The sequence below is a fragment of the Cognatundibacterium crateris genome (assembly GCF_010078235.1).
GTDB classification, from domain to species: domain Bacteria; phylum Pseudomonadota; class Gammaproteobacteria; order Burkholderiales; family Burkholderiaceae_D; genus Undibacterium; species Undibacterium crateris.
Genome location: NZ_JAABOS010000003.1, coordinates 57,672 through 173,014 on the forward strand (window position 1 = coordinate 57,672; position 115,343 = coordinate 173,014).

A 115,343-nucleotide genomic window follows, 5' to 3' on the forward strand; every position below is an offset into this window, starting at 1 on the left:
ATCTCAGCGGAATCGCCAAGGCCTTGAATCCGGCTCTTGATCAGCTCGCTGATTTCAGATGGGTTGAGTTGCATACTAACTCCTAATATTTGTTACGTTCTTACGCGGTCAGGGCGGCGTGCATTTTCTGCAGCTTCGCGCGAACCGACGTATCCAGCACCTGGTCACCAACCACGATACGTACACCACCGATCAGAGCCGGATCGACTTTGACGCTAGGGTGCAGTTTGCGGCCAAATTTCTTTTCCAATGTTGCAGCTAAGTCAGCTAACTGTGCTTCAGACATATCAAAAGCGCTGGTCACTTCAGCATCTGCCGCACCTTCGTGGGCGTTTTTCAATGCTTGAAATTGGAAAGCGATTTCTGGCAGCAGAGTCAGACGATCATAGTCAGCGAGTGTCGCGATAAAGTTTTTCGCTTCAGCTGTCACTGGGGATTTGAGCGCAGACAGAAAAATCTCAGCTTTTTGCGAAGCCGAGACTTTAGGGTTGTGTGCAAGAGCTTGTACATCGGGATGCGCGCCAGCTTGTGCCATTTCGGAAACCAGATCCGACCAGGCGGACAGGTTACCGGTTTGGGCAACACGGAACAGCGCTTCAGCGTAAGGACGAGCGATCGTTGCGAGTTCGGCCATGATTACAGCTCGGTTTTCAGTTGATTCAACAGATCTGCGTGAGCGGATGCATTGACTTCACGTTTCAGGATTTGCTCAGCACCTTTGACTGCCAGAGTGGCAACCTGGTCGCGCAATTCTTCGCGTGCTTTGGTCACTTGATTTTCTGCGTCAGCTTGTGCAGCAGCAAGAATGCGTGCAGCTTCAGCGGCGGCTGTGTTTTTAGCGTCTTCAATGATCTGCGCAGCACGTTTCTCTGCGTTGATGATCTGTTTCTGACCTTCATCACGAGCACTTGCCAATTCAGCTTGTACGCGCTTTTCAGCAGCTTGCATTTCTGCACGGCCACGGTCGGCAGCTGCCAGTCCGTCTGCGATTTTCTTAGCACGCTCATCGAGCGCGTTCATCAGTGGCGGCCACACAAACTTCATGGTGAACAAGGCCAAGATGAAGAAAACCCCACACTGAACAAACAATGTTGCGTTTAAGTTCACGGTAATTCCTTATCTAAATGGATCAAGCCGAAAGCAAATGCTTCCGGCAGTAGAAGGAAAAACTGATTATTTGAATGGGTTTGCGAACGCGAACAACATAGCGATACCAACACCGATCAGGAACGCAGCGTCGATCAGACCAGCCAACAGGAACATCTTAGTTTGCAATGTGTTCATCAATTCTGGTTGACGAGCAGACGCTTCCAGGTATTTACCACCCATGATAGCGATACCGATACAAGCACCGATCGCGCCCAAGCCGATGATCAAACCGCAAGCCAAAGCAACAAAAGACAAATCAGTCATGATATTTCCTTAAAATTAAAAAATGAAACTAAGATTAAAAAACAAAAAACGAAGAACCTAAAACCAAACTTAATACTAAACCTGCTCTTACTACGTATTCCAACCTGTCTTACTTAGTGAGCGTCATGTGCCTGGCCGATATACACCAGAGTCAGCATCATGAAAATAAACGCTTGCAGGAACACGATCAGAATATGGAAGATAGCCCAGATTGAACCCGCGATAGTATGACCAATCACGCCAAATGGTGTTGCCATCGCGCCCAGCAGAGCGATCAACAGGAATAACAATTCGCCGGCAAACATGTTACCAAACAGTCGCATGCCCAGAGATACCGTTTTTGCTGCGAATTCGATCAGTTGCAGGATCAGGTTAAACGGCGCCATCTTGATACCGAAAGGTGCGGACACCAGTTCGTGCAAGAAACCACCCAAACCTTTGATCTTAACGCTGTAATACAGCATCAGCAAGAGCACACCGAAAGAAATACCGATAGTACCGTTCAGATCAGCAGTCGGCACCACGCGGTGATGCGGAAAAATGTGTTCTACGCCGAAGAATGCGAACAAAGCAGAGAACATATCCACAGGCAGGAAATCCAGCGAGTTCATCAGCGCGACCCAGACGAATACTGTCAGTGCCAACGGTGCGATGAAGCTGCGGTCACCGTGTACGATGCCTTTGGATTGTTCTTCGACCATTTCAACCAGGATTTCTACTGCTGCCTGGAAGCGGCCCGGTACGCCGGAAGTCGCTTTGCGTGCTGCCAGCCACAAAACCAGGCTGCCGACCACGCCACAGAATATGGACCAGAATATGGTGTCCATATTGAAAATCGAGAAATCAACAATACTTGCTTGATGCTTGGTCGAAAAATGTCCTAAGTGATGGACAATATATTCTGACGCTGTCGGGGCGTGCTCAGTTGCGCTCATGGTCTTTGTCTAAATAGTAAAATGAAATAACTTTTCAGTACCACAATGAAGGCGATCAAAAATGCCGGCCAGTTAACATCGCGGTACCAATATACAAATGCGCCCATCAGCGCAATTGTCAAAAAAATCTTTATAAATTCACCGACAAAGAAAGTTGCCGGATTAGCGCCGCCGGGTTTTTTCGTGCCGATGAACAGGCGCAAAGCAAAAAAAGCATTCGGCAGTGCACAGCATAATCCGCCAGCCAGCGCGGACAATACCAGAGTAACCTTGCCGGTAACTCCGGCCAGCAAAGCCACGATGAAAGCTGTTGCGAGTTGCAACAGAACGATACGTGCCATGCTTTCCTCACATATTGACCATTGATTGTTGATATTGGCCCAGCCGCTACAAAATTTTCTCTGGCAGGCTAAATTCTCGTCAATCAAAACCACGGAATTATACGTGTATGTGCTTAGCAGCGTCAAACGTTTGATTCTGCGCTCTAAAAACGTGCACAGCCACGTATAAGCTCTCTTCTCCAACACGCGTTTTCCACGCAAAACCCAATAAACATGCGGCTTTCCAGCGATCTGCAAGGCGCGTTTGCGTATGCTGCATAGCTGCGGATGAGCGCCTATTTCCCCTAAAAACTGCACGGTTTTGTCGCATGTGATCAACGGTTTTCATTTCTTATAGCCAACAAAATTGTACGAATTGCTAGCAAAAACTCACAAATAGGAATATGGCTGTAAATTAAGTAAGAGTTTTACTTACATTATGAATGTAAGCATTTTTTCTGACTTTTTCCGTATTTGCAGCTCAGCTGAGATGTGCCATGTTTCACGTTAAACATGCAGCCTCAAACGTAAATCAGAAAAATAAACACCAAAAATTCAAATTTACAAAATAGTAATTAAATTACACTATTGCCATAAATATAATATTTGCACTATCCTGAGTTTGAGTAAGTAAAGAGATGGTGTCATCAGACATGTATGACAATTTGCGTTTCACGTGGAACGCTAAACACAGCAATGTATCTGGCAGCGGCTTCAGGCAGTGAACAAATCCAAAGATATCAACAAGACCTGAAAAAATCACTTTTGAAAAATCGTAGGGCGGGAACAGGGAAAGCCGACAAACCGGGCTGGCTGAAAAAACACATGCCGTTCAGACAGACAAAATCGCTGCAGCAAAAAACGTTACACGTGAAACATGAGATTCACGTATTGGCCGCGGCTAAGTTGCACACAACTTCGCCGGGTAAAAAAAAGCCGCCAACCTCACGGTCCGCGGCTTTTGATGAAAATGCAGTGTTCTGTAGAAATGAACGCCGCAGCAGATATCCTGCTTAAGAACGGATTTTTAAGATCACACCATCGAGTGAATCGAGGTCAGCAAAATCGATGATCATTTGGCCCTTGCCTTTGCTACCCATTTTCAAAGTCACCTGGGTCGCCAGCAAATCGGACAATTCTTCTTCCAGACGCGTGATGTCGCGCGACTTCTCAGCTTTTTCACGTGGACGTGTGCCTGCGTGTTCTGCCGTGGTTTTCGCGACCAGTTTTTCTGCTTCACGCACCGACATGCGTTTAGCGACGATCTGGTTGGCTAACTGTATCTGGGTCGCAGCATCGGTCACCAGCAAAGTCCGTGCATGGCCCATGTCGATATCACCTGCCATCAGCATCGTCTGTACCGGTTTAGCCAGGTTCATCAGGCGTAACAGATTGGTGACTGCGCTGCGTGAGCGGCCAACCGCATGGGCAGCCTGTTCGTGTGTGAAAGAAAAATCGGTAATCAGACGGTGTATACCCTGAGCTTCTTCCAGCGGATTGAGGTCTTCGCGCTGTATGTTTTCGATCAATGCCATGGCTGCAGCAGCCTGATCATCGACGTCTTTCACCAGTACCGGAACCTCGTCCAGACCGGCCATTTGCGAGGCGCGGAAGCGGCGTTCACCGGCAATAATTTCATAGCGTGTCACGCCATTTTGCTGGCCTACCGGGCGCACCAGGATAGGCTGCATCAGGCCCTGCGCCTTGATCGACGCGGCTAATTCTGCCAATGCACCTTCATCCATACGGGTACGTGGCTGATATTTACCAGCCTGCATTTGGCTGACAGGCAGGCTGCTGGGTGCGTCTGCGACATTCGGTACGGCTTCCGCGAAATCGCTGGCACCGCCTAATAATGCTTCCAGGCCACGGCCCAGTCCTTTAGGTTTTTTCATTGCATTCATGGCTTACTTTTCTAATTGCTTGATTCTCTCGACCATCTCCGCGCCAAACGCGATATAGGCTTGCGCCCCTTTGGAGGAAGGGTCAAACACCACACCGGGCATGCCATACGAAGGCGCCTCGGCCAGACGGACATTACGTGGAATAACGGTCTTGAATACCTTGTCACCAAAGTGTTGTTCCAGCTGGTCAGATACTTGCTGCGACAAGGTCATGCGCGGGTCAAACATGACTCGTAACAAGCCCACGATTTTGAGGTCGGGATTGAGATTGGCAGAGACTTTCTTGATGGTATTGGCGAGGTCAGACAGGCCTTCCAGTGCATAGTATTCGCACTGCATAGGGATGATCACACCGTGCGCGGCACACAGGCCATTCAGGGTCAGCATGGACAGCGCAGGCGGGCAATCGATCAGCACGAAGTCGTATTCGGCACTGATCTGGGCAATCGCATCGCGCAGGCGCTTGTCACGGTTTTCCAGCTCGACCATTTCCACTTCAGCACCGGCGAGTTCGCGGTTAGCTGGCAAGACGTCGAATTTTCCGGACTCTGAACGCTGGCGCGCGGTCGCGATGTCGGACATTCCTAACAATACTTCATACACCGAAGCTGTCAGTTTTGCCTTGTTAATACCGGCACCCATGGTCGCATTACCCTGAGGGTCGAGATCGACCAGCAGCACGCGCTGATCCAGTTTTGCCAGACCCGCAGCCAGATTGACGGTGGTAGTAGTTTTACCCACGCCACCTTTTTGATTCGCGACACAAAAGATTTTTGCCATAGAGGATTTCCGTGCGTTATTTGTGTGAGTGATTTACGTGAAATATTGCTGTTATCGCTGCTGCTTTAAGCCGGTTCAATACGCCGTACAAAGACCAGATGGCGCTCTGCATTCAGTCCCGGAACCTGCAGCGGCTGCAGGCCTGTGACGGCCCAGCCAGCTGGCAAACGTTCGATTTCCTGCGCTGGTGCGACACCTTTCATGGCGATAAATTGCCCACCTTCAGCCAGTAAATGACCTGACCAGTTGATGAAATTACAGAGTTCAGAAAACGCGCGCGAGGTGATCACATCAAATTTTTCTGTGACTTCCAGCTGCTCTACCCGGCCGGTAAAGACGGTGACATTGCTGAGTCCAAGTTCGGCTTTGGCCTGGCTCAGGAAGGCGGTTTTTTTGCTGACCGTGTCTATCATGGAGATACGTGTCTGGGGATAAGCAATCGCCAGCATCATGCCCGGCAAGCCACCACCGGCACCGACGTCCAGTACATTGCGCGCCTCCGTGAATGCCGGTGCAGCCGACAGCGAATCGAGCAAATGCTGCTTCACCATTTCCTGCGGATCGCGGATCGCAGTCAGGTTGTACACCGCATTCCACTTAGACAGCAGGGCCAGATAAGCCAGCATCTGATCGATCTGGGCTTCACTCAGTGCCAGCCCCATTTCCTGCACACCAGCACTTAAAGTAGCCTTGAGTGCCTTGGTATCCAATACTGCCATTACGCGTCTCCTGCGGCCGTTTGGACGCTTTCCTGAGCATGTTCCGCTGCGGGTACTGCTGCCATAAACTCTTTAAATCCTTTTTTCTTCAGATGCACCAGTAACAGCGAAATCGCAGCGGGTGTCACGCCGGAAATCCGGCCGCATTGCCCCAGCGTTTCAGGCTGATGCTTATTCAGCTTCTGCCGTACTTCTATCGACAGACCGCTGACCTCCATGTAGTCAAACGCCTTAGGCATTTTCAGGTTTTCATAGTGCGCATGACGCTCGACTTCTTTCGCCTGACGGTCGATATAACCCGCATACTTGACCTGGATTTCCACCTGCTCGCGTACCGCAGGATCGGCAATCGCCGGGCCAGCCAGGTCTTGCTGCTCGACGCCGCGCAAGCTCATCAGGCTCTCATAATTAACTTGCGGACGGCGCAATAAATCGGCCAGCGAGTATTCACGTTCCAGCGCTTTGCCCAACACGCGCTCTGCTTCAGCGGCTGCCAGGATACGCGGATTGACCCAGGTGGTACGCAGTCTTTCCATTTCACGTGCAACCTGTTCACGCTTGTTTTCAAACGCCTGCCACTGTGCGTCACTGACACAGCCAAGCTGACGCCCGATCTCGGTCAGCCGCATATCAGCATTATCTTCACGCAAACTAAGGCGGAATTCAGCACGGCTGGTGAACATGCGATACGGCTCCTGCACACCCTTGGTGATCAGATCATCGACCAGTACGCCCAGATAGGCTTCGTCACGGCGCGGCACCCAGGCTTCCCTGCCCTGAGTTTGCAAAGCGGCATTCAGACCAGCCAGCATACCTTGCGCTGCAGCCTCTTCATATCCGGTAGTGCCATTGATCTGACCCGCAAAGAACAAGCCCTCAATTTGACGGGTTTCCAGCGAAGACTTCAAGCCACGTGGATCAAAGTAATCGTATTCAATCGCATAACCCGGACGCAGGATGTAGGCATTTTCCATACCGCGCATAGAACGCACCAGATCCAGCTGCACATCGAAAGGCAGGCTGGTCGAGATACCGTTAGGATAAAACTCATTGGTGGTCAGGCCTTCCGGCTCCAGGAAAATCTGATGCGATTCCTTGCTGGCGAAGCGGTGTATCTTATCTTCGATAGACGGGCAGTAACGCGGACCGACGCCCTCGATCACGCCGGTGTACATAGGGCTGCGGTCGAGTCCGGCACGGATGATGTCGTGAGTTTGTTCATTGGTGTGGGTGATCCAGCATGGCACCTGCTTAGGATGCATGGCGGTTGTTCCCATGTAAGAAAATACCGGTACCGGATCCAGATCACCAGGCTGTTCCTGCATCACTGAGAAGTCGATACTGCGGCCATCGATGCGTGGCGGCGTGCCAGTTTTCAGACGCCCTTGCGGCAAAGCCAGCTCTTTCAGACGGGCTGACAGCGAAACTGCAGGCGGGTCACCGGCACGGCCAGCGGCGTAATTATTCAGCCCCACGTGGATCTTGCCGTCGAGGAAAGTCCCTGCAGTCAGCACCACGGCGCGGGCACGGAAGCGTATGCCTACCTGAGTTACCGCACCAACGACGCGATTGCCTTCGACCAGCAAGTCATCCACCGCCTGCTGGAACAGCCACAGATTCGGCTGGTTCTCGAGACGGCTGCGTATCGCTTGCTTGTATAAAATCCGGTCTGCCTGGGCGCGGGTTGCACGCACCGCTGGCCCCTTAGAGGAGTTCAGGATGCGGAACTGTATACCAGCCTCATCGGTTGCAATCGCCATTGCACCACCCATGGCATCGACCTCTTTGACCAGATGCCCCTTGCCTATCCCGCCGATGGAAGGATTACAGGACATCTGACCCAGGGTCTCGATGTTGTGGGTCAATAACAGCGTGGACTGCCCCATACGCGCAGCGGCGAGGGCAGCTTCAGTGCCGGCATGACCACCGCCGACAACAATCACATCGAATTCTTTAGGATAAAACATGGCTAGCTTCTGACAAACAAGGACACGGAGAGTCAGGATTATAGTTTGTTTTCGCGCAGCACCCTCACCTTCTGTGCCCCGGATAAAAAATAAGCGCCATGTTTCACGTGAAACATGGCGCTTATCTGAAGTGCAGAACTTTGAAAGTTTAGGTTTTACACAAAAATCTTGTAAAACAAAATAAAAATAACTGACCTATGTTTCACGTGAAACATAGGTGATCAGCGTAAAAATCCATCATAAGTTGTCTTGCATATCAACGCCACGACCACCACCAGAAACACCTTTCTGACAAATCCGGCACCATGCCGTATCGCCATCTGGCTACCCAATACCGACCCGCCGATCTGGCATACCGCCATCAAACCACCGAGTAACCACAACACATGTCCGCTAAATCCAAACCAGGACAAGGCCGCCGCATTACATGCAACATTGAGCACTTTGGCCACCACCGATGCCCGCAGAAAATCGTAGCCAAAAAAACGTACAAACAGGAACATAAAAAAGCTGCCGGTGCCAGGGCCAAAAAAGCCGTCATAAAAACCGATGCCAGCCGCCACCAGCATCGCCAGCCAAACTTCTTTGCTGCCGGAAAACAAGGGCTTATCCTGGGTGCCGAATTCTTTCTTCATAAAGGTATAGACCGCGACTGCTGCCAAAATAAAAGGCAGGGCCTTACGCAACTGAGTAGGCGGGATGTGGGTGACCAGATAGGCACCGAAAAAAGAAAAGGCAAAAGCAGTCAGTGCAGCCGGTACCAGCATGCCCCAACGCACACTGACTTTTTGCATATAGTTACGTGCAGCAACTGCCGTGCCCCAAATACTGGCCAGCTTATTGGTTCCTAGCAAAGTTGCCGGTGCTGTGCCTGGCATCATAGAAAATAAGGCCGGTACCTGAACCAAACCACCACCGCCGACGATCGCATCGACAAACCCGGCAAAAAATGCCGCCGCACTTAAGAACATCCAATCAAGCATGAAATTTATTAACCTTCATCGAAAAGCTGCCAGTCTCTGGCAAGCTGGCAAACATACAGGCAAATTGCAAGACTGCCGAGTCTAACAAGCAATCTGCTTTTGATGTGACACAGAGCTGACTAATTTGACCGTAACAGGAGTCGCTATGCAAAATTTCCGTTTTCAGACAGTTCCGTTCATCATAAACGAAACCGGTGCGCTGGCCCGGCTAGGTGAATACATACAGCAAGAATTTCCGGCTTGCCGACGCCTGTTCATCGTGAGCGATGCCGGCTTAGTCAGCAGCGGTATCTTACAAGCTGGCCTGGACAACCTGGATCAACTGGGACTGCAGTATCAGTTGTACGCAGGTGTGGTGCCTGATCCACCGGAAGCGGTAGTATTGCTTGCAGCACAACAAGCACGCGAATTTGGCAGCGATCTGGTCATAGGCATGGGTGGTGGCAGTGCGATGGATGTGGCCAAGCTGATTGCCGTTTTATGCGGCAATGATCAGGCACTCAGCACCATGTACGGCATCAATCAGATCCGTGGTCAGCGCCTGCCCTTGGTACAAATTCCGACCACCGCAGGTACTGGTTCTGAAGTCACCAATATCTCTATCGTGACCACAGGCGAAACCACCAAGATGGGTGTAGTCGCACCGCAATTATTTGCTGACCTTGCGATACTTGATGCTAGTCTGACAACTGAATTACCGGTCGCTGGCACCGCTGCCACTGGCATTGATGCCATGGTGCATGCGATTGAAGCCTATACCACGCGTCATAAAAAAAACCCGGTATCGGATATGTTGGCGCGCCAGGCACTGAAACTCCTGTTCAATCATATAGACCGTGCTTGCAGCCATGGCGCTGATCTGGCAGCGCGACAAGCGATGTTGCTGGGCGCAATGATGGCCGGACAGGCCTTTGCCAATGCGCCTTGTGCCGCGGTTCATGCGCTGGCCTACCCGATTGGCGGCCGCTTCCACGTACCGCATGGATTATCGAATTCACTGGTCTTGCCTGATGTCTTGCGCTTCAATCTGCCCGCCGCCGCGGAGCAGTATGCCGAGCTAGCCGAGATCCTGGCACCCGACGCGACAGGCAGTGCCGAAGCGCGCAGCAATGCCATGATCAATGCACTGGCCGATCTGGCGCTGCGCACCGGCATCCCGACCCGCTTGCGCCAGGTCGGCATCCGTGAAACAGACCTGGAGCAACTTGCCAGCGACGCGATGCAGCAGACCCGCCTGCTCGGCAATAATCCGCGGGAAGTCAGCTGGCAGGATGCATATGAGATTTATGCTGCGGTTTTGTAGCGCGGCCCACTGTCAGAACGCAGCGTCTGTGGATGAAGGCCAGCTTATCCACAGGCAGAACTAAACAAAAACACTGGCGACAAGGTCTGCTGCGGGCAAAGCGGCAGCACATTCGCCATAGCAATGTTAAACAGCCTAAAACAGCCGCAGAGGCACTTTGGCTTAGATTGCCTCACCAAGTGAGGCTTTGCTGGGAAAGGCGCTCAAAAGCCCGTATAACAGCCCTGGCACGGACTGCTTATGCGGGCCTGACTGTTCAGGTCAGGATTTCTTCTGGGCCAGCACATAGGCCACAATCGCGTTTGCGTGCCCGTGTCCCATCTGATACTCGGTTTTCAGCACTTGTACCAGCTCCATATGCCTGAGCGGCATTCTGGCTTCGACCAGCGCGATCCAGTGAGCAATCGGCTGGCCATACTTTTTTTCTATAGAAGGGAAATAGGAGGCAGGTCCCTGCACCTTCTCTGCCTTATCTGCTGCATTCATCGACCACTCCTGAGTGAGGCTGAAACCGAAGGTCAGGATTTTCTGACCGAAGTGCGTAGCAATGCGGCCAGCTCACCCACGATACCGCGCCGGAATAAGAGCACACAGATAATGAAGATCAGACCGGTCACAATGGTGACTGAATCGCCGAGGCCACGGAACCAGTCGACCTGGGTCAGATCCGCCAGCGCATTGCCAAGATCACCGAGTTTATTTTCCAGCGCAATGATCAATATCGCACCGACCACAGGGCCAACCAGCGTGCCCATGCCGCCGACCAGCGTCATCAAGACGACCAGACCCGACATGGTCCAGTGCACATCGGTCAAAGTTTCAAAGCCCAGTACCAGCGTCTTGGTCGCGCCCGCCAGACCAGCCAGCGCAGCCGACAGCACGAAAGCCAGCAGCTTGTATTTATCCACGTCGTAACCGAGTGACACCGCGCGTGCTTCGTTTTCTTTGACCGCTTTGAGTACAGTGCCAAACGGTGAATGAATAATGCGCACAATCAGCGCAAAGCCTGCGACACAAATCGCCAGCACCAGGTAATACAAATACAGATCAGAACTCAGATCAATCAGACCCAGCAATTTACCACGCGGCACACCTTGCAAACCATCTTCACCACCGGTGAACTTCGCTTGTAAAAACACGAAGTACAACATCTGCGCCAAGGCCAGCGTGATCATCGTGAAATATATCCCCTGACGCCGTATCGCCAGCAAGCCCATCAGCCAGCCTATCAGCGCAGCAAAGGCCACACCCAGCAACAAGCCCAGCTCAGTCGGCAAACCGGCATCGCGCAAGGCCCAGCCAGCCACATAACCGGCACCGCCGAAAAATGCCGCGTGTCCGAATGAATTCAGGCCGGTAAAACCGATCAGCAAGTTAAACGCGCAGGCAAACAAGCCGAAGCACAGTAACTTCATCAGGAACACCGGATACGCGAAAAACGGGATGATCAGCAAAGCCAGAAAAGCCAGGCCGTAAGCAATTTTTTTATTCATAAGGTCACGCTCATTTTTTCAGGCTATTGTCACTGTCGTCTATCAATCAGGTATTCAGTCAGCAGCTTCATTCTTTTCCGAACAAGCCGGCTGGCCGCAGCATGAGTACGATCGCCATCACAATAAACACCACAGTGGCCGACAATTCCGGATAAAACACCCGCGTCAGTCCCTCGATCACGCCCAATCCCAGACCGGTCAGGATAGAGCCCAGTATCGATCCCATGCCACCGATCACAACCACCGCAAACACGGTGATGATCAGGTTGGAACCCATCAGCGGCGAGACCTGGATTACCGGTGCTGCCAGCACACCGGCAAACGCGGCCAGTGCGACGCCGAAGCCATAGGTCAGCGTGACCATCAGCGGCACATTGATACCAAAGGCTTCGACCAATTTGGGATTTTCTGTACCGGCGCGCAGATAGGCACCGAGCCGGGTTTTTTCAATCACAAACCAGGTCAGGAAACACACCAGCAGCGAAGCCACAACCACCCAGGCACGGTAATTAGGCAAAATCATGAAACCCAGATTCGTCGCGCCTGACAAGGCCTCAGGCACCGCATACGGCTGACCGGACACGCCATACACGGAGCGGAATATCCCCTCCAGCATCAGCGTCACGCCGAAGGTCAGCAACAAGCCATACAAGTGATCCAGCCGGTACAGCCAGCGCAACATGCTGCGCTCGATCACGATGCCGATGACACCCACCACCAGTGGCGCCAGGATCAGCATCATCCAGTAATTCAATCCCAGATATTCCAGCCCCATCCAGGCCAGAAAAGCGCCCATCATGTACATGGCGCCATGCGCAAAATTAATCACATTCAGCAAACCGAAAATGACAGCTAATCCCAGCGATAACATCGCGTAAAACGAGCCATTCACCAGCCCTAACAACAGCTGGCTCATCATCGCCTGCAGCGGTATGCCCAAAATTTCCATAGCATGCTCAGAAAAATTCCCGTACGCGGGAAGGTTCAGATCCGACAGATCAGTACGGACCTGCCACCTCAGGATGACAGGCCCACTTACCACAGCACTCAGCTTAAGACTGGCTTATTTCCACAGTGCGCACTTGGATTCAGCCTTGGTGGTGAAAGCCTGTTCACCCGGTATGGTCTGCACCACTTTGTAGTAATCCCAGGGTTCTTTCGATTCGGACTGGGTCTTCACCTGCATCAGGAACATATCCTTGATCACGCTGCCATCGGCACGCAGATAACCATCTTTGATGTAAAAATCATTGAACTTCATGCTGCGCAGCTTAGCCATGACTTTTTCCGGCTCATCCGTGCCAGCAGCTTTGACCGCATTCAGATACTGCATGGTGGCGGAGTAGTCTGCGGCTTGCAGACTGGATGGCATCTTCTTCATTTTTTCGAAATAGCGGCGCGCCCAGGTGCGCGCTTCCGGCGTCTGATTCCAGTACCAGCTGTCAGTCAGATACATGCCATTGGTCGCATTCAGACCCAGCGAATGAATATCGTTAATGAACATCAGCAAACCGGCCAGCTTCATGGTTTTGGTCACACCGAATTCATTAGCCGCTTTAATCGCATTGATGGTGTCGCCACCCGCGTTGGCCAGACCCAGTATCTGCGCTTTAGAGGCCTGCGCCTGCAGCAGGAAGGAAGAGAAATCCGAGGCCGATAAAGGATGGCGTACTGCGCCCGCAACCGTGCCGCCGCTGGCTTTCACAACCTTGGTAGTATCCCCTTCCAGCGCAGCACCAAACGCATAATCAGCGGTCAGGAAATACCAGCTCTTACCGCCTTGTTTCACGACTGCAGCGCCAGTCCCTTTGGCCAGCGAGACGGTATCGTAAGCATAGTGCACGGTGTACGGTGTGCACTCTTCATTGGTCAGTGCAGCAGTACCGGCACCGACAGATATGAAAGGACGTTTTTTTTCAGCCGCGACTTTGGCCATCGCCAGTGCGGTTCCGGAATTGGTGCCGCCTAACAGCATATCGACGCCGTCACGGTCTAACCATTCGCGTGCCTTGCTGCCCGCGATATCGGCTTTATTCTGATGATCGGCTGTGACTAACTCGATTTTTTTCCCCAGCACGCTGCCGCCGAAATCGGCAATCGCCATCCGTATCGCTTCTGAGCCACCTTTGCCGTCGATGTCGGAATACACGCCGGACAAGTCAGTGATAAAACCTATCTTGACCACATCGCCCGATACCTGCGCACTGGCCGCACCGGAAAAGGCGCTGCAGGCAGTTGCTACAGCCAGACTGATGATACTGATTTTTGCTTTCATGTCTCACTCCTATCGTTGTTATCAAACCGGTCTGTGAACAACCGGCAAGGGATACCGCTACGGTTCAGCTACAAGCAATTCATTCAAACTCAGACACCAAGTAACTCATTGAGCACAGCCATTTTTTCCTGCAATTGCGTCGCCGCGAAATGCTCGACCACCTGCCCATGTTCCATCACATAAAAACGGTCTGCCAGTGGAGCGGCAAAGCGGAAATTCTGCTCCACCATGACGATGGTGTAACCGCGTGCCTTGAGCATCAGTATCATGCGTGCCAAGGCTTGCACGATCACCGGTGCCAGCCCTTCGGAAATCTCATCCAGCAGCAATAAGCGTGCACCGGTGCGCAGGATGCGCGCGACCGCCAGCATCTGCTGTTCGCCACCGGACAAACGCGTACCCTGACTGTTTTTACGTTCCGCCAGATTCGGGAACATGGTGTAGATTTCATCCACGGACATGCCCTGACTGTCAGGTGCCACCTGTGGCGGCAACAACAGATTTTCTTCTGTGGATAAAGAGGAAAAAATACCGCGCTCTTCGGGACAATAACCGACGCCGAGATGCGCGATTTTGTAAGTCGGTAAAGCGATCGCTTCCTTGCCATAAATCTGTACCGAACCCTGACGCCGTCCGGTCAGGCCCATGATGGCCCGCATGGTGGTGGTGCGTCCGGCACCATTGCGCCCCAGGATAGTGACGACTTCACCGGCATGCACTTCCAGATTCACTTTGTGCAGGATGTGGGATTCACCATACCAGGCTTGCAAGTCCTGGATTTTCAATGCGCAAACCGGCTGCTGGCTCATGCGTGGGCTCCTTCCAGTTCAGCACTGCTGCTGCCCATATAGGCTTCCATCACGCGCGCATCGCTGGACACGGTGGCGTAATCACCTTCGGCCAGAATCGCACCGCGCTGCAAGACAGAAATCCGGTCGCAAATGCCGGACACCACACTCATATTGTGCTCCACCATCAGGATAGTGCGGCCCTGCGCAACGCGGCGTATCAGCTCGGTCACACGGTGTACATCTTCATGCCCCATGCCTTGCGTAGGTTCATCCAGCAGCATCAGTTCCGGCTCCATCGCCAGCGTTGTAGCGATCTCCAGTGCACGCTTGCGACCATACGGTAAATCCACCGTCATGGTGTCGGCAAACTGCGTCAGATCGACTTGTGCCAGCAACTCCATCGCGCGCTCATTGAGGTGCGCCAGCTGCCGGTCGCTCTGCCAGAAATGAAAGGAATTCCCCAGCGTGCGCTGTAAGCCAATACGCACATTTTCCAGCACACTCATGTGTGGAAACACGGCAGAAATCTGGAACGAACGGATGATGCCCTGACGCGCAATCTGCGCCGGTTGCGCAGCCGTGATATCGCGTCCGTTAAACAGGATCTGGCCCGACGTCGGGATCAGGAATTTGGTGAGTAAATTAAAACAGGTGGTCTTACCGGCACCATTAGGGCCGATCAGTGCATGGATATGTCCACGTTCTACCTGCAGGTCGACCTGGTTCACGGCAGTGAAGCCCTTGAACTCTTTGGTCAGGCGCTTTGTCTCCAGGATGACATCGGTCATCTCGTCTCCTTGTCTGTCTGTCAGAACGGCAGAGACGGTCGTCGCAACACAGACCTGCTGTGCAGCCACCCTGTCTCCTGTCCATCCTGCACTGTTCTGATCTGCGCTGTCTGACGACGTGCAAACCTGCTCTGTGCTGACAAAACCGCTGTACGTGCAGCGGCATTTTTTTATGCATCGAATCCGATGCGGATCACGCTGATGATGCTAAAAATACTGAGTTTGCGGATGCTGGGCATCTCTGTTTTTTTAAGCTGCCAGACGAAAAGGCTAACCGATAGTACGCAGCCTAAGCGGCATACAACAATACAGTAAAACTACTGGTCGTAGTTTTACTATTCTATCTTTTCCATCTTTTTCATCTTTTTCTTAAGCAGGGTTCTGCAAAATACACTGCGCTGCTTTTTCTGCAATCATCAATGTCGGCGAATTGGTATTTCCTGAAGTAATAGTCGGCATCACTGATGCATCTGCGATGCGTAATCCGCTCACACCCAATACGCGCAACTGACTGTCAACCACCGCACTGACATCGCTGGCCTGCCCCATTTTGCAAGTACCAACCGGATGAAAAATAGTGGTACCAATCTGACCGGCAGCGCTGATCAACTCTTCGTCAGATCGAAGGTCCGCACCAGGCTTGACTTCCAGCGGCAAATACTTCTGCAAGGCAGGCGCAGCAACGATCTTTCGGGTCAGCCTGAGCGCTGCTGCAGCCACCTGTCGGTCATATTCTGTACTCAGGTAATTAGGACGGATATCCGGTGCGGTGCTGGAGTCCGGACTCAGTATGCTTACCGTGCCGCGCGATTGTGGGCGCAGGTGACAAACGCTGGCAGTGAAGGCTGGAAAATCATGCAGCGGATCGCCAAATTTATCGAGCGATAAAGGCTGTACATGGTATTGCAGATCCGGTGTGAGCAAACCCGGATGTGAGCGCGCAAAAGCGCCCAGCTGCGACGGCGCCATCGACATAGGCCCACTCTGACGCAACAAATATTCCAGACCTATACGCGCCTTGCCCCACCAGTTGGCCGCCATGGTATTGAGCGACTTCGCACCCTGAATGCGATACACCGAACGTAGCTGTAAATGGTCTTGTAAATTATGTCCAACACCGGGCAAGACATGCTGCACAGCGACTCCGGCTTGCTGCAACATGCTGGCTTCACCTATCCCCGATAACTGCAGAATCGCCGGGCTGCCGATGGCACCAGCGGCTAACACGGTTTCGCGCTGTGCAGTCGCTGTCCACTCCTGACCACCGCCGACAAATTCCACCCCGGTGCAGCGCCATGCCTGATCCTGCTCTGTTTGCGGCTGCAGCTGCAGCTTGCGCACCTGACAGCCAGTCATGATAGTCAGGTTAGGACGACGGGCAGCGGGCTTCAAAAACGCCTTGGCACTGTTCCAGCGTATGCCACGTTTTTGATTCACTTCGAAATAGGCACTGCCTTCGTTATTGCCGCGATTGAAGTCCTCAGTTTTCGGTATTCCGCTTTGCTCAGCCGCATCACGGAAAGCATCCAGGATTTCCCAGGACAAGCGTTGTTGTTCTACCCTCCATTCGCCGCCGCCGCCATGAAATGCGCTGACTCCGGCATGGTGATCTTCACTCTTCTTAAACAGGGGCAGCACCTGATCCCAGCGCCAGCTCGCATCCGCGCTGAGTTGTGCCCATTCGTCGTAATCACGGGCCTGACCACGCATGTAAATCATGCCGTTAATCGATGAACAGCCACCCAGCACTTTACCGCGTGGATAAATCAGACTGCGGCCATGCAGCCCGGCTTCCGCCGCAGTCTGATACATCCAGTCTGTGCGTGGATTGTTGATGCAATACAGGTAGCCAACCGGGATATGTATCCACAGATAATCGTCGCGGCCACCGGCCTCAATCAGCAAGACCTGGTGCTCAGGATTTTCAGATAAGCGATTGGCCAGCGCACAACCGGCCGTACCGGCGCCTATCACGATGTAATCATAGTGTCCTGCTGTCTGCATCGCTCTTATCCTTTCATGATGCTGCCTGCACTTCGTTCATTAACACCTGCATCAGTTCTGCCACACTCAGGGCACGGCTACGCGACACGCCCTGTCCACACCAAAGCGACATCATGTCCGGCAGTTGCTGCTTAGCGGCCACACTGCGGATCGCACCGGTCAAGGCATTCTGGACAGGATAGGCGGGCACCTGATCGGCGACATTGGCCATGATCTGCATGAAACGGTTATCCAGTCCGCGTGCCAGCCGTCCAGAAAATGCGCGGGTCTGACGGGTGCTGTCGCCTTTGGCTTTGAGCAGCATCTCTTTGTACAGCGCGGACACACCGGATTCATGGCAGCACAAAAAAGCCGTACCCATCTGTACCCAGTGCGCACCCGCCGCCAGCGCAGCGGCAATGCCAGCACCGTCCATGATGCCGCCCGCCGCGATCAAGGGCGTTTGTATCAGCGGACGACAGGCTGCCAGCAATTCCATCACGCCCAGCCGCGCGTCTTGCTGCGCACCGATAAAGGTGCCACGATGACCACCTGCTTCCGTGCCTTGTAAACAAATCGCATCCGCGCCCATGGCTTGCCAGACGATGGCTTCAGCCACATTGGTGGCGGTACCGATCACGCGGATACCGGCAGCTTGCAAGCGCTGCAGCTGCGCGCCATGCAAGACATCAAAGGTGAAACTGGCAACCGCCGGACGCGCCGTAATCAGCGCATCGAGCTGAGCGTCGAAATCCTCACACCAACGGGTTGGCGTCGGCAGATTTTCCATCCCCAGTTCAGCACAGACTGGCTGCAACAAGACCTTGGCCGCTTCCAGCGCGGCGAAATCAATTTGTGGACGTGGTTGCACAAACAAATTGATGGCAAACGGCTTATCGGTCAGACGACGAATATGCTCAGCCTGCTCAATAATCGCCAGCGGCGCCAGCAAAGGCGCGGCCAGCGAACCCAGGCCACCGGCCTGAGATACGGCCGCCACCAGCTCAGGGGTGGTGGCACCACCCGCCATCGGCGCCTGAATAATCGGTAAAGGAAAAAGCTGCTGCATGGAAGGCATAAGGTCTCCTGATTATTTTTTTCGGTTTGAACTGGACTCAGAAAAAGATGACACAACGCAATGAATTGTATGCGCAATTTCATCTTTTACCGCATTAAAAATCCTGACCTGTGAGCAAACCGAAATATCTCCCTTATGTGTTTTATTTCGCGACCGGCATCGTGAACTCGGCACCTTTTCCTATGCTTTCCGGCCAGCGCTGCATGATGGATTTATAGCGCGTATAAAAGCGTATTCCTTCTTCACCATACGCATGCATGTCACCAAACAGAGAACGCTTCCAGCCACCAAAAGAATGCCAGGCCATAGGCACCGGAATCGGCACATTAATACCGACCATGCCGACCTGGATGCGGCGTGAAAATTCGCGTGCAGTATTGCCGTCTGCAGTAAACAAAGAAACGCCGTTTCCAAATTCATGACGATTAATTAAAGCCACTGCGCTGGCGAAATCAGGTACGCGTATCACACACAAAACCGGACCAAAAATTTCTTCACGGTGTATGCGCATGCCTTCCTGCACATGATCGAATAAGCTACCGCCCAGGAAGTAGCCGCCTTCATGACCCGGCACGCTGTACTGACGGCCATCCACCAGTAAAGCAGCGCCAGCCGCCACGCCCTCATCGATATAGCCTACGATTTTTTCTTTGTGAGCTGCGCTCACTACCGGCCCCATTTCTGCATCGGCTTCCATGCCATTTTTGATTTTCAATGCCTGTACCCGCGGCACTAAAGCTTCGACCAAGGCATCGGCAATATCACCGACAGCAACTGCGACTGAAATCGCCATGCAGCGCTCGCCCGCTGAGCCATAGGCTGCACCCATCAGCGCATCGACTGCCTGCTCCAGATTCGCATCCGGCATCACCACTAAGTGATTTTTTGCACCACCGAGCGCCTGTACGCGCTTACCCAGGCGTGTACCTTCCGTGAATATATATTCTGCAATCGGGGTCGATCCGACGAAGGAAATCGCCGCGACATCAGGATGCTGCAACAACGCATCAACCGCCAGCTTATCGCCCTGAACTACGTTAAACACCCCATCCGGCAAACCAGCCTGACGGAATAATTCAGCGATGAACAGCGAACAGGAAGGATCACGTTCGGAAGGCTTGAGTATGAAAGGATTTCCAGTCGCAATCGCCAGTGGGGCCATCCACATCGGGACCATGAATGGAAAATTAAACGGCGTAATCCCCGCTGTGACACCCAGCGGCTGGCGCAGGTTGTAGTTATCGATGCCGCCGCCGATATTGTCGGAAAACTGGGTCTTGAGCAAAGCCGGGATACCACAGGCGAATTCCACAATTTCTATGCCGCGTGTAACTTCACCCATCGCATCCGACAATACCTTGCCATGTTCGCGCGTGATCATGGCTGCGATGGTCTGGTGATGCTGTTCCAGCAGTTCCTTAAACTTAAACATCACACGTGCGCGCTTCAGCGGTGCGGTCTCTGCCCAGCCTGGTGCAGCAGCACTGGCGGCAGCTACTGCACGCTGTACTTCGTCCACGCTGGCTAACGCCACCTGCGCCACCACCTGACCGGTAGCGGGATTGGTGACATCCTGACGACGGCCACTGGCGGACTCCACGATCTGTCCATCGATAAAATGTTGAATGATGCTGCTCATCTCTTAGTTATCCTGGTTGGGTGAATTGGGTGCGAACACTGGCACTGGCATCCAACGGCGCTGTAGCTCGCTGTTCTCTGTTTTGCCTTTGCTCTGAAACGATTACCGCGTAGCCTAAACATATCGCGTGTGGAAATCTAATGAGTTATTATCAAGCACAATATAAGACTTCCTTATAATTGCTTTTTCACCACTTACTCCAGCCAGGTAACGATCATGGATTTCACCCAGCTACGCGCTTTTGTGATGGTCGCGCGCGAAGGCAATCTGACCCGCGCAGCTGAACGTCTGCATCTGACCCAACCCGCCGTCAGCTTGCAGCTCAAAGCCCTGCAGGAAAATCTGAGCCTGCAGTTATTCAGCCGCAGTGCAGGCGGGATGGTATTGACCAATGATGGCGCAAAACTGCTGCCCTATGCGGAACGGGTACTGGCGGCGACTGCAGAATTCCGGCAGGCGTTTGCCTCCCTGCATTCCACCATCTCGGGCGAACTGGCGATAGGGACGATACTTGATCCGGAATTTACCCGTCTGGGTCTGTTTCTGAAGCGTTTGATGGAGACTTATCCACAACTGTCCACCAAACTGCGCCAGGGTATGTCGGGCTCGGTATTGCAACAAGTGCGGCAAGGCGATCTGGATGTGGGCTTTTATCTGGGCCAGGTGCCGCAAGATGCGAAAAATCCCTTACACAGTATCAGCCTGACCCCGTTCACCTACCGCGTGGTCGCGCCCAGTGGATGGCAAAGCCGGGTACACGGTAAATCCTGGGAACAGTTAGCGCAGTTACCGTGGATCTGGACGCCCCCGGAATCCGCGCACCACCGCTTACTGACACCGATATTTGCGGCCTGTGGACAACAGCCGCGTCAGGTCGCGCTGGTCGATCAGGAACCCTCTATGCTGGATCTGGTGAAATCCGGCGTCGGTCTGAGCCTGATCCGCGATTCCATTGCGATCCGAGAAGCCCATGCGCATGGCCTGGTGATTGCCGATGCGGTCAGCGTCAACAGCGAATTAAGCTTCGTCTGCTGCGCGAAGCGGCAACACGAAGCGATGATCGCGGCCAGCTTTACGCTGATCGGACAATGCTGGCAGTTAGAGAGCTAAGCATGCTCAGCATTTGGAAAACCGCACATCGCAGCAAAAAGAGCGATGTTCCTCAAACATAAGCTTGTTCTAAGGATTTTTTTTCCACTACAATAGCAGACTGCCAACTGTCAGGCGCCATTCCCAGGCGCAGACAGACAACATGCAACAGTCCGGCGTGGCCGCACAGGCGCGAACGTCGCAGTAAAACAAGAAAGTCTAACGTGTTGAAATTTCCGGTACTTGCTGCACTTCCCTTACTTTTCGCTCTGTCTGTCCAGTCTGCTGATGCACAGACACCCAGCATACGGCTCTACATCCAGGAATTCGCGCCTTTCACCCATACAGATGCTAAAACCGGTGAAATCCGTGGCTATGTGACAGAAAAAGTACAGGAAATCATGAAGCGTGCGGGTGAAAGTCCCAGTCTGACCAGCACCTCATTAGCACGTGGCCTGTATGCCGCACAGAATGAAGAAAACGCCTGTCTGTTTGCTTTCCGCCGCACGCCGGAAAGAGAAAAACATTTTCAGTGGGTAGGCCCACTGGCCACCGATCACTGGGTCTTGTACGGCAGAAAAAATGACAGCCGTGTGCTGAAACGCTTTGAAGATGCAAAGCCATATGCCATAGGTTCCTACAAAAACGCCGCGACTGGGCTGCAACTGGCCGAGCAGGGATATAACATACTATTTGCAGGTCAGGACGAAGACAACCCCCGCTTACTGCTCAACAACCGTATCGATTACTGGATCGTCTCGGAATTGCATGGCTTGTATATCGCCCAGCAACAAGGCTATGCTAGTGATATCGTGAAAGCGACACGCTATAAACATATCGAGCTCAATATGCTGTGCCATTTGTCTATGGATAAGCAACGCATAGAATTGTTTAACAAGCTCAATAAAGAGCTCGATAATGACGGCACCACCGATAAAATCCTGCGTAAATATGGAATCCGCTAATGGCACGTAGTACCAAAGCAAGTCACGCCGTACAAAGGCTGAAAGAACGCAGCCAGGATGCAACGTATTCCATGGTCAGTATGGCCGATGGCCGTTTTTTCCTGACCCGTAAAGATGCCGACGGTAAAACCGTCACTGCCAGCGAAGCACTGGAAATGGATGCCTTCGTCGCCTGCGTCAATGCGATCATGAAAGCCCCTGCCAAAAAAGCCAGTAAGCTGGACCTCGCGTTCGAAGAAAAAATCCGCCAGGCGAAATCCTGAGCCTTTATTATTCCTGTCTCATTGTTATTGTTCACTATAAGGAAAACCCATGCGATCCAGATTGTTAGCCGCTTTACTTAGTCTGTTGGCCATCAGCGCCTTACCGGCGCAGGCACAAACCAGCGCCAGCGCAGAAGAAAGCAGCATTATCAACAACGGTTTACAAAAACTGGATGTGAAAACCGGCAGCGGTAAAGAACTGCAGTCTGGCAATATCGCCGTGGTGCACTATACCGGCTGGATTTATGACTCCTTCGCCCCCAGAGAACGTGGCACCCAGTTCGACAGCTCAGTCGGACGCGGTGTGTTCAGCTTCCCGGTCGGCGCAGGTAAAGTCATCAAAGGCTGGGATCAGGGCGTGGTCGGCATGAAGGTAGGTGGCAAACGTACCCTGATCGTGCCCTCAGAAATGGCCTATGGCGCACGCGGTGCTGGTGCCATGATACCGCCCCACTCGACGCTGATTTTTGATATTGAATTGCTGGATGTGCGCTGATTATTCCCTGGCCAGAAAAAGCAACGCCCCGCTCAGATGAGTGGGGCGTTTTCACATCGAAATCAGGTTCGCACTGATTAACGTATCTTGCGTATCAGGTGATAACCACGGTCTGCGACATACAGACTGCTGCCATCCGTCGCGACACCGAAAGGATAATAGAACCGTGCCGCGGCACCGCTGCCATCCGAACTGCCTAAGCTGCCTGCAGTACCCGCCAGGGTGCTCACTGCGCCAGTCGCAATCACGATTTTGCGCAGGGTATGATTGTCTGAGTCGGATACAAACAAATTCGTGCCATCCGTCGCAATGCCTATTGGCGACTTGAAGCTGGCCGCAGCGCCTGTGCCATTACTATTCCCAACAACGCCAGGCTTGCCAGCCAGCGTCGTCACTTCCGTTGTCGCAAGCACGATTTTACGGATAGTCTGATTCGCAGAATCAGTCACATACAAGCTGGACTTATCTGTCGTGATGCCCCAGGGTTCTTTGAACAATGCAGCCACACCATAGCCATCATTACTACCTGATAAACCCGCTCTACCAACCAGTGTCGTCACTTCACCGGTCGCAATCACGATCTTACGTATCGTATGGCTTCCCAAATCTGTCACGTACAGGTTCACACCATCACCGGTAATACCCCAGGGATTATTAAATAGCGCCGTGCTACCGGTACCGTCGGTATTTCCAAAAGTCATGTACTTTCCAGCCAAGGTCGTCACAGCCCCCGTTGCCATCACTATCTTGCGTACTGTGGCATTACTCGTTACATACAAATTCGCTCCATCGGCATAGAGACCCTTAGGGTAATCAAACCGCGCAGCCACACCGATCCCGTCAGTACTGCCTGATGCGTATGCTTTACCTGCCAGCGTAGTCACAGCACCAGTGGAAATCGCTATTTTACGTATCGTGGAACTGAACATATCGGACACATACACATTGCTGCCGTCAGTCGCAATTCCAACCGGATTATCAAAACCCGCTGCTGTACCAGTGCCATCAACCGCCCCCCAAGCGCCGCCAGCTAAGGTAGCAACAACACCCGCAATATCCGTCACGCAGTTGACGGCCACATTACTGATATTCGCCACGACATTGCTACCGGTTCCATTGGAAACCGTGCAGGTTTGCGCAACAGGTTGGGTTGCGACCGTGACTGCATAACTTGCGTTTTGATTTAACTTACCAGCAAAAGTGAACGCTGCATTTGCGCTCACAGTCAGGCTGTCTCCTGCGTTATTTTGTAAAACCACTTGTTTTCCGGCTGCCAGTCCGGACACTGTGCCACCAATAGAAAAACTGGCAGTCGCCGCGCCACCGCTATTGGCGCTACCGCCATCAGTGCCGCCACCACCACCGCCGCAAGCACTGAGTAAAGCAGCAATCGCCAGCATGGTCGCACCATTCAATTTCTTAAACATCTTTTCCCTTTTATTTTTTTGCCTGAGTACAGGCGGATAAGTTATCTGAGTCTGGCGGAAATTGGAAACAGCAGTAATCAACCGACGACCCGGTTCTGAAAGCTTTACTTTCAAAACTCAGATAATTATATAAACTTTAAGAATTGACGAATACCCGGAATCAACACAAAAACAAGGCTTCCGAATAAGCACACGACACCCGCAGCGGCGTTAAACATCCGTGGACAGAGCAGTCGATTATTCAGTGACTTTATCCAACACGGTATCGTAGGTATAGACCGCGTAGAAAAAGAATGAAATTGCAGCCACTGTCAGCAGTGTGCCGATAAAAAATAAGGGTTGCAGACCCTCGGGGAAAATAAAGGTGTACCAACCTACCAGGCTGGTGGCTACCATAGCAGCAAACGCATAATTCATTAAGCGACGCGAATGCCGTACATGGGCCCAGGCAAATAACAACAGTACCAGCAGCGATAGTCCAAAAAGTATCAGTCCAGACACGAATGCCTCCTGTTTCATTAATTTGTGTCCTGATGCCAAATTGTTACCAGCTTGAGCGACAAACCGCCTTAAAGCCTGTACATCAGTTCAGAATATTTAATATGTTAATAAAATAACATAAATTCAAACAGTTGATGTTTTTGTTACAAATTTTGTTTCATAAAATGAAAAAAAATGGTTGCGTAAAAGCATCGTATAAAACTGATCTATACAAAACAATGATGAGTAAGCTGACGGCATATATCATGAATGAGTAAGAAAAAGTCTTGGCAAGAGTAAGATAGCCGTATGCTGGCTTACTCTCCTGAGCGATCGTGGGTTTGACCCCTGTGAGTCTGGCGCTGACAAGCAAGGCGTATTCTCAGCAACAAAGTAATGCACAAACTTATCCACATGGTGTAGTGAGATGATTTACCCACCAAAACAAGGAGACGGCGATGCGTATTATCCGTGGTTTGTATCTCAGTATTGTGATTCTCATTTTGCTGGCGCTGGTGTTTGCCTGGATGCAGCCAGACCGCTACACCGTCACACGCAGCATACAAATTCAGGCGACACCGGAACAGATTTATCCCTATCTGGCAGCGCCTAAGGCCTGGAAAGACTGGTCAGTCTGGAATCAACGCGATCCGGCCATGCAGATCCAGTATTCTGGTCCGGCCAGCGGAACCGGGGCGGTATGGCAATGGCAAAGCCGGACTCAGGGCAACGGCAGTATGCGCTTTACCGAGGCGCAGCCCGCACGGCTGCTGCGTTATGAGCTGCAATTCGAAGGCATGGGTCCGCCCTCTGCCGGATCGCTGTTGCTGGAAGCACAAACAGGAGGAAGCAAGCTGACCTGGGAAATGCAAGGCAATAATGAAGGGCAATTACTGATGAAGCTATTTACTCCGTTTATGGATAAAATGCTGGGTCCGGATTTCGCGGCTGGTTTGGCAAACCTGAAAAAACACGTGGAACATAAGTGATTTAGCGCGCCGCGCGCTTCGCTGTCCTGTTGTGAGCGGCACCACTTTTCTACTCCGATTTCCCATTTGATTAACCCTGTTTGCGATCCCCACATGAAATTGAAGTTCGCCCTGCTATTGGCTTTTCCTTTGCTGTTATCCACAGCCAGCGCAGCACAGCCGGCCTCTGCTCCGGTAACACCCGCCACCTCCACCAGCGTGTTTGTGGTAGCACCTGAAGATTTGCCTAAGCCGGGTTCTGCAGTCGCCATCGATACCCCGCAAATGCCTGAACCAGAACCTGCCAAAGCTTCCCGTCCCGTGACCGCGAAAGATGTCTGGGGTGGTCCGGTTCCTTTGTCTGGCATCCTGTGGATACTGGTGGCGTCTATGCCGGTACTGGCCTCCTCTTATTTTGCTTATCAGTTATATCTGTTCATACAACGACGTCGCCGCCGTCTGAGTACCCGCCACGCAGATACCTGAGCTTGCTATGCAGCGCCAGGGAAGAGATGTATCAAAGCCTGGTTTCAAAACTTCACCAAATTGTCATTTAGCTGTCACCAAGCTGTCACCTCTGCCTCCTAAAGTGTTTTTCACCAACAAGACAGAGGGAGACCAGTATGTCCAGCAAAGCCTTGATCGACAGCGCCGTTTTCAATTCCACCACTGCCGGCAGTAAAGGTCTGGCAGACCGGCTGTTTGCACATTGGTTCAGTCGCCTGGTCTACGCCCAAATCTGGGAAGACCCTCAGGCGGACCTGGCGGCACTGCAACTGGCGCCTGGCGCCAATATCCTCACCATTTCTTCCGGTGGCTGTAATGCACTGGCCTATTTGTCAGCGGAACCGGCAGCAGTGCACGCGGTCGATCTGAATGCGGCGCATCTGGCGATGCTGGACATCAAACAAAAAGCCATCAAACATTTGCCTGACTATGATGCAATCCTGCAGTTCCTGGGCAATGCCAACCATAGCGATAACCTCAAACGCTATCAACGTCATATCCGCCATCATTTACACGAAGATGCGAGCGAATTCTGGGAAAGCCGTTCCCTAAGCGGCAAACCACGCTATCACTACTTTACGCAACAAGCCTATCAACATGGCTTGCTTGGCGAGTTCATCGGCTTTGCACATTTCTTTGTGCGTATGATGGGTGGCGATTTGGGCAAAATGCTGGAGGCAAAAACTCTGCAGGAACAGGCTGTATTATTTGAACGTCATATCGCACCGGTATTTGAAACCCGTCTGTTCAAATGGATAGCGCGGCAACCGGTCGCTCTGTACAGCCTGGGTATTCCGCCTTCGCAGTTTGAAGAATTGAAGCGCGATGCCAGTCAGGGTCTGCATGCACTGTTCAAGGAAAGAATGCGCCATCTGGCTTGCGACTTTCCGCTGCAGGAAAACTGTTTCGCCCAGCAAGCCTTCGGCCGCCGCTACGATACGACGCAACAAGCCGGATTACCGATGTATCTGCAGCGCAGTCATTTTGATTCACTGCGTCGCAATATTGACCGTTTGCATCCGCATCACACCACACTGACCGACTTCCTGCGCCAGCAACCACGTGCTTCCATGCATGCCTATGTGTTTCTGGACGCGCAGGACTGGATGGACCAACAGCAACTGAGTGCTTTGTGGCAGGAAGTCAACCGCACTGCGGCGCCTGGTGCCAAGGTCCTTTTCCGTACCGGTGGTTCGAGCTCACCGCTGGAACGCCAATTACCCGCCGACATACTGGCGCAATGGCATACCGATCCTGCGCACAACCGCGCACTGTATGCGACTGACCGCTCCGCAATTTATGGCGGCATGCACCTTTATACAAAAATCTGAATCAGTACAGATCACCTTGACTACCCATTTACCACCACGCATGGTGGCTGACACCCTATGGCTGATGACCGCACGTTCACGCGGCGCCAGTCATTGGGTGGAAAACAGTCATTGCACCATAGAACAGCTGGATATAGACGGACATCCGGTTCCTGTGAGCCATCTGAGCAAAAGTCAGTGGCAGGAAAGCTATGTCAGCAGCCTGCGCTCCGCCTGGTTACGCTATCCCCATCAGGAAGCCAGGCGCCATTTGAGCTCGCGCCAATTGGCTTTGTATCAGGCCGCGTCCTGCTTAATACTCGGCCCGATATCCTTACTGATGCGCGCCGCCAGACTGGATCAGGCAGCTATCCTGGCAAATCATCTGATTTCCACCAACCTGTATCCGTCATGGTTGCAAGCCTCCATGCCTGAAGTCTTATGGCAGGCGCAACAACATTACCCGGATCGCCCTATCGTATTGCGAAATTTATGCCAGGCGGTGCATCCCGAACTCTTTGATCAGCTCAGGCAGCAAGGCTGGCAAATGATCCCTGCGCGCCAGGTCTATTTATGTGATCCGGCAGATCCGGCGGTATGGCAACACAATCATGTGCGTAAAGATGCCCGCTTGCTTGCAGACCAGGAAGTGGAACTGGTCGCCGCCAGCGCCTTACAACGTGAAGATATTCCAGCTTTAAGACAGTTATTCCGCCAGTTATTTATCGAAAAACATTCCTGTCTGAATCCGGATTTCAGCGATGATTTCTTTGAATTTTGCCTGGAAACCCAATTTCTGGACTGCTATGCACTACGCTGGCAAGGCAAATGGGTAGGAATTCTGGGTGTGTATACGCAACCGGAGAGCGGATGGATGACAACACCACTCATAGGTTATGACACCCAGTTACCTAAAGAATTAGGAATTTACCGTCGTTTAATGGCTTTATTACTCAAATTAGCCAAAGATAAGCAAATGAAGCTGCATTACAGCTCAGGCGCAGCCCAGTTCAAACTAGCCCGCGGCGGCCAGCCAGCGCTTGAATATACTGCAGTCTACAGCCAGCATTTGCCGGTACTGAATAAGCTCAGTCTGAACCTGTTCAGCCGTTTATTGCAACGCTGCGCCCCCGCCATTCTGTCTTACGCCGATAAGCAAAAATCTGGCTAATCACCCTTTTCAAACCGCAGGATCTTACAAATTTTCAATCCTGCGGTTTGTGACCCTGATACAAAAAAAACAAATAAGACCTTACAAAAAGCTGGGCCTCAGACCAGAGCCGGGTAGTGCTGCCAACTTTCACCAGAGTAATAATTAAAATAAAAACCAGCAAAAATACAATCTTTTAAGCGGAATTTGCTGTGCATAACTGCACTCATATCCCCAAGACAGTTTGGGGAAAACCAAAACTCTGCCGAAAAAAATTTTTTTTATCCCAAATCTGTCCTTTTTCTATACAAGCTTTATCAGCCCACATATACAGTCGCTAAGTGCTTGACTATGTGGGTAAAAAGCGAGTTATCCACATTTATTAGCCACGTTAACAACTATTACTATATATATATAAATTAAAGACTCTATTTATACGCCTCAAACCAAAAACGCGGCCTGAATGAAAAACCCTGAGGGATAAACCGTGTCGCTAATCCAGGCAAATTTGAAAATATCCAAATAAGGTAAAAGCGCGTTTCTGACTAAAGTTGTTCAAGCAACTCAAGCATGGAACTGATTGATGAAGAAAAATTAAAATCCATGTCAGCGTTTTTAATAAATCCTTGAATGATTTTTTTAAATAAAAATTGCACAGCTTTAATTGCAAACCCGTTTTTCTCAAAGATTGATGATTGCAGGCTAAAAAAGAAGCACTGCGATAACGGCTAGCAAGTGGAAAAGTCACTTTTTTTTCGCTACAGACTGCATAAATGTCCATTTGCTAGCTAGAAATGTGGCTAAAAAAGGTTTTTTGGAAATATTTTTTGTGGATAAGTCTGCTTATATCCACTGCATAGAATGTGCGAATTGCGGTTTTCGTTTGAAGAGTGACTTTTTTTACAGAATTTGTCCGCTTTCTATACAGACTTTTTGCACTTGTTTATCAATGCGCTAAAGTTTTGATTCTGTGGATGTTTACTTAGTTATCCACAGACCAGACAGCCTGTTAACAACTATCACTATTTTTATACAAAGTTATTCATATTAAAGCTATCCACACGCCAAAATCCGGCTTTCCCCTTTTTCAAAAAAATCCTTTAGAATCCGACACTTATTCGAATTCAAAGGCGAGTTATGAAAATTTGGACACGTTGTGCGCTGAGCTTATTGCTGGTGAGCGGTACTGCTTATGCAGAGAAGCCGACTGAGCAATCGGTGAAAGAATTTTTGGACGTGTCCAAAGGTAAAGAAACTTTTCAACAGATAGAAAAGCAACTCGATAACATGCTGGAGAACTTCAACCGTGAAGCTGATTCAGGAAAAACAGCCGACCTGCAAAAACAAAAAGCGGTTGAAAAATTTAAAGCCAGGGTCTTGAGTATTCGAAATGAAACCATGGACTGGGACAAATTGGTCTCCATGTTTATCGGGATTTACCAGGATAGTCTGAGCCAGGAAGAAATTGACGGTTTGATAGCGTTTTATCGTTCTCCGGTTGGGCAAACCTATTTAACAAAAATGCCACAAATCATGCTGAAAACCAATCAACAGATACAGGTAACGCTCATTCCCATGATGGATAAAATCAAATCAGCCAGACAAGAATTGAAAGAAGAATTCGAAAAAATCGATAAAAAGAAAAAGTAAGTTGCATCAAGTCTTCAGCTCTGACAAGACTGGAAATCTTATGTTAAGCAGCAAAAAGTAAGAAATAAGATGGCTCTTCCAGGTAAGAGCCTGGGGGTAAATCCAGACTTATCCCCAACTTAAGCCTCGCAACACGAGGTATTTCAGGTTAGCAAGAGCGGGGGTAGCTTGGAAAAAATAGTCTGCTGGCGGTTTCTTGTGTGAGTAAGTTACTGATTATCCACAGTTGCCGATGCGCAAACCTGCTACCTTGCGGTGTAAAACCTGCTCAATTTGTAAAAAAAATGCAAACTTGCGTGTCGTCAGCGCAAAATAGATCCACTTCATTTTTTGAAAAATGAAATGAAAATAGCTGCAGATAAGGCTTTTCTGTAGTGATATCTCTGAAATTTCTGCATTGGAGGGTCTATGTATCAGCAATTGCGTGCACCGGAACGTTTATTCCGGTTTGGTCAATGGGCAGTCGCATTCTTATTTGCGTTTTTCCTCATCAAAGTCGGCGCCAGCCTGATCGCGGATCTGCCTTTGTTATCCACAAGTCCGCAACAAAGTGACTTTCTTGATCAGCGTCGCGCACAGGAATTACAACAGCAAATACAGCCGCTGGAGCTAAGTATTTCTGAACTGCAGAAATCAGCGGAATTGAGCCAGGAGCGGCTACTCCGTAGTCAGGATGAGTACAGTAAGGATAAGCAAAGTTTTGATAACTGGCGTGCTGCACGCGGTAGCACTGAGCAGGCGGAAAATAATCCCGAGGTGATCAGCCGTGTCAGAAAACTGGATGAGCAACTCAAAAAGCAAACTGCTATTTCGTCCGAACTGCAACAATGGCAAAAGAAAATCGACGCCCAACGTGATCGTTTGCAACCCTTAGAGGAACAGGTCACAACACTCAACAATCAGGCTTATCAGGCCTATCAGCAGGCGTTGTATCACTCCTCCTTGAAAGCATTCGCAATACGCTTGTTATTTGTCGCACCTTTACTGGGCGCTGCCATCTGGTTGTTCCGCGGCCACCGTAATAGTCAGCACTGGCCCTTCGCCTGGGGCTTTATCTTTTTTGCCTTATTCGCCTTCTTTTTTGAGCTGGTGCCCTATCTGCCCAGCTTTGGTGGGTATATCCGTTATGGGGTTGGCGCCATACTGACCTTTCTCGGTGGAAAAGCCTTAATGCGCGCCCTGCAGCAGTATCTGGAAAGAAAACATCAGGAACAGACTGCGCCACAGGAAGAACGCAAGCAGGAGATACGCTACGAAAAGGCGCTTGAGTCTATGGCTAAAGGACAATGCCCGAGTTGTGAGCGAGGCATGCCAGGTATAGAGGGGGCAGTCTTAAACTATTGCATGCATTGTGGCCTGAAAACGCATGAAGTCTGTAGCCAATGCGGTTTGCGACATAATGCGTTTTTCCCCTATTGTCCTGCATGTGGATCGGCTGCTGCTGCCCACCCCAGAGCTGCAACTGTTACGCAGGAAAGTAAAAATCAGGTGTGAATTTGTTCCCTGCACAGGACTTAGTCTGTGATTTATTGCGGTAGCTGGCGATGCACTGTGTAGTACAGAAAACGGAAGACCATCTGTTGAATGGCGCAAGCTCTGGACCGCAGACTGACATCCTGAGCTTCAAGGTAAAAACAAAACGCCAGCTAAATGCTGGCGTTTTGTTTTGCGATGAGATTTTCAGTGAAAGTTTTCAAGGGTTAGCAGAGAAAGTCCGCTCCGGAACGACAAATTCACCGATGAGAACTTTATCCTTTTGTTTGTCCAGCCTGACGGTGATGTATTGATCTTGCTGACCGGGCAGACCAAACTTCGTCGATAAACGCAGCATCAGGGTAATTGCACCAGCGATCAGTTGCTGATTATGTCCAAAGAACTGAGTCTCCACGCGGTAAGTACCGGGTTTGGCGATCTTCAGTGAGAATTCTTCAGGACCATAGCCGCCGGTGAAGTCACGCGACAAACTGCCACCCTGATAACTGAGTGGATGGCCGTAATAGGTTTTTTCCCCATTCGGGTCGGTCACCCACAAATCGATATCGGTATTGTCCGCGTCCCAGCTCAGGACCGCACGTATATCCAGCGGAAGATTACGCAACAAACGTTTATCCAGGCGCGAGGTATCCAGCGTTTGCTTGCCTGACTGAGCCAGGATGGCATTGAGTTCGGCCAGTGCAATCAGTTCTATATCTGCAAAGCGTTCATGCCATGGGCGGCTGACGACTTGCCACAGCTGATCAATCGCAGCCTGTGGCTGGTCTGCTGCTGCCAGAGCCAGTCCTAAATCGCGGTAGGACTGCGGCTCGTTTGGGCTTAAGCGTAATACGGTTTGCAAGACAGGAAGCGCCAGTTCTGGCCGTTTGGCTTGTATTAGCCTATAAGCCAGCAAACGCAGGATCTGCCGGTTCTCCATTTGCATTTCAGCCAGGTTGGATAAGATACGCAAACCCAGATCGGTTTGACCGCGCTCCAGGAACAGATCCGCCACATCCAGAAAAAATGCACTGCTATTTTGATAGCTGGGTTTTTCATCCAGATAGATGCGATACATATCGGCCACGGGTGCCGCCTGCAAACGACGGTAATAGGCCGCGTCAGGTTCCCATTTTTTCAGTTGTATCGCTGCTTCCGTGCCGGACCCGGCCGTAGTCGGGGCGAGTGATTTCGCCGCGACTACGCTGACTTCCGGTGGCGGGGTAAAACTCATGGCTACCGGTGCCGGTGCTGCCAGTACGCGTGGCATCGCAATGCCGCGTTCTGCCGCCGCGGGTGCCAGGCCGGTGGCAGTAACGGGAACCGGCTTAGGTAATGCAGGTTTATCCTTAGGAAAATCTTTTTCCCACCAAGCTATTTTTTTTTCAAATCTGGTTCTGACCAGATCCAGCTGATTGGTTTGTTCTCTCAATTGAGCAGAGGTTTTTTGAGCCAGCAATTTGTCGTAACTGGCGCGTAATTCATCCGGTGGAGTGATTTCGTAACGCACATAGTCGGCCACGGTATCGAGCACGATCAGTGAGGTTTCTGCGGTAGGGATGTTGAATTGCTGCCCCAGCCGGCGTATTGCTGCACGCTGTGTTTCGCTATCCTGCATCAATTGTGCCAATTGTAGTTCAGCCCAGCGCCGCGCTGCGATATCAGCGTTGACTGCCTTGGCGGAGGAATCCAGCTTCACGACGCTGGTGCGTCGTTTTCCATCAGGCTGCTGCCACTCCAGCCGTAGGTCAGCTTGTGGCGAGGACAGGATACCGGCGATACGCCAGCGTCCCTGTTCCGGATAAACCGACGCGGTGACGATTTGTGTGGCCGAATTGCCGACTATGCTATGCAAGCGTAAAGCCTGCGTGCTTAAGGCGAGTACGGCTTGCTGCGTTGTGATTTGCTGTAAGTCCAGCACTTGTGCTCCGCTGGTTTCTGCAATGCCGCGTAATGCAGGCAAATCACTGAGCGAACTGGCCACGATGCTATACACAGGAATGCGGGCTGAGCCCAGCACCTGGCGCAGACTGTCTTTACCCCAGTTCATGATGCCGTCGCTGAATAACAAAGCCAGCTGACTACCAGCCGGCATTGCATACGCCGCGGCATTACTGGCGCCGTCATACACCACTTGTTGTAAGGCGGAACGCAGGCCATCCCACTGACCACCGCGCACCTGGAATTGCTGCGCGTCTGCTGCCTGGTCACGCAGTAATTTCAATTCCACATCGACATCACCCAGCTTACGCAAATACTGATCCAGTAGTGCGAATTCTTTTTCATGCTGGCGCTGGGCCCCGGAGCCGGAGGCATCCCACAGGATAAGGATTTTTTTAGGAGCAGGACGTGGGCTATTCACAGGTGCCACTGGGACTTCAGCGTAGAAATACTGTTGGTTCTGAAAGCTTGTATAGCTGCTTACAGCTTCGCTTTTTGCCGGGATGAGTAATTCCAGCAATCCGTTTTGCGGATGCACATCCTTCGCCTGCCAGCTGATTACGCTGAGGCTGTTTTCATCCAGTTTATGTACATCGCTTTGCATGCTGAGTAACTGAATTTGGCGTGCACCGACTCCTTCAATCTGTATGCGCGCATCCAGCTTCCCAGCCAGCATACCGAACTGTAAGGGTGCGTGGAATGGATACTGACCGGCTTGATTGGGTATCAAAGTCTGGTCTATTTGCAACTGTACGGTACGCTTGCCTTTTGCTGGTAAAGGATAGATGCGTAAGCGGTATTGATTACCACGTGTCACCTCCAGTAAGGCCGGATCAACCCGGGTGCGGCTGATATCTTCAAATACTTGTTGACCCCGGTCTTTTTCCACCACGACAGCCTGCCGTAATTTGCCATCGATATCCAGCGCAAAGCCACTCACAGTTTGTCCGTTGGCGAGCGGGAATTCCAGCTGACCTTCCAGCACTCTTTCATTCGGGTTGTAGAAACTGAGTTCTATGACGCTGCGCGCTTGGCTGCCGCTGATTTGCGTTTTCAGGCTGACTTGGTCCAGTCTGACCGGAATTTTCGCTTCGGGTATCCGCAATACCGGAGGAACCGGCAGGATGCGGTTTGTATCAGGTGGCAGTGTCTGGATCTGGGCACTCAGCTGTGAGGAAAACAAGCCTGCCAGTAACAGCATGCTCAGGCGGATGGGCGGCTGGGTCATGATCATTATCCTTGATGAAAGTACCTTACTGTAACGGTAAATTCAGCTGCCGCGCTGACAATGCGCATGAGATATTTTTCCAGCAGTTCAGCCGCGTCTTTATTCAGACAAAGCCTGCACTGCCAGATAAGGACTAAGAATGGTTTTCAGTTTGATGATTCAAGTCTGATCCTGAGCTGGGATAGCAGAGAGCAGATTTTCAAATGCTGCCCGGAAATATAATTCATAACTATCCTGTTCCACGTAGCCAAGATGCGGCGTGGCAAGCACATTATCTCTGTGCAGCAAAGGATGATGCGGGGTGATGGGTTCGCTTTCAAATACGTCTATCGCTGCAAAGCCAGGGCGGCCACTGTCTAAGGCCAGACTCAGTGCATCTGTCTGTACCAATTCCGCCCGGCTGGTGTTAACGAACAGCGCGTCGGCCTTCATTTGCTGTAAATCATCCAGAGTGACAATGCCACGCGTTGCTTCATTCAGACGTAAATGCAAACTGATCACATCACAATCCCGAAAAAACTGTTCCCGGCTGTCCGCAGCCTGAAAGCCATCAGCGCGTGCCTTGTCACGACTTGCTTCTCTGCCCCAGACCACAACTTGCATACCGAAAGCTTGTGCGTAAGCCGCGATACGTTGCCCGATTTTTCCATAGCCCCAGATACCCAGCGTCCGTTTTTTGAGCACGCGTCCCAGGCCATTGTGTTCAGCACGTAAAGAAGAGGTTTGCCAGCAGCCTTGTTGTAACAGCGACGCATAAGAATACAGCCGGCGTGATGCCATCATGATCATGGCCCAGGTCAGCTCGGCCGGTGCGGTCGGATCGCCGATGCCCTCCACCACGCGTATCCCCAGTTCTTCTGCGGCCTCCAGGTCGATATTGCCCGATACTTTGCCCGTCTGAGAAATGATGCGCAGCTTCGGTAACTTTTGCAGCAAGGCACGGCTCAGATGGGTACGCTCCCGTATCAGGACCAGTGCTTCAAATGGCGCCAGCCGGATCGCTAATTGTCCAATTCCCACGGCGCTGTTGTGAAAAACTTTCACTTCATGCCCATTGAGTAAAGAAAAACAAGTCAGTTGACGTACCGCATCCTGATAGTCATCAAGTATCGCGATTTTCATTTGGGACTCCTGTTTTGAAAGAGAGTAAGTATGGAATCAACATAGGATCAGAGAGCGATGAAAGAGTTTCACTTTCATATTTGGTATTACTATGATAATAATTTTGACGCAAAATTCGCCCCAAAGCTTAGGCGGGTGTACAATAGCCGGCTAAGTAGCTTTTTGATTCTGACGCCTTCTTAACAGTTGGCGCTAGCTGGGGCCCGGACTATCCGCCGGGCCGCCTATTATCCGACAGAACCGCCGCTATGGTGTTTGCTTCGCTTGAGCTGGGACCTGTCCACTGTGCTCGCGGGCTACAAATGTCAACGACGATCCTGCCGTGCCGCTACACCGGTTTTTTTATTGAAATGGCATTGGAGGTAGTATGAATCAACCTATCATGAAGGGCGTTGCTGAAATCAACGCGCCTGCACATGTAAAACATCAGAAACTGATTAGCTGGATTGCTGAAATTGCAGCACTGACTAAGCCAGATAATATCTACTGGTGCGATGGTTCCCAGGAAGAATACGATCGTCTGTGCGCACAGATGGTTGCTGCCGGTACCATGAAAAAACTCAGTCAGGAAAAACGTCCGAACAGCTATCTGGCTTGTTCCGATCCGACTGACGTTGCTCGCGTAGAAGACCGTACTTACATTTGCTCCGCCAAAAAAGAAGACGCAGGTCCCACCAATAACTGGATGGACCCGGCTGACATGCGTGCAACCCTGAATCCACTGTTTGATGGCTGCATGAAGGGCCGTACCATGTACGTTGTGCCTTTCTCTATGGGCCCGCTGGGTTCCCCGATTGCACATATCGGCGTTGAATTGTCTGACTCCCCTTACGTTGCAGTCAATATGCGCATCATGACGCGTATGGGCAAAGCGGTGTACGACGTACTGGGTAGCGAGGGTGATTTCGTTCCTTGCGTACACACTGTCGGCAAACCACTGGCAGCGGGCGAACAAGATGTGGCCTGGCCTTGCAACGATACTAAATACATCGTGCACTACCCTGAAACCCGCGAAATCTGGTCCTTTGGTTCCGGTTATGGTGGCAATGCGCTGCTGGGTAAAAAATGCTTTGCCTTGCGTATCGCTTCCACCATGGGCCGCGATCAGGGCTGGCTGGCAGAACACATGCTGATTTTGGGCGTGGAATCTCCTGAAGGTAAAAAACACTATGTCGCAGCAGCCTTCCCGTCTGCTTGCGGTAAAACCAACTTTGCGATGCTGATTCCTGCCATTAAAGGCTGGAAAGTCACCACTATCGGTGACGATATCGCCTGGATTAAGCCTGGCAAAGATGGCCGTTTGTACGCCATTAATCCAGAAGCGGGTTATTTCGGTGTGGCGCCGGGTACGAACACAGCCACCAACTCGAATTGCATGGCTTCCCTGACCGCCAACACGATTTTCACTAACGTCGGCTACACCGATGATGGTGATGTATGGTGGGAAGGCATGAGTAAAGAAGCGCCAGCCCATCTGATTGACTGGCAAGGTAAAGACTGGACACCTGAAATCGCTAAAGAGACCGGCCGTAAAGCCGCGCATCCAAATGCGCGCTTCACCGTTGCTGCAACTCAGAATCCTGTGATTGACGCAGCCTGGGATGATCCGGCTGGTGTACCGATTTCTGCCTTTATCTTCGGCGGCCGTCGTTCCACCACCGTTCCTCTGGTGACCGAAGCGCGTAACTGGGTAGAAGGTGTCTACATGGCAGCGACCATGGGTTCGGAAACCACTGCTGCGGCTGCCGGTCAGCAAGGCGTAGTGCGTCGCGATCCGTTTGCGATGTTGCCATTCATGGGTTACAACATGAGTGACTACTTCCAGCACTGGCTGAATATGGGTCAGAAAATTGAACAACTGGGCGCTAAGCAACCCGCTATCTTCTGCGTCAACTGGTTCCGTACCGATGCCAATGGCAAGTTTGTCTGGCCTGGCTTTGGTGACAATATGCGCGTACTGAAATGGATGCTGGAGCGTATCGAAGGTCAGGCCGGCGGTCAGGACAATGTCTTTGGTACCAGCCCAAGCTATAGCGATCTGACCTGGGACGGTCTGGACTTCTCGCAAGAGCAGTTCGATACCATTACATCGATCGATACAGCAGCCTGGGAAGCGGAACTGAATCTGCACACAGAATTGTTTGAAAAACTGGCGTATCACTTGCCAGCTGAACTGGAAGCCACCCGCGCCTCCCTCAAACAACGTCTGTCTGCCTGATCAGACTGCCATGTAGTCCGGCTTCAGCCGGACTGATAAAAAAACGCGATCTGAGTATCGCGTTTTTTATTGCCTCGCAAAACAAAAAGCCGCCTGCAATCAGGCGGCTTATGACACAGCGGGGGGATACGTGGTGCGATCAGCGATTTAGGTCAGGGTCGCTAAGGAATGATGGTGCTCAGTAGTCCTGGTGACGTGACATGCTGAGCTTGTGCATCAGCGTGCGTATCAATGGCAGGCTCAGATAAGTCAATGGAAACGCAATCGGCCAGCTGGTCAGCCAGGCTTCCATCCAATGCCGCATCAGTTCAGGCTGCTGGGTATTCCAACACAGCTGCAGAATGCCAGTCACAAAAAAGGTGACAAAACCGGTACTGAGCAAGCTAGGTAACATGGAAGCCAGACTGCGTGACCCGGCAACAGTACGGATTTGCTTGCTGTGCTGAGATCTTAGCGTCTCGGCATATAAGGGCGTAGTGACCTTATTAAGAGTGGAAATTTGCTGCATTGCAAAACTACTACAAAATAGGATTTATGCGCGGCCAGCCATCGCTCGCAATTCCGCTGCCATGGCTGGTGAACACGCGTCCGCGTCACGCGCAATTCGGTTCAAGGTCATCGCTGTACGCAAAGTACGGCGTGCGGCACGTTCTTCGCGTGACAATTTAGGAAAAATGCTGAGCCAGGTTGCACGCAGCAAGCCAGACAAAATAGGACGGAATACGAGCAGCATCGTGGCCAAAATGCCCAAACCTAATAAAGGACGGGCAGCAGCAGCCAAACCGCTGATGGCAAATTGGGCGACAGGCAAGGCGCTGCTGGCTGGAAATGCAATATTTAGAAACATCATGATAGAAAACCGGATTAGACGATTACAATGCAGGCATAATATTGCAATGCAACATAAACTTCCAATTCCGATTTCCAATAATTACTATATTGTTTGTGAATAGTTGCTCTCAACACCATAAAAAAACAGGAGACATTCCAGCATGAACTTTCTGACTCTGGATCTGAATTTATTGCGTGTGTTCGATGCGGTTATGATCGAGCAAAACCTCACAAGAGCGGCAGATAAACTTGCCATGACGCAACCTGCAGTCTCGAATGCGCTGAAGCGTTTGCGCTATTCGCTCAATGACGAACTCTTGATACGAACAGCTTATGGCGTTAAGCCAACACCGCGTGCAGAAGCCTTGTGGCCAACTATACGCCAGGCATTATCCACGCTGGAAGCAGCGATAGCACCGGGTAGTTTTGATGTGTCTCAGGCGGCCGTGACCTTCCGTATGGCGATGGCGGATGCGACAGCAGCACTCTGGATGCCTACCTTGGTCGGTGCCATACAGACTGAAGCACCGGGAATTAATGTGCGCATGGTGCCGCTGACTACCCGTGAGCCCCGGCCCATGCTGTTACGTGGCGATATAGACATTGCCGTAGGTTTTTTCCCCGGCGTAGTCGCCCAGCTGACCGGCGGCCAGGCTGCCGGTAACAGCGCGATCAGGCATGAGCGCCTGTACAGCGGTCATTATGTGTGTGTGATGCGCAAAGACCATCCGCTTGCAGGCTCCAAGCTGACCATCGATGATTATTGTTCAGCCAATCATTTGTTGGTCAGTTTCTCTGGTCGCGCACATGGTCTGGTGGATGAAGTGCTGACCCGTTATGGCAGAGAACGTCGCATCTTGTTGACGATTAATCAGTTTTTTACTGCTGGTCGCGTGGTCGCCCATTCAGACTTATTAACGGTACTACCGCGCCATTTGATTTCAGCAACGGGGATGACCGATGCGCTGATCTGGAAAGAGTTGCCGTTTGAGACGCCAGAAGTCCATGTGGATATGCTGTGGCATGAGCGCGATGGCCGCAATCCGGCGCATAAATGGTTAAGGGATAATCTGATTAATATGACGCATTCAAATTTGGTTCCGGAGTTAGAGCAGGATGTAAGCCATGAGTAACGATGGTGAGTGCTAACAAATAAAAAATTTAAACCCTGTTTTCCACAGCTTTTACACAGACTATAAACAGCATATACATCACTTATACATGGTTTATACATAAGTTATACCGTGTTTATACAAGGTTTATGCACGGATTTACCCACAGTGTGGCAAGTGGGAAATAGCGTAAAACATGCAGCTTATCCACATCCACGCCCCTAAGCCTTATCCGTGCTGAGTTCTGTTTGCTGTTTCGCTTTACAATCTCACTCTTGCAGATACAGACGGACAACACATATGTTTACAGGGATAGTTCAGGGTGTGGCCCAGATTGCCACGATCGAAGATAAACCGGGCTTGCGGACTTTACGCATCGCGTTTCCCACAGGTTTTGACAGCAATCTGGAAATCGGTGCCAGTGTGGCGGTCGATGGTGTATGCCTGACTGTGACGGAGCTGCATGCAGATGCTGCCGATTTTGACGTGATGCAGCAAAGCCTGAATATCACCACGCTGGGATCTTATCCACAGGGCGCGCATGTGAATGTAGAACGCGCAGCCAAAGACGGTGCTGAAATCGGTGGTCATCCTTTATCCGGTCATGTCGATTTCACCGCTCACATCGCCGCCATCCGTGCGTTAGAAAATAACTACGTGATACGGATCGCCGTTCCGCCTCAGTGGCTGCGCTATATCTTCGCCAAAGGCTATATCGCGATCAATGGTGCCAGTCTGACTATTGCGGAAGTGAATCGCGATGAAAGCTGGTTCGAAGTCTGGCTGATCCCTGAAACCCTGCGCATGACGGTATTTGCTGAAAAAGCGCCTGGTGCCGCATTAAATATAGAAATTGAGCGCACTACTCAGGTCATCGTTGATACGGTGCGTAACATGCTGGGCGAGACGTTGGGCCCATTGTTGCCTGCGTTGGAGGCAGTGCTGGCGCAGCAGGGATTATCTGCTGAAGCACTGCGCTCGGCATTACATTGATCTTGTTCGTTGTTGAGGAGTGCCGGTCAGATCAGACCGGCTCCGTCAGCCCGGCGTCTTTTAATACTTCATGTGCGGAGCGGAATGCATCAATCGCGAGTGGCATGCCGCAATACACACTCGCGTGCAGCAACACTTCCTGAATTTCCTTCAAACTCGCACCATTGTTCAGCGCACCCCGTACATGTCCCTTGATTTCATGCGAACGTCCCATCGCTGTTAGCATGCCCAGCGTGATCAGACTACGTGTTTTTAACTCCAATCCATCACGACACCAGACGGTGCCCCAGGCGTTTCTGTTAACAAATTCTTGTAGTGGCGCTGTGAAGTTGTCCAGATCACGGGTCGCCTTATCCACAAATTCTGCTCCCATGACTTGCTGGCGTATGGCTAAGCCATCTTGTGTTTGCTGATCCATGTTGGCTCCTCACTCCCGGGAAAAATAATCGATTTCAGAGTGTAATTTATTTTCAGCCAATAAATCATGCCAGATGTCGAATACAGGCTCGTTTGAATAGGGCAGGAAGAATTAAAAAAGCCAGACTGGCTGGAAACCTGACAAATCGTTGCATCTGTCTTTACGTGCTTCCTTTTCCACAAAACAGTACGCAGAGCTTAGTGCCAGCGTGGTGTGCAGTGTTGCCATCTGCTTATGTATACCTATTGTTAAAAATATTCTCCTGGTAACAAAAACCTTTACCATGAGTAATCATTGCGTACTAGAATGAAATGAAACTCCGTATCTCCGCGTAAAATTTTCTTTACGTGCCGCAAGATTGTCCGCTGTTCGACACCTAGCCTCAGGATTGCTCATGATGTCATTTCTCAAATCCGACACACCGGACTTACCTCCCTGGAGGGTATTGCTTGTCGATGATGAGCCGGATGTCCATGATGTGACTAAGCTGACATTGAACCGTTTCCGCCTGGATGGAAGAGCTATTCAGTTTTTGCATGCTTACAGTGGACAACAAGCTAAAGCTATTCTGCAATCTGAACCGGATATTGCTTTGGTGTTTCTTGATGTGGTGATGGAAACAGAAAATGCAGGACTGGAAGTCGCGCGCTGGATGCGTAAGGACTTGGGAAATCAGATTACCCGCATTGTATTGCGTACAGGTCAACCGGGGCAGGCGCCCGAAGAGAGTGTGATCGTTGATTATGATATTAATGATTACAAGGAAAAAACTGAGCTGGATCGTAAAAAGTTATTCACCACTACTTTTGCTGCTTTACGCGCCTATCGCGACATCATGACGGTCGAGGAAGCGCGTCGCTACCAGGCGAGTTATCGTGCCGGTTTAGAAAGAGTGATCGAAGCCTCCGCCCATATTTTTCGTCAGCGTAATCTGATTGATTTTGCTAACGGTTTGTTGCAGCAAGTGGTGGCATTACTGCGACTCGAAAAAAGTATGTTGCTCAGGGTAAGGGGGGCCAGTGCTATCCATGGTGAAGACAGGTATGAAATTTTGGCACGTATCGGCGAGCTGGATCAGGAGCACGAAGTGTTTAGTCCAGCCTTACTGGCGAAGTTGGATGAGACCTGTGTGAACAAGTTTTCCCGCTTATACGGCGACACTTTTGTCGGGTATTTTCCGAACAACAGTGGAAAAACTTCCTTGCTGGTTTTGCAGGGAGTGCATGATGTGACGGAAATGGATACACAATTACTGGAAGTGTTTTCGTCTGGTGTGGCGATTGCTTTCGATAACATTCTGCTCAATCAGGAAATTACTGATACTCAGGGCGAGCTGATTATGCGCCTTGGTGATGTGGTTGAGTCACGCTCTCATGAGGCTGGAAATCATGTGCGACGTATGGCGGAAATTTGTTACATGATTGCGATCGAATCCGGCATGGATGCAGACGAGGCTGCGATACTCAAGCAGGCTGCCCCTATGCATGACATTGGAAAAATTGCGACACCTGATGCAATTTTGCTCAAGCCTGGCAAGCTCGATATGGATGAATGGGAAACCATGAAGAAACATCCGGAGGTTGGCATGTCTATCCTGCAGGGCTCGCAGCGCCCTATCCTGAGGGCCTCAGCGATCATTGCACACCAGCATCACGAACGTTACGACGGTAGCGGTTATCCACAAGGTTTACGGGGCGAAGCGATACATCCATATGCCCGCATTGTCGCGGTGGCGGATGTGTTTGATGCCCTAATCCAGAAGCGCGTGTACAAACCGGCCTGGCCAGTACCGGAAGTGTTGGCGCATCTGGAGTCCGTGGCAGGTGCGCATCTGGATCCACGCTATGTGGCCATTCTGGTTGCGAATGTGGATAAGGCCTTAGATATCAACAATCAATATCCGGAATAGAATTTCTGGGTTTCCAGGCTAAGCAGGAGACGTGCTCTTGATCGCATTGTCAGTGGATGACTGATGGTACAAAGGAATGCGGATTTCGTAGTGTAAACCCTTACCTGGGCTGCTGCTGGCCCGGATCTGTCCACCCAGCCTGACCGTGACCAGGTTATACACAATGTGGGTGCCTAGTCCACTGCCTCCCTGACCACGCTTAGTGGTATAAAACGGCTCAAACAGGTGGCGAATTTCCTCACTACCAACACCTCTACCATTATCCTGAAACTGTAATAACAGCATGTCGTGGTCTTGTATGGCATTGATCGTTATCAGACCGTCGTCACGTTGGTCCAGGCCATGTACCAGTGAGTTGACCAGCAAATTGGTGATAATTTGCGAAATAGCCCCTGGAAAGCTGTGCATGCGGATATCAGTCACACAGTTCAGTTGCACGGTGACCGCCTTGCCCCTTAGCTTGGGCTGCAGCGCTTGCAGGGTTTCTTCAAGATAGCCACGCAGTTCAAATTCGCGCAGCATTTCATGGGACTGATCCACCGCCACTTGTTTAAAGCTACGAACCAGGGTGGCTCCACGCTGACTGTTGGTGGTAAGTATGCGTAGAGACTGATCACAGATATCAAGAAACTCTGCCAATCCCTGTTCACTCAGTTGCCCTGATGTGAACTGTTTGCGCAGTAAAGCCACTTCCTCCACCAGATGGCTGGTCGCAGTAACACATATACCCAGTGGTGTATTGATTTCATGGGCAACTCCGGCGACAAGACGTCCTAAAGAAGCCAGCTTTTCCTGATTGATCAGTTCTGACTGCGCGGATGTCAGTGCTTTCAGGGTCTGGCCGAGTTCGAGATTTTTACTCTCTAATTCCCGCTTAGCCTGTTGTATGTCTTCGGCCGCCTGCATGCGTGACAGTGCCGCCGCGACATGGCTGGCGATGAAGCTCAGTAATTCAAGGTCCGCATTGGTATACACTAGTTCGGGGCGATAACTCTGGACGATCATGACACCAAATAATCGTTCATCAGCCAGCAAAGGCGCGCCCATCCAGCTGTATGAATCGAGATTACCCAGCACTTCTATCGTGCCATCAGAAATCAATTGCTCGAGTTCAGCGCGATTTATCAGTAGTGCCTGGCGTTTTTGCACCACATACGAGGTTATCCCTTTCCCTAGCGGGAAGCGGGTACCGGTCGCATTGCTATCAATTTCATCAGCAAAATAAACGATACTGAATTCCTTAGTCTCTGCATGAAAAAATGCGACCATAAAATTCGGTGCCTGCATCAGCTCACTCATGATTTCATGCAGACGCGAAAATCTCCGCTCATGGTGCGATGCCAAAACCGACAATTCCGCGATTTGATACAAAGCCCTTTGCAGGGTCTCTGCTTTACGCCGGATCTCGATTTCCTGTTTAAGTAACTGAGTACGATCACGTACTGCCTGTTCAAGTTTGTCGAAGCTGAACAGGCGCTCCAAAGCGATCGACACATGCGCGGCAATCATACCGAACAAGGCTTGATCTTCTTCAGAAAACAGAAGGTTTGCGTTATAGCTTTGAATAACCATGGCGCCGAGCACATGGCCCTGGTGACTCAATAAGGGATGGCCCAGCCAATGCTCAGAACGGGTACCTGTTCCCCAGGCCCGAACGGCATCCTGCTCAGCGGTCATTGATAAAGAGGTGCGGTGCAGTATCACCCAGGCAGTGGGTGATTCGGACGGAGTCAACAACGGAAAAAACTGTTCCGGATCGAGTGGTGCATCGACTTCGTCGACTTCATACACATAGCGTACACAGTGTGTCTTTTCGTCATACAGTGCGACATAAAAATTGGCCGCATACATGATGCGGCCTATCGCTTGATGCACATTGCGCAGAAAGCTGACTGGCTCGTTGCAGGATGCTGACAGGTGACTGATTTCCAGCACCACTTGCTGTACAGCCTCCAGTCTATCCAGCCGGGCCCGCATGACGGTTTGCTTTCTATTTAATCGGCAGACAACTGGTGTTTTTGACTTCTTCCATGACTGCATAGGTATGCGTTTCACGGACACCACTCAGTTGTAACAGCGACTTTCCGAGGAAGTCGCGGTAGGCATTCATGTCTTTGACACGGGCTTTCACCAGATAGTCAAATCCACCGGCGACCATATGACATTCAAGTACTTCAGGAATCGCCTGTACACCGCGCCGGAACGCATCAAACACATCCGGTGTGGTGCGGTCTAATACCACCTCGATAAACACCAGTAAGGCAACATCGAGCAAGTGTGGATTCAATTGCGCCGTGTAACCCAGGATATAACCGGACTCTTGCAACTTACGCACACGCTCCAGGCAAGCCGCCGGAGACAGATTGACGCGGGTCGCCAATTCAACATTACTGATACGGCCATCATTTTGTAATTCGGCCAGAATTCTTTTACTGATTTTGTCTAGCATAAGAAGTCAAAAAAAACGGATTAATAAAATTCGGGATAATTTTCTCATGAAATAGAAAATTTTGATATATCCAAGTATTTCCAGAATTAATAATCAGGGAGCATCTATACAATGAAATCATATTCGTTCTCATTCATCCTATATGATCGCCACTCATTCGCCTGATTCATCTGCCCCGTTTTCTGCCTTGCAAGCGGAACTGTTACCCAGCCAGAGTACACTCAGAACTGCCATCACCGCAGCTTACCGCCGTGGTGAAACGGAGGCGGTTCAATGGTTGCTGTCACAGATCAATCCACAGTCCAGTCTGCAACAAAACGTTGCGAAATTGGCACACAAGCTGGTCAGTTCCGTGCGTACCCAACGTACCAGAGCCTCTGGCGTGGATGCCTTGATGCATGAATTCTCCTTGTCGTCCGAAGAAGGTGTTGCACTGATGTGTCTGGCTGAGGCCTTGTTGCGGATTCCCGATCACCAGACTGCCGATCGTCTGATTGCAGATAAGATCAGCAAGGGTGACTGGGCTAAGCATCTGGGTGAGTCACCTTCTTTGTTCGTGAACGCTGCAACCTGGGGTCTGCTGATTACCGGTAAGCTGGTCAGTACCAATAGCGAAACCGGGTTGGGTTCCGCACTGACCCGTTTGATCGCTAAAGGTGGTGAGCCGCTGATACGCAAAGGGGTAGACCTTGCCATGCGTATGCTGGGCAATCAGTTTGTGACCGGACAAACGATAGAAGAAGCACTGAAGAACAGTCAGGACAATGAGAAACGTGGTTACCGCTATTCCTACGATATGCTGGGTGAAGCGGCACTGACTGCCAAAGATGCCGCGTATTATTATCAGGCTTATGAAACGGCAATCCATGCCATCGGTAAGGCGTCCGCCGGACGTGGTATCAAAAATGGTCCCGGTATTTCGGTCAAATTATCTGCGCTGCATCCGCGCTATTCACGGGCTCAGCGTGCCCGCACGCTGGATGAATTACTGCCATTGCTGAAGAAGTTGCTGCTGCTGGCAAAGCAATACAACATCGGCCTGAACATCGATGCTGAAGAAACAGATCGCCTTGAATTGTCGCTTGATCTGATGGAAGCGCTGGCATTTGATCCGGATCTGAAAGGTTTTGAAGGTATCGGTTTCGTGGTACAGGGCTATCAGAAACGCTGTCCGTTTGTGATCGACTATCTGGTTGATTTGGCGCGCCGCAGTGGCAGTAAATTCATGATACGCCTGGTGAAAGGCGCTTATTGGGATGCTGAAATCAAACGTGCTCAGGTCGATGGCTTATCTGACTATCCTGTGTACACCCGCAAGGTTTACACCGATTTGTCTTACCTGACTTGTGCGCAAAAACTGCTGGCAGCGACCGACGTGATTTATCCACAATTCGCTACCCATAATGCGCTGACCTTGTCGACTATTTACACCTGGGCGCAACAGGCTGGTGTGACTGATTACGAATTCCAGTGTCTGCACGGGATGGGTGAAACCCTGTACGATCAGGTGGTGGGTAAAGATAATCTGGATAAACCTTGTCGTATCTATGCGCCGGTCGGTTCGCACCAGACCTTGCTGGCCTATCTGGTCCGCCGCTTATTGGAAAACGGTGCGAACTCTTCTTTCGTGAACCAGATCGTTGATGAAAATGTCTCGATTGATACGCTGATTGCCGACCCGATTGCGATTTCGCGCGAACTGGGTGGCCAGCCGCATAAGGGTATCGCTTTACCGCGTGATCTGTTTGGAAAAGAACGTAAAAATTCTGCCGGACTGGATTTCTCCAATGAGATCACATTGCAGGAAGTCAGTGCACATTTTGAACAAAGCGTGCATCTGACCCAGATCGCAGGTCCTTTGCTGGCGGTGGATAGCAGTGCCAGCAGCAGTCGCCCTATCTTTAATCCAGCCAATCTGAAGGACAAAGTCGGGGCTGTGATTGAAGCCAACAGTACGGATGTACAACATGCCTTACATGCCGCCCATGCCTACGCGCTGGACTGGCAGACGACAGCGCCTTCGGTGCGCGCAGCTGCGTTGCATCGCGCGGCGGATTTGTTGGAACAACAGACGCTGGATTTTATGGCGCTCGCGATCCGCGAGGCAGGTAAATCCTTGCCGAATGCTGTTGCAGAAGTCCGTGAGGCAGTAGATTTCCTGCGTTACTACGCAGCGCAGGTTGAGTCGCAGCCTCAAACGCAGGCACTGGGACCGGTGGTATGTATCAGCCCTTGGAATTTCCCTTTAGCTATCTTTATCGGCGAGGTCAGTGCTGCTCTGGCAGCAGGTAATGTGGTGCTCGCGAAACCGGCTGAACAGACGCCATTGATCGCTTACCGCGCAGTGCAGTTAATGCACGAAGCCGGTATCCCGCGCGCTGCTTTGCAATTCCTGCCTGGTACCGGCGAAATCGTTGGTGCCGAACTGGTGGCGGATCACCGTGTACGCGGTGTGATCTTTACAGGCTCGACCGAAGTCGCGCAGATCATCAACCGCACCCTGGCCAAGCGCGCCGTTGCAGAAGGAATCGATATTCCGCTGATTGCTGAAACCGGCGGTCAGAATGCCATGATCGTTGACAGCAGTGCTTTGCCTGAACAAGTCGTGAACGATGTACTGTCGTCTGCTTTTGACAGTGCTGGCCAGCGTTGTTCCGCTTTGCGGGTACTGTGTCTGCAGGAAGATATCGCTGATAAAACCATAGAAATGTTGCATGGCGCGATGCAGGAATTACGGATCGGTCAGACCGACAGGCTGGCAACGGATATCGGTCCGGTAATTGATGCTGAAGCGCAGAAAAATCTGCAGACGCATATCGATCAGATGCGTCATAAAGCGAAATCGTTCTACACACTGAATTTACAAAATTCCTGTGCTGATGGTACTTTCGTGGCACCTGCCGTACTCGAAATCGCTGATTTGTCTGATCTGAAAAAAGAAGTATTCGGACCGGTTCTGCATGTATTGCGTTTCAAGCGTGATCAGCTCGGCAATCTGATCGATCAGATTAATGGCACTGGCTTTGGTTTGACGCTGGGCGTACATTCCCGCATTGATGAAACCATACAGTTTATCGTTGAGCGCGCCCACGTCGGTAACATCTACATCAACCGTAATATCGTTGGTGCAGTGGTCGGCGTGCAGCCTTTTGGTGGTGAAGGCAAATCCGGTACCGGTCCAAAGGCAGGTGGTCCGCTCTACCTCAAGCGTTTGCAACGCCAGGCAGCGCTTGGCTTAGGTGGCCATACTGTGTACGAGCGTCAAGTGCCTGCCAGCCTCAGTGCCTTCCTGGTCTGGGCCAAAGCGCAGGGCCTGAAGATCGCGGATCTGGGTGAACAATATGCGCATTACAGTCCTTACAAAGTCACGATGTTATTGCCGGGGCCAACTGGTGAGCGCAATACCCTGTCCTTCGCACCGCGCGGTCAAATTTTCTGTGCGGCGACCAGCACCGAGGGCTTGCTGAATCAGATCGCTGCGACGCTGGCAACGGGCAATACACCTGCCATGCCAGCCGCCGTAGCCAAGCTGTTGCCGGCCCATTTCCCGGCTGAACTGCAGGCATTGATCAAGACTCAGGAGGCGGAACAAACGGCTGCGCAGATCGCTCTGGTAGAAGGTGGCTTGCTGCATGATTATAAAACCCGCTTTGCTACATTGGATGGTGCAATCGTGTCAGTGATAGAAACCAGTGAACACAGCGATATTCCTTTGTGGCGCCTGGTGGCTGAACGCGCGCTGTGTGTCAACACGACAGCAGCTGGCGGTAATGCGAGTCTGATGGCGATGGCGAGTTAATGACGCATTGCCTTACTCACGATATGCGCCTGATGGTGCATGTCGTGAGGCAGCATCAAGTAATCCCCGGCTTTCTATCAGCCGGGTTTTTTTTTCGGCGGTCGCAATATGAATACGATACAGAGATGATGTTGTCATTGAATGAAAACGATTGTCACACATTGCTATTGAGGAATGATTGTCATGGAATAATCAGCGTGTATTTTTCATGAGGATTACAGCATGCATATCGCGCTCAGAGTACTGACCACAGCAGCACTATTCGTGGCTGTCACAGCCTGTAGTACCCCTCCACCGCCAGCAGCACCGGCTACACCGGTATTGCCGGTGGCTCAGTTAGAACGTGGAGTACAGATCGTTTTGCCTGACACAGTCTTGTTTGAATCCGGCAAAGCAGAAATTCACAACGGGCAGGCACAGGCTTATCTGGAGCGTATCGCTTATCTGCTCACCACCAAAACAAGTAAGATTGTGTCAGTTGAAGGGCACACCGATAACATCGGCAGCGCAACGTTCAATCAGAAATTATCCGAACAGCGTGCACTCGCAGTCAAAAAAGTTTTGCTCGAACTGAAGGTACCGGAGCAACGCATGTCTACGGTCGGCTATTCTTATCTGCATCCGGTTGCATCCAATACGACGGAAGAGGGGCGCAAATTTAACCGCCGTACAGAAATCATCATTCTCGATGAGAAGCTGGAAAATATGACACAGGGAGAAGCAGCAAATACTTTTGAAGCTGCGTTCAGCCGTCTGAAAGGCCTGATTGACCAGGGCTTGTTGCAGGCACCGGAAAAATAGAAAGCTGGCATGAACTCACAAATGAAACGACGCTTAATGCTGGCAATGGGAGCGGGATTGCCTTTGATGAGTCGGGCTGCTCAGAAAAATGTGAGCACTACAGGTCCTGCGGCAAGTCGTCCTGCCAGACTGGGCCTGGCGCTGGGCGGCGGATCCGCACGTGGCTTTGCTCATATTGGCGTGATTCAGGCATTGGAAAAACATAAAATCCGTCCTGATCTGGTGGTCGGAACCAGCGCCGGCAGCATTATCGGCGCATTTTTTGCCGCCGGATTCAGTGGTACGCAAATGGAAGAAGTCGCATTGAAAATCCGTGACTTTGAAATTGCCGATATCTCAGCCGGTTCTAAACGTGGCATGGTAGTGGGTAATGCCCTGCAAACCCTGGTCAATCAATATTTACAGAATAAGCCCATAGAGAGCTTCGCAACTCCATTCTGTGCGGTGGCGACCAATCTGGTCAGCGGCAAAATCCAGCTATTCCGGAGTGGGAATGCGGGCTTTGCTGTACGTGCTTCCTGCAGCATGCCTGGTGTCTTTATCCCTGCCCGTCTCGGAGCGGACGAATATGTCGATGGCGGGCTGATCAGCCCGCTACCCGTGGTTGCTGCGAAAAAACTGGGGGCGGACTATGTGATCGCGGTAGATGTCAGCGCACCGTCAGAAAATGTGAATCTGCACGGTATGTTTGAATTGCTGATGCAGTCATTTGACATCATGGGGCAGTCCTTGATACGGATGGAATCAGAAAAAGCAGATATCGTTATTCATCCTGACCTCAGAAAATTTTCCAGCACCGATTTTCAGTTAAGGCGGGAATTGATTGCGGCTGGCTATCAGGCTGGATTACAGGCTATTCCGCAAATTAAGGCGGCGTTGGCAAAAGACTGATTGTTGTCTGTCAGGTTTCCGTGGCAGGATACGACTAAGTGCAGACAATCACCGAGGTTTGCTATGTCTATCACCACCATTCGCCACATCATCAGTAACAGCCTGCGCTGTATAGCGCTTGTAGTCATGTTGCTCCAGTCCGCGCCGGCCAGCGCCAAAGAACCGCTGATTGCTCAGTTCCAGCTGCAGGATAATGCGGGTCAGCGTATCGACAGTAGTCAGTTTGCCGGAAAAACGCTGTTAGTCAGCTTCTTCACTTCTGGCTGTAATCTGTGTGCACGCGACTTTCGCTTAATGCGTGAATTTTATGTTGGCAACGCAAAGCGTAATTTTGTACAGATAGGCATCAGCCTTGACCAGAACCGTCAGGATTTCGATACCTACCAACAGCTGGTCAAACTGGCTGTCCCGGCCGATCAGCGTTTCCCTGTGTACTGGCGTAATGCGCCGGGTCACAAGGATAATTTTGGTGTGATACAGAACCAGCCTACGCACTTTGTGATCAGCGCCAAAGGACAAATCGTCTGGAAACGGGAAGGCTCGTTTCAGGCCGAAGACTGGGATAACTTATGGGAAGCGCTGGGTAACTGAGCGTTTCGCAGCAATCGCCTACAGTTCTATCGGCAGGCTCCAGCTGCCGGGAATCACATCGTGCCGCACGATAGCGCGCAACTGATGGCGTCTGGCGATACTGTCCGGACTCCAGGTACTGTCCCAGCCCGGTGGATAACTGAGTTCAAACACCTGCTCTGCCTGGCGCGCCCGCATCGGCATCACTGGCAAGAAATAAGGCAATGGGGCGGTCGGTGTATCTGCACCCAGACTATAGGCATAGCCTGGTAATAAGGCATCACAAACGCCGGAGAACCAGGCTGTATGATCCTCATCCCTGCCCAGCGCCTGCGCCAGTCCAGCCGGATCAAAGCGGGCCAGAGCAGCGATCAGTTCGGCAGTGCTGGCACCGGGCAAATCGCCCCAACCCATGACAGGGTTAAAAATATAATCGGCGCCGGAACCATACCAGCCTTCGCGTAAAGGGCGCTGCATCCAGTTGCGGTTGCCTGTGAATAAGTGCCAGCGCCAGTGCAAGCCGGAAGCTTTCGGCCAGCTGTACAGATAAAGACGTTGATAGCCAGCCCGATGTAATTCCCTGACCATGGCCATGAGACGCGCATGTGGCATCCGTTCCGGTGGATCGCGCCGGAACAGGATAGGCTCGCCATCAGCGAACTGTACTTCGTCGCTGGATAAATTCAGGTCTAGTACTCTTTTCTCATCACCAAAGCGAGCGCTGACCCAGCCAGTCAGCAAGTTGACGGCTGTCAGTACGCCAAAACCTCGATGGCGTTGAAAAATAACAGTGCCTGGTGCAATAACTTTCATCAGTCAGACTTTCCTAACAAACGTTTCAGTTTAGCAGCTTTCGGTGCATGCGTTGGCAGGCTACAATGGCTGCATTACCTCCTCACTCATGACTAAAAATATGACCTTACGCATCTTAGCCACCGGTGGCACCTTTGATAAACACTATGATGAAATCGCTGGCAAACTCAGCTTTTCGGCCAGCCATTTGCCTGAAGTGCTGCAACGCGCGCGCCTGACCGTGCCGGTTGCGCTGGAAGTCTGCATGCTCATGGATTCACTCGACATGGATGACAGCCATCGTCAGACTATTTTGTCCGCCTGCCAGAACGCGACAGAGAATGCGATCGTGATTATTCATGGTACCGATACCATGCGTGAGACCGCTGAAGTCCTGGGCGCAGCAAATCTCGGTAAAACCATCGTGTTCACCGGCGCCATGATTCCTTACGAAATCGCTAATTCAGATGCCTTCTTCAACCTGGGCTTTGCCTGTGCTGCCGCGCAGTTGCTGCCGCCCGGCGTGCATGTTGCGATGAATGGCAAGGTCTTCCCCTGGAATGACGTGCAAAAAAACCGTACAGCTGGCGTGTTTGTAAATAAATAATCTGGCACCGCGGTGCTGGCTAAAGCACCGCAAATTGAAGTCCGAATTTGGGAAATGTATGCAACTGTTGAAAACCTTACTCGCATCCGCCCTGCTCAGCATATCGGCATTGGCGAGCGCCGCTGACACCCGTTTTGACAGCTTTTATTTTTTTCAGCCGGAATCGGTATTACAGGAAAAAGGGGTGAATGTTGACAGTCTGGGCCGCTATACGCGTGCGGTGCAGACACAAATTTACAAATCACTCAAAAACGTCAAATTACCAGCCAGCTCAGGTTATCTGGTGATTGCCATCCGTTCGGATGAGGAAGTCGCGACCTGGCTGGATATGAAGCCTGTCGTGCATGAATACTATGATAATCAGATTTATGAAGTCGTCAAAAATTTGCAACCGCCGCAGATAAAAAAAGGCATTTTTGTATTCGCGATCAAGATGGCGATCGACACGCCGGTACACACAAAAAAATCTATCCCGAATCCGCCAGGCTGGGATGATGCACGAAAAAAATTGGCTGACCCCGGCAGCATAGAGCATTTGGTATTGTCACTCTGGCCGGAGTGATCAAGGCTCAACCTGGATACGATGCCGAAACCATTGCCATGCTAGTAATTGTATTGGTGTTGTCATTAAGCATGATTTGATTTTTTGTTTCCCTTGATCTATGTTCAAATAAGGATGCTGAAGTAATTCAGCATCGCTAATCTCTGTTTCCCCCCGTCTCTCTTGCTGTATTCCTTTACAAGGAGCAGAACATGGCAAAGTCGCTTCAGTTCCTGACATCGCAATTCGTGCATATCTTGCAGGGTACATCGCGATGGAGCAGGCGGCAGGGGGTTCTGGCGTTCGTGCTGGCGTTGTGGGCGGCACAGGTGATGGCGCTCCCTGTAACACCGGTTGAACTGACTATCTACACCGAAGACTGGCCACCGGTCAGTTTCAAGAATGGTGACAAACTGGATGGCATGGCGGTTGAACTGGTGCAGGCCTTACAGAAAAAAATTGGCAGCAGTGCAACGATACAACTGGTTCCCTGGAACCGCGGTTATAAGGCTTTGCTGGAAGAACCGAATGTGTTGCTATTCACCGTGGGACGCTCAGAAGAACGTGAAAAGATCATGACCTTGCTTGGCCCGGTTGCGGTTTCCCGTACAGTTTTGTACACCCGTAAGGGCAATGCCGCGCGTTTACAAAGCCTGGGCGATGACATTTATCAGGTCGCAGTTGGTGCCTACCGCGGTAGTATTTTTGCCGATGCAGCGGTGAAAAAAGGATTCCAGACATTGGATCTGGCTGCTACTTCGCAGGTGGTGGCAAAGATGCTGATGATGGGCAGATTTGAATTGTGGTCAGATGGTAGCGTGGTTGTTCCCAGTGTCTTGAAAGATATCGGCTACTCAATACAAGATGTCGAGCGCGTGATGGTGCTGGATAGCCTGGAATTGTATCTGGCGTTTTCGCCAAAAACACCTTTGAGCACAATCAGAGTTTGGGAAGATGCTTTAAGACAGATGAAAAAAGAAGGCAGCTTTCAGAAAATTCACCAGAAATGGCTGCCGGGTGAAACCGCGCCGGCCGAAACGCTAAGACTGGGTCTGACAGGTAATTGATCCAAACACAGTTGTACGCAGAATTCCATCCTTTGTACGCGATGTCCACGGGCACCGAATTTCTGCGGTGTACGCTGGCTATTTTTCTCATTCTTGTTTACCATAAAATGGAAACCTAATTTCCAAATGTGTTTGGATTTTTCAAGCATGTTTGGATAAAAATAGTTTTTCCTACCCCAAGTTTTATTCTTAAAATAAAATCCTGGACAAGTGAATTTTTCGAAAAGGATGCCATTGTTAAAATGGATAATAAGGATTTTGTCTATCGTAAGTGTATGGGGAACAGAGGATGATAAACGGCTGGAAATCAATTTTCTGCGGAACATTATCGCGGATTTTTCTCCTCCTTAAATTTGGACTTTTACTGGCTACCATACTCCCTTTACTGAGCATCGGCATCACTAGCTACCAACAATACCAGCTGTCTATGCAGCGACAGGAATTGTTGATGATTTACCTGAAAGCGCTGGCAACCATGCAAGCGCTTTCTACAGAGCGTGGTCCATCAAATATCCTGATTTCACAAGCGCCATTCCATACTTCGCCAGATCAGCTTGGTCTGGATCTAAGCAGAAAAAAAACCGATCAGCTGATGCTGGAATTATATGAGAAGATTAATCTGTCACCACATCAGATCAAACCTCAGTTGCTGAATTTTCTGGGAAAAACTCGCAGGCAATTGCAGATAGCCCGCAAAGATATCGATTTTTTCCGCGAACCGAAAAATGGAAAACCTGAGAATATCGGTGCAGTTATCGAAGAAATGCTCAGCGCGATGCCTCCGATTCAATCCGTAGTGTATCTATTGGCAGAGAATTTGATTCTAAGTGCGCCTGAAGCTGCACCACTGACTATACAGATGGCATTGATCGCAGAATTAAGGGATAACGCGGGTAAGCTGGGATCTTTACTGGTACCTGCGCTGATTACCGGTCAAGAACTTAATCCCGTAAATCTGGCCCGTATCAATGAGACGCGCGGGCGTATCCTTCAGATCCATGAACAGACCAGACGATTGACACAACTACTTAGTCAATTTGGTCAGATTACACGCTCTTCAGAGCAGATGGAACAAGCTTATTTTCAGGCGGGACTGCAGCAGTATGACAAGCTGATTCACCAGATACAGTCGCATCAGGAACATGTGAACGCGAAGTCTTTCACTACAGATTATGTACTGGCGATGGACTCTATCGTCCTGTTCGGTGATGAGATTCAGAAATTAGCAGATGGAATGGCTTCAGATAAAGAAGCAGAAACATTGCTATCTTTATGCTGGACTGTAGAGCTGATTATTGTCTTATTCGGTATCTCACTTTTCATGCTGACTTTTTTGAGACGCAGGATAGTAAAGCCCATCGAACAGGCCAGAATTTTTCTGAGTGAAGCGGTATCCGGACAAGCTCAGTCCGGACAAATGTCCTATCCCTATCAGGATGAAATGGGAGAATTATTTTCAGCAATACAAATAGCCAATCGTCAGCATCAGGAGCGCAATCAATTACTGTCCGAACGCAGTCAGTTAATCGATCAGTTACAAAAAGAAAAAGAAGTATATCAATCGATACTGGATAACACGCGCGATGTAATCTGGCTGTTTGACCTGGGAACGAAGAAGCTCTTGTTCGTGAGTCCATCTATTCAGACGGTCAGAGGTTGGAGTGTGGAAGAGGCAATGCAGGCTGATTTTTATCAGCGAGCTGAATTCTCTGAAACATCGGCATTGCTGTACAAGGTGCTGGCAGACCATATTTCTTCGGGTATCAAGGAGGATACAACAATACGGGTACCTGTGATTGAAGTGGAAATGCCACATAAAAATGGTGAAATGGTACCGATAGAAATTTCAGGCTCTATCCTGATCGGTAAGGATGGCTCTGCCCGCTTTCTGGGTATCAGTCGCGATATCTCTTCGCGTAAAAAAAATGAAAATATAATTAAAAAGATGGCTTTCTTTGACAAGCTGACGGATTTACCAAACCGTCGCTATTTCGATGAGAAAGTAGAGAGTATGCTGCTTAAGGCGGAGCAGGAAAAGTCGCTGTTAGCGCTGGTGTTTATTGATCTGGATGATTTCAAGCCAGTCAACGACAAATATGGTCATGAGGTAGGCGATGAATTGTTAAAAGCGGTAGCCGGGCGCTTACAAGCCTGTGTGCGCCAGAATGACTTCCCTGCCCGTCTGGGTGGCGATGAGTTTGTCGTCATCATGCCGGATTTGCAGGATGAGCAAGCAGCCAAAATCCTGGGTGAACGTCTGCGCGAAAGCATCTATCAGCCCTTCTCTCTTAGTGCCGCTGAACATCTGAAGATTTCCTGTTCCGTTGGTATCGCACTTTATCCCAAGCATGGAAAAACAGTGGCGGAGATTATCCGTCACAGCGATATCGCCATGTATGCGGCCAAGCGGGCCGGGCGCAACCGGATACATTTTTTTTCACCAGACATTAACGCTGGTACGAACCGGCCATAACATCGTCAGGCCGAGGTATCGATCATGATACATAGGCCACAATTTCTGATGTCGCTAAGTCAGCGAGAGCGGTCATTTGCGTTGTCCAAGCGTGGACAGATGTAAGTCATGCAGCAGTTTCCGGCTTTCGACATTTGTTCTGCAGAAATGAGCAGAATCGCTTATGCTTTTATGCAATCGTATTCCCGCACTGCTGGTTATTGCGCGAATCAATTGTTTAATTTTTTTAAGGGAGTCTGTATGTCTGTTCACCAAGCCGCGATTTTAGATGCATTGCCGGCGCATGCCACTTACCTGAGTTTTGATTTGCAGGAAAATACCGACGCAAGTGCAGTCAAAGCCGCATTAAAGCAATTGCAGCCGCTGGTTGATGGTGTGCGTATTGTACTGGGTATTGGCACAGCATTGACTCAGGCATTGAGGACAGAAGTCGACGGACTGTATGAATTTGCCGGTATTGCCAATAGCAAGGTGCATTTACCTGCAACACCTGCTGCACTATGGGTATGGCTGCGTGAAAATGAGCGCGGCGAACTGCTGCACCAGCAACAGCGTGTGGTGCAGGCCTTAGGGCCTATCTTTCAGTTGCAACAGGAAGTCAGTGCGTTCAAATATGGTAGCGGACGTGATCTGACTGGCTATGAAGATGGTACAGAAAATCCACAGGATGAAGATGCATCGCGGACCGCCATTGCAGCGGATGGCGGCAGCTTTGTGGCTGTCCAGCAGTGGGAACATCAGTTTGCCCGGTTTCATGCGCACTCAGAGCAGGAGCAGGACCTGATGATAGGCCGGCGCCGTTCCGACAACGAGGAACTGGACGATGCGCCGGATTCCGCTCACGTTAAGCGCACTGCGCAGGAAGATTTTTCACCCGAAGCTTTCGTGATGCGCCGTTCCATGCCATGGTCAGAAGGGGCGCGGGGTGGCTTATATTTTGTCGCGTTTGCCACCTCGTTCGCGCCATTTGAAGCGCAATTGACGCGCATGTGCGGCGCTGAGGATGGACTGACGGATGATTTGTTCCGCTTCAGTCAACCGCTGACTACAGCCTATTTTTGGTGTCCGCCGCTGAAGGACGGGCGTCTGTCGCTTGCATGGTGTGAATGAAAGGCTGCTCAGGCGCCGCTCTGATCAGCTGACGCGCGCTTTATCCTGTTGGCTGGCCAGCAGCATGAAGTCGCGCAATGGCAAGGGTTTAGAAAACAGGTAACCCTGGAAAGCATGGCAGTGATGCGCCAGCAGGAAGTTGTGCTGTGCTTCAGTCTCCACCCCTTCTGCAATCACGTGCAGACCGAGATTGACGCCCAGTGAAATGATGGTACGCACGATCGTGGCATCATTTTCATCTTCACTCAGATCGCGTACAAAGGAGCGGTCGATTTTGAGTTGATCTAAGGGCAGCCGCTGCAGGTAGGCAAGCGAGGAGTATCCAGTTCCAAAATCATCCATAGAAAAGCCGATGCCGGTTTTTCCGAGTTGCGACATCTTTTCGGTAGTGGCATCGACATTGTCCAGGACGGTGCTTTCGGTGAGTTCGATTTTAAGACGCGCAGGATTGATGGCATGACGTCTCACCATCGCCGTCACCTGTTCAACGAAGTCGCTTTGCTGAAATTGTTTTGCACTGACATTCACCGCCAGATTCAAATCAGCTGTACTGGCATGTTGCTCCCATTGTTTAAGTTGGGCACAGGCGGTTTCTAAGACCCAGTTACCGATCCCGATAATGAGGCCGGTTTCTTCTGCTAAAGGGATAAAGTCAGCTGGAGAAATATCACCACGATCCGGGTGGTGCCAGCGTAGCAAGGCTTCGGCACCGATCAGTTTTCTTTCCGCATTGACCTGGCCCTGATAATACAGCTCAAACTGTTGCTGACTCAGCGCGATCCGCAGGTTCGACTCCATCATCATGCGGACGACCAGGATGGCTTGCATGGCCGGATCAAAAAAACGCACCGCATTGCGTCCTGCCGTTTTGGCTTCATACATCGCTGTATCAGCCCGTTTGAACAGGTCCTTCACGGTCGTGTCACTGCCGCTGAACATACAGACACCGATGCTGCTGGAGCCATGATGTTCAAAGTCCGCAATTTGATAGGGTTCGCTCAGAATTTGGCGGATTTTTTCCGCGATTCTGTCGGCCTGTCGCATCGCTTCATCGCGCTGTTCACAGAGTCCTTCCAGCACCACCACAAATTCATCTCCTCCTAAACGTGCCACCGTATCGCTCTCACGCACACAACTGCTGAGCCGTTGCGACGTTTCGACCAGCAGTAAGTCACCCGCATCATGGCCACGGGTGTCGTTGAGTGTTTTGAAATTATCCAGGTCGATGAACAGGATCGCGCTTTGACTTTGATTGCGCTGGCTGATGGAAATCAGATGCGTCAGTCTGTCCATCAGCAAGCGGCGGTTTGGTAACTGCGTCAGAGAATCATAGAAAGCGAGATTGCGGATTTCAGCCTCGTATCCTTTGTTGCGACTGATATCGGTGAACGAACCTATATAGTTGGTCAGCTTAGCTTGTTCATCCGAAATCGCCGTCAGTGTGATCATCATCGGGTAGGTCGAACCATCCTTCCGGACATTCCACAGTTCTCCATGCCAGTAATGCAGCTCATCCAGTGTGGCCTGAATTTTTTTGAAAAAGTCGAGATTCTGAGTTGGCGTTACATGTCGCGGCGGGCGTTGACCATGCAAGTCGGCTGGTTCAAAGCCAGATATTCGGGTAAAAGCCTGATTGATTTTCAAAATTCGCCATTGTGCATCGGTAACGAAAATTCCCTCCTGGGATTCAAAGGTACAGGCTGCAATCCGCAGCTCGTTTTCAGCCTGTTTACGTTCGGTGATATCAGTGACAAAGCAATGCCAGAGTATGGTGCCGTCGTCCTCTTTTTCTGGCAGGCCGTCAATATACAGCCAGCGCTGACTACCGTCCTGTCGTATAAACCGGAACTCATTCTGCCACGCAGATAACTGTTGTATCGCCAGCTTGAATTTTTGTTTTCCCTGTTCTTTGTCGAGAGGGTGTACGCGCTGAAAAACCAGTGTCGCATCGTGTTTCACATCCTCGTGCCGCAATTCAAATAAACTCCAGATAGCCGCACTGGCAAAAGGGACGCTGGTACGTTTGTCTGGGTGTATGCGGTATTGCAGGATCAAGCCAGGCAGGCGTGAAGCTATTTTATGCATGCGCTGATAGGCTTCGGCCACATCTTTGCCGGCACGTGCATGTTCCGTTTGTAACGCGGTTGTGGTTAGCGTAATCAGCGACAGGATGCAGATATAGCCCCAAAGTATGAACAGACTGGTCGTTCCTTCAATGCCGAAGGGAGCAAGGTTTTTCGCCGATGACCAGGCCGCAAATAGGGCTGCAATAAAGTTGGCCGTTGCGGCAACGCTGATATTGAGTCTCAGGGCTGGCCATATCATCAGAAATGCAGTCACAAATTTCAAAGGATGGTGGCTGTATTCAGATAAAAATATAATCCAGTTGATCGAGCAGAACAGCACGAAAAACAAGCTTACTTCTTTCCATTGCCCGCGTAGTTGCTGCAGATTTCGCCTTGACAGATTCCATAATAACGGAGCTGCCAGTAAAGCACCCGCCAAATCACCCGCCCACCAGGTCAGCCAGGAAATCAGTGGCGGTGCCTGAACCAGGCTGACATTCAGCCACAGCATGCCCAGTGTCGCCGACAGACCATTGCCAGCCATGATGGCGATGGTGAATCCTACGACGTCCCGGCGGCGTGAAAAGTAGGGATCAAAACCTTGCTTGCTGAGCAACCAGCAGCATAGCCCGGGGCCAGCGGTACTGCAGGTGCTGAGTATGACTGAGCTTGAGAATGCGTTTTCAAACTGCAGGTTGAGTAGCATTGCCCCGATGAATACAGCAGAAATCATAGGCCTGCCGTAACGCTGGATAGCAAAAATGGCGACACCGGCCGGTAGCCAGATCAGGCTCAGTGCATATTGTTGGGTGGGGATAGCGAGGCCGAGTTGGCCAGAAATAAAATACAAGCTGATCATCATCGCTGACAGTAGCCACTGGACAGACGATGTACCTGAAAAAATGCCACGCCAGTTGAATGCTGAAGACATAGACGAGTAGGTAGATTGAGCCTGCTCATTATGCGTCAAACATTGCACTACCCCCCAAAAATTTAGTGTTTATTACAAAAACTTTATGGGGGTGTGCATATTTAGTCACGCCTGACAGCGCACGGTTCAGCTTTGGACATAGGCTAGTAAACCCAGAGCTTGTCTGCCGGTAGTTGCAGCCAGTACTTACCCGGCTCCAGTTTAGTCGATGAGAAAGCGCGGATTCCGTGTTCTGCATGACCGAACAGGCATTCCCACTTATCCCCCAGATACATACAGGTGCTGAGTTCATGCTCTATGCTGTTGTCGCAGGCTGTGGCGCTGACTGTGACTTTTTCCAGACGGATAATAGCCGTCGCATCTGCTGCGACCTGTTTGCCGCGCAGAGTCGCTTTGAGTGTGTGGCCATTGGCTTGTACCGTCGCGTAGTCGCCATGCCGCTCGATCACTTTGACCGCCAACTTATTATTGCTGCCCATGAATTCCGCAGTGAACAGCGTGTCCGGTGTTTCATACATGCTTTGCGGCGTACCCTGTTGTTCAATCACGCCGTTATTCAACAGCAGGATGCGGTCAGAGATTGCCATCGCTTCGCCCTGATCATGGGTCACCATCAATGCCGACAAACGCAAGCGCACGATCAGTTCGCGCAGGAAGGCACGCGCTTCTTCACGCAGCTTGGCATCCAGGTTCGACAGGGGCTCGTCCAGCAGGATGACCGGTGGGTTGTACACCAGCGCCCGTGCAATCGCCACGCGCTGTTGCTGACCGCCGGATAACTGATGAGGAAAGCGTTCACCCAGATGACCCAGGCCGAGCTGACCCAATACCTCTTTGACTTTGACCGCGATCTCGCTGCTGTTCATTTTGCGCAGCTTGAGACCATAGGCGACATTTTCTGATACCGTTTTATGCGGCCACAAGGCATAAGACTGGAACACCAGACCCAGATTCCTTTGCTCAGCCGGGACTTCCAGTCCCTGCGCACCGTCGAATATCGCGCGCTCACCCAGATGGATAGTGCCGGTTTTCGGCGATTCCAGACCCGCCACTGCACGCAGTAATGTGGTTTTGCCTGAGCCTGAAGGCCCTAGCAAGGCAACCACTTCACCGCGTTGCAAGTCCATGGAAACCCCCTTCAGGATGGGGTTGGCTGTGGCACCGGAACCGTATTCCAGCGTGAGATTTTTTACACTTAAGTCAGACATGATAGTTTTCCAATTGATGTTCAATACGGGCTGTAGCAGCAAGCTCAGGGCGATTGTTGGCGTGCATCAGTGATTCAGCTTCACACCGAAACGCAGTGCCAGACCCAGGCCGATGGCAACCAGCGTGATATTGATAAAAGACAGCGCAGCGACCAGATCGACCGAGCCACCCGCCCACAGGGAAACAATTAAGGCACCAATGACTTCCGTACCCGGCGACAGCAGATACACGCCAGTGGAATATTCACGTTCAAAAATCAGGAAGATCATCAGCCAGGCACCCAGCAGACCGTATTTCACTAAGGGTAAAGTGACATCGCGCGTGACTTGCCCACGCTGGGCACCGACGGCGCGCGCTGCTTCTTCCAGCTCAGGTCCAACCTGCAGCAAGGCACTGGAAATCAGACGCAAGCCATAGGCCATCCAGACGATGGTATACGCCAGCCAGACTGAGAATATGGTCGAGCGCAGCGCACGCAATTGCGGAATCAGATTCTCGATCAGCCAGCTCGCCAGCGCATTATCCATGCCCTTCAGCCCGCCTTCCAGCCAGCTTGGAACGAACAGGAACACCCACAGAAAGGCCAGACCAGCCAGTAAGCCAGGTACCGCACGTGGTACCAGCACGCTGTAATCCAGCAGACGCGTGATGCTGTCCGGTTTGCGGTGCATGGCCAGTGCCACACCGGCATAACAAATCACCGCCAGCGCACCACCGATAATCCCGATCAGTACGGTATTGAGAATGCCGCGCATCAGTGAAGGTTGTTCCAGAATGTCACGGAAATGCTGCAGTGTCAGTACATCGGCCAGTGCCACACCCTCGCCCCAGTACGACACAAACGCGCGCAGTACGATGCCAGACAAAGGAATGATGACAGTGAAAATCAGCCAGGCGGCCAGCAAGCCAAACGCCAGCCATTTCCATGGCCCCAGTGGCAGCGGTTTCTGACGCGAGCCCTTACCTTTGATCGATACATATTTATTGGCTGACTTCAGTAACCAGCGCTGCAGCATCACCAGCGGCATCGTCACCGCCACCAGACAGACCGCTACCGCAGCCATCAGATGGTAGGAAGGTGTACCGAGTTTATTGGTCAGCTTATACAGGTAAGTGGCCAGCACCAGATGGCCTTCCGGATCACCTAAAACCAGCACCAGGCCGAACACTTCAAAGCCTAAGAAAAACACCAGTACTGCAGCAAACGACAAGGCTGGCATGATCATAGGCAGTGACACATCCAGCGCGACCCGGAATGGCGAGGCACCGCTGACACGCGCAGCCTCTTCGACATCCGAACCCAGGCTTTTCAGCGCCGACGAAGAGTACAGGTAGACATGCGGCACATGGGTCAGACCAGCGATCAGCACGATGCTGAAAAAGGAATAGATATTCCAGGGTTCGACGCCAGTCAGCTGACGCAGCCAGACGGTGTAAAAGCCGACCGGACCCATCGCCACCACATAGCCAAAGGCCATCACCATTGGTGATACAAAAATAGGAATCAGCAGCAGCGGTTCTATCCACTGGCGGCCAGGCAGATCGGTGCGTGTCATCAGGAAGGCCAGCATGCCACCCAGTGGTACCGCGATGACCGCCAGTCCGGTCGCCAGGATCAGGCCATTGATAAAGGCTTGTTTAAAATCCGGATCATCCAGAATAAAGCGATAGGAATCCAGGCCCAGTTCTTTGACCGGTGCAAAAAACGGTGCATTCAAAAAGCTCTGGAAAAAGATCAGAGACAAGGGTGTGAAAATCGCCAGTATGGTCAGTGTCACCACCAGACCACGTGGCCAGTTAAAACGCGACCACCAGCGCGGCGCAGGAAGGCTCAGGGTGCTCATAATTCGCCCAAAAAAGTCAGACAGGAAGACAGCAGAAATATGCTGACAGAAGTTGGGCGCGCCAGCGCAGACCGGCTAACGCACCCGGTGCGGCATTATTTTTTACCGGCAGTTTCTTTCCACTGCTTGAGGAAAGCCAGGCGCTTGGCCTGATCCAGATATTGCAGCAGCATAGGATTGACCGGCAGCGGTTTTAAACCCGGACCGATCAGCTTGGCCAGTTCAGAAGACGTGGTTTCGCCTTTAACGTCGGCACGGATCGCATACAGTTTGGCTTCGTTGGCGATCATGGTCTGACCGCGTTTGGAGAGCGTGTAATCCAGCCACAGCTTGGCCGAATTCGGATGTTTGGCCGCTTTACTGATGAACATCACGCGTGACAAGACCAGTGTGTAATCCTTAGGAATCTGTACGCCGATAGAAGGATCTTTGGCAGCGCGTACCAGCGCATAGGAGCCCAGAATGTTATAACCGAGCAGATTCTCACCTGAGGATATGCGTTCCAGCATGGTGCCGGTCGAAGATTGCACGCGTACGCTCACATTGCCGAAGGCTTTGGCCAGATCCCAGAAGGCCTGATTTTCGCGGCTGTCCTGAGTGATGAACATGAAGCCGACACCGGATTTTTCGATGTCATAGGTAGTGACTTTGTTTTTGAATTTGTCGGCTTTAGTGGTCAGCAGTTTGGCGAATTCGGCATGGGTTTTCGGTACTTCGTCTGCGCTGACCAGGCGCTTGTTGTAGACAAAAACAGCAGGTTCAAAGGTGGTGCCATAAGCCGAATTATTCCATATCGCCCATTGCGGGATATTGCTCAGCTCAGGTGACGCGTATTGCATGCCGTAGCCATCGGATACCAGCTTAGTCTGCAGATCCATCGCAGATGACCACATCAGATCCGCGCTGTTCCCACCGGCCGCCATTTCAGAAATATAGCGGTTATAGACTTCGGTGGAATTCATATCGTTGTATTCGACCTGTACATCCGGATACATGCTGCGGAAGTCCTTGATCATAGGCTCAACCGCCTTAGTGTCGGTCGCGCTGTAGATGACCAGCTTGCCTTCTTTTTTTGCCGCGTCCACGATTTTGTTGTAGTCCGCCGGATAGCCTGCAGGCGCTTGTGCCATGGCTGCGCTGAATGACAGGGCCGCGACCGTGCCCAGTACCAGTGATGTGGATTTCATGTGCTTATCTCCTGTATGTTTTATTGGTATGACGTTTGCTGCCTGTGTTACCTGTACTACCTATACTGCCCGTTTTGTTGTGCTGGTTTGCTGCGTTCTGTTTGCTATTGGTCTTAACGTATCATGCCGAATTCACGCGCTTGCGAGCGGTAGCGCACCACGGCTTGTTCTATGTAATCGCTGAGCTGTTTTCCTGTCATAGAAAAAGGATAAAGCCCGGCGGCTTTACGTTGCTCAGCAAAGCCGGCACTGCTCATGACACGTTCAAAGGTCTGTACCCATTGCTGGTACTCGCGATCGCTGGTCTGCGGACCCATGTAGACGCCACGGATAATCGGCCAGGTCACATCAAATCCCTGCTCTCTGGCGGTTGGGATGTTTTCCAGCACACCGGGCAGACGTGCGTCGGACAACACGGCCAGTACGCGGATATCGCCATCCTTCGCATGCAGCGCCGCTTCCGATACGTCGCCAGACACGACTTGCACATGATTCGCCATCAATGCGGTGAAGGATTCACCGCCACCTTCAAAGGCCACCAGTTTCAGGGCTTTCGGATCGATGCCAGCCAGCTGTCCTATTTGCGCCATTTTCAGCCAGTCCTGGCTGCCTACCGTACCGCCGGCTGCAATCGCAAAATTGGCTGGTCGTTTGCGCATGGCTTCCATCAGCTCACGCAGGGTTTTGTAGGGGGAGTCGCGGCGTACCGCGATCATGCCGTAATCGGTACCAATCGCAGCTACCCAGCGCACTTGTGAGGTATCGGCCTTACCGAATTTACCTTCAGCGATATTCAGCAGTGAGCCGCCGGAAAACGCGACCAGCGTATTGCTGGTGGTCAGACGCTGACTGAGTACCGAGGTCCATGCCACCGCACCGACACCACCCGGCAGATAGCTGAGTTGTACCTTGCCTGGTGTGAGTGACTTCTGTATCAGTTTGCAGGTCAGGTCCATACCACCGCCGGGTTTGGCCGGTACCACGCAGCGGCTGTCGGCCTCAGGTGTATTGGTCGCGGCCATGCCTGTTCCCGCCATCCATAGCGGGCTGCATAACAACAGGGCGAGGCGCAGCGGCAATTTCATCGTTTATCCTTAGTTTCAGCCAGACACGGCGACTGATGGCACAAATCATAGCGGCGGATTACTTTCAGTCCGCTTTCAGCATAGTGGATGTCATACGCTTTTGATACATGCGCTGCAGTATGCATCAGAGTATGCGCAGGTTTACTCTGCGCTGGCTTTCAATTCGCTTACAGCCCGCAAGATCCCGGTCTTAGGCATAGCTGCTGTTTCATTCCTGCAAAAAATCCGTCTGTGTACCAAGCGATAGTCGATTTTGTGCGCGTTTTATGCGATTCTTCGCGCAAGGTGGTGCCTGACTCTGGCCTGCCTGACGGTTGGAGCCGGGAGACAGGCTCTGCAGATCATTACAGGATCGCTCACAAGCCATCTGCCTGGCGCTAGCGGCAGAGTGGGTTTTCTGCGGTCCTGCAGATAAAAAAATTATGCGTATTCTGTTAGTTGAAGATCATCAGGAATTGTCGCACTGGCTGGCCAAGGCCTTGCGTGATGCGCGCTTAACGGTAGAGGTCGCCCATGACGGCGCCGATGCCGATGCCTTGCTGCATACCCAGGAATATGCGCTGGTGATCCTGGATCTGAGTTTGCCCAGAATGGATGGGCTGGATGTGCTTAAGCGCATGCGCGCGCGCGGCAGCAAGACGCCGGTGCTGATCCTGACCGCACGCGGTGGCTTACAGGACCGGGTGCAGGGCTTGAATCTGGGCGCGGATGATTATCTGCCCAAACCTTTCGAGTTAGCCGAACTGGAAGCGCGCGTAAAAGCCTTATTGCGTCGCGCACAGGGCAACGAGGCGGTGGTGCTGCAGTGTGGCGAACTCAGTTTCGACACTGTGATCCGTCAGTTCTTTTATGCCCAGGCACCGATGTCGCTGACGCCGCGTGAATACGCGGTGCTGGAAGTGCTGATGACGCGGCCCGGACAAGCTGTGCCCAAGGATAAACTGTTTGATCAGGTGTTTGCGCTGGACGATGATGCGAATCTGGATGCAATCGAAATTTACATACACCGTCTGCGCAAGAAGCTCGATAACGTCAGTCAGGGCAAAGTCGGCATCGTCACGCTGCGCGGCATCGGCTATTTGCTGGAAACGCGCTGATGCAGAACCTGGACCAACTCGGCAGTCTGCGTGGCCAGTTTCTGCGCTGGTTGCTGATACCGCTGGTGGTCCTGGTAGCGCTGAATGCATTCTCGGTCTATAACAATGCGCTTGATGCGGCTGATCTGGCCTATGACCGCTCGCTGCTGTCGTCGGCGCGTGCACTGGGTGAGCGTATCGCGATTGTGGACGGTAAGGTGACGGTCGACGTGCCCTATGTGGCTTTAGACAGTTTCGAGACCGACACGCTGGGACGGCTGTATTACCGGGTATCCGGCATCCATGGAGAATACATCTCCGGTTATGAAGATTTACCGGGCTTACCCAAGAACGTTGCGCGCTCAGATATTTATCCGGCCCTGGTCCATTTTTTCCATGCCCAGTATCAGGGCCAGCCTATACGCATCGCGGCCTTGCATCAGCCCGTGTATGACGACAGGATGCGTGGCATCGCACTGGTGGAAGTGGCGGAAACGCTCGATGCCAGACGCGGTATGTCGCGCAAAATTCTGCTTGATACTTTGTTGCGCCAGGCTTTGCTGGTGATTGCGGTGGCGCTCTTGGTCTGGCTTGCGCTGCGTTTTGTATTGCATCCCTTGCTGCAGCTCAGCTACCACCTGGCGGAACGGGAGCCGACCGATTTGTCGGATTTCAGTCCGCTGATCGTGCACAAGGAAATCCGGCCGCTGGTGCTGGCCATGAATGGCTATATGGCGCGGCTGGATCAGCTGATTTCGGGACAGAAGCGCTTCATCGCCGATGCATCCCATCAGTTACGCACACCGCTGACTGTATTGAAAACCCAGGCCGAACTGGCTTTGCGTGAAGATGATCCGGTTGCCATGCGCCAGATCGTGCAAAGCATCGCCCAGACTACCGATACCACGGTGTATCTGGCCAACCGTCTGTTGACGCTGGCGCGTACCGGGCATGGGGTCGCGGAAATGGAAATGACAGAACTGAGCCTGACGCAACTGGCGCGCGAGGTATGTCTGGAACTGGCCTTGAGTGCGGTGCGCAAGCAAATCGATCTGGCGCTGGAAGCCGATACCGAAGTCAGGCTGCGCGGCCATGCCTTGCTGCTGCATGAGATGCTGACCAATCTGATCGACAATGCGATTACCTATACCCCGGCTGGTGGCCAGATCGTGGTCCGTGTGCTGCCCAGGGAGACCAGTGTGCTGTTGGAAGTGCAGGATAACGGTCCCGGCTTATCCGATACGGATAAAGAAAAAGTATTCCAGCCGTTTTACCGCGCTATCAGCAGCAGTGCTGCGCACCCGGGCGGCACCGGTCTGGGCATGAGTATCGTCAGTGATGTGGTGCAGCTGCATCAGGGCAGGATTACGCTGGAAGATGCGCAGCAGCGCGCAGACAGCACAAACCCAACACAGGGTGGAACCGGTTTGCTGGTGCGGGTGCAATTGTCTTGCCTGGTATAAGCTAGCGGCGCATACTCGGTGAAGTATCCACCGGATGATTGCAGCAAGTATGGCGGGTAGTGAATCGGCACTTAACCAGTCTATTGGAAATATTTTTCTTAGTACATTGATGAGCGATTATTCCCTGCTTCCAGAAGACCAGTTACGGCGCCAGCTGTTACGCTGCGGTCTGGCCGTGGCTGGAAGTCTGGCCGCCGCGCCGCTGATGGCACAAACCCGTCTCACCCTGTATATCCGTGAGAACCGCAACGAAGCAGGCCAGATGCTGCCTTTACGCGAAGAGATACGGCGTCTGCTCGACCTGTTTGAACAGCGGCTGGCGCTGCAGTTTGACATTGAGCGTTATCCCTATCCCCGGCTGTACGAAAAGACCCGCAACCATGAAGGCATCGCCTTTGGTATCAGTGCGGGGCGCAGCCATCCGAATCTGATCCTGTCTGAGCCTTTCCTGAGCAATCAGGTCTGGCTGGTAGTGCGCAGCGATGCGGTGTTTTCTTTTCGTGGCATAGAAGATTTACGCGGCAAAACCGTCGGTGTGGTGCGCGGTTCCGGCTATGGCGATGAGTTCGAAGCACACCGCAACAAGCTGTTCAAAGTGGAACAAGATGTGAGTTCACATACCGCGCGTTTACGTAAGCTGATCAGCCATCGCATGGATGTGATGCTGTTCGGCGACTTTCATACGCGCGCCGAGGAAGTCAGTCAGTTTCTGCATCAGGTCATCGCCGCCGAAAAATCCTCGGGCCTGTTGCCTGGCGAGGATTTTGTGGTACTGGATAAGCCCTTACTGATCGACGAATTATGCTTTGCGGCCAGCCCCAAATACGAAGACTGGATACACCGCATCAATACAGTGATCCAGACTACACGCCGCAACGGCGAACTGAACCGCGCTATATTCCCGCCCCGTAAAGCGAATTAAAGCGACGTGTTCAAGCGCTATCACGCCACCATGTGCTGGCGCTGTCTTTGTGGCGTGGCTTTGCCTTTTTCCTGGTTGGCTTGCTGGCCCTTATGGCTGCTGCCTTGCTGATGCTGGGCGCTGCCGGCGTAGTCGCTGGCCAGCAAGGTTTTGCAGTCGGCCGCTGACATGCCTTGTAACTGCAGCCATTGACCGACTAAGGCGGCCAGGCGATCCAGCGCGATTCTGTGGGTGGCATCGGTATTGGCAAAGATCCAGTCTGAAAACGCCATAAAGCGCGCAAACGGATCGTCTGCCAGCATCACTGGCAGCGTGTTGGCAAAGCGTCCGGAATTGGCCACCATGTCCCAGTAACGCGCAAAGCGCACCAGTCGCTGCATATCGGTAAAAGGCACGTCCTGGTTCGCCAGGATGGTGTAAGGCGGTTGTGGATCAAAGCGCAGCTGATAGGCCTCGGTGTGGCGGATGATAGGAGTGCCGCGCAGGCGTTTCAGAATGCCGAATTGTATTTCATGTGGTTTGAGCGAGACCAGATGATTAAAGCCCTGCGCAAAACTGTCCATAGTTTCACCGGGCAGACCGGCAATCAGATCGACGTGCAAATGCGCATGCGACTGGGTGGTCAGCCAGCGTATATTTTCGGCTGCTTTGTCATTGTTTTGCTTACGGCTGATCAGGGCTTGTACCGCCGGGTTAAAACTCTGGATACCGATTTCAAATTGCAGTGTGCCGTCAGGGAATTTCTGTATGCCTTCTTTAAGCGCATCCGGCAAATGGTCGGGTACCACTTCGAAGTGCGCAAACACAGGATCATGCGGCGCTGCTTCCAGTTTATCGAGGAAGAATTGCATGATTTTCAGGCTGGCTTTGATATTCAGATTGAAGGTACGGTCGACAAATTTGAATAAGCGCGCACCGCGCTGATACAGGCTTTCCATTTCCGCCAGAAATGCATCGATATCAAATGGCCAGGCGGTTTTGTCGAGCGCCGACAGGCAGAATTCACATTTGAACGGGCAGCCGCGCGATGCCTCGACATACAGAGTGCGGTGACGGATATCCTGATCGGTGTACAACTGATAGGGCAGCTTGATGTCATTCATCGGTGGCTGTTTGCCAGCGTGGACTTTCATCAGCGGTTGCGGGCCCTTGAGGATTTGTGCACACAATTCCGGAAAACTGATATCGCCCCAACCAGTGATCACATAATCGGCCAGCCGTATGATTTCCTGGTCGCCGGTTTCATGCGATACCTCAGGCCCACCCAGTACGATCACGACTTCCGGTGCGACCCGTTTCAATACCGCGACGATCTGGGTGATTTCCACCACGTTCCAGATATACACGCCAAAACCGACGATCAGCTTTTCGCCTTCCTGACGATAGCCCAGGATTTTTTCCACCACATCGGTACTGCGCGCACCGATTACAAATTCATGCAGCTGGGTTTGCGCCTGCAACTCTCCCATATTGGCAAGCAGGTAACGCAATCCTAATGAAGCATGGGCGTAACGGGCATTGAGCGTTGTGAGCAGAATAGTCATGGAAAGAAAGGAGAAGCAGAAAATAAGCCGCTATTGTACGCGTTGCGTGCCCGGCTCAGGAAAATGCAGGCAGAAAAGCGCAGCTGTATCAGTTCAGCATAGCAGTGCAAACTCAGAAAAAAAGGGAATGCCGGATCGGTATGTCACTGCCGCATCGGAAACGTGAGCGTATGCGGCAGGATCAGTCTGGGTACAGCGGCAGCTATCCGGCGTGGACTGCCTGGCGGGCGAATGGCCCGGATATTGAGGCGATTAAAACGTACAGCGAAAACTTATCAGCCAGCATGAACATCAGGCGGCAAGCTGAATAATAAAGCGGGTAAGACGGTTTACTTCAATATATTGCGTTGCAACAAATTCTTACAACTAAGCTGCAATCAGTCAGCTAAGGCAGCTGTCAGGATAGCGATAGTAGCGATAATCTGCGTCATAATAATCAGGCTGATCATGATATTTCCTTGTGTGGTTGAATGATGTGCACATGATAGTCAGCCACGAAGCAAGAATCCAATGACATATTCAGATATCAAGTTATGTTATTTGTGAATGTCATTAAGATTTCACATTTCTGATGAATATTTATTGCGTTGCACAAATAATCCGGGATTTGTACAAAATTATTGCAGCAAGACATGGTGCTGTAAGCAATACAAGACTGATAGTGGGAGGTGATGTTGTTGGGGTATGGGTACGTGAGGCATGACTTCATCAGGACTTACGCAAAACCGCCCCAGCGAGCTTATGGCTCCAGGTAGTGAACCCTGTCCTATGCGTACTGCTTTCGTCGCCAAGGTGTAGCCAGGCTTGCAGGCAACATGTAGCCTGCTGGAGTAACGGACATCGCTTGCCAGCGATATTTCCTATAGCACCAAAGGGCTGTTCGGCCTTGCCGGGACAATTTTGCGTAAGTCCTGCTAAGAAGAAAAAAGGATGCCAGCCGTGAAACCGGTGACACCCTGACCTGGTTATATATCAGAATTCTTCCCAATGCCCATCATCAGCCTTACTGGCCGGGGCTGATGCATTCTGGGAAGCTTTGCTGCTATGGCTGATTGCGCTGCGTTTGACGGCGGGCGCTGAGCCAGGTGTGCTTGCTCTGGCTGGTTTGACGACCTGAGTCCTTGGTTTAGCACTGACGTTGGTCATGCCATTAATCTTGAACACACCGACCACCTCAGCCAGGCTGGCAGCCTGATCCTGCAGCGAGGCTGCTGCGGCTGCGGCCTGTTCCACCAGTGCTGCATTCTGTTGCGTAGATTCATCCATCTTCGTGATGGCGATATTGATCTGATCGATGCCTGAGGTTTGCTCCTGGCTGGCGGCAGTAATTTCAGTCACCACATCCGTGACGCGGCGCACGCTGCTGACCACTTCTTTGATGGTGGCACCGGCTTCACCGACTAATTGTGTGCCGCGCTCAACCTTGCCAACCGAATCATCAATCAAGACTTTGATTTCTTTGGCCGCACTCGCACTGCGTTGCGCCAGATTGCGCACCTCGGCAGCCACCACCGCAAAACCACGCCCTTGTTCACCGGCCCGCGCCGCTTCCACCGCGGCATTCAGCGCCAGGATATTGGTCTGAAACGCGATGCCATCAATCACACCGATGATGTCGACAATTTTACGGGCGGACTCATTGATACCATTCATGGTATCGACCACCTGGTCCACGACATCGCCGCCTTTTACTGCAATCTCTGAAGCTGAGACCGCGAGCTGATTGGCTTGCCGTGCATTATCCGCATTCTGACGCACAGTGCTGGTCAGCTCTTCCATCGAGGATGCTGTTTCTTCCAGCGAGCCAGCTTGCTGTTCTGTGCGCGAGGACAGATCCATATTCCCGGTTGCAATTTCGGTTGAGGCAGAGGCGATATTGTCGGTACTGGAACGCACTTGCGACACGATGCTGAGCAGGTTGCTATTCATCTCTTTGAGTGCCTGTAAAACCTTACCGGCTTCGTCCTGGCTGTTTACTTCAATCTGACTGGTCAGGTCGCCGCTGGAAACGGTTTCTGCTACCTGAACAGCATAGGTCAGGGACGCCACGGTTTTACGTATCAGTGACAGGCCAAAAATAAGAATAACGATTAATCCGCATAAAATGAATAAGGTAGAGACCCAGGTGGCAGATGTTAATGTTGCCATGGCTTCTGCTGCTGATTTTATCCCCAGTTCAGCGTTGTAATCTTTGAGTTCATCCAGCGTATCGGCCATCCGGTTTGATATAGGCCGGTTCGCCATTGCAAAATCCCTGGCTTCATCCAGCTTTCCTTCTGATGAAAGAGCCAGTGCTTTGTTGCGCATAGTGGCAAATTCTTCATAGGCCTTTCTGGATTTACCCGTCAAAACGCGATCCTTGTCGTCAGTAATCAGACTTTTTTCGTATCGCTCAAATGAGGCCAAAACGTCTTGATGTCGCTCATTAAGAGACTTTTCAATGGCAGCTTTTTGCTCAGGCGTACTTGCAGACAAGTGCTGCCACATTTGTACGCGAGTTGATGCGCTTGCACGGAACATATGACTAATTTCTATCATGCTGGGCACGGTATTGACATTGGCATAATTGGTTGCATTGAAAATTTTATTCATCTGCATAATGCCAAATCCGGAAACCGTGATCAGTACCAGAAAAAAAATCCCGATTAATAAGTAAAGACGCTTGGCAATGCTCATAGTTGTCTCCTGAGGAATAGATGCGGCTGGGCGGCTAATGGGTATTGAGGCTAGACAGGCTGAGTCCCATGTCGGTCGAGGTCATGAAGCGTTCTATATCCATCAATATCAGCATACGGTCCTCCAGCGGCGCCAGGCCGATCAGAAAGTCTGCATCAATCGACGACCCCATTTCCGGTGCTGGTCGTATCTGATCCTGGCTCAGGTTAGTGACATCCGACACGCTATCGACCACCATGCCCAGGGTTTGGCCCTGAATATTGATAACGATGACGACGGTGAACTGGTCGTAGACGGGTGAGCCCAGTGCAAATTTCATACGCATGTCAATGATGGGAACAATGACACCACGCAGATTCATTACGCCCTTCATGAATTCGGGGGCATTTGCAATCCGGGTTACCGCTTCGTAACCACGTAATTCCTGTACGCGCTGGATATCGATACCATATTCCTCGTTTCCCAGTGTGAAGGACAGGAACTCAAGACATGGAATGGAAGGGCTGTCATCTTGAACCGATGACGCAGGGCTGGATGTAGCATTATCTTGCATCACGGCAATACCTCCTGAATTGAAGTCATTTCCCGAAAAGACAGCTAAGCCGATTGATAGTAGTACAGTATTCAACGTATTGGCATGCGACTAAATTGAATTTGCGAAGTTTCACAATATCTGGGCTTGCTATTCGTCGCAAAAAAGCTGAGAACAGCGTCAAGTTGCTTCTGCCTCAACAGTATCCAGCCGAGCATTCAGCAAGCATTCAGCGCGTATTTTTGCAGCTTCATTCCCGTCTTTTTACACTTCGTCGCAATGCGCTCGCAGCTTGACAGTGGATCTTCTACAGTACACACATCAACCAACCACTGAAGGAGAAACAAAATGAAATCCACTACAAAAAACAATCTGATTCTGAGTATCGCACTGTTCGCTGGTGTTGCCGCTGTGAGTCAGGCATTTACAGTTGAAACCCGTCCAGCGCAATCTGAAATCCAGACCGTCAGCATCGTTGCTAAACGCATGAGCGAACAGGAAAAAATCGCTTTTGATACAGAGAGCGCAGAAGTCCAGCAAGTGATCGTTGCAGCACGTCGCATGAATGCCGAAGAAAAAATCGCGTTCGATCAACAGTTCTCTGTGAACCAGACGCTGGCGCAAAAAAGTGTGAATGGTAAAGCGATCTGAACAGGGACAGGCATGCAGAAATCTGACTATGTGATTGCGCTGATGCGCCACCCAACTCAGTGTCAATGTAGCTTCAGCACCGTACTTAGCTGAGTTGTTAAAACAAAGTGATTCGTATTTTTCGATCAGCGACTAACGGATAACTTTGCTTTACCAACTCAGTGCTGAAAGCAATATAGAAACACAGTTATCTTATTAATGGGTGTTAAGCGATATCCATCCGTGCTGACAATCCTGTACAGCATTCAAGCAATTGCGGCATCTCCGCAAACATCTTTTCTATTTCGGCAGGCGTCACGATTTCTGCGCGTTGCAGCAGATAGAGTTGTGTCAATTGCTGAGCCTGGCTGATGCAGTGACTCAGTGTATTCACATCCGGCGCATGATCTTCATTTGCATCGGCATGTAATACAGCCTCCAGCACCGTATCAGGAAATTGCCATTGACGACCCACATGCACCGATAACAGCAAGGCTTGCTCCGTCAGACTTTGTTGAAAGCGCGCTGATGCAGGCAACTGCCGCGTTACGCCGGTCTGGTCTATGGTGCGCAAGGCAATAATCAGCCCGACATGACGCAGCAGTCCCGCCAGGAAAGCGGTGAATTCATCCAGCCCGCGTTGTAAAGCCAGTATGCGGCACGCTTGCGCAGTTTTTTCTGTGTATTCCCAGATCAAAGGGGCCAGCGCATTGGTCAGATGTCCGGTCTGTGCCTGAATCAGTGGCCGGAATGCGTTACGTGCGATCAGCATGCGCAAGCCATTCAGTCCCAGCAACTGTACCGCTTTATCCAGGCTGTTGATTTTCTGCGTGCCCTGAAAGCAGGAATTATTCACCTCTGCCATGAGTTCTGCCACCAGCACCACATCTTTAGCAATTTGCTGTGCCAGATCGCCAGCCGTGACCTTTTCGTTGCGCAGGCTTTTCAAGAGTTGCGGTAACACGCTGGGAACGCGCGGGATTAGCTGGGAGCCAGATAATTCGCTATGCAGCACACGGTCCAGTGCTGCCAATACTGCGCGTTCCGTGTAAGGGCTGGGTGCGCCCAGATGCGGGCCCAACATCCATTGGGTGAATTGTGCCAGCTGACGCGCCGGTAATTGCCATTGCATGCTCAGATCAGGGCTGGAGGTTGCGGGCTCAGGCGCCGCAGCTGTGGTCTGGGCTGGCGCGGCAAGCACAGCGGTAGCGGTGCCATCCTGAGTTTGTAAGCCAAATAATCGCAATAACAAAGCTTTCACTGAGTTGTCCGGTTGGCAGTGGGGATAAAGCATCTTAGCTGATAAGTCTGTGAATTTACAAACGCTCATTCAGCGCACAAGCGTATCCCTGACTGTAATATTTAGCAGGCTCAGCGAATTTCGCAACGCGGATTGCTGGCAAGCGGCCGGTACACAAGCGCAGCAGGATGCACGCGCAACTGGCAACTCTGCTGATATAGCGCGCTGTGTAGCTGGTTCAGCAGTGTCGCTTGCTGCGCATCCTGACCCAGATGCCAGAACATGGCACCCGCCAGACCCTGATGACGCAGATAGGCGACCTTGGCCTGCACCGCGCGCGCATCGTCAGCACTCACAAAAATATGCTGTTGCGGATGCCAGAGCCAGCTGGCATGGCTGATCTCTGAATACTGTGGCTGATATCCATAGCCGCCCGCCAGCATCGCTTGCAGATCGGCATACGCAGGCAGACGTGGGTCACCACGCTGTGCGCAGCTTGGGCAACCGGTCAGCAAGCTGACGTCACCCTGATAATGATCGCCAGCCGGTGTCACAAAACGCTGATGCAAGCCCTGCTTGTCAGCGCCTACCTGAAACAAGGCGCGCCCGTAAAACGGAAAGCCCAGTACCAGCTTATGTGCTGGCACACCGGCCACCAGGTATTGCTGAACTGCGGCATCTACCGTCAGTGCGAAACGCGCCGGAAAATCCTGCTGCAGCTGCGCTGCACTCAGGCTGGGTGCGGCCAGTGCGCGTAAAGGATTGTCATACAGCGCCTCAGCGGGATCGCCAAACAAATGGGCCTGATGATTGCTGAGCTTTTCCCAGCTGCCATTCAAATCGTAAGTCATGAGGTTGATGTAATCGACGCTGGCCGCAATCGCAGGCCAGGCCGCATAGCTACGCGCCATATTGAAGGCGCCACCGGCGGCAGCGATGGTCAGCTGATAGGGGCGCGCGCGATGGCGGCCAGCCTGGTTTAACGCCTGCCGGAATTCACGTAATAAGTCGGTAAACGCAGCGGCATCCTGTGCCCGTGGATATTCCCAATCAATATCCACCCCGTCAAAACGGTAGCGCTGCATCAGGCTGACGCAGGAGCGTATCAGCTTGCTGCGTGCTTCCGGCGTGGCTGCTGCCTGGCGGTAGCGTTCTACATCCGGGCTGTCATCATTGGTATGGGTCCAGCCACCGAGGGAATACAGGATGCGCAAGCCGGGCTGATGCCGTTTCAGTGCCTGCAACTCGGCCAGCGCGCGCGCTGCCTGGCGTGCATCGGTACCGGTTTCAAAATCGCATTCGCCTTTGGCATTGATATCCATAAACGCAAAATTGATATGGCTTAGCTGGCGAGCCACATCGGGCCGGATATCGCTGGCGCGCAGGCTGCCGTTTTGCTGACCGGCGAGCTGTTCTTTTTCGAGTAAAAAATAGCCGATCACCACCGGCGAGCTGCTGCCAGCTTGCGTGCTTGCTGTGGGGCTGGGCGGCTGTGCTACCGCATCATCAACGCTGTACAAAGCACAGCTCAACAGGGTGGCCAGTAAGGACTGGCGGCGAAGTAAGGACAGGATATTCATGCGCTCAGGATGCAAGCTGGGGCGCATCCGGTCAACAGGTTTTTCCTGCTCAGGCAGCAGCATGCATCGCGCTGCCGCTGCGCACTATGACGATCCGGCAAACGCAGAGCGTGTCAGCATGAACTGGTATGGCATACTGTGCGCCTTGTATCATCAAGCAGATCGTCACACAGATCGTTACACAGATCACTACACAGAAAGCATAGAGAATCGTATGAGCACCGAAGAACGTTTGATCGACCTGGAAATTCGTCTGTCACGGCAGGATGATCTGGTCGATACCCTCAACACCCAGGTCTATCGTCAGCAAAAAAAAATCGATGAACTGGAAGCCTTATGCACAGCGATGGCCAAGCGCCTGCGCGAACTGGCGGTGAGTGCAGCGCAGCGGCAGCCGGTCATCGATGAACGGCCACCGCATTACTGATTAGGGCCTGTTAAGACTTAATTTCCCGGTGCATAGTTGATCGGGGTGAATGCATACGCCTTGTTCTCCGTGCGTACATAGCCCAGACCAGGGAAAGACAAATGCGCAGCGCCGATCAGGTCACCCGATTTGGCTGCCTGCGCGTAGGCCAGTTTGCGTTGGGCCGCAGCGGCCTTGCTGTCGCTGTCAAACTGTATGGTCACGCCCGGGTTGGCAAACTGTACCGCTGCCACATGCATCAGATCGCCCCACAACACCAGATTCTGGCCTTTGCTGCTGATGGTGTAGATGGTGTGACCCGCAGTGTGACCATGAGTAGCTGTGGCTTTGATGCCGGGCTGCAGCTCGGTATTGCCTTCAAAGGCCTTGAATTTGCCAGCCTTGATATAGGGATTGATGGAAGCCATCGCACCCTGGAAAAAGCCTTTGCTGTCTTGCGGCGCTTTATCCAGATTGGCCTGGCTCAGCCAGAAGTCCACATCATGCTGATCCGCGCGCACTACCGCGTTAGGAAACACCATGCTGTCACCCTGCATCAGGCCGCCGACGTGATCCGGATGCATATGGGTGATGTAGATTTCATCGACCTGTTCCGGGCCGTAGCCAGCGGCTTTCAGATTCGCCTGCAATTTACCCAGGGTAGGACCAAACAGACTGCCGGCACCGGCATCGATCAGGATCAGCTTACTGCCGGTATTGATCAGATAGCCATTGACCGAGGTTTCCAGCGGGCTGTGTTGATGGGACTTATGTAAGGCCTTGCTGACTTGTTCCGGGCTGGTATTGGTCAGCAGTTTATCGACCGGTAAGGCCACTGTGCCATCGGATAAGGCAGTGACTTCGAATTCACCAAGCATGGTGCGGTAATAGCCGGGGGCCGCAGTTTTGACCTGAGGAGCGGCGGCATAACTCTGACTTACTGGCAGCGCCAAGGCGGTCAGGATAGCAAATAAGCTGGTACTGAGTTGACGGGATACTGACATTCTTCATCCTTCCGAAAACGTGGTTTTCAAAACGCAGCCCTGCCGGACGGGTGGGCTTGCGGTGCTAACAGGCCCTGCGATTATGCCTAAGATGCAGAAAGTTTGCCGACGGTCCCCGGTTCGGCGCCTCAGTGCAGCAGCGATTGCAGCAGTGACTGGGTTTCAGTATTAGTTTGCTGCAGTATGTCACGCAGACTATGCTGATTCAGTGAGCAGTCTGCGCTGTTACGCGCGGCTTCTATCTGTTCAGCAGAGCGCAGATCTATCGGTGATGATACCGGGCTCAGGTCATTGGCCGCGATTAAAATTTCGCCCGGGCTGGCCGGTGGCAGTGCACGTGCGCCATACCACAGTACCTCGATGGCGGACAGCACACGTTTTGGTACCATCAGTTTATGCAACACAGCGCGACCGATGAAAATTTCAGGAGATTCATCGAGTTCATGCTCAGGTGCGCAGTGCATATCCTCCAGCAAAGCAGGAAATTCCCCGGCGCGCGACAGCAAATAAAAGCCACCGACTTCATGCACGATACCGGTAAACATCGCTGTTTCCGGATCGGAGAGTGTCACATGTTTTGCCAGGCAATACGACAGCGCGCCGACATGTGCGCTGTGCAGCCACAGGCTTTCCATTTTGTGGCGGATCACGGGCTCGGTGATCTGATGGCTGATCTGACGCATAATGACAGAGGCCACCACTGAGCGTAAGGTACTGAATCCTAGGATCGAGACGGCGGTACGGATATTGGTCACGCCGCCGCCAAAGCGGCTGTAGGCAACGGAATTGGCGATCGCCACCACGCGCGCCGCCATCAGCGGTTCTTTCATGATCAGGCGCGCGGCTGCTTCTATGCCGCACTCAGGATCGTCGAGTGCTTGCTGGATATGCAGACTCGCTTGTACATGGGTGGGGAACACCAGCTCCCCGCGTTGGGACTCGGCAACGATATGATTTAATGCTTGGGACTTATTCATGTTCTTTCAACAGGCTCAGGCAGATGTTTCCAGCGTTGCTAAGCCAGAGCTGCGGCATGTTTGTATGCCGCAGCTCTGCTGAGTGACTGTCTACTGGTGGCTACGCGCGTGGCGTTGGCTTAATCCTTATGAAATCCTAATACTTTCACTAATTTTCCGGCCGCACCGGCGACCATGCCTTGCTGCGCTGCTGGTCCCGCTGGGCTGACGCGGTGCACTCCTGGCCGTGCTCCATGAGATTGATCCAGTTTAAACGCTGAAACCACGCGCGCCAGGTTGCCGGCTTGTTCTTCCATACTTTCGGCAGCAGCAGCGGCTTGTTCAACCAGGGCTGCATTTTGCTGTGTCATTTCATCCATTTGTGTGATTGCGCGATTGACTTCCTCTATGCCCGCGCTTTGTTCCTGACCTGCGGCCGTGATTTCTGCCATGATGTCTGCTACGTGGCGTACCGACGTGACGATTTCATTCATGGTTTGTCCAGCCGCATCCACCAGCTTACCGCCAGCATCGACTTTCTCGACCGAGTCTCCGATCAGGGTTTTAATTTCTTTCGCTGCACTTGCGCTGCGTTGTGCAAGATTGCGGACTTCGGAAGCAACAACGGCAAAACCTCTGCCTTGCTCTCCCGCCCGCGCAGCTTCTACGGCTGCATTTAAAGCGAGGATATTGGTTTGGAAGGCAATTCCATCAATCACACTGATGATGTCGACTATTTTACGCGAACTTTCTTTAATCGAGTTCATGGTATGGACGACTTTTCCTACCTCTTCGCCACCCTTGATAGCAAATTGAGAAGCCGAAGTCACCAGAGTGTTTGCCTGTTTTGCATTATCTGCATTGTGCCGCACGGTGGCCGTGATCTGTTCCATAGAACTGGCGGTTTCTTCCAGCGCGCCAGCCTGCGTTTCGGTACGTGATGACAGATCGGCATTGCCGGTAGAAATTTCACCCGAAGCCGTCGCAATCGCATCCGTACCTTGCCGCACTTCACTGACGATACGGAACAAATTGTCATTCATATCTTTTAAAGCGTTCAGCAATTCGCTGATTTCATCACTGCCTTCCGCCATTTGATGATGCGACAATTCTCCGGCTGCGACTTGTTGTGCAATCTGTACCGCTTCCTGTAAAGGCGTGGTGATACTGCGCGTCATGAACAAAGAAAAAGCCGCTCCCAGCAATACGATCACGCCGCCGAAAATGAACAGAATCAGTGTCAGCCGTTTATCGCTGGCTTCAGCTGCCTGACCTAGCGCGTCCGCCGCCTGATCCTGAATTTCGACCAGGCGATTGATTTCCAGCAGGGACTTTTGCTGCAGCGGATCGATCTGGGTAGCGATCACTTTGACCGCTTCTTCGCCATTGAAAGACAGCAGCATTTTGAAGGCTTCTTTGGTCGGCGCATCGACCTGGGTATCGAGATCAGTGACGGCCTGCAGAATTTTTTTTTCGTCTGCGGTGACACCCAGGGCAAGAAATTTATCGCGTGCTTCCAGGAAGCGGGTATGCTGATTTTTGACCAGCACTTTTTGTTTTTCGAGCTCGCCCAGGTCGCTTTGCAGACCGATATTACGGATCGCAATACCGCCTTCCAGTAAGGCCGTTTTCATGCTTGCTGCCAGATTGGTCTTGGCTTTGGAGGACGCCAGCCCGACCGACATTTGTTGCCGGTTGCGGGAACTCAGGACGTTATCGACGACCAGTATCAGGATCAGACTGGCAAGAATGACACCGAAGCCAATAGTCAGCCGGGTCCCGATGCGCAAATGACGTAAATTCATACTGACTCCTGGTAAAGGTGATCCCGATTCCCGTCTCCAGCCAGCAATGCACACAGCGCATCTTGGTCCGGTGTAATGTTTCCATACTATGCCATAAGAAGCTTGATGCGATATCGCAATTGTTGCGCAAGGTTAACGTTTCCGACCGCAATCATGCGCAAGCGTTCAGGCTTTGGTTTCGCAGCGATGACGCCAGGCCGATGGGCTGCAGTCATAGCTGCGGCGGAACAGACGGCGGAATGCACTGCTATCCTGATAACCGATGCGCAGCGCGATTTCATCGAGGCTCAGATCAGTTTGCTGCAACAGGCGGCGCGCTACTTCCAGCTTCAGCATCTGCGCGTATTTACCAGGCGTGGTATTGAGCAGTTGCGAGAAACGACGGATCACGGTCCTTTCACTGACGGCCAGATGCTGCGCCAGTGCCGCCAGGCTGAACGGCTGCTTTTGATGCCGGGTGAGCCACAGGCGGGCGCGCTGTATCAATGCGTCTTCCGGCACATTGTCGACCGGATAATGCTGCTGCGTCTGCACATAGGGCAGTTGCGACTGACTTTGCGTATCGATCAGCAAGGTGCTGGCCAGCTGTGCTGCCAGTTCTGCACCGCCAAACTGCAGTATCAGATGATGCGCCAGCTGCAGATAGGCAGTGGCGGCACCGGTGGTCATCAGGCCTGTATCACTGACCAGCATGTCAGCCACCTGCAGCGTGGTGTCCGGAAATTCCTGATGAAACTGATGTTCCAGCCACCAAGGCACGGTCGCTTTACGCTGATCTAGCAAACCGGCATCCGCCAGTACAAAGGCGGCACTGCAGTGCGCCGCAATCAGACAGGATTCGGCATGGCGTTCACGCAGCAGGCTATGCAGCGGCTGCAGCCGTTGGCGCGCGCTGCGGAAAGCCCGCATGCCATTACCGACAAACAGTCCCGGCAACAACAGCAAATCCGGCTGTGTCCCACTGCCGATGCGGCCATCACAGGCCAGCCGTAGCCCGGAAGAGCAAGTGACCGCCTGTCCATCGATGGAGCGCAGCGACCAGCTGAACAGCGGCGCCCGCTGCGCTGCATGCTCAGCTTGTGCCATGGCATTGGCGATATGCAGCAGGTCGGTCATGCCGGTCACGGCAGAAGCCATACATTCCGGATAGACCCAGAACTCGATGTGAGTCGTCATAGGTGGCCTTTTTGTGTGAATTTGTGGCGGTTTGAGCACGATAAAAGTCAATACTGACACTTCAAATGGATACACACAATGTTTACAATGCGTTTCAGGCATTTTCGCCTGCTACCACCCAAGGAATCTGCATGTCCGCTCAAGTCACTCTGTCCTCTGAACAATTGAATCAAATCGGCGCGCCCTATCTGCCCGGTCATCTGGGCATACGGATCTTGTCGGTCAATCCCGGCGCAGTCAGCGCTGAGCTGGATGTGGTACCGCATCTGATGGCGCCGAATGGCTTCCTGCATGCAGGCAGCGTAGTGACGCTGGCCGATACTGCCTGTGGTTACGGCTGTATGGCGAGCTTGCCGGAAGGCGCGACCAGCTTCACCACGATAGAACTCAAGTCGAATCATCTGGGCACCGCCCGTAGCGGCCGTATCCAGGTCAGTGCCAAAGCCGCGCATCTGGGACGCACCACCCAGTTGTGGGATGCCGAAGTGAGTTATGAAGGAAAAGTGATCGCCTTGTTCCGCTGCACCCAGATGATTTTGTATCCTAAAAAATAAGCGGCGACCGGGGGAGCTCTGAAACCTGCAGCAGCGGATTTGCGGCAGACTAGCGACGAATTAATCGTTTGCAAACGCCAGCCGGGGGCTTGCTCAATTACAATGCGGATTTACGCAGCTAAACTGGCAAGGCAGGGCGAGGAAGGCAGTATCCGATTCCAGCCAGCACGCCGCCGTGGTTTGCGTAAGCCCTGACATGTCATCTTGCAACCTCCCCGGAGCCAGCGTGAACCCTTCCTTCCGTCTTGCCAGTATCGCCTTCTCTACGCTCAGCGCAGTAACACTGTGTGCCTGCGGTGGCAGTAGCAGTTCCAGTAGTTCCAACACAGCGCCCAACAGTGCCGTCAGTGTGAATGTGCCGGTACCGGCCACCGTGTCTGTCGGTGACCCGTTGACCTTTACTGGCAAGGCCTCCAGCAGCGCCGGTGCCATCACTAACTTGTTCTGGCAAATCGAAACCCTGACGCTGGGCGCTGATTCAGTGACCGCAGTCAGCAATGCGGATTGCAAAACCGTGACCACCGACAGCAGCGGCACCAATTGCGTCCTGAGTCTCACGCCACCGGCTAAGCTGAGTTCGGATGTGACTTATAAACTCAGCTTTTTCGCGGGTGACGCCAAGGGAAATCAAAGTAATAGCTTCACCACGCTCAAAGTCTTACAGGCAGCCTCCATCACCAATAATCCAGTTGCTAAAGTCGGTGCGGATGCCACTGTGACTTCGGGTGACAAAGTCAGCCTGAGCTGTAGCGGCAGCGGCGGTACCCCTGCCAGCAGCGGCAATGCCTATGCCTATCAATGGGTGGTCAGTGATGCCGCCGGTCTGACCTTGAGCCTGACCAATCCTGCTACGGCAGCAGCCAGCTTAGTCGCGCCGGTGGTGACGCAGAGCACCACGGTGAAACTGCAATGCCGCGTCACCGATGACAAGCAGCGTACCGGCACAGCCATTCAGAGCATTACCATCAACCCTGTCGTCAAACCCACCGTAGTTCCCATCTCAACCAGCGGCGGCAATGTGCAGCCGGGTGCCAGCGCCAGTCTGGATGGCAGCAAATCCACCATGTACGATGTCAATGGCAAGGAAGTGACTGGCCAGGCGATGTATTTCCTGTGGCAGTACAAATCCGGCCCGGCCGGTGCTACGCCGCTGACCATTTACAATGGCGGCACCAGTGTCGCCAGCGTGGTGTTTCCGGCCGTAGTGACGACCCCGACTTCCTACACCTTCACGCTGAACGTATCGACCGCGCCTATCTCCACCGATGGCAGTTCGGCTGACCCGGTCAAACAACGTGATGTAGCTTTCTTTGTCAGCGCCCTGCCCGCTATCAGCGTAACTTCCTACAATCTGGTGCAGTCCGTCAATAGCGGTGCCAGTGTGCAGCTGAAAGCAGAAACACCATCCAATACCAATTCGACGGTGCCGATTTATTTTGGCTGGACCCAGATCAGCGGCCCAGCGGTGGCGCTGGCCGGTTCCGGATCGCAGATCGCGGGCTTTTTTGCACCAACGGTGACGGTGCCGACTACGCTGCAATTCCGTGTCTCAGCCGGTTATTATCCGGTGACGGTAGCCAACCCGGGTACCGCCAGTGCGGATCTGATTGTGCAGGTGTTACCGAAGTAAGTCCTTGTAGTAAAAAGCACTCGATAAAAAAACAGCAGGCAGCCTAGGGCCTGTTAACATTTAAATTCCGTGTGCGAAAGGGGTAAAACAGTTGCAGGGCTAGGCGCATCCCGCGCAGCAGTGTGATCACTGTAAGCGGGATGCAACAACGCCATGCGGCTGTTTTACCCCTTTCCCTTTGGGTTCAAACCAAAACGCGTGCTGGACTGCGTTGCGCGTCTTGTCAGGGGCACCAGCCCTGACGGCGACACACGCCTTGCCAGCCCACGTTTTGGTTTGAACGCATCTCGGAATTTAAATGTTAACAGGCCCTAAAAGCTGCCCGCTGTTTTTTATGCTGCGGCGATCAGGATTGACGTGACAGACGGCGGATTTTATCGCGCTGATGCTGGCGCGACAGGGTTTTGGTGGCGACAAAAATCTCGCGCATGAAATAAATAAAACTGCCGATCAGCGAAAAAATCCCGCCTACGAATAAAGCTGCAATCCACTTATCCAGCGCCAGTCCGGTCGCATCACCGGTGAACAACAAGGCGATCACCAGACAGACCAGCAGGCCGGTGGTGGTGCTCAGGGTAATCGCACGGTTGATCAGGTGGGAGCGCTGGTATAACTCTTCCAGTTCGGTTTCCAGATCTTCGGTGTGGTCAGGATTTTTTTGCAGTAATTCTTCCACCACCCTGGCGCGGTCAATGATGCGCGCCAGGCGGCTGGTCAATACGCCCAATTTGGTGCCCACACCGGTCAGCAGGAAAACCGGCGCAATCGCCAGCTGAATAATATGGCTGACATCACCAAGTTGCAGATTGATCATAAACACCTATCCTTTCTTTCTTGTATAGTGCCTGCCTAGGGTCTGTTAACACTTAAATTTCTCGCAATTTAAATGTTAACAAGCCCTGGACCGCAGTTTGTAATTTGATCTGCATCTTAACGCAATTCAGGAGAAATGGATGTCCGTTCCATCCCGTATGCCCGTCATGTTTATCGGTCATGGCAGCCCGATGAATGCACTCGAGCACAATCGTTTTACCGCCAGCTGGCAGGCCTTGGGCCAGCGCTTTCCGGCACCGCGTGCCATTCTGATGATTTCTGCGCACTGGATGACGCAGGGGCTGGCGCTGACGGCGATGGCAGAACCGCGCACTATCCATGATTTTGGTGGCTTCCCGGCCGAGTTATTCGCGGCCCGCTATCCGGCACCGGGTGATCCGCTGCTGGCGCAGCAGATCGCTGAACAGTTAGCACCGTTTGTCGCACCAGCGGCAGTAACGTTGGATCAGGATTGGGGACTGGATCACGGTGCCTGGTCGGTGCTGCTGCCCATGTATCCGGCGGCGCAAATCCCAGTGCTGCAACTGAGTCTGGATATGACACAGCCAGCGGCCTGGCATTTCGCACTCGGCAAACAACTGGCTGCTTTACGCGATCAGGGCGTACTGCTGATGGGTAGCGGCAATGTGGTGCACAATCTGGGCCGGCTGGTGAGGCAGGACGCCGGATATGACTGGGCGCAGCAGTTTGAAAACACGGCAGAGCAGGCGATATTGCGGCGCGACTGGGATGCGCTGATCCATTACGAACAGCATGGCAATCCGGCCTTGTGGTCGATACCGACCAGCGAGCATTACCTGCCTTTGCTTAGCATACTCGGTGCAGTCGCTGACGACGATGCGCTGGAGATCATCAATCAGGGCGTCACGATGGGCGCGATCAGCATGTTGTCGCTGATCGCAGTCACTGCAGCGGCAGACTGAGCCTGACTTCCAGCCCCTGCGGCGACAGATTGCGTAACTGTACTGTGCCCTGATGTTGTTGCGCGATATTCTGGGCGATGGTCATGCCCAGACCGGTGCCACCGGAATCGCGCGAGCGCGAAGTCTCCATGCGGAAGAAAGGCTCAAACACCTGCTGCTGGTAATCTTCCGGTATGCCGGGGCCGCCATCCCGGATCAGCACGTGCACCCTACGTGCCATATGCTGGCTCTGAAGCTGACTGTCTTCCAGGCTGACCTCTGCGTATTGACCATATTTCACAGCATTGTCGATCAGATTGGTCAGACAACGGCGTAAAGCCTGTGGCCTGGCCAGCACGATATAACCGGGCTTGCCATTGAAGCGCACATCCTGCCCGGCATCCGTCGCATCGGTGCACACACTGTCTAGCAGCGAATGCAGATCCAGCACGCTGCGCTGTTCCTGGCTATCCATACTGCGCGCCAGATCCAGACCTTCCCGTATCATCATCTGCATCGCCGAAAGATCGCCGATCAGACGGTCTTTTAAATCTGCATCCTGCACTTTTTCCAAACGCAAGCGTAAGCGAGTGAGCGGCGTTTGCAAATCATGGGTGATCGCGGCCAGCATATGGGTGCGCTGTGCAATGTGTTGGCGTATCTGCGCCTGCATCGCATTAAACGCACGTGTGGCCTGGCGGATTTCGCTACTGCCCTGCTCATTCAGAGCGGGACGATTAATATCCTGACCCAAAGCACTGGCGGCGGCGGCCATTTGCTGTAAAGGGCGCATGGTCATACGTGCGATCAGATAGGCCAAAATGCCGATGCTGATAATCAGGATAATCACATACTGGATAAAGTCTTGCCGCACCGGTGGCGCCGGGGTACGCGGCGGCATCACCACCAGCTTCAGGGTAGTGCCGTCATTGAGCGTGATGCCCAGTGCTTCACATTGCAGGCGGCGCTTTTGTTTGTCGCGCAAATCGTAGGGGCAGGATTCTTCGGACGCTTCAGCCAGGGAAAATACCGTAAAGTTCTTACCCAGGCGTTCGCTGACGGTGCGCGCGTATTCTGTGCGCGGCAAACCGCTGCTGCTGCCGGTTGTCAGCTTGGTGACCTGCAAACCCAGTCGTGGTGCGGTCGCCAGAAACTGGGCGCGGCTCTGGGTCGGCAGCACATCAAGCGCACGCACCAGTTGTTCGACCCGGTCGATAGAATGCGTTTCGCGGAACTGGCTCAGGGTTTTTTCACGTTCGCCCAGCGCCAGCCAGCTGGTCACGCCAGCCGTTACCATCACGCCTAGCAGGAGCAGGGCAAACACCCGCCCCCACATCGACGCCAGGATGTTCATGCATATTCCGTGCTGACCGTCATCGCCAGCACATAGCCGCCATTCCTGACAGTTTTGATGATTTGCGGCGAGCGTGCATCTTCACGCAGCTTTTGACGCAGACGGCTGATCTGAATATCGATAGAGCGGTCAAACGGATCAGCATCACGACCATGTGTCATGTTCAGTAACTGGTCGCGGTTCATGACGCGATTAGGATGTTCAAGGAAGATACTCAGCATTTTGAACTCGGCGCCGGACAGTGAAATCACCGTGCCTTCCGGACTCAGCAAATGGCGTGCGGTGGTATCCAGCGCCCATTCTCCGAACACATATTTGCGCGGGCCCTGCTCATCAGGCTGATGCTGAGTATGGGTACGGCGCAAAACACTGCGTATGCGCGCCAGCAATTCACGGGGTTCAAAGGGCTTAGGCAGATAGTCATCCGCACCCATTTCCAGTCCGATAATCCGGTCCAGCGGTTCACTGCGCGCAGTCAGCATAATCACCGGTATATTGGATTTGCCACGCAGTGTACGGCACAGCGTGAGTCCATCATCACCCGGCAAATTCAGATCCAGCACGATCAGCTCAAAGTTCTGTTCTGCCAGCGCGATCCACATGCCTTTGCCATCGGCGACCATGGTCGCCTGATAGCCATTGTCATTCAGATAGTCCGCTAACAGGCTGCGGATGTCGTGGTCGTCATCGACGATTAAAATTTTCTGTTTGGTATCCATAAGCATGATTATGCAGGGCTGGTGTGTTGCTATTGTAGGTGGTTTTGTATCGTCTTGTTATCATACGCGCTGAAATACATACTGTGAAACAGTGCGTCATTGCGTGTATGCTTGTACCCTTTGTTATCTGTTACACGGGGATACAAAGCCAGCCTAAATTGAAACTCCGGGCTTTAAAAAAACAGGCAATATGCGTCCCATGCAATCCAGCGTGAACCCGGAATTGCGGAACAAATGGAACTCACACCAGAAAGCCAGCCAACGCCAGTGTTTTTCGGTGTCTGCTAAGAGAGAGATCATGAAAAGCATACATACAGTTATTACCAGCGTTTTGCTCACCTCCGGCATCGCATTGTCAGCAACAGCCAGCGCGCAGTCTGCACCACTCCAGCCTCCACCGCCACCACCAGGCGCACATAGTCAGGAAGGCGCTCCTGGCCATCATGCGATGGATATGGCGAAATGGCAGGAAAAAATGAAGGAAAGAATGGCGAAGCGTCAGGCTGAATTGCGTGATTTGCTGAAGCTCACACCGGCGCAGGAACCAGCCTGGAAAACTTTTGTACAGGCCATGGAACCGAAATCCATGCCGCTGCCACAAGACCCGAAAGAAATGGAGAAACTCAGCACGCCGGAACGCATGGAGCGTTCACTGGAACGCATGAAAGAGCATCAGGCCAGTTTGCAAATCCGTCTGGCGGCGTTGAAAAATTTTTATGCTGGCCTGACACCGGAACAGCAAAAACTGTTTGATGAAAATCACCACCGCATCAAAAAAGATATGCATGACCGCATGGCAAAAGAGATGCAGCGTAAAGATGGACCGCCACCTATGCCACGTCCATAAAAAAATAAAAAAAAACGGGCTGTTCAGCCCGTTTTTTTTTTATTTTGCGCTGTATAAGCCGTGCAGTAGCGGTGTCAGGCTGGTCTGGCCTAGGCCGACCTTACCTGCTGTTGTGCCACCCAGGCGATCAGATCGTCTTCCAGCATGGGGCGGCCTATGAAAAAGCCTTGTCCCTCGTGACAACCCATCGCCTTGAGTTTATCCCAGTGTTGCTGGGTCTCTATACCTTCGGCAATCACAGCCAGACCGAGTTTACGACCAAGCTGGGTAATCAGCTCCGCTATCCTGGGGCCGCCCGGTGTATCAATCTGGTTCACAAAAGCGCGGTCAATTTTGAGTCTGTCTACCGGTAGTTTATCCAGATAACTGAGCGAGGAAAATCCGGTACCGAAATCATCAATCGCAATCTGTATGCCCATTTCTTTGAGCGCATGTAAATGCTCTTCAAAGATAGCCGTACCGTCGACGGTCACAGATTCCGTGATTTCCAGTTCCAGATGATGTGGATTCAGGCCGCTGTCGTCTAATGCCTTTCTGACATTTTGTATGAAATCTGCCTGACGGAACTGTACCACCGAGACATTGACCGCTATGCGTGCCGGTGCGATGCCGGCTTTTTGCAGTCTGACCATGTAAAAGCAGGCAGTGCGTAATACCCAGGCGCCGAGACTGACGATCAGACCGGAATATTCGGCCAGCGGAATAAAGTCGACCGGCGGTATCATCTCGCCCTCATCGGTGCGCCAGCGTATCAGCGCTTCCATACCGATGAAGCGGCCGCTTTCCAGCTCGATTTGTGGCTGATACATCAGGAACAGCCGTTCTGAGTCAAATGCACGGTGCAGGTTCTGCATGAGCGTGGCACGTTCCCGTATCTCTATACCCATTTTGCGGGTGAACACAGTAAAGCTGCCACGTTGCATAGTCTTGCTGCGTTTTAAGGCGATGCTTGCATCCTTCAGTGCCTCGGCACCATCACCCTCATACCCATCCAGCGCGACCATGCCGATAGAACAGGACACAGAATGCGCCGTGTCATTGATCAGGTAGGGAGTGCTAAACAATTGCTTCAGTTGTTCAGGCGGCAGCTGATCTTCATTGCCGAGCAGACCAAACACATCGCCTGAAATCCGCGCAATAAAGACTTCATCACCGAGTGCTTTACCCAGCCGGTCCGCTACAGCCTGTAATAAGAGGTCGCCATAATGATGGCCGAGTACGTCATTAATTTCAGCGAAATCATCAATGTCGACCAAGGCCACCATCTGATGTGTCGTCTGGTTGCTGCGGCTGCTGTCGATTTGACCGATAAAGCGCAGCCGGTTAGGCAAGCTCAGTAACTGATCCCGGTAGGCGTGATTTTTAAGCTGATTCACCAGCGTCAGATTATCCAGACAGACGCCCAGATTCGAGCAAAATACTTCCAGCAGATTACGGTTGATTTCGCTGAGTGCAAACGGCAAATCGATATAGGCTGCCAACGGACGGTTGCCGCGTCCGGCGAAATACAGCGTCATATTTCTTTCGCTGAATAAGGGCTCTCTGTGGGTCAGCACATATTTGAGTGCATCGCGTATTTCAGGGTTGCGGATATCTTCAATCGCACAATTCATCAGCTTGCTGTACTGACCGGCGGAGGCGATCACATTGAATTGCTGACTGGGATTATCGTCGCAGGCATCGCCCTGCGCGCATAGCACACCTTCCGGCGGTACACCACAGAGCGCCGCAATCTGGGTAATGACACCGGCGGCAAAGGCTTGTATGCCATGATCAAAGGTGAAGGAGGCGCTCGATTCTATGATCTGATGCAAACCCTTGCGGCTGGTGTCTATGGTCCGTATCTGTTCATAGGAGCGTATTGCAGCCGTCAGCGAGGTCAGCAATTTTTTGCGGGTCAGCTCGCTTTTGGTTTTGTAGTCATTGATATCAAAGTCGCGGATCGCATCTTCTTCCGGCGCATAACCTGGCTGTCCGGTACGCAGGATGATGCGGGTATCGTGCCATTTGAGTTCATCGCGGATATAACTGACCAGCTCCAGACCCGCATGTTCGGTTTCCATCACCACATCGAGCAGGATGACAGCGATATCGGACTGGGTAGAAAAAACCTGGCGGGTCTCGTCTTTGGAGTAAGTGTGGATGAATTCCAGAGGCCGGTTCAGTATCAGCGCATGTTGTAAGGCAAAGCAGGTCGTTTTGTGGACATCATCATCGTCGTCCACAATGGCGATTTTCCAGCTGCGCCCGGTTTGAGATGGCGGCACCAGGTCGCCACTATCTTCTTCTATGAACAGCGCATCATCATCCAGATCAGACATGTCGACTCCATTCAGGAAGCCCACAGTAGGCGCCGCGGGCATGGCAAAACAATATTTTTTGCTTTACTGCACCTGCTGTCACCACCTGTCTGCCAGGATAAGTCCGCTGATACGTGGTGTTATTGGAGTAAGTATAACCTAGCTGCTCTCAGGAAATGTGGCGTTTAAGCAAATCTTCGGGCTGCATCCAGAGCTAATCCGGCACCGATGCTGCCGAACAAATCGCCTTCTACGCTGCGTGCATGCGGCACGACGGCGCTGATTTGCTGGCGTAATCCGCGCACACCGCTGGAACCACCGGTGAAAAACACGGTATCGACCTGATCCGGACGTATGCCCGCCATCGTGATGACCTGCCCGACAGTCGCGGCAATCTGGCTGCCCAGACTGTGTACCGATTGCTGGAAGCTGGCCTGGTCCAGCTCCAATACACAAGACTGATCCGACTGCTTGCTGCGCAAACGGTCCAGTTCCAGCCGGATCTGGTCCTGGTCAGACAACATGATCTTGGCGCTTTCCGCCTGTATCGCCAGCCAGTGACCATCGCGGTAGTCGACCAGATTGAGCAGACGTTCGAACGCTGCTTTGGTGGCCGGTTCGCGGATATCGCGGTAGACGTCCTGCAATTCGCGCCAGATTTTCTGGGTATAAACCAGATTGATGGTGTGCCAGGTCGCCAGATTGAAGTAATAACCGGAAGGGATATCACTGGCATTACCCAGTCGTCCGCCCAGACCCAGCAGTGGCATCAGATGCGCCAGGCTCAGGTATTTATCGAAATCGGTACCGCCCAGATGGACACCGGCATTGGCCAGAATGTCATCGCGCCGGTCGCTCAGATGCGCGCGTTGCGGCGACAGCCGGACCAGGGAAAAGTCTGAGGTACCGCCGCCTATATCGGCAATCAAGACCAGCTGTTCGCGGTCTATGCGCGATTCATAATCAAACGCAGCCGCAATCGGCTCAAACTGGAAGTGGATGTCTTTAAAGCCCGCTGCGCGCGCGATCTGCTCCAGCGTATCCTGTGCCAGCTGGTCAGCCGCCGGATTATCGTCGATAAAGTGGACCGGACGACCCAGTACCACCTGGCTGAAGCTTTGGCCAGCGCTGCGCTCAGCACGCTGTTTTAATTCAGCGATGAACTGGCCCAGCAGATTGCGGAAGGCCACCGACTTCCCCTGTACTTCAGTCTGACCATCCATCAGGGAGGTGCCGAGCAGGCTTTTCATTGAGCGCATCAGCCGGCCTTCGGTACCTGCCAGATAGCTGGCCAGCGCAGCGCGACCATATTGAATCTGATCTTCTTCGGCATCGAAAAACACCACCGAAGGCAAGGTGACTTTATCTTCTTCCAGCGTCAGCATTGCGGCCTGACCGGCTTGCAGCCAGCCTACCGTTGAATTCGAGGTACCAAAATCTACACCACAAGCTTGCGACATGAAAAACATCCTGAAAAAACGAAAACGCCGTCAGGGAAAAGCCTGGCGGCGTGGAAAATTAAGATTCGGGGGTGACTGGCGGCGCATTGGTACGCACCACCAGCAATTGATCAATCCGGTAATGGTCGATATCAACCACTTCAAATTTGTACGCGCCTACCATCACGAAATCAGTCCGTTTCGGAATTTTTTTCAGCATCGTCATCATGAAGCCCGCAATAGTCTCATAGCTGCCCTGTTCCGGCAAGCTGTCGATATCCAGCGCACGGCACACATCCTCTATGGTGGTGGCGCCATCGATGAGCCAGGAGTGACTGTCGCGCTGGACGATCTGATCTTCCAGGAAAGGATGAACCAGATTGCCCATCAGGGTACTCAGCACATCATTGAGCGTGATCACCCCCACCACCAGCGCATATTCATTGAGGATCACTGCGAAATCTTCGCGCGTGCCTTTGAATTGCTCCAGCATCTCAGACAAGGTCAGCGAATCGGGTACCGCCAGCGCGGTGCGCAGCGATAACTCCTGTACCTTAGTGAAGGGCTGATTGGTCAGCACGCGTTTCAGTATGTCTTTGGATTCTACATAACCGACCACATTATCGATATGACCGTCACACACCAAAAATTTAGTATGCGGATGTTCCGCGATTTTCTGGCGTATCACGACATCGCTGTCCTGTAGCGTAAAAAACACAATACTGTCGCGTTGCGACATGGCCGAAGGTACTGTGCGGCTTTCCAGTTCGAATACATTGCCTATCATGTGGTGCTCACGCGCCTGCAGCACCCCGGCTTCCGCACCCGCATCCACCATGGCATAGATTTCATCCGGCGTGATTTGTTCATCACGCTCGGTCGGCAAATTCAGGATATTAAAAATCAGATTGGACAAGCCATTGAAGACCCAGACCAGTGGCTTGAATAAGCGGACTGACAGCATCATCGGTGTCACGATCATGACTGCGACACGCTCAGGCGCGATCATTGCGAGTTTTTTTGGGATCAGGTCGGCAAACAGAATAAATACTGAGGTCACGAACAAGAAGGAAGTCAGGAAGCTGGCTGTATTGACCCAGCTGTCATGACCAAATACCGATTGAAATATCGTTTCCAGATAAGGGGTCAGCGCCTGTTCACCCAGAATACCACCGAGTATCGCGACACCATTCAAACCGATCTGAACCACGGTAAAGAAATGGCCGGGCTCCTGTTGTAACTGTAAGACCTTGCTGGCGCGTTGCTCACCTTCCGCTTCCAGCACCTGCAATTTCCCTTTGCGGGCGGCGGCCAGCGAAATCTCGGACATGGAAAAAAACGCGCTGATCACCACCAACAGGGCAATCACCAGAAAATGATCGAATAATGCCATTCTGACTCCTTGTAAACTATGCTGCTATAGCATCAGCTGTTGCATCAGCTATTGCATCATATACTATCGTGTTGTCATTATGACCGACGCAACAGCGTCGTCGCCAGCATGCTGGCTACTGGCCTGAGCTGCCTGAGCACCCCCAATTTGCGCTAAATTTGCTTTTTCTTACCTTATATTGCCTTATTGTTCCTTTTTCCCGCCCGCCTGGCACGGGTATTTTCTGAAAGTGTTCTGCATGACTTCACCTACTGCACAGGATAGCGCTGCCCTGGCACCGAATGTCCGTTTTGTATTGCTGACTGTATTTCTGGATATTCTGGGGATAGGTTTGATCATCCCGGTGTTGCCAGCTCTGGTGGCCACATTTCATTTACCAGCGGATCAGCAGGCTTACTGGTATGGACTGATCGTGGCGGCGTATGGTTTGATGCAGTTTTTCTTTGCGCCGCTGATCGGCGCCCTGAGTGACCGCTACGGCCGGCGTCCGGTATTGCTGACCTGCGTATTCGGACTGGGCCTGAATTTTTTACTGATGCCACTGGCCGCCAATGTGAGCTGGTTGCTGCTGATCCGCGCGCTGGGCGGTGTCACTGCGGGCAATCTGTCGGTGGCCAGTGCCTATATCGCCGATGTCTCCACGCCGGAAAATCGCAGTAAGGCGCTAGGGAAAATCGGCGCCATGTTCGGACTCGGCTTTATCTGTGGACCGGTCATCGGCGGGGTGCTGGGCGAAATTGACGTGCACTATCCTTTCTTCCTGGCCGCAGCAGTATCGATGGGCAATGTGTTGTACGGTTACCTGGCTTTGCCGGAATCGCTGCCGCAGACCCAGCGCAAGCCGTTCACATTCAAGTCCGCCAATCCTTTTTCCGGTTTGCTGGGTCTCGCACATCTGCGTGATGTCGGTGGCCTGATCTGGGTCTATGCGTTGTTCAATTTTGCCCAGTTCACGCTGCAAACCACCTGGGTATTATCGACTCAGCTGCGCTTTGGCTGGACGCCGCTGCAAAATGGACTATCGCTGTTTATGGTCGGCGTTTCCGCTGTACTCATGCAAGGCGTGTTACTGGGTGCGTATACCAAGCGGGTCGGCGATGAAAAAGCGGTGCAGTACGGCTTGATGTCTTCTTGTGTCGCGTTGACCCTATACGGGCTGGCGACCGAAGGCTGGATGATGTATGTGCTGATACTGTGTAATTTGCTCGCGTTTGCTGCCGGTCCGGCTTTGCAGGCGATTTTTTCCAGGGCGGTGGATGCCAGTTCTCAAGGCATGGCGATGGGCTCTTTAAGTTCCCTGGCCAGCGTGATGAGTGTCACTGCTACGCTGGCAGGCAATAACCTGCTGGGCTATGTCAGCCATGCGCCTAAGCACAGCTGGACACTGGGCGCACCGTTTTTCATGGCAGCAGCGGTACAGCTGCTGGCCTTGTTGCTGGCAACCCGCTATCTGCGTCGCAAGCGTGTCGTAGCGAATGCGTAAAGGCGGTTTCGCTGCTGAGTGTTTGTGCTGAGTGAGCGAAGAGAAGGATGAAATTCAGATAAATTTTTGACAAAAATAAGCAGGCTAGCCAGAATGGGCAGCCTGTTTTTGTCTTTGTGAATAAGATGCCCATCAAGTCTGATTTCATCCATCTGTGCCAGCGGGGTTTGCTGCTCTGTTTCTTATTGCCCGGTTTGCTGACTGCGTGTTCCAGTCCGTATTCCCGCTTGCATTACCAGTCGGATTGTTCCGCTACGTTTTCCCAGCAAGCGATCAACTGGAGTTTTATCAATCAGGTGCATGGCGCTAAACGAAAATGGCTGATCGACCCCAGCGGCATACAGACCCAGGATGAGGCGATCCGGGTAGCAAGCACACTCGCACCCCTGTTTTTGTTGGATAGTTACGCGATCAGGCCGGAACCGGTTTCCGGTTATTACGCGGCTTCGGCATACAGAACTTTGTTCACTGCCAAAGGCGCGGCAACCCCATTTCGCGCCGGACCGTTTCCGGGTGGTGACACGAAGATGCAGCGCAGCGGGTTCAGTCGTGCTTATGACTGGCAGTTTGTGAGCCCGAATGCACTTCATGTCTCGCTCGATTTTTTCGACAAAGATGCGCAACAGATACACACGGATCGCATCGTTCTGCTTGGCAGGGATAGTTTGTGGCAGTTTGACGGTTATGCCGATACCGGGCGGACCACCCGGCCGTATCAGGCACGCAGCAGTTATTGCAGCTTATAAGGTGTGAGCGTGGCAGCGTTTAGCCACCAAAACGAAAAAAAAAGCGGATCAACCGATCCGCTTTTTTGTTGGTACAGCGAGGGCCTGTTAACCTTTAAATTACGTGTGCGAAAGGGGTAAAACAGTTGCAGGGCTAGGCGCAGCCCGCGCAGCAGTGTGATCACTGTCAGCGGGATGCAACAACGCCATGCGGCTGTTTTACCCCTTTCCCTCCGGGTTCAAGCCAAAACCCGTGCTGGACTGCGTTGCGTGTCTTGTCAGGGGCACCAGCCCTGACTGCGACACGCGCCTTGCCAGCCCACGTTTTGGCTTGAACGCATCTCGCAATTTAAAGGTTAACAGGCCCTAGATTTCAACGCACGTTCATCTGCTGAGGATGACGGTCGTGCATCGCTTCGTAGTCGGTATCGGCGACCGGAGATGGTGCGTCCAGTTCCGCATTTAAGGTTTGCATATTCACGTCATTGCCCCACTTGCCGACCACGATAGTCGCCACACCGTTGCCGATCAGGTTAGTCAGTGCGCGTGCTTCAGACATGAAGCGATCGATACCCAGTATCAGCGCCAGGCCAGCCACCGGTATGCCGCCAACTGCCGACAAAGTCGCTGCCAGTACGATAAAGCCACTGCCGGTAATACCTGCTGCGCCTTTAGAAGTCAGCAACAATACCGCCAGCAAGGTCAGCTGCTGCATCAGTGACATCGGTGTGTCCGTCGCCTGTGCAATAAATACCGCTGCCATGGTCAGATAAATCGAGGTGCCATCCAGGTTAAACGAGTAACCGGTAGGGATCACCAGACCAACGACAGATTTTTTCACGCCCAGTTTTTCCAGTTTGGCGATGATGCCTGGCAGGGCTGATTCAGAAGAGGAAGTGCCGAGTACGATCAGCAATTCTTCTTTGATGTACTTGATGAATTTCCAGATGCTGAAGCCATGCACGGCGGCGATGGTGCCGAGTACTACAAAAATAAACAGCAGGCAGGTCACATAGAAGCTCGCCATCAGACTCGCCAGCGACAGCAACGAGGCGATGCCGAACTTACCAATCGTGAATGCCATCGCGCCGAAAGCACCGATAGGAGCGACTTTCATGATGTAGCCGATGATCACGAACAGCACATGCGAGAACTTTTCTATGCAATCAAAAATCAGGGTGCCACGGCCACCAAAACGGTGCAGCGCGAAACCAAAGAACACGGAAATTAACAGTACCTGCAGGATTTCACCCTTAGCAAATGCATCGACAAAAGTCGTCGGGATCAGCGCCATCAGGAATTCCACTGTGGTCTGCATCTTGCCAGGTGCCGTGTAAGCCGCGATTTCTTTGGTGTTGAGGCTGTGCGGATCGATATGCATGCCTGCGCCGGGTTGCCAGAAATTGACGACCACCAGACCCACAATCAGGGCTAAGGTACTGACGACTTCAAAGTACAGCAAAGCCATACCGCCAGTCTTACCGACTTTTTTCATGTCTTCCATACCGGCGATACCCACCACCACGGTACAGAAAATAATCGGCGCGATCATCATCTTGATCAGCTTGATGAAGGCATCACCTAGCGGCTTTAAAGAAGCGCCGGTTTCAGGATAATAGTGACCAACCAGCACACCGATGATGATGGCTGAGATCACCTGAAAATACAGGGATTTATAAATGGGTTGCGATTGCATGACTAGTCTCCCTATCACGGAAATGGTGTCTTGGTTTGAATAGACCCAAACTATGATTTTGTTGTTGTTGATGCGAGTCTAGTATTCAGAAATTTCACTATTGCGGCAATTGTGGCTTTCCACACACCTGAAATAAGGACTGGCCATTTCGAATCTAGTGGGAATGCAGGAAGAGCGCATTAAAAAAATATTTTCTATATAATTATTTCAACACGGATCAGTGTCGGAAAAATAGGTTCTTTTCGTATCGTTAATACGGAGCGTAAATGTATTTTTTCTAATCGTGTTACTTCGTGTAAATGTAGTTAGTTAATGGTTGTAAATTAAATAATTAAATAATTAAATAATTAAATAATTAAATAAATAATTAAATAAATAATACAAGGAATGTAAGGATGAAAAATTTTCAAGAAAAGTCATGTGCACGTTCAGTGCGCTTAGCGATGGTCTTGTTCACCGGAGCGACTTTTACAGTAGCTAATGCGCAAGAGGCGGCACAAAATGCAGATAGCAAGGCGCAACGTGTTGTGATTACAGGATCTAATATTTCCCGTATCGCTGTGGAAGGGCCGACGCCAGTGGAAGTGATCAAGCGCGACGCCATTGAAAAGACCGGTGCCAGCACAGTGATTGAGCTGTTAAGCAAATTGCCTTCGATGTCAGTTTCACTGGATGGAACTTCCAGCTCTTCTTTTGCCGGTGGTGCAGCATCAGCACAATTGCGTGGTCTTGACGCCAAATATACATTGGTCTTGTTAAACGGCCGTCGTCTGGCAAGTTATGGTTTTGCTGATAGTGCAGAAAATTCGTTTGTTGATTTGAACAGTTTACCGTTGGCAGCAATCGATTCAGTAGAAATTTTGCGTGATGGTGCTTCAGCGATTTACGGCTCTGATGCTGTCGCTGGAGTGATTAATTTTAAAACGCGTAAAAATTATCAAGGTGCTGAGGCAACTGTCAATCTTGGCAGCAATCAAAAAGGTGATGGCGGGACCTACAATGCAAGTGTCACTGCCGGTTTCGGTGATTTAGACAAAGACGGTCAAAATTTCTTATTTACGGTTGATGCATATCTGCGCAATCCATTGTGGAGTAACAAGCACGATTATTATGCAAACCCCGACCGTCGCCGCTTCGGTGGTACGGATGGTCGTACGACAAACTTGTATCTTGGCAGTGTGCGGGATTTTGATAATGGGGAACCTGGATACGCCATTCCTGGCTGCCGTGGAACTATAGGTGTTAGCAGTGGTACCGGTGACACGGTTTGTCTGACTAATCCAGCAAATCAAATTTCTCCACGCGTAGAGCGCTTAGGGGCATCGGCGATTTTTACTAAGAAGCTCAATAACACGGATGAATTGTTTGTTGAAGCAGGTTTGACGACCAGCAAAACAATGATACAACAGGGTTTCCCTAGTTTTTCCTCCAGCTTTATCGGTAATACCGATGGTTCAACAAATCCGGGTTTAAATAATTTGCCTGGACCTAGTGCTGACGGATCTTTAGTTGGCTTTACGCCTGGGGATCGCTTACAGATTTTCCGTAACATCTATGAGGCCGGTCGCTCAATGGAAACGCTGACCAGTGATACTGTTCGCGTGGTAGGTGGCTGGCGCGGCACAGTTGGCCAATGGGAGTCAGAAGCTGCGATTAGCCTGAATCAAAACCATATTGATGATTTCACGACAAATCAGGTATTAAAAGACGTTTCTAACGCATCGTTACAAGCAGGCTTGCTCGGCAAGGTTGGCTATGATCCTTTTGTTTACTGGAATCCAAGTAATGTTGTTAGTCCTATGCTGACGACAACCACACGCAGAGCGACATCGCGCCTTGCGACTGCAGAATGGAAAATGTCGAATTCCGATCTGTATTCCTTATCTGCCGGCCCTGTAGGATTTGCCTGGGGTACGCAACTTAGCCGTGAATCGATAGACGATGTACCTGATTCCGTTATGGCAGCCGGAAATATTGCCAATTACGGCGCAACGGCAAGTAAAGCAAGCCGGACTGTATTCTCTGCTTTTGGTGAGTTTAATATTCCATTGCGCAAAGATATAGAAATGCAATTAGCGTTGCGTGGAGATCATTACAGCGATTTCGGTAATTCTGTGAATCCGAAGCTTGCTTTCGCGTGGCGTCCTACAGAGCAGATATTATTGCGTGGCTCGGCAACGACATCTTTTAAGGCGCCAACCTTACCTGAAGTGAATTCGACCACAACAGCGTACACGACAGTGGCTGATTGGGCACGTTGTGGCCCGCTTGGTTATGTTGGTGCAAATTGTTCATATTCGCCGAAAGCATATTTATCTGGTAATTCCAAGCTGAAAGCAGAAAAAGCAAATAACTACTCCTTTGGCCTGGTTTTGCAACCTATTAAAAATCTGACAGCTTCGGTAGACTGGTTCGGCATTAAGCAGCGCGATACGATACAGTCTCTCGATGCGCAGTATTTGCTCGATAATGAAGATAAGATTCCTGGCTTTGCAGCTTTAGTTGGGCGTGATCCACGCAACCCAGCATTGGAAGCGAAAAATCCTGGTCTGAATAAGGGCCGAATTAACAGTGTGAAGCTGCCGTATATGAATGTTGGTCAAACCGAGATTCAAGGTGTCGACGTAGATGTCAGTTATTCATTTGACTTTGGCAATGCCGGTAAATTGAGATTGCGTGAAACAAATAGCTATTTGTTGACCTACAAACAAAGTATCGCACCGGGACAAGAGCCTACTTCCCGCTTGGATGGTACTTTGCATCCTAAGTGGCGAAATTCGTTCCGTGTTGCTTACGAGTTTAATCAATACGAAGCGGGAATTACTGCGCGAACTTATGCTGGCACATTAAACATTGATGATCCTACACATAGCCAGGACCCAACATTGACGAATGCCCGTATTCCTTCATATAGCGTATTTGATATCAACCTGAGCGCTAAACTCAGTAAAGTACTGAGCTTGAATTTTGGTATCAATAACGCTTTGGATAAGGCACCTGTTTATTCAAATGCCGCAAGCAATGACTCTGCTGTTCAAGGTAAAAATGATCTGGTCGGACGTTATTTCTATGCGAATATGCGCTACGCTTTTAAGTAAACTGACATATTGATTTGTGATGTCTTTGTGAAAAAAACTCCCGCTGACAGCGGGAGTTTTTTTTTGAGGGAATACGAAGTCCTGACACAGACGTAATGGCAATATGTTGTAGAACTTAAACTATTTAAGTCATCATGCTTTACCGGGAAAATTGTGCGCCAGTCCTCGGTTTACTTCGAGAGAAATGGTGCTTGTTATGCTACAGCTTTACGGGTTCTTAAAAGATGTTGAACGATGTTGCTCAGTACCTTGATCGCTTGTTCTATTTCAGCCGTATAGGGTGCTCCACAGTTAATCCTCAGGAAATGATCAAAGCGGTTCGAATTGGAGTACAGCAGTCCGGGTGAAATCAGAATGCCTTGTTCCAGCGCGGCGTCAAATACTGCCTGCGACGAGCAATAAGCCGGCATTTCTACCCAGATCGAGACGCCGCCATCGGGCATGCTGAAGCGCGTGCCTTCCGGAAAATAGCGCGCGATGGCCTCCGCCATTTTTTCACGCTGCTGTCTGAGTGTCACACGCAATTTGCGCAAGTGGCGGTCGTAATGGCTTGATTGCAAAAACGCTGCCGCGACTTTCTGTGATAACTCTTCGTTATAGCGGGTTTGTGCGTATTTGAACATGTCGACCCTGGCTTGCCAGCGTCCAGCCAGCATCCAGCCTATGCGCAGGCCAGGGGCCATGATTTTATGCAGCGAAGCGCAGTAGATCACATTGCCGCTTTTATCCCAGTGTTTGCAGGCAGTCGGGATATTGTCGGCATTACATAAGGCGCTGTAGGAGTCGTCTTCGATCAGCGGGATTTGCTGCGCTTCGCATAAGCTGACCAGCCTTTGCTTATGTGTGTCCGGCATGATGCTGCCCAAGGGGTTTTGCAAATGCGGCACCACCACCACCGCTTTGATATTGTCATAGGTCTGCATCGCCAGTTCCAGCGCCTCGATGGAAATCCCGGTATGCGGACTGGTCGGGATTTCCAACGCTTTCATGCCCAGACTTTCCAGCACCTGCAGCAAGCCGTAAAAGGTCGGCGATTCAACCGCAATCACATCACCGGCATGCGCGACGGCACGCAGCGCCAGGTTCAGTGCTTCTATGCAGCCATGGGTGATTACCACTTCATCTGCGCGGGTGCTGATGCCCACGTCCAGCGCACGTTTGGCCAGCGCGGCGCGCAGTTCGCGGTTGCCGCCCGGTGAAATTGCCTTGGTCAGCAAATACGGATGCTGGCGCAGGATGCTGCTGGTCAGTTGACGTAATTGCTGATGCGGATACAGTTCCGGTGCACCGGTGGCGCGTGCCAGATTCACCTTCACCTGACGCTGACCTTGCGCAATGATGGCCGAGACCCGTTCATGGATGCCGACAAACTGAGCCGGATCGATGCGCTTGACCGGCCTGGGCTCAGCCGCCGGCGCCAGATTCATGCGGCGCGGCTGACGTACGAAATAGCCTGAGCGTGGCCGCGCTTCCAGCCAGCCTTGCGCTTCCAGATAACGGCACATTTGCAATGCTGTTGACAGGCTGATGTGATGCAACTGCATCAGCTTACGCACTGAGGGCATGCGTTCACCACAAGCCAGGGTGCCGGCCTGGATCGCGCTCAGATAATGGTCGGCCAGCTGGCGGTAAAGGATGGGTGTGGACATGCTGAATTCTTTAAAAGCGCAAATAAATGGTGAACGTCGCAAATTGCCGTGTCTGCGCGACAGCGGCACTGACCCTGGCATCATCAGGCTAAGCAAGCTGCAGGCAAAGATACAGTTTGCGCTGATTCTGACAATAACAGAAGGAAAAATCACGAATTGCTGCGATACAGTTTCTGCTTTTCTGTGCCTGTTATGGTGTGTCGCTCAGGCTTAAGCTGTGCTGACAGGAATGGGGATTAGCGCCGAAATCCCTGACTGATCCGGACAGGGAGAGCAAAATATGCAGATCGAATTGCAGAACACACAGTGCTGGTATGGCTATCTGGAAAAAGGCAGTTGCGTCAGGCTGTACAGCGGCCGTGCACTAATGCGCAATCTGAGCGCGGAAATCAGTGGCTTGCCGCAGACCCTGATGCTGGAGCAGGGGCAGCCTCAGGTGTTGGCTCAGTCTGGCTGGATGCTGATTGCGGCGCAAGCGGCATTGACGGGAACTTGTGAGCCGCCACCAGAGCACTCTTTGCTGCAATTTGTCAGGGAAAGGCTGGCCGATAGCGGATTGCTGCGCCTTATCCGAAAAACTCTTTCATCAGGAAGTTTTCCAGCTCGGCGCTATCCTGAGGACGGGCCGACAGGGTGATAACTCTGCCCAGGCGGCGTGATTCCCAGCTGAAGTCGCCCTGATAATGGCTGCGTATCAGCTCTATCATGCGCCTGACCATGGCCAGCTCGACGTTGCCACCTAGCCCCGCATCGACTTCGATGACCTGCTTCCAGCTGCTGCTGGAATTCGGACGCCAGCCACGGAAAGAGAAAGTGCCGACCCGCGTGCTCTTACTCAGTATCTGGAATACGCCATTGGTCCCATCGCGCCCGGCCGCCTGCTGCATACTGCGTCGCACATTGGCTTCGGCCACTTCCTGTGGCGACATACCGCGCCCATTGCTGGATGAAGAACTTTCTTGCGGTGTATTGTCTTGCTGCGCCTGACGTTTGGCACGTACTGCATTGAGCATGGCCATCATGTCTTCAGCAGGTGCCGCCTGCGCCACAGGTGGCGGGGTTTGCACAATCGGGGCTGGTGCATCTGCCGGTGGCACAGGGCTGGGCAGATTCGGTGTCTGTCTGGTCTTAGGGATGGTGACCGGCGGCTTGGCTTTGGGCTCAGATTTCTTAGGCGCAGCCTGTTTGGCCTGCACCACTTTATCCATGATCAGTACCATCGGCGTATTGGACGCAGCGTTATCACCCTGCTTTTTCTTCTTTTCCAACTGCATGTGCAGCAGAAAATACAGTAACACCGCGTGCATCAGCACCACTAACAGCAGACCCGTCATGCTGGCCGGACGAAAGCGGATATGCAGATGCACTTCGCCGGGTTCTGCAATGTTATTTTCAGGTGCTTCTATACTGAACTTCATGGATAGCTGGATTTCATGCACGAATCATAGAGCTCGCAAGCATACAACAAACTTTCCTTGTTTCTGTAACAAATATGCTGGGCTTGGCAGACGAGTCCGCTGGGATCGCCTGAGGAAAGTGTAACAAAACATGACGCTAATTGCCGTCGCGCTGCTATGAGAGCTGCCTGAATGTGAAACAGAGTATGTCAGATCAGCACAGACTTGCACCTTTGGGCAATAGTAAAACACCCCCCTATCTACTAAGCTATATCCAACTTACTGCAAAAGGGTATTGCCATGTCAGATGAATTGCTTGAATTGACCAGAGTGACCGAAACGCGTGTTGAACAGCCTGCTGTTGAGGCGGCTGAAACAGACTCTGCTTCGGGTTTGCCAGTAATTGCTGTAAGCGCAGCGGCCAGCCTGGCGCTGAGTGCATGCGGCGGCGGTGGCAGCAGCCCCAACTCAAGCGGGCCCGGTGATGGCAGCGGCAATGGTGGCACCCCGCCAGTAGCACCACCGAAACCCTTGACTGAAACTGAAGCAGCCCGCTTCCTGGTCCAGGCAGCAGTGGGTATCACACGCACCCAGATCGCCAGGGTGCAGGCAATAGGGTATGCGGCCTGGATCGATGAGCAGATGGCGCTGGCGCCAAGCACCAGCCGCTGGGACTGGCTGAAAACTAAGGGCTTCGATGCGTTGACATACCGTTCCAGTGAAGCTGGTATGGATCAAGCCGTTTGGCGCAAGTTAATTTCTTCACCTGACACCTTGCGTCAGCGTGTCGCTCAGGCCTTGTCAGAAATTTTGGTGGTTGGTATTGGTGGGCTGAACACTGATTGGCGACAGTTTGCTGCTTGCACCTATCTGGATATGCTGGAAGCGAACTGTTTCGGCAATTTCCGCACGCTGTTGGAAGCGGTATCTACCAGTCTTCCTATGGGTGTCTATCTGACTTTCCGTGGTAATACCAAATTCAATGCCAAGACCGGCGCACTGCCAGATGAAAATTACGCTCGTGAAATCATGCAGCTGTTCTCCATAGGACTGGTGCAGCTGAATCTGGATGGCACGCCTAAACTCAATAGCAGCGGTGCACAGCAAGAAACTTATACGCTCGATGACATCGCCGGATTAGCCAGAGTATTTACCGGCTGGGAGTATGATAGGACAACCAGCGGTGCCGAAACGCCAGACTTTGTCAAACGTCCCATGATACAAATCGCAGCGCGGCATGAGACCGGCGAGAAGAAATTTCTGGGCAGTACCATCGCGGCTGGTACCGATGGGGTTCAAAGCATGAAAGCCGCACTGGATACTATTTTTGCACATCCGAATGTCGCTCCTTTTATCAGCAAACAGTTAATTCAGCGCCTGGTGACCAGCAATCCTTCACCGGCTTATGTCGCGCGGGTGGCGACTGTATTCAATAACGATAGCAAAAATGTGAAGGGCAATCTTGCAGCCGTGGTGAAAGCGATCTTGCTGGATGATGAAGCACGTAATGCGAACAGCCTGAGTAATGCGCAATTCGGCAAAGTCCGCGAGCCTATCTTCCGCTTCCTGGCCTGGGCCAGAGCATTTAATTTAAACAGTGTCAGTGACGCGTGGAATATCGGTAATACCAGCGATCCTGGCATTAGTCTGGGACAAAGTCCTATGCGTTCCGGTTCTGTATTCAATTTTTTCCGACCTGGTTATGTGCCACCCAATAGTCCGGTTGGCAATGCCTCGCTGGTAGCACCGGAATTACAGATCGTCAATGAATCCTCGGTGATTGGGTATGTGAATTTTATGCAGCGCACGGTATCCCAAATCAATACTGATCTGGTACCGGATTACAGCAGCTTGCTCAAGCTGGTGGGTGATCCGGCGGGCCTGATTAAGGAGCTCAATCTGCTGCTGGCTGCCGGTCAGCTTAGTGATGCTACTGTCAGTACTATCGTATCGGCTATCGGTGGTATGTCCAGTGAAACCGATGTCCAGAAAAATAACCGGATTTATGCTGCATTAACCCTGGTGCTGGCAGCGCCGGAATTTATTGTTATCAAATAAACGGACTGACGCAAAAACGCTCCGGCGGCCTGATGGTTCCTTGCCTTGCATGTGTACTGACTATGTCGCCACGCCTTGCCGGAACCAATTTTGTGTCTATCCTGATTAGGAAAAATCATGACGAAACCGACAACGATGAATGCTTCGCGCCGCGCTTTTATGCAGCGTGCCTCCGCCCTTTCTGTGGCTGGTGTGGCCACGCCTTGGGCATTGAATCTGGCTGCGATGTCCGAAGCCTCTGCCGCTACCGCAAGCGATTACAAAGCCATAGTCTGTGTATTTCTTTACGGCGGCAATGACTATGCAAACACTGTAGTCCCTTACGACACCAGCGGTTACAACGCCTATCAGGCTTTGCGTCCTGCGCTCGCATTTGCGCGTGATGCGCTGACCCCGACGGCCTTAAAACCGGTAGCTGATCCTAAAGACAGTGCAGGCTTCAGCCATCAGTATGCACTGGCACCGGGACTGGCTCCTTTGCTGCCGGTCTTCAATGCCGGAAAACTGGGCGTGGTGTTGAACGTAGGTACCTTGATACAGCCAACTACCAAGCTGCAATACACAAGTAAAAGCGTCTTATTACCGCCGAAACTGTTTTCGCATAATGACCAACAATCGGTGTGGCAATCTTCGTCCGCCGAAGGCGCACGTTCCGGCTGGGGTGGACGCATGGGAGACCTGTTTCAATCAGGAAACTCAAATTCCACATTTACCTGTGTGAATGTGTCTGGTAACGCAGTGTATTTATCAGGTAATACGGCTGTGCAGTATCAGGTGTCGAGCAAAGGCTCAGTCCCACTGTCTGCCTTGCAGTCACCACTATTTGGTTCAGCTGCATGCTCGACAGCTTTACGCAATCTGATTACACAAAACCGCACCCATTTACTGGAAAATGAATACAACCGCGTGACGAATCGTGCGATTGAGGCCAACGTGACCCTGAGTGGCGCGCTGGCGTCGGCACCGGTACTGAAAACGGTATTCCCGACACAGAATAGTCTGGGTGATCAGCTGAAGCTGGTCAGTAAAATGATTTCGACCGCATCCACGCTGGGTGCTAAGCGCCAGGTGTTTTTCGTCTCTATCGGTGGTTTTGATACGCATGATGGTCTGGTCGATAAACATCCGGCACTCATGGCGCAGGTGGCCGATGCGATGGCCGCGTTTTACAACGCCACCGTCGAGTTGGGTGTAGAGAACCAGGTCACGACTTTTACCGCCTCGGATTTTGGCCGTACTTTAAGCGGCAATAATGATGGTTCCGATCACGGCTGGGGCAGTATGCATTTCGTGATGGGCGGCGCGGTAAATGGTCAGCGTTTTTACGGCACAGCGCCGGTGATTGCGTCTAATGGTCCGGACGATGTGGGACAAGGCCGCTTACTGCCCACGACTTCGGTCGATCAGTATGCCGCCACGCTGGGTAAATGGCTAGGTGTGTCTGACAGTGATTTGCTGATGTTGTTGCCGAATCTGGTGAACTACAACGCCAGCAGTCGCAATCTGGGCTTCGTGTAAACCCAATGGACGCCAGTCCATTGCAGTACTGAAGCAGCAGGCTGGTTTCACACCCAGCCTGCCCAGCCACACAGCGCACCGGCTGCCAGCAGCCAGAGTAAAGGCAGCCGGGTGCGCCAGACGATGATCGCGGAGAACGCTGTGATCAGCCACAGCGGCCAGTCATGCTGCAGATCATGGTGGGCACTGCCCATAATCCAGCCTGTCGCTATCAGTAAACCGATTACCACCGGTGCCATGCCGAGTTTGAAACTGCGCACGGCTGGCATTTCCCTGTTGGCGTGGCCCCAGCGAGCCGCCACATAAGTCAGTGTAGCGCTTGGCAGCAGGATGCCGCTCATGGTAACCAGCACGCCAAGCAGTCCTGCCCACATGCTGCCGGTATTCAGACCCACATGCCAGCCCATCAGTGCTACAAACAGTACATTCGGCCCCGGTGCGGCCTGGGCAATTGCGACTGAGGCATTAAACTGGGCATCACTGAGCCAGCCTTGCTGATCCACCAGATAGCGGTGCATATCGGGTAAAGTCGACACGGCGCCGCCTATCGACAGCAGGGATAACATCAGATAGTGGCCTAGCAGACTGAACCAGTCATGCCAGTCCAGTTGCAGCGTGAGCAGGGGCGCGGCGGTGCTCATGGCTTCCTCATGATGTGGTAGACCCAGAACCAGCAGGTGCCACCCAGTACCAGTAGCACATAAAACAGAGGAATGCGTATCCAGGCTACGCTCACAAAGCACAGTGCCGCCATGCTGATGGCTTTGTGTTTTCCAAGCGGATGTTGGTGTAGCGCGGAACTCAGTTTCAGACCGGTTGCGATAATCAGACCGGCCGTCACCGCACTCATGCCGTGCAATGCACCGACTACCTGCGGGTTTTGCGAAAAATGGGAATAGACGATGGCAAGGCATAAGACGATGATCAGCGGCACAGTCAGCATACCGGCCAGTGCAGCCAGTGCGCCACGTAAGCCGAAATAACGGCTGCCTATCATCATCGACAGGTTCATCACATTTGGCCCCGGCATAATCTGCGCGACCGCCCAGTCCTCAATAAATTCTTCCGGCGTCAGCCAGCGCTTACGTTCGACGATCTCCCTTTGCACCATGGCCAGCACGCCGCCAAAACCTTGCAGCGCGAGCCAGGTAAAAGAAAAGAACAGGTCTGCCAGCGAGGCAGGACGCGGGGTTGCAGAGGTTTGGGCTTCGTCAGACATGGGAGAACCTGTAAGTGAAGCGCTATGTTAGCAGCGCTTAGGTTTCAGTCTGCTTGCGAATGCCGCGATGGGCACGGATACGTGCCCGCCATTCGCCCAGCACCGTCAGCGCTTCCTGAAATTCGCGTTCGATCAGGTCTGCTTCGGAATCGGTGATCACGCCATCGAGTAAGGCGGTGGAGACGGCTTCCGCCACATCGCCAACCCGGCTCATCACACGGCATACGGTCTGCGACAAGTCATCATCGCTGACTTCGCTGGGCTCAGGCACAACGAAGGCAGCCAGACCATGGCGGCCCAATAAAGCATGTAAGGGAAGATGTGACTCTTTGACACCAGCGATATGGCAGTGTTCTATGATGACCGACAGCTCTTCGAATGAGGGGTAATGTGATTCTATCCCCGGGGCGAGCTTATTGCGCAGCACATTAACCGACATTCCCATGCGCGCAGCGAGGGCCTCTAAGCCACCAGGATAAGCGCGTGCCACTTTATACAGCGCGTCATGCTGGTTCATGTCCGAATATTTGCGGGTCATGGTGAATCCTTTATTTTATTACCGATGAACTTGTTGATCGTGCTCACTATCATGCGTTGCAGACAGTGATACGGGATTGTACAGATTCGTTAGTAACTTCTCCATATACGAAAGACCATGAATTCATTCCAACAAAAGATTTTGGTCGTCATGCTGGCAGCGCTGCTGCCGCTGACCAGCATAGCGGCATCCTCCAGTGGACGATCAGGCGGCTCTTCTTCTGGCATGCGTGGTGGTTTTTCGTCACAAAAACAAAACGTGAATAAAGCGCCAGCGCGTCAGACCAATTCTTCTTTTGGCAGTTTCAGCCAAAAGAAAGAGACAGCCAACGCCCCTGCCAGCAATTCCCGCTCAGCCATGCAGCGCGATATGGATACCAGCCAGGCGCGCAGCAATGCATTGAAAAACATGGATGCACGTGAAGCACCGTCCCGTCAGGCCAGCAACGCACCCGACTATCGCTACAACAATAATCAGAACAACTCAGCTGCCCCAGCATATGGTAATGCAGGTGCGAATAACAATGCCTTTGGTAACAGCGCGCGTCAGCCTGGCTATGCGTATGGTTCACCACAGAATCAACCGGCGCAGCCTCAGCAAGCACAGCAACCGGTCTACTCCCAACAGTCCCCCGTTATGCAGAGAAACAATTCCGGCGTGTTGACTGGTGCGGTCGCAGGCATGGTACTGGGCAGCGTAATGAGTCATGGTCACGCCAATGGGAATCCTCAGCCTGCAGCTAACCGTAGCAATCAACAGGTTTTTGAACCGCTGCCGGATGCAGACACGGCATCGCCTGCAACGCAGACTGATAACAGCATCAGCGTGCCCGCAGCGGCCACTGTGCCAGCAGAGCAGCCATCTACCCGTCCTGCGGCTGTCACGCCGCAACCAAGGGATGATGCGGGCATGGGTGCTGGCGGCGTATTGGTGATCCTGCTGTTGTTAGGCATCTGCGCGTGGGCCGGACGTCGTATCTGGCTCAAAATGAATGAAAACAAGCAGGAAAAATCTGCACACTACAGCTTAGGAAAGGGTTAAGTCATGGCATGGAGAGACGCCTATCAGTATCTGGGCAAGATGTTCCAGTCTTCCGGTAAAGGCGATTCAGCCGGTCAGCAACATGAAGAGCAGAATCGTCAGGATGCCGGTCTGCCGCTGGCAGCGCGCATAGGCAGCATCGTCCATCTGCAACAGACGCCGCTGATCCGGGCCCAGTCCATGGGTTCCCTGATCAGTCTGCCGGATGCCGATGAAGACCGTATCGTCGCGATCAGCCGCGTACAGTTTGCGATGCAGGGCAATGTTTATCGCTACTACCTGTCTGCCAGCGAAGAAGGGGTAGAAAAATTTATTGAACTGTATTGCGCCAATGAACAGGAAATCACCGAGCTGCGTTATTGCAGCCGTCTGACCCGCCTGATACCGGAAAGCACGGAAGACCAGCAAGCCTATACCGGCGAACTTGGCTATGGCCTGGGTGACCGCAGCTATACCCTGTGGCGTACGCAATTGCAGGATATGGGCTGGAGTGCAGCCGATCTCGATACCGTATTCGCCGATCAGGAAAGCATCAGCTATGAACGCGAAGCGGGTGACGCCGGTTTGGATTTCGTCGCGCCTTACCGCGGTAAAGAAACCCGTATCGACGATGCGCAGGGTCAGCATGGTTTGCAGCAGGATATTGTCTTCATGCCCTATGGCCGTGTATTGCCAGCCGATCAGCAAGTGCATGAGCAATTGCTGATCTCCACAGAGATGATACGTTCTGTGAATGGCGACCGTCAGCAAAGAGGAATTTACGTTGATTTCACGATAGCGCTTACGATAGAACCCGAGCGTTTGTCGATTCAGTAGCACCCTGCATACACAGGTTAATTTTTACCCTCAGGACTGACGCAATAATGGCAGTGTGCGTACAGTCCTCACTCTCTGAAAGGAAGTAACATGAGCAATTTAAATGGCTGGGGTTTAACCGCACGTCTGATTTCCAAACATTTTGGTGCACTGGGCGACCGGGTTTCCGAAGCCATCGCGAATTTTGATCCTGAAACCGCGACCGAAGCGGATCGCGACCGTCTGGCCGTCACCCTGCGTGAAACTGCGCAGAAGCTCGCTTCGGCACGTTCCGCTTTTGATAAAGAGCATAGCGATGTGGTGCGTCTGCGTGAGTTGATTGCGAATGATGAAAAAGCCGCACTGACGCTGGCGGAACGTCTGGCCGCCGGCAAAATTTCGGAAGCTACCGTGAGCCTGTTCTGTGACGAGCTGGAAGCGAATAAGGCGCGTCTGCCTGTCGAGATCCAGGAAGAAGCCGATGCCCGTGAATACATGGACGAGTTACAAAAAATCGTTGATGCATTGTCTAAGCAACTGGCTGACTTCGATGCGGCTGCCAAAAAAGCGCTGCAGGAACTGGCTGCAGCCAAGGCGCAGAAAGATTTACAGCAATTGCGTATGGAAAGACAGGAGCAATTGTCCAGCCTGAGCAGTATGCAAACGCACTCCACCGCACTCAATGCCCTGACCCGCCGTGCACAGTCAGTCAGCAATGAGGCAGCTGGTCTGCGCATTGTGGCTGACATCGCACAAAAACCGCTGGATCAGGCCGCTGAAATCAATGCAATCCGCAAGTCGGTGGCGCAGGCAGATACGGCGGGTGAAACCGCCTTACAGCGCCTGCAGCGCTTATCCGGTGCCAAGCCAGCGGATGCAGCCTGAGTCCTGTTATGCGGATGCTGAACGCAAGCTGAGTGCATGCAAATAACGATCTGCCTCACTGGCTTCGCTGATCACCAGGGCGAAGTCAGTGACGGTGCGCGCTGCACGTTCCAGCAATTGAATATCCGCTTCGTGTTGACGCGCGACATGCGGATCTTCTAAAAAAAGGATGCGGCGTATTTTGCGTTCCAACACCAGTTCTGCCAGTTGCGCATCGCCACCTAAGGGGCCTGAACGATACGGATGTACCCAGGCTGGCGCCTCAGTTGCTTTGAGCCGGCTGGCGGTCTGATTCAGTAAGCCGCCCGTGGTGCCGGTCGCATAGCGGCAGGCAAAGCGGTCCAGTACGGCAAAATGTTTTTCCGCCAGTGTCAGCATCGCTGGTTTGAGCGCATCATGCGCAATCAGGGCGATGCCTTCCTGTTCGAGTTGAAAGCGTGCATCTAAGGCCGGATCAGCCGCTTTACCAAGCAGGCAGGCTTGCAGTTCCAGCCATTCCTGGGCACTGGCCAGTGTCGATAAAAAGGGCTTTTGATGGATCACGCACTGGCGTTTCAGCGCGACGGCTTCCGGAAATACTGAGGAAGGATCGACCGGATCGATCAGGTAGATAACCGCGTCCACGGCACGCAGCGGATCTTCATCCACCACACGCGACACCAGCTTCATCAGCCCACCTTCACGACCATAAGGAAAACGTTCGATAGCTGGACACAGCGCGTCCAGACCATGTTTGCAGATCGCATCCAGCGTACGGCCAACGACCACGAATTCTATGTTCAGAAAGGCGATAGCAGCCTGAGAACCAGACAGCAATTGCACCAGTGCCGATAGTGGATCATCCTGATGGGAACGGTTAGCGATCAGGCCAACCCGGCGTTTAGGTATTGTGGCTGCAGAGATAGGAACTTGCACA

101 protein-coding genes (1 of these 101 only partly in view) are annotated in these 115,343 nt (G+C 52.1%); 44 read left to right on the forward strand and 57 right to left on the reverse strand.

Annotation, left to right across the window (positions count from 1 at the left end; translation table 11 throughout):
• The 6 genes from atpA to EYB48_RS19520 all read right to left on the reverse strand — a co-directional run.
• A protein-coding gene (gene atpA / locus EYB48_RS06370) for a F0F1 ATP synthase subunit alpha (protein WP_162019488.1) crosses the window boundary here: on the reverse strand, window positions 1–74 show its 5' portion. It extends 1,468 nt beyond the left edge of the window; the window shows 74 of its 1,542 coding nt (coding positions 1–74); it begins with the start codon at window positions 72–74; its stop codon lies beyond the left edge, outside the window.
• Between the two features lie 26 nt (window positions 75–100).
• A complete protein-coding gene (locus EYB48_RS06375; protein WP_162019489.1) occupies window positions 101–634 on the reverse strand; it encodes a F0F1 ATP synthase subunit delta in 534 nt (177 codons plus the stop codon).
• Between the two features lie 2 nt (window positions 635–636).
• Window positions 637–1,107 carry a F0F1 ATP synthase subunit B gene (locus EYB48_RS06380; protein ID WP_162019490.1) on the reverse strand — a complete coding sequence of 157 codons (471 nt, stop codon included), beginning with the start codon at window positions 1,105–1,107 and terminating at the stop codon, window positions 637–639.
• Window positions 1,108–1,173: 66 nt separating this feature from the next.
• Window positions 1,174–1,413 (reverse strand): F0F1 ATP synthase subunit C, encoded by a 240-nt coding sequence (gene atpE, locus EYB48_RS06385; protein WP_162019491.1) that lies wholly within the window; start codon window positions 1,411–1,413, stop codon window positions 1,174–1,176.
• A gap of 113 nt (window positions 1,414–1,526) precedes the next feature.
• Window positions 1,527–2,348: a F0F1 ATP synthase subunit A gene (gene atpB / locus EYB48_RS06390; protein ID WP_162019492.1), complete on the reverse strand. Its 822-nt coding sequence runs from the start codon at window positions 2,346–2,348 to the stop codon at window positions 1,527–1,529.
• Window positions 2,345–3,007: an ATP synthase subunit I gene (locus EYB48_RS19520; protein ID WP_408058261.1), complete on the reverse strand. Its 663-nt coding sequence runs from the start codon at window positions 3,005–3,007 to the stop codon at window positions 2,345–2,347. Before EYB48_RS19520 ends, atpB begins: the two co-directional genes overlap by 4 nt.
• A 318-nt stretch (window positions 3,008–3,325) precedes the next feature.
• Between EYB48_RS19520 and EYB48_RS06400 the strand changes: the two genes are divergently transcribed.
• Window positions 3,326–3,685: a hypothetical protein gene (locus EYB48_RS06400; protein WP_162019493.1), complete on the forward strand. Its 360-nt coding sequence runs from the start codon at window positions 3,326–3,328 to the stop codon at window positions 3,683–3,685.
• Here the strand turns inward: EYB48_RS06400 and EYB48_RS06405 are convergent.
• The 5 genes from EYB48_RS06405 to EYB48_RS06425 form a co-directional block, all read right to left on the reverse strand.
• Window positions 3,682–4,572 carry a ParB/RepB/Spo0J family partition protein gene (locus tag EYB48_RS06405; protein WP_162019494.1) on the reverse strand — a complete coding sequence of 297 codons (891 nt, stop codon included), beginning with the start codon at window positions 4,570–4,572 and terminating at the stop codon, window positions 3,682–3,684. The two genes, EYB48_RS06400 and EYB48_RS06405, sit on opposite strands and share 4 nt — an antisense overlap.
• Window positions 4,573–4,575: 3 nt before the next feature.
• Window positions 4,576–5,352, reverse strand: coding sequence for a ParA family protein (locus tag EYB48_RS06410; protein WP_162019495.1), 777 nt, complete (start codon window positions 5,350–5,352; stop codon window positions 4,576–4,578).
• A gap of 65 nt (window positions 5,353–5,417) precedes the next feature.
• The gene (rsmG, locus tag EYB48_RS06415) at window positions 5,418–6,071 is read right to left on the reverse strand and encodes a 16S rRNA (guanine(527)-N(7))-methyltransferase RsmG (protein WP_162019496.1); all 654 of its coding nucleotides are present in this window, start codon (window positions 6,069–6,071) and stop codon (window positions 5,418–5,420) included.
• Window positions 6,071–8,038, reverse strand: a complete 1,968-nt coding sequence (mnmG, locus tag EYB48_RS06420; protein WP_162019497.1) for a tRNA uridine-5-carboxymethylaminomethyl(34) synthesis enzyme MnmG — start codon at window positions 8,036–8,038, stop codon at window positions 6,071–6,073. The genes rsmG and mnmG overlap by 1 nt, the downstream gene beginning before the upstream one ends.
• A 221-nt stretch (window positions 8,039–8,259) precedes the next feature.
• The gene (locus EYB48_RS06425) at window positions 8,260–9,021 is read right to left on the reverse strand and encodes a sulfite exporter TauE/SafE family protein (RefSeq protein WP_162019498.1); all 762 of its coding nucleotides are present in this window, start codon (window positions 9,019–9,021) and stop codon (window positions 8,260–8,262) included.
• A 145-nt stretch (window positions 9,022–9,166) separates the two neighbouring features.
• Here EYB48_RS06425 and EYB48_RS06430 point away from each other — a divergent pair, with 145 nt between their 5' ends.
• Window positions 9,167–10,324: an iron-containing alcohol dehydrogenase gene (locus EYB48_RS06430; protein WP_162019499.1), complete on the forward strand. Its 1,158-nt coding sequence runs from the start codon at window positions 9,167–9,169 to the stop codon at window positions 10,322–10,324.
• Window positions 10,325–10,585: 261 nt separating this feature from the next.
• Here EYB48_RS06430 and EYB48_RS06435 read toward each other — a convergent pair whose 3' ends face one another.
• From EYB48_RS06435 to EYB48_RS06475, 9 genes are all read right to left on the reverse strand, one after another.
• Window positions 10,586–10,810 carry a DUF4287 domain-containing protein gene (locus EYB48_RS06435; protein WP_162019500.1) on the reverse strand — a complete coding sequence of 75 codons (225 nt, stop codon included), beginning with the start codon at window positions 10,808–10,810 and terminating at the stop codon, window positions 10,586–10,588.
• 32 nt (window positions 10,811–10,842) lie between these two features.
• On the reverse strand, window positions 10,843–11,817 hold the full coding sequence (locus EYB48_RS06440; RefSeq protein WP_162019501.1) for a branched-chain amino acid ABC transporter permease: 975 nt from the start codon (window positions 11,815–11,817) through the stop codon (window positions 10,843–10,845).
• 67 nt (window positions 11,818–11,884) lie between these two features.
• Window positions 11,885–12,766 (reverse strand): branched-chain amino acid ABC transporter permease, encoded by an 882-nt coding sequence (locus EYB48_RS06445; RefSeq protein WP_162019502.1) that lies wholly within the window; start codon window positions 12,764–12,766, stop codon window positions 11,885–11,887.
• A 114-nt stretch (window positions 12,767–12,880) separates the two neighbouring features.
• Window positions 12,881–14,092 (reverse strand): ABC transporter substrate-binding protein, encoded by a 1,212-nt coding sequence (locus tag EYB48_RS06450; protein WP_162019503.1) that lies wholly within the window; start codon window positions 14,090–14,092, stop codon window positions 12,881–12,883.
• A gap of 89 nt (window positions 14,093–14,181) precedes the next feature.
• Window positions 14,182–14,901 carry an ABC transporter ATP-binding protein gene (locus EYB48_RS06455; protein WP_162019504.1) on the reverse strand — a complete coding sequence of 240 codons (720 nt, stop codon included), beginning with the start codon at window positions 14,899–14,901 and terminating at the stop codon, window positions 14,182–14,184.
• Window positions 14,898–15,671 carry an ABC transporter ATP-binding protein gene (locus tag EYB48_RS06460; protein ID WP_162019505.1) on the reverse strand — a complete coding sequence of 258 codons (774 nt, stop codon included), beginning with the start codon at window positions 15,669–15,671 and terminating at the stop codon, window positions 14,898–14,900. Before EYB48_RS06460 ends, EYB48_RS06455 begins: the two co-directional genes overlap by 4 nt.
• Window positions 15,672–16,040: 369 nt before the next feature.
• Window positions 16,041–17,675: a GMC family oxidoreductase gene (locus EYB48_RS06465; RefSeq protein ID WP_162019506.1), complete on the reverse strand. Its 1,635-nt coding sequence runs from the start codon at window positions 17,673–17,675 to the stop codon at window positions 16,041–16,043.
• Window positions 17,676–17,688: 13 nt separating this feature from the next.
• Entirely contained in the window at window positions 17,689–18,732 is a 1,044-nt protein-coding gene (locus tag EYB48_RS06470) for an NAD(P)H-dependent flavin oxidoreductase (RefSeq protein ID WP_202927702.1), read from the reverse strand.
• 142 nt (window positions 18,733–18,874) lie between these two features.
• Window positions 18,875–20,371, reverse strand: a complete 1,497-nt coding sequence (locus EYB48_RS06475; RefSeq protein WP_162019507.1) for a CoA-acylating methylmalonate-semialdehyde dehydrogenase — start codon at window positions 20,369–20,371, stop codon at window positions 18,875–18,877.
• A gap of 216 nt (window positions 20,372–20,587) precedes the next feature.
• On the opposite strand from EYB48_RS06475, the gene EYB48_RS06480 reads away from it, so the two are divergent.
• The 4 genes from EYB48_RS06480 (at window position 20,588) to EYB48_RS06495 (ending at window position 23,184) form a co-directional block, all read left to right on the forward strand.
• A complete protein-coding gene (locus EYB48_RS06480) occupies window positions 20,588–21,481 on the forward strand; it encodes a LysR family transcriptional regulator (protein WP_162019508.1) in 894 nt (297 codons plus the stop codon).
• Window positions 21,482–21,684: 203 nt separating this feature from the next.
• Window positions 21,685–22,425, forward strand: coding sequence for a substrate-binding periplasmic protein (locus EYB48_RS06485; protein ID WP_162019509.1), 741 nt, complete (start codon window positions 21,685–21,687; stop codon window positions 22,423–22,425).
• The gene (locus EYB48_RS06490) at window positions 22,425–22,688 is read left to right on the forward strand and encodes a hypothetical protein (RefSeq protein WP_162019510.1); all 264 of its coding nucleotides are present in this window, start codon (window positions 22,425–22,427) and stop codon (window positions 22,686–22,688) included. The genes EYB48_RS06485 and EYB48_RS06490 overlap by 1 nt, the downstream gene beginning before the upstream one ends.
• 49 nt (window positions 22,689–22,737) lie before the next feature.
• Window positions 22,738–23,184, forward strand: a complete 447-nt coding sequence (locus EYB48_RS06495; RefSeq protein ID WP_162019511.1) for an FKBP-type peptidyl-prolyl cis-trans isomerase — start codon at window positions 22,738–22,740, stop codon at window positions 23,182–23,184.
• A gap of 77 nt (window positions 23,185–23,261) precedes the next feature.
• Here the strand turns inward: EYB48_RS06495 and EYB48_RS06500 are convergent, their stop codons facing one another.
• Together EYB48_RS06500 and EYB48_RS06505 are read right to left on the reverse strand one after the other, a co-directional pair.
• On the reverse strand, window positions 23,262–24,611 hold the full coding sequence (locus tag EYB48_RS06500) for an NHL repeat-containing protein (RefSeq protein ID WP_162019512.1): 1,350 nt from the start codon (window positions 24,609–24,611) through the stop codon (window positions 23,262–23,264).
• 237 nt (window positions 24,612–24,848) lie between these two features.
• The gene (locus tag EYB48_RS06505) at window positions 24,849–25,130 is read right to left on the reverse strand and encodes a hypothetical protein (RefSeq protein WP_162019513.1); all 282 of its coding nucleotides are present in this window, start codon (window positions 25,128–25,130) and stop codon (window positions 24,849–24,851) included.
• Between the two features lie 419 nt (window positions 25,131–25,549).
• Here EYB48_RS06505 and EYB48_RS06510 point away from each other — a divergent pair, with 419 nt between their 5' ends.
• The 6 genes from EYB48_RS06510 to EYB48_RS06535 all read left to right on the forward strand — a co-directional run bounded on the left by EYB48_RS06510 (window position 25,550) and on the right by EYB48_RS06535 (window position 32,170).
• A complete protein-coding gene (locus tag EYB48_RS06510) occupies window positions 25,550–26,080 on the forward strand; it encodes an SRPBCC family protein (RefSeq protein ID WP_162019514.1) in 531 nt (176 codons plus the stop codon).
• 93 nt (window positions 26,081–26,173) lie between these two features.
• The gene (locus EYB48_RS06515) at window positions 26,174–26,545 is read left to right on the forward strand and encodes a hypothetical protein (RefSeq protein WP_162019515.1); all 372 of its coding nucleotides are present in this window, start codon (window positions 26,174–26,176) and stop codon (window positions 26,543–26,545) included.
• A gap of 137 nt (window positions 26,546–26,682) precedes the next feature.
• A complete protein-coding gene (locus EYB48_RS06520; protein WP_162019516.1) occupies window positions 26,683–27,897 on the forward strand; it encodes a BtaA family protein in 1,215 nt (404 codons plus the stop codon).
• A 16-nt stretch (window positions 27,898–27,913) separates the two neighbouring features.
• On the forward strand, window positions 27,914–29,047 hold the full coding sequence (locus EYB48_RS06525; RefSeq protein WP_162019517.1) for a hypothetical protein: 1,134 nt from the start codon (window positions 27,914–27,916) through the stop codon (window positions 29,045–29,047).
• Between the two features lie 1,116 nt (window positions 29,048–30,163).
• Window positions 30,164–30,676, forward strand: a complete 513-nt coding sequence (locus EYB48_RS06530) for a DUF2059 domain-containing protein (protein ID WP_162019518.1) — start codon at window positions 30,164–30,166, stop codon at window positions 30,674–30,676.
• A 408-nt stretch (window positions 30,677–31,084) separates the two neighbouring features.
• Window positions 31,085–32,170: a serine endopeptidase gene (locus tag EYB48_RS06535; RefSeq protein WP_202927703.1), complete on the forward strand. Its 1,086-nt coding sequence runs from the start codon at window positions 31,085–31,087 to the stop codon at window positions 32,168–32,170.
• Between the two features lie 199 nt (window positions 32,171–32,369).
• Here EYB48_RS06535 and EYB48_RS06540 read toward each other — a convergent pair whose 3' ends face one another.
• Complete coding sequence (locus EYB48_RS06540) at window positions 32,370–35,318, reverse strand: VIT domain-containing protein (RefSeq protein ID WP_162019519.1); 2,949 nt, start codon at window positions 35,316–35,318, stop codon at window positions 32,370–32,372.
• Window positions 35,319–35,477: 159 nt separating this feature from the next.
• A complete protein-coding gene (locus EYB48_RS06545; RefSeq protein WP_162019520.1) occupies window positions 35,478–36,440 on the reverse strand; it encodes a D-2-hydroxyacid dehydrogenase family protein in 963 nt (320 codons plus the stop codon).
• A 367-nt stretch (window positions 36,441–36,807) separates the two neighbouring features.
• Here EYB48_RS06545 and EYB48_RS06550 point away from each other — a divergent pair, with 367 nt between their 5' ends.
• Complete coding sequence (locus EYB48_RS06550; RefSeq protein ID WP_162019521.1) at window positions 36,808–38,658, forward strand: phosphoenolpyruvate carboxykinase (GTP); 1,851 nt, start codon at window positions 36,808–36,810, stop codon at window positions 38,656–38,658.
• A gap of 178 nt (window positions 38,659–38,836) precedes the next feature.
• Here EYB48_RS06550 and EYB48_RS06555 read toward each other — a convergent pair whose 3' ends face one another.
• Both EYB48_RS06555 and EYB48_RS06560 read right to left on the reverse strand, forming a co-directional pair.
• Complete coding sequence (locus EYB48_RS06555; protein ID WP_162019522.1) at window positions 38,837–39,166, reverse strand: DUF2798 domain-containing protein; 330 nt, start codon at window positions 39,164–39,166, stop codon at window positions 38,837–38,839.
• Window positions 39,167–39,190: 24 nt separating this feature from the next.
• Window positions 39,191–39,508, reverse strand: a complete 318-nt coding sequence (locus EYB48_RS06560; protein WP_162019523.1) for a hypothetical protein — start codon at window positions 39,506–39,508, stop codon at window positions 39,191–39,193.
• Between the two features lie 142 nt (window positions 39,509–39,650).
• Here EYB48_RS06560 and EYB48_RS06565 point away from each other — a divergent pair, with 142 nt between their 5' ends.
• Both EYB48_RS06565 and EYB48_RS06570 read left to right on the forward strand, forming a co-directional pair.
• Window positions 39,651–40,622 (forward strand): LysR family transcriptional regulator, encoded by a 972-nt coding sequence (locus tag EYB48_RS06565; RefSeq protein WP_162019524.1) that lies wholly within the window; start codon window positions 39,651–39,653, stop codon window positions 40,620–40,622.
• A gap of 279 nt (window positions 40,623–40,901) precedes the next feature.
• On the forward strand, window positions 40,902–41,594 hold the full coding sequence (locus tag EYB48_RS06570) for a riboflavin synthase subunit alpha (RefSeq protein ID WP_162019525.1): 693 nt from the start codon (window positions 40,902–40,904) through the stop codon (window positions 41,592–41,594).
• 31 nt (window positions 41,595–41,625) lie between these two features.
• Here the strand turns inward: EYB48_RS06570 and EYB48_RS06575 are convergent, their stop codons facing one another.
• Window positions 41,626–42,012: a carboxymuconolactone decarboxylase family protein gene (locus tag EYB48_RS06575; RefSeq protein ID WP_162019526.1), complete on the reverse strand. Its 387-nt coding sequence runs from the start codon at window positions 42,010–42,012 to the stop codon at window positions 41,626–41,628.
• Window positions 42,013–42,409: 397 nt separating this feature from the next.
• Here EYB48_RS06575 and EYB48_RS06580 point away from each other — a divergent pair, with 397 nt between their 5' ends.
• A complete protein-coding gene (locus tag EYB48_RS06580) occupies window positions 42,410–43,921 on the forward strand; it encodes a DUF3369 domain-containing protein (RefSeq protein ID WP_162019888.1) in 1,512 nt (503 codons plus the stop codon).
• A gap of 18 nt (window positions 43,922–43,939) precedes the next feature.
• Here EYB48_RS06580 and EYB48_RS06585 read toward each other — a convergent pair whose 3' ends face one another.
• Window positions 43,940–45,898, reverse strand: coding sequence for a sensor histidine kinase (locus EYB48_RS06585; protein WP_162019527.1), 1,959 nt, complete (start codon window positions 45,896–45,898; stop codon window positions 43,940–43,942).
• A gap of 13 nt (window positions 45,899–45,911) precedes the next feature.
• Window positions 45,912–46,370: an Lrp/AsnC ligand binding domain-containing protein gene (locus EYB48_RS06590; protein WP_162019528.1), complete on the reverse strand. Its 459-nt coding sequence runs from the start codon at window positions 46,368–46,370 to the stop codon at window positions 45,912–45,914.
• Between the two features lie 142 nt (window positions 46,371–46,512).
• On the opposite strand from EYB48_RS06590, the gene putA reads away from it, so the two are divergent.
• From putA to EYB48_RS06610, 4 genes are all read left to right on the forward strand, one after another.
• Window positions 46,513–50,169, forward strand: a complete 3,657-nt coding sequence (gene putA, locus EYB48_RS06595; RefSeq protein ID WP_162019529.1) for a trifunctional transcriptional regulator/proline dehydrogenase/L-glutamate gamma-semialdehyde dehydrogenase — start codon at window positions 46,513–46,515, stop codon at window positions 50,167–50,169.
• A gap of 222 nt (window positions 50,170–50,391) precedes the next feature.
• Window positions 50,392–50,970, forward strand: a complete 579-nt coding sequence (locus EYB48_RS06600; RefSeq protein WP_162019530.1) for an OmpA family protein — start codon at window positions 50,392–50,394, stop codon at window positions 50,968–50,970.
• Between the two features lie 21 nt (window positions 50,971–50,991).
• Complete coding sequence (locus tag EYB48_RS06605) at window positions 50,992–51,861, forward strand: patatin-like phospholipase family protein (RefSeq protein WP_162019531.1); 870 nt, start codon at window positions 50,992–50,994, stop codon at window positions 51,859–51,861.
• A 126-nt stretch (window positions 51,862–51,987) separates the two neighbouring features.
• Complete coding sequence (locus EYB48_RS06610) at window positions 51,988–52,452, forward strand: TlpA family protein disulfide reductase (RefSeq protein WP_162019532.1); 465 nt, start codon at window positions 51,988–51,990, stop codon at window positions 52,450–52,452.
• A gap of 18 nt (window positions 52,453–52,470) precedes the next feature.
• Here the strand turns inward: EYB48_RS06610 and EYB48_RS06615 are convergent, their stop codons facing one another.
• Complete coding sequence (locus EYB48_RS06615) at window positions 52,471–53,244, reverse strand: L-asparaginase (RefSeq protein ID WP_235934948.1); 774 nt, start codon at window positions 53,242–53,244, stop codon at window positions 52,471–52,473.
• Window positions 53,245–53,344: 100 nt separating this feature from the next.
• On the opposite strand from EYB48_RS06615, the gene EYB48_RS06620 reads away from it, so the two are divergent.
• The 5 genes from EYB48_RS06620 to EYB48_RS06640 all read left to right on the forward strand — a co-directional run bounded on the left by EYB48_RS06620 (window position 53,345) and on the right by EYB48_RS06640 (window position 59,021).
• Window positions 53,345–53,830 carry an asparaginase domain-containing protein gene (locus tag EYB48_RS06620; RefSeq protein WP_162019533.1) on the forward strand — a complete coding sequence of 162 codons (486 nt, stop codon included), beginning with the start codon at window positions 53,345–53,347 and terminating at the stop codon, window positions 53,828–53,830.
• A 58-nt stretch (window positions 53,831–53,888) separates the two neighbouring features.
• A complete protein-coding gene (locus tag EYB48_RS06625) occupies window positions 53,889–54,392 on the forward strand; it encodes a hypothetical protein (protein WP_162019534.1) in 504 nt (167 codons plus the stop codon).
• A 191-nt stretch (window positions 54,393–54,583) separates the two neighbouring features.
• Window positions 54,584–55,438, forward strand: coding sequence for a substrate-binding periplasmic protein (locus EYB48_RS06630; protein ID WP_162019535.1), 855 nt, complete (start codon window positions 54,584–54,586; stop codon window positions 55,436–55,438).
• A 448-nt stretch (window positions 55,439–55,886) separates the two neighbouring features.
• Window positions 55,887–57,911, forward strand: coding sequence for a sensor domain-containing diguanylate cyclase (locus EYB48_RS06635; RefSeq protein ID WP_162019536.1), 2,025 nt, complete (start codon window positions 55,887–55,889; stop codon window positions 57,909–57,911).
• Between the two features lie 240 nt (window positions 57,912–58,151).
• Window positions 58,152–59,021 carry a Dyp-type peroxidase gene (locus tag EYB48_RS06640; RefSeq protein WP_162019537.1) on the forward strand — a complete coding sequence of 290 codons (870 nt, stop codon included), beginning with the start codon at window positions 58,152–58,154 and terminating at the stop codon, window positions 59,019–59,021.
• Between the two features lie 24 nt (window positions 59,022–59,045).
• Here the strand turns inward: EYB48_RS06640 and EYB48_RS06645 are convergent, their stop codons facing one another.
• From EYB48_RS06645 to EYB48_RS06665, 5 genes are all read right to left on the reverse strand, one after another.
• On the reverse strand, window positions 59,046–61,949 hold the full coding sequence (locus EYB48_RS06645) for a bifunctional diguanylate cyclase/phosphodiesterase (RefSeq protein WP_162019538.1): 2,904 nt from the start codon (window positions 61,947–61,949) through the stop codon (window positions 59,046–59,048).
• Window positions 61,950–62,161: 212 nt separating this feature from the next.
• Window positions 62,162–63,226 (reverse strand): ABC transporter ATP-binding protein, encoded by a 1,065-nt coding sequence (locus EYB48_RS06650; RefSeq protein ID WP_162019539.1) that lies wholly within the window; start codon window positions 63,224–63,226, stop codon window positions 62,162–62,164.
• 66 nt (window positions 63,227–63,292) lie between these two features.
• Window positions 63,293–65,071 (reverse strand): ABC transporter permease, encoded by a 1,779-nt coding sequence (locus tag EYB48_RS06655; protein WP_162019540.1) that lies wholly within the window; start codon window positions 65,069–65,071, stop codon window positions 63,293–63,295.
• A 95-nt stretch (window positions 65,072–65,166) separates the two neighbouring features.
• The gene (locus EYB48_RS06660; RefSeq protein ID WP_162019541.1) at window positions 65,167–66,258 is read right to left on the reverse strand and encodes an ABC transporter substrate-binding protein; all 1,092 of its coding nucleotides are present in this window, start codon (window positions 66,256–66,258) and stop codon (window positions 65,167–65,169) included.
• A 113-nt stretch (window positions 66,259–66,371) separates the two neighbouring features.
• Window positions 66,372–67,343, reverse strand: coding sequence for a Bug family tripartite tricarboxylate transporter substrate binding protein (locus EYB48_RS06665; protein WP_408058262.1), 972 nt, complete (start codon window positions 67,341–67,343; stop codon window positions 66,372–66,374).
• 422 nt (window positions 67,344–67,765) lie between these two features.
• Here EYB48_RS06665 and EYB48_RS06670 point away from each other — a divergent pair, with 422 nt between their 5' ends.
• From EYB48_RS06670 to EYB48_RS06680, 3 genes are all read left to right on the forward strand, one after another.
• Window positions 67,766–68,440, forward strand: coding sequence for a response regulator (locus EYB48_RS06670; protein ID WP_162019542.1), 675 nt, complete (start codon window positions 67,766–67,768; stop codon window positions 68,438–68,440).
• Window positions 68,440–69,882: a sensor histidine kinase gene (locus tag EYB48_RS06675; RefSeq protein ID WP_162019543.1), complete on the forward strand. Its 1,443-nt coding sequence runs from the start codon at window positions 68,440–68,442 to the stop codon at window positions 69,880–69,882. The genes EYB48_RS06670 and EYB48_RS06675 overlap by 1 nt, the downstream gene beginning before the upstream one ends.
• 109 nt (window positions 69,883–69,991) lie before the next feature.
• Entirely contained in the window at window positions 69,992–70,804 is an 813-nt protein-coding gene (locus tag EYB48_RS06680) for a substrate-binding periplasmic protein (protein WP_162019544.1), read from the forward strand.
• 20 nt (window positions 70,805–70,824) lie between these two features.
• On the opposite strand, the gene EYB48_RS06685 is transcribed toward EYB48_RS06680, so the two are convergent.
• Complete coding sequence (locus EYB48_RS06685) at window positions 70,825–72,348, reverse strand: B12-binding domain-containing radical SAM protein (protein WP_162019545.1); 1,524 nt, start codon at window positions 72,346–72,348, stop codon at window positions 70,825–70,827.
• Between the two features lie 140 nt (window positions 72,349–72,488).
• On the opposite strand from EYB48_RS06685, the gene EYB48_RS06690 reads away from it, so the two are divergent.
• Window positions 72,489–72,659, forward strand: coding sequence for a hypothetical protein (locus EYB48_RS06690; protein WP_162019546.1), 171 nt, complete (start codon window positions 72,489–72,491; stop codon window positions 72,657–72,659).
• A 661-nt stretch (window positions 72,660–73,320) separates the two neighbouring features.
• Here EYB48_RS06690 and EYB48_RS19370 read toward each other — a convergent pair.
• Both EYB48_RS19370 and EYB48_RS06700 read right to left on the reverse strand, forming a co-directional pair.
• The gene (locus EYB48_RS19370) at window positions 73,321–75,024 is read right to left on the reverse strand and encodes a methyl-accepting chemotaxis protein (RefSeq protein WP_162019547.1); all 1,704 of its coding nucleotides are present in this window, start codon (window positions 75,022–75,024) and stop codon (window positions 73,321–73,323) included.
• A 34-nt stretch (window positions 75,025–75,058) separates the two neighbouring features.
• Window positions 75,059–75,577 carry a chemotaxis protein CheW gene (locus EYB48_RS06700; RefSeq protein WP_162019890.1) on the reverse strand — a complete coding sequence of 173 codons (519 nt, stop codon included), beginning with the start codon at window positions 75,575–75,577 and terminating at the stop codon, window positions 75,059–75,061.
• Window positions 75,578–75,904: 327 nt separating this feature from the next.
• Between EYB48_RS06700 and EYB48_RS06705 the strand changes: the two genes are divergently transcribed.
• Window positions 75,905–76,207 (forward strand): hypothetical protein, encoded by a 303-nt coding sequence (locus EYB48_RS06705; protein WP_162019548.1) that lies wholly within the window; start codon window positions 75,905–75,907, stop codon window positions 76,205–76,207.
• Window positions 76,208–76,412: 205 nt separating this feature from the next.
• Here the strand turns inward: EYB48_RS06705 and EYB48_RS06710 are convergent, their stop codons facing one another.
• Together EYB48_RS06710 and EYB48_RS06715 are read right to left on the reverse strand one after the other, a co-directional pair.
• Window positions 76,413–77,447, reverse strand: coding sequence for an HDOD domain-containing protein (locus tag EYB48_RS06710; RefSeq protein ID WP_162019549.1), 1,035 nt, complete (start codon window positions 77,445–77,447; stop codon window positions 76,413–76,415).
• Between the two features lie 110 nt (window positions 77,448–77,557).
• A complete protein-coding gene (locus tag EYB48_RS06715) occupies window positions 77,558–79,069 on the reverse strand; it encodes a glycoside hydrolase family 18 protein (protein WP_162019550.1) in 1,512 nt (503 codons plus the stop codon).
• Here EYB48_RS06715 and EYB48_RS19425 point away from each other — a divergent pair.
• A complete protein-coding gene (locus EYB48_RS19425) occupies window positions 79,068–79,433 on the forward strand; it encodes a SlyX family protein (RefSeq protein WP_328823284.1) in 366 nt (121 codons plus the stop codon). The genes EYB48_RS06715 and EYB48_RS19425 overlap by 2 nt on opposite strands.
• Window positions 79,434–79,450: 17 nt before the next feature.
• Here the strand turns inward: EYB48_RS19425 and EYB48_RS06725 are convergent, their stop codons facing one another.
• From EYB48_RS06725 to EYB48_RS06740, 4 genes are all read right to left on the reverse strand, one after another.
• On the reverse strand, window positions 79,451–80,416 hold the full coding sequence (locus EYB48_RS06725; RefSeq protein WP_162019551.1) for an MBL fold metallo-hydrolase: 966 nt from the start codon (window positions 80,414–80,416) through the stop codon (window positions 79,451–79,453).
• Window positions 80,417–80,544: 128 nt separating this feature from the next.
• Complete coding sequence (locus EYB48_RS06730) at window positions 80,545–81,393, reverse strand: HDOD domain-containing protein (RefSeq protein WP_162019552.1); 849 nt, start codon at window positions 81,391–81,393, stop codon at window positions 80,545–80,547.
• A 119-nt stretch (window positions 81,394–81,512) separates the two neighbouring features.
• Window positions 81,513–83,177: a methyl-accepting chemotaxis protein gene (locus EYB48_RS06735; RefSeq protein WP_162019553.1), complete on the reverse strand. Its 1,665-nt coding sequence runs from the start codon at window positions 83,175–83,177 to the stop codon at window positions 81,513–81,515.
• 165 nt (window positions 83,178–83,342) lie between these two features.
• Complete coding sequence (locus tag EYB48_RS06740) at window positions 83,343–84,353, reverse strand: GlxA family transcriptional regulator (protein ID WP_162019554.1); 1,011 nt, start codon at window positions 84,351–84,353, stop codon at window positions 83,343–83,345.
• 131 nt (window positions 84,354–84,484) lie between these two features.
• Between EYB48_RS06740 and EYB48_RS06745 the strand changes: the two genes are divergently transcribed.
• Together EYB48_RS06745 and EYB48_RS06750 are read left to right on the forward strand one after the other, a co-directional pair.
• Entirely contained in the window at window positions 84,485–84,907 is a 423-nt protein-coding gene (locus tag EYB48_RS06745; protein ID WP_162019555.1) for a PaaI family thioesterase, read from the forward strand.
• A gap of 226 nt (window positions 84,908–85,133) precedes the next feature.
• Complete coding sequence (locus EYB48_RS06750; protein ID WP_162019556.1) at window positions 85,134–86,537, forward strand: hypothetical protein; 1,404 nt, start codon at window positions 85,134–85,136, stop codon at window positions 86,535–86,537.
• Window positions 86,538–86,883: 346 nt separating this feature from the next.
• On the opposite strand, the gene EYB48_RS06755 is transcribed toward EYB48_RS06750, so the two are convergent.
• The gene (locus tag EYB48_RS06755; RefSeq protein ID WP_162019892.1) at window positions 86,884–87,348 is read right to left on the reverse strand and encodes a DUF2721 domain-containing protein; all 465 of its coding nucleotides are present in this window, start codon (window positions 87,346–87,348) and stop codon (window positions 86,884–86,886) included.
• 142 nt (window positions 87,349–87,490) lie between these two features.
• Here EYB48_RS06755 and ygiD point away from each other — a divergent pair, with 142 nt between their 5' ends.
• Window positions 87,491–88,294, forward strand: coding sequence for a 4,5-DOPA-extradiol-dioxygenase (ygiD, locus tag EYB48_RS06760; RefSeq protein ID WP_162019557.1), 804 nt, complete (start codon window positions 87,491–87,493; stop codon window positions 88,292–88,294).
• Here ygiD and EYB48_RS06765 read toward each other — a convergent pair.
• Window positions 88,275–89,627, reverse strand: a complete 1,353-nt coding sequence (locus EYB48_RS06765; protein ID WP_235934949.1) for an ATP-binding protein — start codon at window positions 89,625–89,627, stop codon at window positions 88,275–88,277. The genes ygiD and EYB48_RS06765 overlap by 20 nt on opposite strands.
• Entirely contained in the window at window positions 89,624–90,346 is a 723-nt protein-coding gene (locus tag EYB48_RS06770; RefSeq protein ID WP_162019558.1) for a response regulator, read from the reverse strand. The genes EYB48_RS06765 and EYB48_RS06770 overlap by 4 nt, the downstream gene beginning before the upstream one ends.
• Before the next feature lie 298 nt (window positions 90,347–90,644).
• Between EYB48_RS06770 and EYB48_RS06775 the strand changes: the two genes are divergently transcribed.
• Window positions 90,645–91,193, forward strand: coding sequence for a Spy/CpxP family protein refolding chaperone (locus EYB48_RS06775; RefSeq protein ID WP_162019559.1), 549 nt, complete (start codon window positions 90,645–90,647; stop codon window positions 91,191–91,193).
• An 89-nt stretch (window positions 91,194–91,282) separates the two neighbouring features.
• On the opposite strand, the gene EYB48_RS06780 is transcribed toward EYB48_RS06775, so the two are convergent.
• From EYB48_RS06780 to paeA, 3 genes are all read right to left on the reverse strand, one after another.
• Window positions 91,283–93,514, reverse strand: coding sequence for a GGDEF/EAL domain-containing response regulator (locus tag EYB48_RS06780; protein ID WP_162019560.1), 2,232 nt, complete (start codon window positions 93,512–93,514; stop codon window positions 91,283–91,285).
• 164 nt (window positions 93,515–93,678) lie between these two features.
• Complete coding sequence (locus EYB48_RS06785; protein ID WP_162019561.1) at window positions 93,679–94,953, reverse strand: Hsp70 family protein; 1,275 nt, start codon at window positions 94,951–94,953, stop codon at window positions 93,679–93,681.
• Window positions 94,954–95,011: 58 nt separating this feature from the next.
• On the reverse strand, window positions 95,012–96,325 hold the full coding sequence (gene paeA / locus EYB48_RS06790; protein ID WP_162019562.1) for a polyamine export protein PaeA: 1,314 nt from the start codon (window positions 96,323–96,325) through the stop codon (window positions 95,012–95,014).
• Window positions 96,326–96,563: 238 nt separating this feature from the next.
• Between paeA and EYB48_RS06795 the strand changes: the two genes are divergently transcribed.
• Window positions 96,564–97,808, forward strand: a complete 1,245-nt coding sequence (locus tag EYB48_RS06795; RefSeq protein ID WP_162019563.1) for a TCR/Tet family MFS transporter — start codon at window positions 96,564–96,566, stop codon at window positions 97,806–97,808.
• 125 nt (window positions 97,809–97,933) lie between these two features.
• Window positions 97,934–98,554, forward strand: coding sequence for a hypothetical protein (locus tag EYB48_RS06800; protein WP_162019564.1), 621 nt, complete (start codon window positions 97,934–97,936; stop codon window positions 98,552–98,554).
• Window positions 98,555–98,906: 352 nt separating this feature from the next.
• Here the strand turns inward: EYB48_RS06800 and EYB48_RS06805 are convergent, their stop codons facing one another.
• A complete protein-coding gene (locus EYB48_RS06805) occupies window positions 98,907–100,229 on the reverse strand; it encodes a dicarboxylate/amino acid:cation symporter (RefSeq protein ID WP_162019565.1) in 1,323 nt (440 codons plus the stop codon).
• A gap of 395 nt (window positions 100,230–100,624) precedes the next feature.
• Here EYB48_RS06805 and EYB48_RS06810 point away from each other — a divergent pair, with 395 nt between their 5' ends.
• Window positions 100,625–103,327 carry a TonB-dependent receptor plug domain-containing protein gene (locus tag EYB48_RS06810; RefSeq protein ID WP_162019566.1) on the forward strand — a complete coding sequence of 901 codons (2,703 nt, stop codon included), beginning with the start codon at window positions 100,625–100,627 and terminating at the stop codon, window positions 103,325–103,327.
• A gap of 194 nt (window positions 103,328–103,521) precedes the next feature.
• Here EYB48_RS06810 and EYB48_RS06815 read toward each other — a convergent pair whose 3' ends face one another.
• The gene (locus EYB48_RS06815; protein WP_162019567.1) at window positions 103,522–104,976 is read right to left on the reverse strand and encodes an aminotransferase-like domain-containing protein; all 1,455 of its coding nucleotides are present in this window, start codon (window positions 104,974–104,976) and stop codon (window positions 103,522–103,524) included.
• A 280-nt stretch (window positions 104,977–105,256) separates the two neighbouring features.
• Between EYB48_RS06815 and EYB48_RS06820 the strand changes: the two genes are divergently transcribed.
• Window positions 105,257–105,613, forward strand: a complete 357-nt coding sequence (locus tag EYB48_RS06820; protein WP_162019568.1) for a hypothetical protein — start codon at window positions 105,257–105,259, stop codon at window positions 105,611–105,613.
• Here EYB48_RS06820 and EYB48_RS06825 read toward each other — a convergent pair.
• Window positions 105,543–106,394 carry a hypothetical protein gene (locus EYB48_RS06825; protein ID WP_162019569.1) on the reverse strand — a complete coding sequence of 284 codons (852 nt, stop codon included), beginning with the start codon at window positions 106,392–106,394 and terminating at the stop codon, window positions 105,543–105,545. The genes EYB48_RS06820 and EYB48_RS06825 overlap by 71 nt on opposite strands.
• 279 nt (window positions 106,395–106,673) lie before the next feature.
• Here EYB48_RS06825 and EYB48_RS06830 point away from each other — a divergent pair, with 279 nt between their 5' ends.
• Together EYB48_RS06830 and EYB48_RS06835 are read left to right on the forward strand one after the other, a co-directional pair.
• The gene (locus tag EYB48_RS06830) at window positions 106,674–108,431 is read left to right on the forward strand and encodes a DUF1800 domain-containing protein (protein ID WP_162019570.1); all 1,758 of its coding nucleotides are present in this window, start codon (window positions 106,674–106,676) and stop codon (window positions 108,429–108,431) included.
• A gap of 117 nt (window positions 108,432–108,548) precedes the next feature.
• Complete coding sequence (locus EYB48_RS06835; RefSeq protein WP_235934950.1) at window positions 108,549–109,949, forward strand: DUF1501 domain-containing protein; 1,401 nt, start codon at window positions 108,549–108,551, stop codon at window positions 109,947–109,949.
• Window positions 109,950–109,996: 47 nt separating this feature from the next.
• Here EYB48_RS06835 and EYB48_RS06840 read toward each other — a convergent pair whose 3' ends face one another.
• Genes EYB48_RS06840 through EYB48_RS06850 form a run of 3 tightly spaced genes read right to left on the reverse strand, consistent with a single transcriptional unit; the run spans window position 109,997 to window position 111,706 of the window.
• Window positions 109,997–110,590, reverse strand: coding sequence for a chromate transporter (locus EYB48_RS06840; RefSeq protein ID WP_162019571.1), 594 nt, complete (start codon window positions 110,588–110,590; stop codon window positions 109,997–109,999).
• Window positions 110,587–111,168, reverse strand: coding sequence for a chromate transporter (locus EYB48_RS06845; protein WP_162019572.1), 582 nt, complete (start codon window positions 111,166–111,168; stop codon window positions 110,587–110,589). Before EYB48_RS06845 ends, EYB48_RS06840 begins: the two co-directional genes overlap by 4 nt.
• Window positions 111,169–111,205: 37 nt before the next feature.
• The gene (locus tag EYB48_RS06850; protein WP_162019573.1) at window positions 111,206–111,706 is read right to left on the reverse strand and encodes a phage regulatory CII family protein; all 501 of its coding nucleotides are present in this window, start codon (window positions 111,704–111,706) and stop codon (window positions 111,206–111,208) included.
• 117 nt (window positions 111,707–111,823) lie between these two features.
• On the opposite strand from EYB48_RS06850, the gene EYB48_RS06855 reads away from it, so the two are divergent.
• From EYB48_RS06855 to EYB48_RS06865, 3 genes are all read left to right on the forward strand, one after another.
• Entirely contained in the window at window positions 111,824–112,747 is a 924-nt protein-coding gene (locus EYB48_RS06855) for a hypothetical protein (RefSeq protein ID WP_162019452.1), read from the forward strand.
• Between the two features lie 3 nt (window positions 112,748–112,750).
• Entirely contained in the window at window positions 112,751–113,563 is an 813-nt protein-coding gene (locus EYB48_RS06860; RefSeq protein ID WP_235934951.1) for a hypothetical protein, read from the forward strand.
• A 90-nt stretch (window positions 113,564–113,653) separates the two neighbouring features.
• Window positions 113,654–114,427, forward strand: a complete 774-nt coding sequence (locus EYB48_RS06865) for a coiled-coil domain-containing protein (RefSeq protein ID WP_162019574.1) — start codon at window positions 113,654–113,656, stop codon at window positions 114,425–114,427.
• 6 nt (window positions 114,428–114,433) lie between these two features.
• On the opposite strand, the gene EYB48_RS06870 is transcribed toward EYB48_RS06865, so the two are convergent.
• Complete coding sequence (locus EYB48_RS06870; protein ID WP_328823288.1) at window positions 114,434–115,342, reverse strand: methylglyoxal synthase; 909 nt, start codon at window positions 115,340–115,342, stop codon at window positions 114,434–114,436.
• Window position 115,343: the final 1 nt, after the last annotated feature.

Bases quoted from the DNA above. Each gene is read 5' to 3' on its own strand.
- EYB48_RS06375 (WP_162019489.1), bottom strand. From the start codon at position 634: ATGGCCGAACTCGCAACGATCGCTCGTCCTTACGCTGAAGCGCTGTTC.
- atpE (WP_162019491.1), bottom strand. From the start codon at position 1,413: ATGACTGATTTGTCTTTTGTTGCTTTGGCTTGCGGTTTGATCATCGGC.
- atpB (WP_162019492.1), bottom strand. From the start codon at position 2,348: ATGAGCGCAACTGAGCACGCCCCGACAGCGTCAGAATATATTGTCCAT.
- EYB48_RS06400 (WP_162019493.1), top strand. From the start codon at position 3,326: ATGACAATTTGCGTTTCACGTGGAACGCTAAACACAGCAATGTATCTG.
- EYB48_RS06405 (WP_162019494.1), bottom strand. From the start codon at position 4,572: ATGAATGCAATGAAAAAACCTAAAGGACTGGGCCGTGGCCTGGAAGCA.
- EYB48_RS06410 (WP_162019495.1), bottom strand. From the start codon at position 5,352: ATGGCAAAAATCTTTTGTGTCGCGAATCAAAAAGGTGGCGTGGGTAAA.
- rsmG (WP_162019496.1), bottom strand. From the start codon at position 6,071: ATGGCAGTATTGGATACCAAGGCACTCAAGGCTACTTTAAGTGCTGGT.
- mnmG (WP_162019497.1), bottom strand. From the start codon at position 8,038: ATGTTTTATCCTAAAGAATTCGATGTGATTGTTGTCGGCGGTGGTCAT.
- EYB48_RS06425 (WP_162019498.1), bottom strand. From the start codon at position 9,021: ATGCTTGATTGGATGTTCTTAAGTGCGGCGGCATTTTTTGCCGGGTTT.
- EYB48_RS06430 (WP_162019499.1), top strand. From the start codon at position 9,167: ATGCAAAATTTCCGTTTTCAGACAGTTCCGTTCATCATAAACGAAACC.
- EYB48_RS06435 (WP_162019500.1), bottom strand. From the start codon at position 10,810: ATGAATGCAGCAGATAAGGCAGAGAAGGTGCAGGGACCTGCCTCCTAT.
- EYB48_RS06440 (WP_162019501.1), bottom strand. From the start codon at position 11,817: ATGAATAAAAAAATTGCTTACGGCCTGGCTTTTCTGGCTTTGCTGATC.
- EYB48_RS06445 (WP_162019502.1), bottom strand. From the start codon at position 12,766: ATGGAAATTTTGGGCATACCGCTGCAGGCGATGATGAGCCAGCTGTTG.
- EYB48_RS06450 (WP_162019503.1), bottom strand. From the start codon at position 14,092: ATGAAAGCAAAAATCAGTATCATCAGTCTGGCTGTAGCAACTGCCTGC.
- EYB48_RS06455 (WP_162019504.1), bottom strand. From the start codon at position 14,901: ATGAGCCAGCAGCCGGTTTGCGCATTGAAAATCCAGGACTTGCAAGCC.
- EYB48_RS06460 (WP_162019505.1), bottom strand. From the start codon at position 15,671: ATGACCGATGTCATCCTGGAGACAAAGCGCCTGACCAAAGAGTTCAAG.
- EYB48_RS06465 (WP_162019506.1), bottom strand. From the start codon at position 17,675: ATGCAGACAGCAGGACACTATGATTACATCGTGATAGGCGCCGGTACG.
- EYB48_RS06470 (WP_202927702.1), bottom strand. From the start codon at position 18,732: ATGCCTTCCATGCAGCAGCTTTTTCCTTTACCGATTATTCAGGCGCCG.
- EYB48_RS06475 (WP_162019507.1), bottom strand. From the start codon at position 20,371: ATGAGCAGCATCATTCAACATTTTATCGATGGACAGATCGTGGAGTCC.
- EYB48_RS06480 (WP_162019508.1), top strand. From the start codon at position 20,588: ATGGATTTCACCCAGCTACGCGCTTTTGTGATGGTCGCGCGCGAAGGC.
- EYB48_RS06490 (WP_162019510.1), top strand. From the start codon at position 22,425: ATGGCACGTAGTACCAAAGCAAGTCACGCCGTACAAAGGCTGAAAGAA.
- EYB48_RS06495 (WP_162019511.1), top strand. From the start codon at position 22,738: ATGCGATCCAGATTGTTAGCCGCTTTACTTAGTCTGTTGGCCATCAGC.
- EYB48_RS06500 (WP_162019512.1), bottom strand. From the start codon at position 24,611: ATGTTTAAGAAATTGAATGGTGCGACCATGCTGGCGATTGCTGCTTTA.
- EYB48_RS06505 (WP_162019513.1), bottom strand. From the start codon at position 25,130: ATGAAACAGGAGGCATTCGTGTCTGGACTGATACTTTTTGGACTATCG.
- EYB48_RS06510 (WP_162019514.1), top strand. From the start codon at position 25,550: ATGCGTATTATCCGTGGTTTGTATCTCAGTATTGTGATTCTCATTTTG.
- EYB48_RS06515 (WP_162019515.1), top strand. From the start codon at position 26,174: ATGAAATTGAAGTTCGCCCTGCTATTGGCTTTTCCTTTGCTGTTATCC.
- EYB48_RS06520 (WP_162019516.1), top strand. From the start codon at position 26,683: ATGTCCAGCAAAGCCTTGATCGACAGCGCCGTTTTCAATTCCACCACT.
- EYB48_RS06530 (WP_162019518.1), top strand. From the start codon at position 30,164: ATGAAAATTTGGACACGTTGTGCGCTGAGCTTATTGCTGGTGAGCGGT.
- EYB48_RS06535 (WP_202927703.1), top strand. From the start codon at position 31,085: ATGTATCAGCAATTGCGTGCACCGGAACGTTTATTCCGGTTTGGTCAA.
- EYB48_RS06540 (WP_162019519.1), bottom strand. From the start codon at position 35,318: ATGACCCAGCCGCCCATCCGCCTGAGCATGCTGTTACTGGCAGGCTTG.
- EYB48_RS06545 (WP_162019520.1), bottom strand. From the start codon at position 36,440: ATGAAAATCGCGATACTTGATGACTATCAGGATGCGGTACGTCAACTG.
- EYB48_RS06550 (WP_162019521.1), top strand. From the start codon at position 36,808: ATGAATCAACCTATCATGAAGGGCGTTGCTGAAATCAACGCGCCTGCA.
- EYB48_RS06555 (WP_162019522.1), bottom strand. From the start codon at position 39,166: ATGCAGCAAATTTCCACTCTTAATAAGGTCACTACGCCCTTATATGCC.
- EYB48_RS06560 (WP_162019523.1), bottom strand. From the start codon at position 39,508: ATGATGTTTCTAAATATTGCATTTCCAGCCAGCAGCGCCTTGCCTGTC.
- EYB48_RS06565 (WP_162019524.1), top strand. From the start codon at position 39,651: ATGAACTTTCTGACTCTGGATCTGAATTTATTGCGTGTGTTCGATGCG.
- EYB48_RS06570 (WP_162019525.1), top strand. From the start codon at position 40,902: ATGTTTACAGGGATAGTTCAGGGTGTGGCCCAGATTGCCACGATCGAA.
- EYB48_RS06575 (WP_162019526.1), bottom strand. From the start codon at position 42,012: ATGGATCAGCAAACACAAGATGGCTTAGCCATACGCCAGCAAGTCATG.
- EYB48_RS06580 (WP_162019888.1), top strand. From the start codon at position 42,410: ATGTCATTTCTCAAATCCGACACACCGGACTTACCTCCCTGGAGGGTA.
- EYB48_RS06585 (WP_162019527.1), bottom strand. From the start codon at position 45,898: ATGCGGGCCCGGCTGGATAGACTGGAGGCTGTACAGCAAGTGGTGCTG.
- EYB48_RS06590 (WP_162019528.1), bottom strand. From the start codon at position 46,370: ATGCTAGACAAAATCAGTAAAAGAATTCTGGCCGAATTACAAAATGAT.
- putA (WP_162019529.1), top strand. From the start codon at position 46,513: ATGATCGCCACTCATTCGCCTGATTCATCTGCCCCGTTTTCTGCCTTG.
- EYB48_RS06600 (WP_162019530.1), top strand. From the start codon at position 50,392: ATGCATATCGCGCTCAGAGTACTGACCACAGCAGCACTATTCGTGGCT.
- EYB48_RS06605 (WP_162019531.1), top strand. From the start codon at position 50,992: ATGAAACGACGCTTAATGCTGGCAATGGGAGCGGGATTGCCTTTGATG.
- EYB48_RS06610 (WP_162019532.1), top strand. From the start codon at position 51,988: ATGTTGCTCCAGTCCGCGCCGGCCAGCGCCAAAGAACCGCTGATTGCT.
- EYB48_RS06615 (WP_235934948.1), bottom strand. From the start codon at position 53,244: ATGAAAGTTATTGCACCAGGCACTGTTATTTTTCAACGCCATCGAGGT.
- EYB48_RS06620 (WP_162019533.1), top strand. From the start codon at position 53,345: ATGACCTTACGCATCTTAGCCACCGGTGGCACCTTTGATAAACACTAT.
- EYB48_RS06625 (WP_162019534.1), top strand. From the start codon at position 53,889: ATGCAACTGTTGAAAACCTTACTCGCATCCGCCCTGCTCAGCATATCG.
- EYB48_RS06630 (WP_162019535.1), top strand. From the start codon at position 54,584: ATGGCAAAGTCGCTTCAGTTCCTGACATCGCAATTCGTGCATATCTTG.
- EYB48_RS06635 (WP_162019536.1), top strand. From the start codon at position 55,887: ATGATTTACCTGAAAGCGCTGGCAACCATGCAAGCGCTTTCTACAGAG.
- EYB48_RS06640 (WP_162019537.1), top strand. From the start codon at position 58,152: ATGTCTGTTCACCAAGCCGCGATTTTAGATGCATTGCCGGCGCATGCC.
- EYB48_RS06645 (WP_162019538.1), bottom strand. From the start codon at position 61,949: ATGATGATCAGCTTGTATTTTATTTCTGGCCAACTCGGCCTCGCTATC.
- EYB48_RS06650 (WP_162019539.1), bottom strand. From the start codon at position 63,226: ATGTCTGACTTAAGTGTAAAAAATCTCACGCTGGAATACGGTTCCGGT.
- EYB48_RS06655 (WP_162019540.1), bottom strand. From the start codon at position 65,071: ATGAGCACCCTGAGCCTTCCTGCGCCGCGCTGGTGGTCGCGTTTTAAC.
- EYB48_RS06660 (WP_162019541.1), bottom strand. From the start codon at position 66,258: ATGAAATCCACATCACTGGTACTGGGCACGGTCGCGGCCCTGTCATTC.
- EYB48_RS06665 (WP_408058262.1), bottom strand. From the start codon at position 67,343: ATGAAATTGCCGCTGCGCCTCGCCCTGTTGTTATGCAGCCCGCTATGG.
- EYB48_RS06670 (WP_162019542.1), top strand. From the start codon at position 67,766: ATGCGTATTCTGTTAGTTGAAGATCATCAGGAATTGTCGCACTGGCTG.
- EYB48_RS06675 (WP_162019543.1), top strand. From the start codon at position 68,440: ATGCAGAACCTGGACCAACTCGGCAGTCTGCGTGGCCAGTTTCTGCGC.
- EYB48_RS06680 (WP_162019544.1), top strand. From the start codon at position 69,992: ATGAGCGATTATTCCCTGCTTCCAGAAGACCAGTTACGGCGCCAGCTG.
- EYB48_RS06685 (WP_162019545.1), bottom strand. From the start codon at position 72,348: ATGACTATTCTGCTCACAACGCTCAATGCCCGTTACGCCCATGCTTCA.
- EYB48_RS06690 (WP_162019546.1), top strand. From the start codon at position 72,489: ATGTCACTGCCGCATCGGAAACGTGAGCGTATGCGGCAGGATCAGTCT.
- EYB48_RS19370 (WP_162019547.1), bottom strand. From the start codon at position 75,024: ATGAGCATTGCCAAGCGTCTTTACTTATTAATCGGGATTTTTTTTCTG.
- EYB48_RS06700 (WP_162019890.1), bottom strand. From the start codon at position 75,577: ATGCAAGATAATGCTACATCCAGCCCTGCGTCATCGGTTCAAGATGAC.
- EYB48_RS06705 (WP_162019548.1), top strand. From the start codon at position 75,905: ATGAAATCCACTACAAAAAACAATCTGATTCTGAGTATCGCACTGTTC.
- EYB48_RS19425 (WP_328823284.1), top strand. From the start codon at position 79,068: ATGCATCGCGCTGCCGCTGCGCACTATGACGATCCGGCAAACGCAGAG.
- EYB48_RS06715 (WP_162019550.1), bottom strand. From the start codon at position 79,069: ATGCTGCTGCCTGAGCAGGAAAAACCTGTTGACCGGATGCGCCCCAGC.
- EYB48_RS06725 (WP_162019551.1), bottom strand. From the start codon at position 80,416: ATGTCAGTATCCCGTCAACTCAGTACCAGCTTATTTGCTATCCTGACC.
- EYB48_RS06730 (WP_162019552.1), bottom strand. From the start codon at position 81,393: ATGAATAAGTCCCAAGCATTAAATCATATCGTTGCCGAGTCCCAACGC.
- EYB48_RS06735 (WP_162019553.1), bottom strand. From the start codon at position 83,177: ATGAATTTACGTCATTTGCGCATCGGGACCCGGCTGACTATTGGCTTC.
- EYB48_RS06740 (WP_162019554.1), bottom strand. From the start codon at position 84,353: ATGACGACTCACATCGAGTTCTGGGTCTATCCGGAATGTATGGCTTCT.
- EYB48_RS06745 (WP_162019555.1), top strand. From the start codon at position 84,485: ATGTCCGCTCAAGTCACTCTGTCCTCTGAACAATTGAATCAAATCGGC.
- ygiD (WP_162019557.1), top strand. From the start codon at position 87,491: ATGTCCGTTCCATCCCGTATGCCCGTCATGTTTATCGGTCATGGCAGC.
- EYB48_RS06765 (WP_235934949.1), bottom strand. From the start codon at position 89,627: ATGAACATCCTGGCGTCGATGTGGGGGCGGGTGTTTGCCCTGCTCCTG.
- EYB48_RS06770 (WP_162019558.1), bottom strand. From the start codon at position 90,346: ATGGATACCAAACAGAAAATTTTAATCGTCGATGACGACCACGACATC.
- EYB48_RS06775 (WP_162019559.1), top strand. From the start codon at position 90,645: ATGAAAAGCATACATACAGTTATTACCAGCGTTTTGCTCACCTCCGGC.
- EYB48_RS06780 (WP_162019560.1), bottom strand. From the start codon at position 93,514: ATGTCTGATCTGGATGATGATGCGCTGTTCATAGAAGAAGATAGTGGC.
- EYB48_RS06785 (WP_162019561.1), bottom strand. From the start codon at position 94,953: ATGTCGCAAGCTTGTGGTGTAGATTTTGGTACCTCGAATTCAACGGTA.
- paeA (WP_162019562.1), bottom strand. From the start codon at position 96,325: ATGGCATTATTCGATCATTTTCTGGTGATTGCCCTGTTGGTGGTGATC.
- EYB48_RS06795 (WP_162019563.1), top strand. From the start codon at position 96,564: ATGACTTCACCTACTGCACAGGATAGCGCTGCCCTGGCACCGAATGTC.
- EYB48_RS06800 (WP_162019564.1), top strand. From the start codon at position 97,934: ATGCCCATCAAGTCTGATTTCATCCATCTGTGCCAGCGGGGTTTGCTG.
- EYB48_RS06805 (WP_162019565.1), bottom strand. From the start codon at position 100,229: ATGCAATCGCAACCCATTTATAAATCCCTGTATTTTCAGGTGATCTCA.
- EYB48_RS06810 (WP_162019566.1), top strand. From the start codon at position 100,625: ATGAAAAATTTTCAAGAAAAGTCATGTGCACGTTCAGTGCGCTTAGCG.
- EYB48_RS06815 (WP_162019567.1), bottom strand. From the start codon at position 104,976: ATGTCCACACCCATCCTTTACCGCCAGCTGGCCGACCATTATCTGAGC.
- EYB48_RS06820 (WP_162019568.1), top strand. From the start codon at position 105,257: ATGCAGATCGAATTGCAGAACACACAGTGCTGGTATGGCTATCTGGAA.
- EYB48_RS06825 (WP_162019569.1), bottom strand. From the start codon at position 106,394: ATGAAGTTCAGTATAGAAGCACCTGAAAATAACATTGCAGAACCCGGC.
- EYB48_RS06830 (WP_162019570.1), top strand. From the start codon at position 106,674: ATGTCAGATGAATTGCTTGAATTGACCAGAGTGACCGAAACGCGTGTT.
- EYB48_RS06835 (WP_235934950.1), top strand. From the start codon at position 108,549: ATGACGAAACCGACAACGATGAATGCTTCGCGCCGCGCTTTTATGCAG.
- EYB48_RS06840 (WP_162019571.1), bottom strand. From the start codon at position 110,590: ATGAGCACCGCCGCGCCCCTGCTCACGCTGCAACTGGACTGGCATGAC.
- EYB48_RS06845 (WP_162019572.1), bottom strand. From the start codon at position 111,168: ATGTCTGACGAAGCCCAAACCTCTGCAACCCCGCGTCCTGCCTCGCTG.
- EYB48_RS06850 (WP_162019573.1), bottom strand. From the start codon at position 111,706: ATGACCCGCAAATATTCGGACATGAACCAGCATGACGCGCTGTATAAA.
- EYB48_RS06855 (WP_162019452.1), top strand. From the start codon at position 111,824: ATGAATTCATTCCAACAAAAGATTTTGGTCGTCATGCTGGCAGCGCTG.
- EYB48_RS06860 (WP_235934951.1), top strand. From the start codon at position 112,751: ATGGCATGGAGAGACGCCTATCAGTATCTGGGCAAGATGTTCCAGTCT.
- EYB48_RS06865 (WP_162019574.1), top strand. From the start codon at position 113,654: ATGAGCAATTTAAATGGCTGGGGTTTAACCGCACGTCTGATTTCCAAA.